Annotated in this window: 76 protein-coding genes and 2 tRNA genes (1 of these 78 running past the window's edge); 14 read left to right on the forward strand and 64 right to left on the reverse strand. The window is 65.6% G+C overall.

Annotation, left to right across the window (positions count from 1 at the left end; genetic code table 11):
• The 8 genes in view from B0G38_RS13640 to B0G38_RS13675 are tightly spaced (at most 59 nt apart) and all read right to left on the reverse strand, a layout consistent with a single transcriptional unit that may run on beyond the window.
• A protein-coding gene (locus B0G38_RS13640; RefSeq protein WP_413542068.1) for a MogA/MoaB family molybdenum cofactor biosynthesis protein crosses the window boundary here: on the reverse strand, positions 1-446 show its 5' portion. The gene continues 220 nt to the left of window position 1, outside the view; 446 of the gene's 666 nt are visible here — the first part of the coding sequence; it begins with the start codon at positions 444-446; its stop codon lies beyond the left edge, outside the window.
• The gene (gene moaC, locus B0G38_RS13645; protein WP_264669912.1) at positions 443-928 is read right to left on the reverse strand and encodes a cyclic pyranopterin monophosphate synthase MoaC; all 486 of its coding nucleotides are present in this window, start codon (positions 926-928) and stop codon (positions 443-445) included. Before moaC ends, B0G38_RS13640 begins: the two co-directional genes overlap by 4 nt.
• Positions 916-2130 carry a molybdopterin molybdotransferase MoeA gene (locus B0G38_RS13650; RefSeq protein WP_264669913.1) on the reverse strand — a complete coding sequence of 405 codons (1215 nt, stop codon included), beginning with the start codon at positions 2128-2130 and terminating at the stop codon, positions 916-918. The genes moaC and B0G38_RS13650 overlap by 13 nt, the downstream gene beginning before the upstream one ends.
• 29 nt (positions 2131-2159) lie before the next feature.
• Positions 2160-3710, reverse strand: a complete 1551-nt coding sequence (locus B0G38_RS13655; protein WP_264669914.1) for a molybdopterin-dependent oxidoreductase — start codon at positions 3708-3710, stop codon at positions 2160-2162.
• 59 nt (positions 3711-3769) lie between these two features.
• Complete coding sequence (locus B0G38_RS13660; protein WP_264669915.1) at positions 3770-4837, reverse strand: sulfate/molybdate ABC transporter ATP-binding protein; 1068 nt, start codon at positions 4835-4837, stop codon at positions 3770-3772.
• Entirely contained in the window at positions 4834-5721 is an 888-nt protein-coding gene (locus B0G38_RS13665; RefSeq protein ID WP_264669916.1) for an ABC transporter permease, read from the reverse strand. The genes B0G38_RS13660 and B0G38_RS13665 overlap by 4 nt, the downstream gene beginning before the upstream one ends.
• Positions 5718-6521, reverse strand: coding sequence for a molybdate ABC transporter substrate-binding protein (gene modA, locus B0G38_RS13670; protein WP_264669917.1), 804 nt, complete (start codon positions 6519-6521; stop codon positions 5718-5720). Before modA ends, B0G38_RS13665 begins: the two co-directional genes overlap by 4 nt.
• The gene (locus B0G38_RS13675) at positions 6518-6937 is read right to left on the reverse strand and encodes a TOBE domain-containing protein (protein ID WP_264669918.1); all 420 of its coding nucleotides are present in this window, start codon (positions 6935-6937) and stop codon (positions 6518-6520) included. The genes modA and B0G38_RS13675 overlap by 4 nt, the downstream gene beginning before the upstream one ends.
• 114 nt (positions 6938-7051) lie before the next feature.
• Here B0G38_RS13675 and moaA point away from each other — a divergent pair, with 114 nt between their 5' ends.
• Together moaA and B0G38_RS13685 are read left to right on the forward strand one after the other, a co-directional pair.
• Positions 7052-8158, forward strand: a complete 1107-nt coding sequence (moaA, locus tag B0G38_RS13680; protein ID WP_264669919.1) for a GTP 3',8-cyclase MoaA — start codon at positions 7052-7054, stop codon at positions 8156-8158.
• A 7-nt stretch (positions 8159-8165) separates the two neighbouring features.
• Positions 8166-8438 (forward strand): MoaD/ThiS family protein, encoded by a 273-nt coding sequence (locus tag B0G38_RS13685; RefSeq protein ID WP_264669975.1) that lies wholly within the window; start codon positions 8166-8168, stop codon positions 8436-8438.
• Positions 8439-8561: 123 nt separating this feature from the next.
• Here B0G38_RS13685 and B0G38_RS13690 read toward each other — a convergent pair whose 3' ends face one another.
• The 9 genes from B0G38_RS13690 to B0G38_RS13730 all read right to left on the reverse strand — a co-directional run bounded on the left by B0G38_RS13690 (position 8562) and on the right by B0G38_RS13730 (position 18113).
• Entirely contained in the window at positions 8562-10049 is a 1488-nt protein-coding gene (locus B0G38_RS13690; protein ID WP_264669920.1) for an alanine/glycine:cation symporter family protein, read from the reverse strand.
• 246 nt (positions 10050-10295) lie between these two features.
• Positions 10296-11672 carry a M16 family metallopeptidase gene (locus tag B0G38_RS13695; protein WP_268019777.1) on the reverse strand — a complete coding sequence of 459 codons (1377 nt, stop codon included), beginning with the start codon at positions 11670-11672 and terminating at the stop codon, positions 10296-10298.
• A gap of 66 nt (positions 11673-11738) precedes the next feature.
• Positions 11739-13994 carry a polyribonucleotide nucleotidyltransferase gene (locus B0G38_RS13700; RefSeq protein ID WP_264669976.1) on the reverse strand — a complete coding sequence of 752 codons (2256 nt, stop codon included), beginning with the start codon at positions 13992-13994 and terminating at the stop codon, positions 11739-11741.
• Positions 13995-14324: 330 nt separating this feature from the next.
• On the reverse strand, positions 14325-14594 hold the full coding sequence (gene rpsO / locus B0G38_RS13705) for a 30S ribosomal protein S15 (protein WP_264669922.1): 270 nt from the start codon (positions 14592-14594) through the stop codon (positions 14325-14327).
• 150 nt (positions 14595-14744) lie between these two features.
• On the reverse strand, positions 14745-15725 hold the full coding sequence (locus B0G38_RS13710; RefSeq protein ID WP_264669923.1) for a bifunctional riboflavin kinase/FAD synthetase: 981 nt from the start codon (positions 15723-15725) through the stop codon (positions 14745-14747).
• Between the two features lie 103 nt (positions 15726-15828).
• On the reverse strand, positions 15829-16272 hold the full coding sequence (locus B0G38_RS13715; RefSeq protein ID WP_264669924.1) for a hypothetical protein: 444 nt from the start codon (positions 16270-16272) through the stop codon (positions 15829-15831).
• Positions 16273-16286: 14 nt separating this feature from the next.
• Positions 16287-16661: a hypothetical protein gene (locus tag B0G38_RS13720; RefSeq protein ID WP_264669925.1), complete on the reverse strand. Its 375-nt coding sequence runs from the start codon at positions 16659-16661 to the stop codon at positions 16287-16289.
• Entirely contained in the window at positions 16661-17536 is an 876-nt protein-coding gene (gene truB / locus B0G38_RS13725) for a tRNA pseudouridine(55) synthase TruB (protein ID WP_264669977.1), read from the reverse strand. Before truB ends, B0G38_RS13720 begins: the two co-directional genes overlap by 1 nt.
• A gap of 94 nt (positions 17537-17630) precedes the next feature.
• On the reverse strand, positions 17631-18113 hold the full coding sequence (locus B0G38_RS13730; protein ID WP_264669926.1) for a nucleoside deaminase: 483 nt from the start codon (positions 18111-18113) through the stop codon (positions 17631-17633).
• A gap of 198 nt (positions 18114-18311) precedes the next feature.
• Here B0G38_RS13730 and B0G38_RS13735 point away from each other — a divergent pair, with 198 nt between their 5' ends.
• Complete coding sequence (locus tag B0G38_RS13735; RefSeq protein WP_264669927.1) at positions 18312-19445, forward strand: ScyD/ScyE family protein; 1134 nt, start codon at positions 18312-18314, stop codon at positions 19443-19445.
• Between the two features lie 68 nt (positions 19446-19513).
• Here B0G38_RS13735 and rbfA read toward each other — a convergent pair whose 3' ends face one another.
• From rbfA to B0G38_RS13760, 5 genes are all read right to left on the reverse strand, one after another.
• A complete protein-coding gene (gene rbfA / locus B0G38_RS13740) occupies positions 19514-19987 on the reverse strand; it encodes a 30S ribosome-binding factor RbfA (RefSeq protein ID WP_264669928.1) in 474 nt (157 codons plus the stop codon).
• 78 nt (positions 19988-20065) lie between these two features.
• Entirely contained in the window at positions 20066-22987 is a 2922-nt protein-coding gene (gene infB, locus B0G38_RS13745) for a translation initiation factor IF-2 (protein WP_264669929.1), read from the reverse strand.
• A 136-nt stretch (positions 22988-23123) separates the two neighbouring features.
• Entirely contained in the window at positions 23124-23525 is a 402-nt protein-coding gene (locus B0G38_RS13750; protein ID WP_319801248.1) for a YlxR family protein, read from the reverse strand.
• A gap of 62 nt (positions 23526-23587) precedes the next feature.
• The gene (gene nusA, locus B0G38_RS13755) at positions 23588-24565 is read right to left on the reverse strand and encodes a transcription termination factor NusA (RefSeq protein WP_264669930.1); all 978 of its coding nucleotides are present in this window, start codon (positions 24563-24565) and stop codon (positions 23588-23590) included.
• A gap of 1 nt (position 24566) precedes the next feature.
• Positions 24567-25181 (reverse strand): ribosome maturation factor RimP, encoded by a 615-nt coding sequence (locus B0G38_RS13760; RefSeq protein ID WP_319801249.1) that lies wholly within the window; start codon positions 25179-25181, stop codon positions 24567-24569.
• A 113-nt stretch (positions 25182-25294) separates the two neighbouring features.
• Here B0G38_RS13760 and B0G38_RS13765 point away from each other — a divergent pair, with 113 nt between their 5' ends.
• Positions 25295-26533 carry a ferritin-like domain-containing protein gene (locus tag B0G38_RS13765; RefSeq protein ID WP_264669931.1) on the forward strand — a complete coding sequence of 413 codons (1239 nt, stop codon included), beginning with the start codon at positions 25295-25297 and terminating at the stop codon, positions 26531-26533.
• The gene (locus tag B0G38_RS13770; protein ID WP_264669932.1) at positions 26530-27513 is read left to right on the forward strand and encodes an aminoglycoside phosphotransferase family protein; all 984 of its coding nucleotides are present in this window, start codon (positions 26530-26532) and stop codon (positions 27511-27513) included. Before B0G38_RS13765 ends, B0G38_RS13770 begins: the two co-directional genes overlap by 4 nt.
• 27 nt (positions 27514-27540) lie before the next feature.
• Here B0G38_RS13770 and B0G38_RS13775 read toward each other — a convergent pair whose 3' ends face one another.
• The 16 genes from B0G38_RS13775 to B0G38_RS13850 all read right to left on the reverse strand — a co-directional run bounded on the left by B0G38_RS13775 (position 27541) and on the right by B0G38_RS13850 (position 45567).
• Entirely contained in the window at positions 27541-28350 is an 810-nt protein-coding gene (locus B0G38_RS13775) for a sulfite exporter TauE/SafE family protein (protein ID WP_169996426.1), read from the reverse strand.
• Positions 28347-30146, reverse strand: coding sequence for a proline--tRNA ligase (locus B0G38_RS13780; protein ID WP_264669933.1), 1800 nt, complete (start codon positions 30144-30146; stop codon positions 28347-28349). The genes B0G38_RS13775 and B0G38_RS13780 overlap by 4 nt, the downstream gene beginning before the upstream one ends.
• A gap of 140 nt (positions 30147-30286) precedes the next feature.
• Positions 30287-31213 (reverse strand): GNAT family N-acetyltransferase, encoded by a 927-nt coding sequence (locus B0G38_RS13785; RefSeq protein ID WP_319801250.1) that lies wholly within the window; start codon positions 31211-31213, stop codon positions 30287-30289.
• Positions 31167-32333 carry a flavodoxin-dependent (E)-4-hydroxy-3-methylbut-2-enyl-diphosphate synthase gene (gene ispG, locus B0G38_RS13790; RefSeq protein WP_264669934.1) on the reverse strand — a complete coding sequence of 389 codons (1167 nt, stop codon included), beginning with the start codon at positions 32331-32333 and terminating at the stop codon, positions 31167-31169. Before ispG ends, B0G38_RS13785 begins: the two co-directional genes overlap by 47 nt.
• A gap of 90 nt (positions 32334-32423) precedes the next feature.
• Positions 32424-32714 (reverse strand): YciI family protein, encoded by a 291-nt coding sequence (locus B0G38_RS13795; RefSeq protein WP_264669935.1) that lies wholly within the window; start codon positions 32712-32714, stop codon positions 32424-32426.
• Between the two features lie 34 nt (positions 32715-32748).
• Positions 32749-34359 (reverse strand): hypothetical protein, encoded by a 1611-nt coding sequence (locus tag B0G38_RS13800; protein WP_264669936.1) that lies wholly within the window; start codon positions 34357-34359, stop codon positions 32749-32751.
• Positions 34360-34451: 92 nt separating this feature from the next.
• Positions 34452-35801, reverse strand: a complete 1350-nt coding sequence (locus B0G38_RS13805) for a M50 family metallopeptidase (RefSeq protein ID WP_264669937.1) — start codon at positions 35799-35801, stop codon at positions 34452-34454.
• A complete protein-coding gene (gene dxr / locus B0G38_RS13810) occupies positions 35798-37009 on the reverse strand; it encodes a 1-deoxy-D-xylulose-5-phosphate reductoisomerase (RefSeq protein ID WP_264669938.1) in 1212 nt (403 codons plus the stop codon). The genes B0G38_RS13805 and dxr overlap by 4 nt, the downstream gene beginning before the upstream one ends.
• A 122-nt stretch (positions 37010-37131) precedes the next feature.
• Positions 37132-37797, reverse strand: a complete 666-nt coding sequence (locus tag B0G38_RS13815) for an SDR family oxidoreductase (RefSeq protein WP_264669939.1) — start codon at positions 37795-37797, stop codon at positions 37132-37134.
• A 63-nt stretch (positions 37798-37860) separates the two neighbouring features.
• The gene (locus tag B0G38_RS13820) at positions 37861-38670 is read right to left on the reverse strand and encodes an HpcH/HpaI aldolase/citrate lyase family protein (protein WP_264669940.1); all 810 of its coding nucleotides are present in this window, start codon (positions 38668-38670) and stop codon (positions 37861-37863) included.
• Positions 38670-39236, reverse strand: a complete 567-nt coding sequence (locus B0G38_RS13825; protein WP_240974681.1) for a MaoC family dehydratase — start codon at positions 39234-39236, stop codon at positions 38670-38672. The genes B0G38_RS13820 and B0G38_RS13825 overlap by 1 nt, the downstream gene beginning before the upstream one ends.
• Before the next feature lie 11 nt (positions 39237-39247).
• Positions 39248-39901 carry a CoA transferase subunit B gene (locus B0G38_RS13830; RefSeq protein ID WP_264669941.1) on the reverse strand — a complete coding sequence of 218 codons (654 nt, stop codon included), beginning with the start codon at positions 39899-39901 and terminating at the stop codon, positions 39248-39250.
• 2 nt (positions 39902-39903) lie between these two features.
• On the reverse strand, positions 39904-40674 hold the full coding sequence (locus B0G38_RS13835; protein ID WP_264669942.1) for a CoA transferase subunit A: 771 nt from the start codon (positions 40672-40674) through the stop codon (positions 39904-39906).
• 39 nt (positions 40675-40713) lie between these two features.
• Positions 40714-41889, reverse strand: coding sequence for an acyl-CoA dehydrogenase family protein (locus B0G38_RS13840; protein ID WP_264669943.1), 1176 nt, complete (start codon positions 41887-41889; stop codon positions 40714-40716).
• Positions 41882-43957: an ATP-binding protein gene (locus B0G38_RS13845; protein WP_264669944.1), complete on the reverse strand. Its 2076-nt coding sequence runs from the start codon at positions 43955-43957 to the stop codon at positions 41882-41884. Before B0G38_RS13845 ends, B0G38_RS13840 begins: the two co-directional genes overlap by 8 nt.
• 5 nt (positions 43958-43962) lie before the next feature.
• The gene (locus B0G38_RS13850) at positions 43963-45567 is read right to left on the reverse strand and encodes a carboxyl transferase domain-containing protein (RefSeq protein WP_264669945.1); all 1605 of its coding nucleotides are present in this window, start codon (positions 45565-45567) and stop codon (positions 43963-43965) included.
• 159 nt (positions 45568-45726) lie between these two features.
• Here B0G38_RS13850 and B0G38_RS13855 point away from each other — a divergent pair, with 159 nt between their 5' ends.
• Both B0G38_RS13855 and B0G38_RS13860 read left to right on the forward strand, forming a co-directional pair.
• Positions 45727-46389, forward strand: coding sequence for an SACE_7040 family transcriptional regulator (locus B0G38_RS13855; RefSeq protein ID WP_413542069.1), 663 nt, complete (start codon positions 45727-45729; stop codon positions 46387-46389).
• Positions 46390-46423: 34 nt separating this feature from the next.
• Positions 46424-46891 carry a GNAT family N-acetyltransferase gene (locus B0G38_RS13860; protein ID WP_264669946.1) on the forward strand — a complete coding sequence of 156 codons (468 nt, stop codon included), beginning with the start codon at positions 46424-46426 and terminating at the stop codon, positions 46889-46891.
• Positions 46892-46894: 3 nt separating this feature from the next.
• On the opposite strand, the gene B0G38_RS13865 is transcribed toward B0G38_RS13860, so the two are convergent.
• From B0G38_RS13865 to pdhA, 3 genes are read right to left on the reverse strand one after another with little or no spacing between them, the layout of a single operon-like run.
• On the reverse strand, positions 46895-48307 hold the full coding sequence (locus B0G38_RS13865; protein WP_264669947.1) for a dihydrolipoamide acetyltransferase family protein: 1413 nt from the start codon (positions 48305-48307) through the stop codon (positions 46895-46897).
• A complete protein-coding gene (locus B0G38_RS13870) occupies positions 48307-49317 on the reverse strand; it encodes an alpha-ketoacid dehydrogenase subunit beta (protein WP_264669948.1) in 1011 nt (336 codons plus the stop codon). Before B0G38_RS13870 ends, B0G38_RS13865 begins: the two co-directional genes overlap by 1 nt.
• Positions 49314-50411 (reverse strand): pyruvate dehydrogenase (acetyl-transferring) E1 component subunit alpha, encoded by a 1098-nt coding sequence (gene pdhA / locus B0G38_RS13875; protein ID WP_264669949.1) that lies wholly within the window; start codon positions 50409-50411, stop codon positions 49314-49316. Before pdhA ends, B0G38_RS13870 begins: the two co-directional genes overlap by 4 nt.
• Before the next feature lie 212 nt (positions 50412-50623).
• Between pdhA and B0G38_RS13880 the strand changes: the two genes are divergently transcribed.
• Positions 50624-51103 carry an Lrp/AsnC family transcriptional regulator gene (locus tag B0G38_RS13880; protein ID WP_264669950.1) on the forward strand — a complete coding sequence of 160 codons (480 nt, stop codon included), beginning with the start codon at positions 50624-50626 and terminating at the stop codon, positions 51101-51103.
• Between the two features lie 94 nt (positions 51104-51197).
• Here B0G38_RS13880 and B0G38_RS13885 read toward each other — a convergent pair whose 3' ends face one another.
• From B0G38_RS13885 to B0G38_RS13895, 3 genes are all read right to left on the reverse strand, one after another.
• Complete coding sequence (locus B0G38_RS13885) at positions 51198-52241, reverse strand: NAD-dependent epimerase/dehydratase family protein (protein ID WP_264669951.1); 1044 nt, start codon at positions 52239-52241, stop codon at positions 51198-51200.
• A 190-nt stretch (positions 52242-52431) separates the two neighbouring features.
• Positions 52432-54048 carry a solute symporter family protein gene (locus tag B0G38_RS13890; RefSeq protein WP_264669952.1) on the reverse strand — a complete coding sequence of 539 codons (1617 nt, stop codon included), beginning with the start codon at positions 54046-54048 and terminating at the stop codon, positions 52432-52434.
• Positions 54048-54419: a DUF485 domain-containing protein gene (locus tag B0G38_RS13895; protein ID WP_169996473.1), complete on the reverse strand. Its 372-nt coding sequence runs from the start codon at positions 54417-54419 to the stop codon at positions 54048-54050. The genes B0G38_RS13890 and B0G38_RS13895 overlap by 1 nt, the downstream gene beginning before the upstream one ends.
• 255 nt (positions 54420-54674) lie before the next feature.
• On the opposite strand from B0G38_RS13895, the gene B0G38_RS13900 reads away from it, so the two are divergent.
• The 4 genes from B0G38_RS13900 (at position 54675) to B0G38_RS13915 (ending at position 58654) form a co-directional block, all read left to right on the forward strand.
• A complete protein-coding gene (locus B0G38_RS13900; protein WP_264669953.1) occupies positions 54675-55877 on the forward strand; it encodes a histidine kinase in 1203 nt (400 codons plus the stop codon).
• A gap of 88 nt (positions 55878-55965) precedes the next feature.
• Entirely contained in the window at positions 55966-56685 is a 720-nt protein-coding gene (locus B0G38_RS13905; RefSeq protein ID WP_264669954.1) for a LytR/AlgR family response regulator transcription factor, read from the forward strand.
• Entirely contained in the window at positions 56682-57164 is a 483-nt protein-coding gene (locus B0G38_RS13910) for a hypothetical protein (protein ID WP_319801251.1), read from the forward strand. Before B0G38_RS13905 ends, B0G38_RS13910 begins: the two co-directional genes overlap by 4 nt.
• The gene (locus B0G38_RS13915; RefSeq protein WP_264669955.1) at positions 57161-58654 is read left to right on the forward strand and encodes a sodium/solute symporter; all 1494 of its coding nucleotides are present in this window, start codon (positions 57161-57163) and stop codon (positions 58652-58654) included. Before B0G38_RS13910 ends, B0G38_RS13915 begins: the two co-directional genes overlap by 4 nt.
• Before the next feature lie 34 nt (positions 58655-58688).
• Here the strand turns inward: B0G38_RS13915 and B0G38_RS13920 are convergent, their stop codons facing one another.
• The 6 genes from B0G38_RS13920 to rpsB all read right to left on the reverse strand — a co-directional run bounded on the left by B0G38_RS13920 (position 58689) and on the right by rpsB (position 63856).
• Positions 58689-59279 carry a DivIVA domain-containing protein gene (locus B0G38_RS13920; protein ID WP_264669956.1) on the reverse strand — a complete coding sequence of 197 codons (591 nt, stop codon included), beginning with the start codon at positions 59277-59279 and terminating at the stop codon, positions 58689-58691.
• Positions 59280-59409: 130 nt separating this feature from the next.
• Positions 59410-60336 (reverse strand): phosphatidate cytidylyltransferase, encoded by a 927-nt coding sequence (locus tag B0G38_RS13925; protein ID WP_264669957.1) that lies wholly within the window; start codon positions 60334-60336, stop codon positions 59410-59412.
• Positions 60336-60893: a ribosome recycling factor gene (gene frr / locus B0G38_RS13930; RefSeq protein ID WP_074702753.1), complete on the reverse strand. Its 558-nt coding sequence runs from the start codon at positions 60891-60893 to the stop codon at positions 60336-60338. Before frr ends, B0G38_RS13925 begins: the two co-directional genes overlap by 1 nt.
• A 113-nt stretch (positions 60894-61006) precedes the next feature.
• Positions 61007-61756 carry a UMP kinase gene (pyrH, locus tag B0G38_RS13935; RefSeq protein WP_264669958.1) on the reverse strand — a complete coding sequence of 250 codons (750 nt, stop codon included), beginning with the start codon at positions 61754-61756 and terminating at the stop codon, positions 61007-61009.
• A 189-nt stretch (positions 61757-61945) separates the two neighbouring features.
• On the reverse strand, positions 61946-62785 hold the full coding sequence (gene tsf, locus B0G38_RS13940) for a translation elongation factor Ts (protein WP_264669959.1): 840 nt from the start codon (positions 62783-62785) through the stop codon (positions 61946-61948).
• Positions 62786-62911: 126 nt separating this feature from the next.
• The gene (gene rpsB, locus B0G38_RS13945) at positions 62912-63856 is read right to left on the reverse strand and encodes a 30S ribosomal protein S2 (protein ID WP_264669960.1); all 945 of its coding nucleotides are present in this window, start codon (positions 63854-63856) and stop codon (positions 62912-62914) included.
• Between the two features lie 469 nt (positions 63857-64325).
• Here rpsB and B0G38_RS13950 point away from each other — a divergent pair, with 469 nt between their 5' ends.
• On the forward strand, positions 64326-64907 hold the full coding sequence (locus B0G38_RS13950; protein ID WP_264669961.1) for a M23 family metallopeptidase: 582 nt from the start codon (positions 64326-64328) through the stop codon (positions 64905-64907).
• 22 nt (positions 64908-64929) lie between these two features.
• Here B0G38_RS13950 and B0G38_RS13955 read toward each other — a convergent pair whose 3' ends face one another.
• The 6 genes from B0G38_RS13955 to B0G38_RS13980 form a co-directional block, all read right to left on the reverse strand.
• Positions 64930-66120, reverse strand: coding sequence for an acyl-CoA dehydrogenase family protein (locus B0G38_RS13955; RefSeq protein WP_264669962.1), 1191 nt, complete (start codon positions 66118-66120; stop codon positions 64930-64932).
• A gap of 243 nt (positions 66121-66363) precedes the next feature.
• Positions 66364-66437 (reverse strand) — tRNA-Ile (locus B0G38_RS13960).
• A gap of 91 nt (positions 66438-66528) precedes the next feature.
• Positions 66529-67770, reverse strand: coding sequence for a glycosyltransferase (locus tag B0G38_RS13965; RefSeq protein WP_264669963.1), 1242 nt, complete (start codon positions 67768-67770; stop codon positions 66529-66531).
• A 15-nt stretch (positions 67771-67785) separates the two neighbouring features.
• A complete protein-coding gene (locus tag B0G38_RS13970) occupies positions 67786-68703 on the reverse strand; it encodes a DMT family transporter (protein WP_264669964.1) in 918 nt (305 codons plus the stop codon).
• Positions 68704-68760: 57 nt separating this feature from the next.
• The gene (locus B0G38_RS13975; protein ID WP_264669965.1) at positions 68761-69414 is read right to left on the reverse strand and encodes a CDP-alcohol phosphatidyltransferase family protein; all 654 of its coding nucleotides are present in this window, start codon (positions 69412-69414) and stop codon (positions 68761-68763) included.
• Between the two features lie 101 nt (positions 69415-69515).
• Entirely contained in the window at positions 69516-70358 is an 843-nt protein-coding gene (locus B0G38_RS13980; protein WP_264669966.1) for a phage holin family protein, read from the reverse strand.
• Between the two features lie 220 nt (positions 70359-70578).
• Here B0G38_RS13980 and B0G38_RS13985 point away from each other — a divergent pair, with 220 nt between their 5' ends.
• Positions 70579-71997, forward strand: a complete 1419-nt coding sequence (locus tag B0G38_RS13985) for a GH1 family beta-glucosidase (RefSeq protein WP_264669967.1) — start codon at positions 70579-70581, stop codon at positions 71995-71997.
• A 93-nt stretch (positions 71998-72090) separates the two neighbouring features.
• Here B0G38_RS13985 and B0G38_RS13990 read toward each other — a convergent pair.
• The 8 genes from B0G38_RS13990 to B0G38_RS14025 form a co-directional block, all read right to left on the reverse strand.
• Positions 72091-72166 (reverse strand) — tRNA-Asn (locus tag B0G38_RS13990).
• 172 nt (positions 72167-72338) lie between these two features.
• On the reverse strand, positions 72339-74384 hold the full coding sequence (dnaG, locus tag B0G38_RS13995; protein ID WP_264669968.1) for a DNA primase: 2046 nt from the start codon (positions 74382-74384) through the stop codon (positions 72339-72341).
• 163 nt (positions 74385-74547) lie between these two features.
• Complete coding sequence (locus tag B0G38_RS14000; protein WP_413542070.1) at positions 74548-75852, reverse strand: deoxyguanosinetriphosphate triphosphohydrolase; 1305 nt, start codon at positions 75850-75852, stop codon at positions 74548-74550.
• Positions 75836-77017 carry a tRNA dihydrouridine synthase DusB gene (gene dusB, locus B0G38_RS14005; RefSeq protein WP_169996513.1) on the reverse strand — a complete coding sequence of 394 codons (1182 nt, stop codon included), beginning with the start codon at positions 77015-77017 and terminating at the stop codon, positions 75836-75838. The genes B0G38_RS14000 and dusB overlap by 17 nt, the downstream gene beginning before the upstream one ends.
• Positions 77018-77143: 126 nt before the next feature.
• A complete protein-coding gene (locus B0G38_RS14010) occupies positions 77144-78535 on the reverse strand; it encodes a YibE/F family protein (protein ID WP_264669969.1) in 1392 nt (463 codons plus the stop codon).
• 122 nt (positions 78536-78657) lie between these two features.
• Positions 78658-79569: a GNAT family N-acetyltransferase gene (locus tag B0G38_RS14015; protein ID WP_264669970.1), complete on the reverse strand. Its 912-nt coding sequence runs from the start codon at positions 79567-79569 to the stop codon at positions 78658-78660.
• 75 nt (positions 79570-79644) lie between these two features.
• Positions 79645-81033: a glycine--tRNA ligase gene (locus B0G38_RS14020; RefSeq protein ID WP_264669971.1), complete on the reverse strand. Its 1389-nt coding sequence runs from the start codon at positions 81031-81033 to the stop codon at positions 79645-79647.
• Between the two features lie 287 nt (positions 81034-81320).
• Positions 81321-82316: HNH endonuclease signature motif containing protein (locus B0G38_RS14025; protein WP_264669972.1), on the reverse strand; the 996-nt coding region annotated here is incomplete at its 5' end.

An 82316-nucleotide genomic window follows, 5' to 3' on the forward strand; every position in this document is an offset into this window, starting at 1 on the left:
CCTCCCACTCCGGCCACCCCGCGGCTCAGCGCTGCCAGCGGCGTGTGGGGCCGGCCGGCCGCGCGGATGGCTTCCATGATCCCGGGCACTTCCTTGTCCAGGAGCGCAGCGGTGATCTCCGGGGTCCGGTCGTCACGGGTCAGGCCGGTGCCGCCGCTGGTGATGAGGACCCGGACGCCCTCGGCGAGCAGGTCAGCCAGCGCCGCTTTGACCTCGGGCCCGTCCGGAACCACGCGAACGGGCAGCGGTTCGAAGCCTTCGGCGGCCAGCCACTCGGTGATGATCGGCCCGCTGCGGTCCGCGTACGTCCCGGCTGCCGCGCGGGTGGAGGCGACAACGACGCCGGCAGTACGCCGCGGGGCGGCGCCTCCTGCGATCGGGGCGGCGCCTCCGTTGGTGCTAGCGGTGCTGGCGGTGCCGTTGCTGTTGCTGGACTCGGTGCTCACAGCGTCCAGTCCCCGCTCTTGCCGCCGGATTTGGCCAGCACCTTGATGTCGCTGATAACGGCGTGCTTGTCCACGGCCTTGATCATGTCGTACAGGCTCAGCGCCGCGATCGAGGCCGCGGTGAGTGCTTCCATCTCGACGCCGGTAACTCCGCGGGTTCGCACGGTGGCCTCGATCCGCACCTCGCTGGTGCCCGGAAAGAAGTCCACGGTGACCTTGCTGATGGGCAGTGGATGGCACAGCGGAATCAGCGACGGCGTTTGCTTGGCGGCCATGATGCCGGCCACGCGGCTGACTGCCAGGGCGTCGCCTTTGGGCAGGTCACCGGCGACCAGCAGGGAGACAACGTCCGCCCGCGTAGTCAGCACTGCCTGCGCGGTGGCTTCACGGGTGGTTTCGGCCTTGGCGCTGACGTCCACCATGTGCGCCGTGCCGTCCTCGCGGACATGGGTCAACCGGTCTTGCTCGCTCATAACAGCCATACTTCCACGTTCCGCCCGGCCGGGACCTCCGTTACGCCGACGGGAAAATGCACCAGCACGTTGGACGCTGCCAGCGCGTGCAGCAGATGCGAACCGGGACCGCCGATCAAGGTGACGGAGCCGCCGTCGTAATGGCCGCGCCGGATCTGGTGCTTGGCCGCCGGCGACTGGGCAGCCTCGGCCAGCGGCACCTGCAGGACGGTGCGCGGCTCCGGGTCGCCCAGCACCTCGCTGAGCGCCGGACGGAGGAAAGTCTCGAAGGACACCAGCGAACTGACCGGGTTGCCCGGAAAACCCAGGTAAGCCACGCCGCCCACGGTACCGATGGCCTGGGGTCCGCCGGGCTGCATCGCCACGGGGCCGAACTCCACGTGGTCGCGGGCGAGGGCCTGCTTGACCACCTCGAAGGCGCCCTTGCTGATGCCGCCGGAGGTCAGCAGCAAATCCGGCTGGTGGCGCTCGAGGTCCTCGTGCAGCCGGGCGAGGAAGTCCTCCGGGGAATCGGCCAGGATCCGGCTGCCGGCCACGTCCGCGCCCGCCTCGGCGAGCCCGGCCGCCAGCAAGGTGGTGTTGGCATCGAAAATCTGCCCGGGACCCAGTGTGCCGCCGGGTGCGATGACTTCGTCGCCGGTGCTCAGCAGCAGCACGCGCAGCCGCGGCCGCACCGCAACCTCCGCGACGCCGAGCGCCGCCAGCAGTCCCAGCTGGGCCGGCTTGAGCCGCGTGCCGGCGGCGAGGGCAAGGGTACCGGCGGCAATGTCGCTGCCCTCGGCGCGGACGAATTGGCCGGCCGGAACGCTGGCCGGCAGCCTCACCGTCAGCCCCGGGGCGGGCGGGCGGAAACCATCCGGATCCGCCTGCTCAATGGGGACGACGGCGTCCGCTCCGGCTGGCAGCATGGCTCCGGTCATGATCGGGGCCGCGAAGCCTGCGGCCAGCACCGGCGCGGGGTAACCCGCGGCAATTGTTTCGGCCACCGCAAACTCCGGCCGGCCGGCGGCTGCCGCGCTGTCCACCGCGTAGCCGTCCATCTGCGAGTTGGCGAAGGGCGGCAGGCTCACCGGGGCGGTGATGTCCCGGGCCAGGATCCGGTTGCGCGCCTGGAGCAGCCCGACCGTGTCATCCTGCCGGCCGTTGCGTTGCACGGCGGCGCGGACCAGTTCGGTGACCGCCTTGCGGTGCTCGGCTACTGTAGCGGCCACGCGCAACTCCCTTCTCTTCAGGAGCCATCCTAAGCGACGGTCACGCTCACGGTATGCCAGCCGGTGGCTCCGTCCGGCACCACCGGGGCACTCTCGCCGGTCTGCACCATGCCCTCCGCGTCGATGGCGCGGACCTGGAGCCGGTGCCGGCCTGCCGAGGCGTTCCACCGGTACCGGTACTGCCGCCAGGTATCCGCGGAAATGGGCGCGCCCAGTTCGGCGTCCTGCCAGGGGCCGTCGTCGACCCGCAGCTGCACAGCGCTGATGCCGGTGTGCTGGGACCAGGCCACGCCGCCGATATCCACCTCGCCGGGCTCGAGCCGTGCGCCATTGCGGGGCGTGTCGATTCGCGAACTCATTTTCATCGGTCCCCGGGCGCTCCAGCCCCGGGTGGTCCAGTAGGCGGTCTCGTCCTCGAAGCGGGTCAGTTTCAGTTCGGTGACCCATTTGGTGGCGGAGACGTAGCCGAAGAGCCCGGGCACCACCAGCCGCACCGGGAAACCGTGTTCAAGCGGCAGCGGTTCCCCGTTCATGCCGATGGCCAGCAGCGCATCCCGCTCGTCGGTCAGCACCGCCAGCGGCGTGGAAGCCGTCCAGCCGTCCACACTGCGCGAAAGCACCATGTCCGCCCCGGCCTCCGGGCCAGCCCTGGCCAGCAGCTCGCGGACCGGCCAGCCCAGCCACTTCGCATTGCCGATCAAGTCCCCGCCCACCGGGTTGGAGACGCAGCACAACGTGATGTACCGCTCCGCCAGTTCCTGGCCGGCCAGCTCATCGAAATCCAGCTCCACTTCCTGCTCCACCAGGCCTGTTACCCGCAGCCGCCACTGGTCCACATTGACCACGGGCACCGCGAGTGCGGTGTCGATCCGGTAGAAGTCCGGATTCGGCGTCACGAGCGGCGTGATGCCCGCGACCGGCAGTCTCGCGCTGGCCGGAATCGGTTCCGCCGGATCGGCCGGGGCGGGAAGTTGGAAGGCCTGGCGGAGGCGGGCAGCTCCCTGCTGGGCGCTGCGGATGCTCGTAGCGACGACGGCGGTCAGCGCCGCCGCTGCCGCCGTACCTCCCAGCCGCAACAGGAAGGTGCGGCGGGCCGGGTCTTGCCCCGGACCGGCCGGCGGTGCCTGAGCGGCGGCGGCTTGGACGCAGCGCTGGACCAGGACCCGTAGCGCCACCAGGGCCACCACCCCGGCGGCCACCGGGGCGGCCAGTGCCAACTGTTCGGCCTGCGGGGCGGCCAGCACAGCCACCGCGCCTGCGGCCGCAAAGGCGAGGATGACGGCGCTGCCGGCGTACCGTCGTCGTACTTCGAGCACTCCGGCGAGGCCGCCGAGTGCCGCGATGACCAATGCCATGGCAACGAAGAACGCGGCCTTGTCCGCCGTCCCGAAGACCGTAATCGCCGCGTCCTTCACGACCGGCGGCAACACGTCGATGACGGCCGATCCCACCGCGGTCAGCGGCGAGACGGAAGGGCTGAGGAACGCCGCGGCCAGCTCCCCGGCGGCCGTTCCCAGCAGCGCAGCAGCGGCCCCGGCGGCTGCCGCCCATCGGTTCGGCGCAGAACTGTTCGGTGCCATCGGGCCTCCAGCCTCGCGGGTTTCTCCGGCGGTTGCGGCGGTTGCAGCGGCCGGACGGGTCAGGCGCTCTTGGCCGGATAGATGCTGACCTCCGCCGCCTTGACGGCGAAAAACATGCTGCGCCCCGGGTAGATATCCAATTCCGCCGCCGCGGCAGCCGTGACTTCCGCGGCGAGCTGACCGGCCCGTACCTTTAAGTGTCCGGCGGCCGGCTCCAGATCGTCAACGGTCACCGCCAACACGTTGCGCGGGCTGCCGTGCGGCCGCTCGGCAAAGACGGAGACGGCAGCGGGGCGGAAGGCGGCCACCGCAGACTCCCCCGGTTCCAGCGGCTGGACTGCCGTGCCCGCCACCGGCGATCCTGCGCGAATGCCGGGCTGGCCCTCGCCCGCGAGCAGACCGTCCGCGGCTGCGGTGCCCCCGATGACGTTCAGGCCGGCCAGTTCCGCGGTGAAGGCACTGCGCGGATGCGCGATGAGCTGCTTCGGCGTGCCCTGCTCCACCACGCGGCCGTGTTCCAGGACCAGGACGCGGTCCGCCAGCAGGAGGGCATCGAGAATGTCGTGGGTGACGATGACGGCGCTGCGGCCGGCGAGCACCCGCCGGAGCATGCGCCGGATCACCGGGGCCACGGTGGCATCCAGCGCCGCCAGCGGTTCGTCCAGCAGCAGCAGGTCCGGTTCCGCCGCCAAGGCCCGGGCGATCGCCACCCGCTGGGCCTGCCCGCCGGACAGCTCGGCCGGGCGGCGCGGACTCAGGTGGGTGGCCTCGGCCTCCGCCAGCCATTCCACTGCACGTTTCCGGGCGGCGCGCTTCGGAACTCCCTGGCTGCGCGGGCCGAAGGCGACGTTCTCAAGCGCGCTCAACTGGGGGAAGAGCAGCGCATCCTGGGACAGCAACGCCACGGACCGCCGGTGCGGCGGCAGCACGGTGCCCGTTCCGAACAAGACGCGCCCGTCCAGCACCGCTTCGCCGTGATCGGGCCGGACCAGACCCGCGATGATGGCCAGCACGCTGGACTTCCCGGCGCCGTTCGCCCCCATCAGGGCGACGGTCTCGCCGTCGTTAACCTTGAAGCCGACGTCCAGCTGCCGCTCGGCCAAGGTGGCCCGCAGGGTAAAACTCACCGTCTGGCCCCCTTCCCGAGGCCGGTGCGCCCATACGTCAACGCCACAATGACGACGGCGGCCGCGACCAGCAACATCGAAAGGGCCACGGCGGCGTCCGGATCCGTCTCGCGCTGGAGGTAGATTTCCAGCGGCAGCGTCCGGGTCACGCCGGTCAGGCTGCCGGCAAAGGTCAACGTGGCACCGAATTCGCCCAGTGCCCGCGCGAAGCACAGCACGGTGCCCGACGCCAGCGCGGGCAGCAGCAGCGGTAGCGTCACCCGTCGCAGCACTGTGGCAGGACGGGCGCCCAGGGTGGCTGCGGCCTGCTCGTAGCGGCTGCCCGAGCTCCGCAGCGACGCTTCCACGCTGAGTACCAGGAACGGCAGCGCTACGAAGCTCTGCGCGAGCACAACAGCCGTGGTGGAGAAGGCGATCTGGATCCCCCAAAGCTCTAAGGTGCTGCCCAGCAGGCCCTGGCGTCCGAAGGTATAGAGCAGGGCCATACCCCCGACGACGGGCGGCAGTACCAGCGGCAGCAGCACCACCGCCCGGAGCAGCTTGCGGCCCGGGAAGCTGGAGCGGGCCAGCACCAGTGCCAGCGGCGTGCCCAGCAGCAGGCACACCAGGGTGCTGGCGGTGGCGGTGCGCAGGCTCAGGCCCAGGGCGGCCAGCGCGCCGTCGCTCGTTACCAGCGGCCAGAAACCTGCCCAGTCCACCCGCAGCGCCATGGCAAGCAGCGGCAGCAGCACCAGCACGGTTCCGGCCGCGGCGAAGATGAAGACCGCGGCCGGCAGCCCCGTAGTCCCCTGCTGGCCAGACTGCCGCCCCGCCGGGGGCAGCGGCGTGCCGAGGCCGGCTGTTCCGTCCTGCGCGGGGCGTGTGCCGGCTGGGCCCGTGGTCATGGCCTGCCGAACCCGGCGTCAGTGAGCACACGCTGCCCTTGCTCACCGGTCACATACTCCACGAACTCCCGGGCGAGCTCCTCCCGGCCGGTTCCGGCGGCGCCGGCGGTGACCGCGATCGGGTAGGTCACTGCCGCCTCCCCGGCATGGGGCACGGGTATGGTCCGGACTTCGTTGCCGGCGCGCACGGCGTCGGTCCGGTAGACAAAGCCTGCATCCGCCTCGCCCGCGGTCACTTTCCCGAGGACCGCGGTCACCGAATTTTCCTCGCTGACCGGGGCAAGTCTCACGCCGCCCGCCTCGGCCAGTTCCCGGGCGGCGGCACCACACGGCACCTGCGGGGCGCACAGCACGAGCTTCACGTCCGGCCGTTCCAGGTCTGCCAAGGTTTCGATGCCCGCGGGGTTGGCGGCCGGCACCACCAGGGCCGGTATGTTAGTGGCCAGCTTCTGCACACTGCCGGCTACTCCCCCGGCCTCCTCCACGCGGGCCAGGGTGGCTGCGTCCGCCGACGCGAAGACATCGGCAGGGGCGCCCTCAAGGATCTGGGCGGCCAGGTCGGCCGACCCGGCGAAGTTCAATCGGACTGTGCTGCCCGGCGCCTGGGCCTCGAAGGACTCCGCCAGCGCAGTGAACGGTGCCGCCAGCGACGCAGCCGCATACACCGTGATGGTGCCTTCCGCCGCGCCCCCGGAGCCGCAGGCAGCCAGCCCCATGGTTCCCGCCAGCGCCAGCAGTGTTGCGGCAAGCCGCCGGGGTCTCGCGGCCAGCCGTCCGCCCCGCTGTACCGCCCGCCTCACGGCCGGCCCTTCGCCGGCTGGGCGGCCGGCGTCTGTACGATCACGTTGGTTGCCTTCACCACGGCGGTGGCCACCGAACCTGGTTCCAGCCCCAGCTCGCGGACGGCCTCGGCACTCATCAGCGATACCACCCGGTGCGGGCCGCACTGCAGCTCCACCTGCGCCATCACCTTGTCCATCACCACGGAGGTCACCAGCCCCACAAAGCGGTTCCGGGCCGAACTGCCGGCCGCAGCCTGGTCGGGCGGCAGGGCGGCCTGTTCTTTGGCCAGGGCTGCCAGCTCTGTCCCGGCGACCACGGTACGCCCGGCGGCATCGCGCTGCCCGGTCAGAGTGCCGGCTTCGATCCATCGCCGGACCGTGTCATCACTGACCCCAAGGAAGCGCGCGGCATCCATAACTCGTATTTGCGTCACGAACTCCAGCATAATTCCGCATTTGCGGATTGAACAGGTTCAACGCAGCCGTCCACTGTCCACATGGGGAGACGGGTCTCGGCAAGGCAGCCGGCACTGACGTACCCTCGATACATGAGCGTTAATTTGGGCATGCCGCAGGTCTCGGCCGGCGCCCGCGGCCCTGCTGCCCCGCCCGCGCGTCCGGCAGATGCCGGCCCCGGGCTGATTGATCGTTTCGGCCGCTCCGCGACGGACCTGCGCATCTCGCTGACGGACAAATGCAATCTGCGCTGCACCTACTGCATGCCGGCCGAAGGCCTGGACTGGCTGAACAAGGAGCAGGTCCTCACGGACGCCGAAATCGTCCGGCTGGTGGACATCGCCGTCGACCACCTGGGTGTGCGCGAACTGCGCCTGACCGGCGGTGAGCCCCTTGTGCGCGCCGGCTTGGCCGACATCATCGCCGGGGTCCGGAACAACCATCCGGACCTGCCGGTGTCGCTGACCACCAACGGCCTCGGCCTCGACAAGAAGGCCCGGATCCTCAAAGACGCAGGCCTGAGCCGCATCAACGTATCGATGGATTCGCTGCACCCGGAAACCTTCGCCCAGCTTACCCGCCGGCCCTTCCTTGACCGCGTGCTCAAGGGGATCGAAGAAGCGGACCGGGTGGGTCTCGGCCTGATCAAGATCAACGCGGTGCTGATGCGCGGCATCAACGACCAGGAAGCCCCCGGCCTGCTGGAATGGGCCGTCAGCCACGGCTACGAACTGCGCTTCATCGAACAAATGCCGTTGGACGCCGACCACGGCTGGACCCGGCAGAACATGATTTCGGCCGCGGAGATCCGCGCGCTGCTGGAACAGGAGTTTGTCCTCACCGCGGATCCGCGGCGCCGCGACGGTGCCCCGGCCGAACGGTGGGAAGTACGACGGCGCTCGGCGCCCGACGTCGTAGTCGGCACTGTAGGCATCATCGCCTCGGTCACCGAGCCTTTCTGCGCCGACTGCCGCCGGACCCGGATCACGGCCGAAGGCAAGGTCCGTTCCTGCCTGTTCTCGCATGAGGAAACCGACCTGCGCGACCTGCTCCGCAGCGGCGCCGGGGACGAGGCGGTCGCCGAACGGTGGCGCGAGGCGATGTGGGCCAAACCCCGGGCACACGGGATGGACCATGCCGGGCTGGGCGCCGAGGACTTCGTCCAGCCGGACCGAACCATGAGCGCGATCGGCGGTTGAATTGTTGTTGTTGATCAGGTACTTCGGCGCGGCCCAGGCCGCGGCCGGCGTCGAAGAGGAAAAGGTAGTCCTGCCCGATGGCAGCACTCTGGCAGACGTCCTGGACGTGCTGATCCGGGAGCACCCGGACCCAGGCGCACAGACCAAGGGTGCACCGGCACTGGAGTCGGTGATCGCGCGCAGCAGTTTCCTGCGCAACGAGATCGCTTGCAAGGACCGTTCGGCAGTCCTTGAAGATCAGGACATCATCGACATCCTCCCGCCCTTCGCCGGCGGCTAACCTCCCGCGTCGAAAGTCCAGTCTCTCCAAACAGCGTCCGCTGCAGACTGCTTCAAGCATGAAGGCCCCGTTTCCGGTTACCGGAAACGGGGCCTTCATCGTTGGTGTATGCCGCTGGTGGGGCTATTTGGCCTCGCCTTGCGGCACCTGACGCCCGCGGTGGTGCGAGGAGCCGACCACGTCGCCGGCCTTCCACTCGCTCCATCCCGGCTGGTCCCGCATGAAGGCCTCGATCTCGTCCTTGTTTGCCTTGAGCTCCGGATCATGTTTGAGGTAGTGCCGGGTCTCGCGCACAATCAGGCCGGAGAGAATGAGCAGCCCGACGAGGTTGGGTAGAGCCATCAAGCCATTCATCACGTCGGAGAAATTCCAGACCACGGCCAGTGGGACCGTGCTTCCGATGAAGACGACGATGGAGAACACGACACGGTACGGTGTCACCCCACGGCGGCCGAACAGCCGCTCTACGTTCCGTTCGCCGTAGTACGCCCAGCCAAGAATCGTTGAAAAAGCGAACAAAATCAGGCCCACGGTGACAATCCAGTGCCCCCACTCGCCCGGAAGTCCGTGAGTGAAAGCTTCGCCGGTCATGACCGCTGCCTGGTCACCGCCCAGTTCCCAGACACCGGTAGTGATAATGACCAGGCCGGTGCAGCTGACCACGATGATCGTGTCGATGAAGGTCTGAGTCATGGAGACCAGCCCTTGGCGCACTGGGTGTGTGGTCTGCGCGGCAGCTGCCGCGATCGCGGCGGAACCGAGGCCTGATTCATTGGAGAAAATACCTCGTGCCACACCCATCTGCACCACCAGGATGATTGCGGAACCGGTGAACCCGCCAACAGCTGCCGTTCCAGTGAAGGCATCCGTGAAGATCAGGGCAAAGGCCGCGGGTAGACCTTCAATATTGGCGATCAGGATATAGATGGCGCCAAGTACGTAGAACACGATCATGATCGGGACCAGGCCCGCCGTCACGCGGCCGATGGACTTGATGCCTCCTACGAGCACCAGAAGAGTCAGTACCGCGAGGATGGCTCCCGTAATCCACAGCGGAAGGTTCCAGCTGTTCTCAACATTGGTCGCGATGGCGTTGCCCTGGGTCATGTTGCCGATGCCGAAGGAGGCCAGGAATGCGAAGATGGCGAAGGCGAGGGCCAGAACCTTACCGAAACGGTTTTTGATTCCGCGCTCCAGGTAGTACTGCGGTCCGCCGGATTTTTCTCCGGCATCGTCCGTCGTGCGGAAACGGACGCCCAGGAAAGCCTCCGAGTACTTTGACGCCATCCCCACCATGGCCGTCACCCACATCCAGAACAGCGCGCCGGGGCCGCCGATACCAATAGCTGTGGCGACGCCGACAATGTTGCCGGTGCCCACGGTGGCAGCCAGCGCTGTAGTCAGTGCCTGGAACTGCGAAATATCGCCCTCTGCCCCTGCGTCCTTACGCGTGAACAGTCCAAGCCGGAGTGCCACGCCCAGTTTCAGGAACTGGAGACCACCCAAGCGGATAGTGAGGTACAGACCGGTGCCCAGCAGCAGCGGTATGAGCAGAAATGGACCCCAGACAACCGAACTAACGGCCGATAGAAACTCCGTTATGTCTTCCAAAACATTCTCCAATTGCGGTGCAGGTGCAGGTGTGTGACTGCAGTCACCCACAGCCGGAATCAGTCTAGTACCCCGGGGCAGCCCATTCACATTTCCGGCCCGCCGACAGCCCCGCTACGAGCCATAACGTGCATCGCACAACGCAGAATAGCCATCCGGCTCGTCCCGCAGGTGCAGAAAAATGCAGCGGCCGGGTGCCCGGTTTCTTTCCCGGACACCCGGCCGCCGGGTGGAAATTGCGGAACCTCAGAGACCAAAGTCCGCCGGTGAATCAAACGGACCGACGACGGTTACCGTGCGCGGTGCGGCGGCCAGTTCGGCAGCCAGCGCCTGCACTTCCTCCGGCGTGACGGCGCGGATCCTCGCCAGCGTCTCGTCCGCGTCCAGGAATTCTCCCGAGACAAGTTCCGCGCGTCCTAGCCGCGACATCCGCGACCCGCTGTCTTCTAGCGCCAGGACGATGCCGCCGGACAACTGTCCGACCGCCTTGCGCAGCTCTTCGGCGGTTATTCCGTCCGAGGCCAGCTTGTCCAGCTCGGCACCCAGCAGTTCGATAACCTGCTTGGTCTTCGCCGGAGAGCAGCCCGCGTACATGCCGAAGTAGCCGGCGTCCGCGTAGGACCCCGCGAAGGAGTACGTGGCATAGACAAGCCCGCGCTTTTCCCTGACTTCCTGGAACAGCCTCGACGACATGCCGCCGCCAAGAACCGCGTTGAGGACGCTCATGACGAAGCGCCGTTCGTCGGTGGCGACTATGGATTTACAGCCCATGACGATGTTGGCCTGCTCGACCGGACGGCGGTGGACATGGATGCCCGCCACGGACGTGATGTCCGCGCGCTCGGCGGAGCGGCGCTGCACTGGAGCAGCTCCGGGCTTGAGTACCCAGCCCGCGCCCTCCAGCGCCTGCAGAACCAACCGGCAGACGTCGTCGTGCTCCAATCCTCCAGCTACGGTCACAACCAGCTCATCCGGGCGGTAGTACCGCTGGTAATGGTCCCAGACAGCGGTACGGGGTACGGCCATGATCGCCTCGGGAGTGCCGCCGATCGGGCGCCCCAGGGGGTGGCCGGCCAGGACGGCCTCGACGAACTTCTCATGGCAAACGTCCGAGGGATCGTCATTGTCCATCGCGAGTTCTTCGAGGATGACGTCGCGTTCCTGCTCCAGCTCGCTGTTGTCGAGCACGGCGGAGGTGATCATGTCCGCGATGACGTCGATGGCCATCGGCAGATCGGTATCGAGCACGCGGGCGTAGTAGCAGGTGTTCTCCTTGGCCGTCGCGGCATTGGATTCCCCGCCGACCTCGTCAAAAGCCGACGCGATGTCGAGCGCCGTGCGCCGCTTCGTTCCCTTAAACAGCAGGTGCTCCAGGAAGTGCGTCGAGCCGTGCTGGCCCTCCGCCTCGTCCCGGGAGCCGACGCCGACCCAGAAGCCGATGGTCGCCGAACGCTGTCCGGGCATGGCTTCCGTCAGCACCCGGACTCCGCCGGGGAGCACGGAACGCCGCACAACGGAGCCGCCCGCGTCACCGTGGATCAATGTGGGATCGGATCCGCCGAGATCGGTGGCGTCCGTATGAGCTTCAGTGGCGGACAACGGCAAATGGATACCTCGGGACATAGCGGAACTCCCCGCCGCAGAGTGTGACTCTGCAGCGGGGAGTTCGTTGCCAAATGCTTCAGGCATTTACTCTGCGGAACCTTCCGCGGGCTCCAGGACGTCCTCGGAAGCGCCGTCGCCGGCCGCCTCTTCGGCAACAACCGGAGACAGGGAAAGCTTTCCGCGGTCGTCGATCTTGGTGATCTCGACCTGGACCTTCTGGCCCACGGAGACAACCTCGTCGACATTGTCCACGCGCTTGCCGCCGGCCAGCTTGCGCAGCTCGGAGATGTGCAGCAGGCCGTCCTTGCCCGGTGTCAGGGACACGAAGGCGCCGAACGTGGTGGTCTTGACAACCGTGCCCAGGTAACGCTCGCCGACCTCGGGAACCTGCGGGTTCGCAATGGCGTTGATGGCGGAGCGGGCTGCCTCGGCGGAGCCGCCGTCGGTGGCGCCGATCAGCACGGTGCCGTCATCTTCGATGGAGATGTCCGCGCCGGTGTCCTCCTGGATCTGGTTGATCATCTTGCCCTTCGGGCCGATGACCTCGCCGATCTTGTCCACAGGGATCTTGACCGAGATGATCCGCGGAGCGAACTCGGAAAGCTCGTCCGGGGTATCGATCGCGGCCTCGAGCACGCCCAGGATGTGCAGGCGGGCTTCGCGGGCCTGCTTCAGCGCGGCGGCCAGAACCGAGGCGGGAATGCCGTCCAGCTTGGTGTCGAGCTGGATCGCGGTGACGAACTCGGCAGTACCGGCAACCTTGAAGTCCATGTCGCCGTAGGCATCTTCGGCACCGAGGATGTCGGTCAGCGCGGCGTAGCGGGTTTCCCCGTCGACCTGGTCGGAAACCAGGCCCATGGCGATGCCTGCAACCGGAGCCTTCAACGGCACACCGGCGTTGAGCAGGGACAGCGTCGAGGCGCAGACCGAGCCCATCGAGGTGGAGCCGTTGGAGCTGAGGGCTTCGGAGACCTGGCGGATGGCGTACGGGAACTCTTCACGCGAAGGCAGCACCGGAACCAGGGCACGCTCGGCGAGGGCACCGTGGCCGATTTCGCGGCGCTTCGGCGAACCGACGCGGCCGGTCTCACCGGTGGAGTAGGGCGGGAAGTTGTAGTTGTGCATGTAGCGCTTGCGCGTTACCGGCGACAGCGAATCGATCTGCTGTTCCATCTTGAGCATGTTCAGCGTGGTGACACCCATGATCTGGGTTTCGCCGCGTTCGAAGATGGCCGAACCGTGCACGCGGGGCAGAACCTCTACCTCGGCGGTCAGCGTGCGGATGTCCGTCAGGCCACGACCGTCGATGCGGACCTGGTCCTTCAGGATGCGCTGGCGGACTACCTGCTTGGTGACGGAGTTGAAGGCAGCCGAAACTTCCTTCTCGCGCCCGGCGAACTGGGCTTCCTCGGAACCGCCGAACTGGGCCAGGATCTCTGCCTTGAAGTCGTCGGCAGCATCATTGCGGGTCTGCTTGTCCGCGATCGAGAAGATCTCGGTCAGCTTCGTGGCAGCAGCGGCTTCCACCGCAGCGAACACATCGTCCTCGTAGTCCTTGAAGACCGGGAACTCGACGGTCGGCTTGGCAGCGGCTGCGGCCAGCTGGGCCTGGGCATCGCACAGGGACTTGATGAACGGCTTGGCCGCTTCCAAACCCTCGGCAACAACCTCTTCGGTCGGGGCGGGTGCGCCCTCTTCCTTGATCAGCTGCCAGGCGTTGTCCGTAGCTTCGGCCTCGACCATCATGATGGCGACGTCGTCACCGGCGACACGGCCGGCAACAACCATGCTGAAGACGGCCTTCTCCAGTTCGGTGTGCTTCGGGAAGGCAACCCACTGGCCTTCGATCAGCGCCACGCGCACGCCACCGATCGGGCCGGAGAACGGCAGGCCCGAGAGCTGGGTGGACATGGAGGACGCGTTGATGGCCACGACGTCGTACAGCACGTCCGGGTTGATCGCCAGGACGGTGACAACGATCTGAACCTCGTTGCGCAGGCCCTTCACGAAGGCCGGGCGCAGCGGGCGGTCCATCAGGCGGCAGGCCAGGATAGCTTCCGTGGACGGACGGCCTTCGCGGCGGAAGAACGATCCGGGAATGCGGCCGGCGGCGTACATGCGCTCTTCGACATCCACCGTCAGGGGGAAGAAGTCAAAGCCCTCTCGCGGGGACTTGCCGGCGGTGGTGGCGGACAGCAGTGCGGTGTCTTCGTCGATGTAGACCATCGCCGAGCCTGCGGCCTGCTGTGCAACGCGGCCGGTTTCAAACCGGATAACGCGCTTGCCGAAACGACCATTGTCAATGACCGCTTCCGAGAACTGAATTTCGGGACCCTCCAAGAGAGTCACCTCCGTTTCTGTGGTGTCGGAGGTAACCAGCATCGGCCCAGACTTGCCTGCTTCCCTCGGTGGGAAGCGCCTGCGGCTGGCCATGGGGCCTGTCAACACCCGGTCTTCGATCGAGACCCCCGGGCGGCTGTGCATTGCTGCACCGGCCACTCCCGGAAATCACTACCGAGGACCGCGAATGCTTACGACGCCGGTCACTCCTGTTGTGTAATTATGGTTGCCCACCTGCCGGATCCCGGCCGGTGGCTCTGCGCCAAGCAAAGCGAAGGCGGCTCTTTCCTATGCCCTCAGCAGTTCAGAAAGAGCCGCCTTCACAGCAGACTAGCGGCGCAGGCCGAGACGCTCAATGAGCGTACGGTAGCGCGTGATGTCGGTGTCGCGCAGGTAAGCCAGCATGCGGCGACGACGACCAACCAGGGCCATCAGGCCGCGGCGGGTGTGGTGGTCATGCTTGTGCATCTTCAGGTGTTCCGTCAGGTCCGAGATGCGGCGGGACAGAACTGCAATCTGTACCTCGGGTGAACCCGTATCGCCCTCGTGGGTGGCGTATTCCTTGATGATTTCCTGCTTGATAGCGGCGTCTAATGCCACAATAACTCCTAGAAGTTGTGCCGTGAGGCCCGTTTCAGCACTTCGCTGCCGGGGTCTTCACGCTCGGCCGGGATTGCCGGAACAAGCACAAAGAAATTCAGCCGCCACGGACCGCAGCCGAATTCAGCCCTCAGTTTACCTGTCCGGGAGTTAGTCTGTCGAAAGCAGTGCCCGGGACTGGTCAACGTCGATCTCCATTTGGGCGATCAAAGCCTCCGGCCCGGTGTAGGCGACCATGCCGCGCAGCCGGCGGACGAACTCCACCACGACCTGCTGGCCGTAGAGGTTGAAGTCCCCGTTTGCTTCCTTCGGACGGTCGATGACGTGGGCCTCGACGCGGCGGCTGGCGCCTTCGAACGTCGGATTCGAGCCCACGGAGATAGCGGCCGGCCAGCGCCGGCCCGACTCGTCAAAGAGCCACCCTGCGTAGATGCCGTCGGCGGGGATCAGCCCGCTGGCATCCGGGGAAAGGTTAGCGGTCGGGAAGCCCAGTTCGCGCCCCCGGGCATCCCCATGGACCACCTCGCCGCGCATCCGGTGCAGCCGGCCCATCACCTGGGCGGCCGTCGCCACGTCACCCTCGGCCAGCGCTTCCCGGACCCAGGAGGAGGAGCAGCGCCGACCCCTGAAGAGCGAATCCGGGGCGTCCGGCTGGTCCGAACCGTATTCTTCGATCACGTCGACGGCGAAGCCGAACTGCTCGCCGAGTTCCTGCATGGTGTTCAGGTCACCGGAGTTGCCCTTGCCGAACCGGACGTCGTGGCCAATAACGACGGCGGATGCCCCGAGCGCTTCAACGAAGACTTTGCGGACAAACTCCTCCGGCGTATCGGATGCAAGCTCGAGCGTGTAGGTCATCATGAGCAGTCCATCGATGCCGGTCTCTTCAAGGGCCTCGATGCGGTCCTGCAGCCCCATGATCTGCTGGGGCGCTGCCTCGGGACGGTGGACCTGTGCGGGATGGGGATCAAAGGAGATGGCGACGGCGCTGGCGCTGTGACGTGCGGCAGTCTCCACGAGCTTGGCCAGCACCTGCTGGTGGCCGCGGTGCACGCCGTCGAAATTGCCCAGCGTTACCACTGATGGACCAAAACCGGAGGGTACTTCGGCCAGGTCTTTCCAGTAGTGCACAGCAGGCTCCTCGCATCGTTAGCTATTCATGAGCTGTTCAGTCTCGGCACACCCGGCAAAAATCAGGCGGCGCCGTTGTCCATTATGGACGATCGGGGCGGTATTACCGCATTCGTTCCGGTCGGGGCCGGTGCCGCCAGAGCCACCAGAGTCCGAGCAGCGGCAGAACCAGCGGAATGTAGCCATAGCCTTGCCCGAAGCCGGACCAGACGGTGTCCTCCGGCAGCAAGGCCGGGTCCAGCAGGCTCAGCAGGCCCACTGCAACAACGCCGAGCAGTTCAACGCTGATGGCAACGACAGAGGTCCAGTACCAGCGCACGCCCTTCTTGGCCAAAGCGACGGTGGCCAGGATGTAGACCAGAGCAGCAAAAGCCGAGAGCAGGTAGGCGACCGGTGCCTCGGTGAATTTTGTGGCGATCTGATAGGACGCCCGGGCCGTGGCCGAGATGGCGAAGACGCCGTACACGGCCACAATCAGTCGTCCCGGTCCGGTTGAACGGGAGCCGGTTTCCACCGGTTCTGCCGGGGTTTCCTGAGGGGAAGTCATGCTGTTCTCCGCTTTCATACTGCCAAGGCTCCATCCCAGATCTGCTCCATCCGCACGAGCATCACGAAAATGGTCAGGCCAACCGCGCCCAGGATCAGGTTGCTCCAGCGGGTCCGCTCCAGAATGGACCACCAGAAGGCCGCGATCGGTACCAGCAGGGCGGTAATCCAGTACCCCCAGAACTCCCAGACCTCTCCCGCTACCGCCTCTCCCCCGGCCTGCCGGACGATGGCGGCGATGCCATACACCAGCAGGAAGAGTTCGACGGCGGCTACCGAAAGGATCGTGATGTCATTGGGCGGCTGCTTGATCACCGCAGCGACCACGCAGATCAGTGCGGCGAGAAGGCAGACAACTGCTCCGGCAATGAAAAAACCGTCGACGACCACTAACGCTTACCCTCATCATTCCCGGCGGCGAAGACCAGCAGAGGTCTGGCCGTTTCGCCCTTGTTCTCCAAAAGTGCAACCAAAGTTCCATCCGGGGCAAACGCCGCCACCGGCGCCGGGTCCTGCCCGGCAGAGATCCGTCGTCCATGGGACAGATCGGCTGCTTCGGCGTCGTTCAGTTCACGTGCAGGGAACAGTGCGCGCGCAGCATCATCCAGCTCGAGCATCTGCAGTTCCACTGCCAGTTCCTCCAGCGTTGCTGCGGCTTCGATGCTGTACGGCCCAACCTGCGTTCGCCGGAGGGCCGTCAGGTGCCCGCCCACTCCCAACGCATTGCCGAGGTCCCGCGCCAGGGCGCGGATGTACGTTCCGGACGAGCATTCCACGGTCACGTCCACATCGAGCAGTTTGCCCCCGCGTTCGCGCCGGACATGATGGATGTCGAAACGGCTGACAGTCACCGGCCGGGCAGCGAGTTTCACCTCGTTGCCGGCCCGGACCCGCGCATAGGACCGCTCGCCATTGACCTTGATGGCGGAAACGCTGCTGGGAACCTGCTGGATTTCTCCAGTCAGCGCGGCGACGGCAGCGTGGATCTCCTGCTCGGTGACCGCGGCGGCAATGGTTTCGTTGAGGACTTCACCCTCGGCGTCGTCCGTGACGGTGGACTGGCCGAGCCTGATGGTTGCCGTGTAGGTCTTCGAGGTGCCCACAATGTACGTCAGCAGCCGCGTGGCCCGGTTGATGCCCACCACCAGCACGCCGGTGGCCATCGGGTCCAAGGTACCGGCATGTCCCACTTTTCGGGTCCCCGCCAGCCGCCGCATGCGGCCCACCACGTCATGGCTGGTCCACCCCTGCGGCTTGTCCACGATTATTAGTCCTGAACGGACCGGCCCGGAATTCACGCCTTCCAGTATATGGGGTTGGCTGCCCGGTCCATTCACGCCGTCGACGGCCCCAGAAACCTCAGTACTCCGTTTTGGCATCAAGTTGTTCCCAGCTGCGGAAGGGTTCCTGCGATGTCGGCACCACAATCTGCTCCACCGGCATGAGACTAAGATCTCCCCTGCCCTGGATATAGTCGTAGAAGTCGGCGTCGTCAAAGCCTGCCCGGGCAGCGTCCTGGCGGTCGGCGGCAAAGTACACGTGGTCCAACCGCGACCAGAGAGCGGCGGAGAGGCACAGCGGGCACGGTTCGCAACTGCTGTAGAGGGAGCAGCCGGCGAGATTGAAGGTTCCAAGTTCGCTGCAGGCATGGCGGATTGCCACTACTTCCGCATGCGCCGTCGGATCATTGTTCGCAGTCACGCGGTTGCTGCCCTCGAAGATTCTTCCGTCGGGGGCCACCACGATCGCGCCGAAGGGCCCGCCTTCGGCACCGACGTTGCGCACGGCCAGGGCTACCGTCCGGGCGAGATACCCGGCTACGCGATCAGCATCGTTTTCCATGGTTTCCTTTAATCCTTTGATCGTTGACAGTGGGATAACGCAGGACTACCTTGACCCTACTGCTACCAGGGCAGCATCCGTTGGGGAGCACCGAGGGCCGCCGGTGCTGTTGCCTCATAGGCATTAACATCTTCATCCAACAGGCCCCGCCCGTGCCTGCCGGGGCACGCCTGCCGGCCATGCACAGGAGCAATAGCTGTGAAAAACACCAAGTTAAGCATCGCCTTGCCCATCGCCCTTGGAATGGCTCTGACTTCCGGGATCGCCACAGCCAGCGCGTCGCACCGCGATGATCCCCGTCCGCGCCACGTCGAAACTCTCACCGTCGATCCCCCGCTGTTCTCGCCGTTGAGCCTGGCTACCGGCAGGGGGAACGCCGAGGTCTATGTCACGCAGAACTTCGCCGGCACCCTTGACCGCATCACGGAGGACGGGGACCTGCGCAATGTCTACAAGGCGGCAAAGAAGGGAACGGAAGTCGGCGCGGTCTCGCGCTTCCGCGACACCTTGTATTTCATGGAGGGTACCGGTGCGGGCGAACACGATCCTGCGCCGAACGTCCAAGTCATCAAGTCCCGGTCCGATAACGGCAGGGTCCGCGACATCGCCGATGTTGCCAAACATGAGGCTAAGCATAATCCGGACGGGAAGGTGACCTACGGTTTCCGCCACGTCGACAGCAAGAGCTGCCTCGGCCAGATCAAGATGCCCATGGACCGGCCCGACAAGTACAAAGGAGGCGTGGATTCGCACGCCTATGCCACCGCGGTAAGCCGGCGCAGCATCTTTGTCGCCGATGCCGGCGCCAACGCGATCTTCAGGATCAACAAAGACTCTGAACGAGTAAGGACCGTTGCGGTACTTCCCGCCACCAGGGTCAAAATCACCAAGGAGCTGGCCCGGGAGAAGAAACTGCCGGACTGCGTGGTCGGTGAACGCCTTTATCTTGAACCGGTACCAACCGACGTCGAAATCGGCGACGACGGCTGGCTGTACGTCAGCACGCTGCCCGGCGGGGCCGAAGACACCAGCTGGGGCGAGCTCGGAGCCGTCTACAAGGTCCATCCGAGGACGGGAAAAACCGTCGAAATAGCGGATGGATTCGCCGGTGCCACCGGACTGGCGCTGAGCAGCCGAGGGGACATTTACGTGGCCGAGATGTTCGGCGGCAAGATCTCCGTCGTCAAGGACGACAGCGACAGAGTGCGTACCTTCCTCAAAACCAAGGTCCCGGGAGCGGTGGAGATCGAGGGCCGGACTCTGTACGCCACCGTGAACGCTGCACCGCAGATGCCTGCGGCCGGGCAGGTGATCAAGGTCCGTCTCCGGTAACCGTCGGCAGAAAGCAGAAAGCGGCAGACCCATGGTCTGCCGCTTTCTGCACTGCCGATCGGCCGAGGCTACTTGGCTGCCTCGTCCGGTTCGTCGGTGAAGCCTTCTACGTCTTCGTCGTCCTCGTCGTCCTTGCGGTAAGGATCGGACTCGCCGGCGAAAACTGCACCCTCTGCCAGGGCAGCAACTTCGGCATCGCGGGCCTTGGCTGCCCGCAGCAGTTCCTCGAGATGACTGGCGTTGACCGGAATTTCGTCAGGGACGAACTCCAGGGTCGGGGTCAGCCGTACCGTGATGTTCTTGCCAACCTCGGAGCGCAGGACTCCCTTGGCGGACTCCAGCGCCTTGCGGGTGTCCGCCTGCTGGGTCTCGTCGCCGAAGACGGTGTAGTAAAGCGTGGCGTGCTGCAAGTCGTTGGTGACACGGGCGTCCGTAATGGTGACAAAACCGAGCCGCGGGTCCTTGACCCGGCGCTCCAGCGCTTGTGCAACCACAACTTTAATCCGGTCTGCCAGTTTTGCGGCGCGTGCTGGATCGGCCATAGCCCCTCCTCATGGTGTGTTGGTGAAGGTGCAGGCGCCCGGCGGTTGTGACCGCCGGGCGCCTGCATCGGAGATTACTTAGGCGCGCGGCTTCTCGCGCATCTCGAAGGTCTCGATCATGTCGCCTTCCTTCAGGTCGTTGAACGACCCCAGGCCGATACCGCACTCGAAGCCCTCGCGGACCTCGGTGGCGTCATCCTTGAACCGCTTCAGCGAGTCAACGCTGAGGTTGTCGCCGATGATCTTGCCATCGCGGCTAACACGGGCCTTGGTATTACGCCGGATGATGCCGGAGCGGACGATGGAACCTGCGATGTTTCCGTGCTTGGAAGAGCGGAAGATCTCGCGGATTTCAGCCGTTCCAAGCTGGAACTCTTCGTATTCCGGCTTGAGCATGCCCTTGAGGGCCAGCTCGATATCGTCGATGGCTGCGTAGATGACCGAGTAGAAGCGCATGTCCACGCCCTCGCGGTCAGCCAATTCAGCCACACGCTCGGCGGGCTTGACGTTGAACCCGATGATGATCGCGTTGTCGACCGTCGCCAAGTTGACGTCGTTCTGCGTGATGGCACCGACACCGCGGTGGATGACGCGCAGCTGCACACCTTCGCCAACATCGATCTTGAGCAGCGAGTCTTCCAGAGCTTCAACCGCACCGGAAACGTCACCCTTGAGGATGAGGTTGAGGGTATCAACCTTGCCCTCGGCCACAGCCTTGTCGAAGTCTTCAAGGCTGATGCGCTTGCGGCGCTTGGCCAGGGCGGCGTTGCGGTCCGCAGCCTCACGCTTCTCAGCGATCTGGCGGGCGGTCCGCTCGTCGTCGGTAACCAGGAAGGTGTCGCCGGCACGCGGCACGGTCGACAGACCCAGTACCTGGACCGGACGGGACGGCTCCGCGGCTTCGACCGTGTCGCCGTTCTCGTTGAACATGGCGCGGACGCGGCCGTGGGCAATACCGGCAACGATCGTGTCGCCGACATGCAGCGTACCGGACTGGACCAGCACGGTTGCCACCGCACCACGGCCCTTGTCCAGGTTCGCTTCGATGGCGATACCGCGGGCGTCCTTGTTCGGGTTGGCACGCAGGTCCAGTGCAGCGTCTGCAGTCAGCAGCACGGCCGAGAGCAGATCGTCGATGTTCAGGGTCTGACGCGCAGAGACGTCCACGAACATCGTGTCGCCGCCGTACTCCTCCGGAACCAGACCGTATTCGGTCAGCTGGCCGCGGATCTTCTCCGGGTTGGCGCCTTCCTTGTCGATCTTGTTCACGGCCACGACGATCGGCACATTGGCCGCCTGGGCGTGGTTGAGCGCCTCGATGGTCTGCGGCATGACGCCGTCATCGGCTGCGACGACCAGGATGGCGATGTCGGTGACCTTCGCACCACGGGCACGCATGGCGGTGAACGCCTCGTGGCCCGGAGTATCGATGAAGGTGATCCGGCGATCGCGTCCGTCATGCTCGACGCCGATCTGGTAGGCACCAATGTGCTGGGTAATGCCGCCGTGCTCGCCTTCAACAACCTTGGTGTTGCGGATGGCATCGAGCAGTCGGGTCTTACCGTGGTCAACGTGGCCCATGACAGTGACAACGGCCGCACGCTTCTCCAACTCTGCATCGCCCTCAGCCTCAAGTTCGGCATCGAGGTCGATGTCGAAGGAGTCCAGCAGCTCGCGCTCTTCGTCCTCGGGGGAAACAACCTGGATCTTGTAGCCCAGTTCCTCACCCAGCAGTTCGAAGGTTTCCTCGTCCAGAGACTGGGTAGCCGTAGCCATTTCACCGAGGTGGAACAGCACGGTGACCAGTGCAGCCGGGTTGGCCTCGATCTTGTCGGCAAAGTCCGTGATCGAAGAACCACGGCGCAGGCGCACAACGGTCTTGCCGTCGCCGCGGGGTACGCTCACGCCACCCAGCGACGGAGCACTCATCTGCTCCAGCTCCTGGCGCTTGGCGCGCTTGGACTTGCGCTGCTTGCCGCGGCCGGCGCCTCCCTTACCGAAAGCACCCTGGGTTCCGCCGCGTCCGCGGCCACCCTTGCCGAAGCCGCCGCCGGCGGGAGCACCGCCACCGGGGCCACCGGTACCCGGACGGCCGGGAGCACCCGGACGGCCTGGAGCACCGCCGCGGCCGGCAGGTGCCGGACGCTCGGTACGGTTGGGCATCATGCCCGGAGTCGGACGTGCGCCGCCCGGACCGCCGCCGGGACCGCCACCCGGACGCGGAGCACCCGGACGCGGAGCACCGGGGCGCGGGGCACCCGGACGGGGTGCACCCGGACGCGGAGCACCGGGACGGGGACCGCCCTGGCCTGCAGCCGGACGCGGTCCGCCCTGTCCTGCTGCCGCCGGACGGGGAGCCCCGTCACGGCCGCCGCGGGGCATGCCCTGCGAGGTTGCAAAAGGATTGTTTCCCGGACGCGGTGCACGCTCGCCATCACGCTCGCGGTCGCCACGGGCGCCGCGGGGCATGCCCTGCGAGGTTGCAAACGGGTTGTTGCCGGGGCGGGGGGCGCCACCGGCACGGGTGCCGCCTGGACGCGGAGCAGCGGCGGCGGGCTTGGCGGGCGCCGCTGCGCCCGGCTTCGCCGGTGCCGGTGTATCGGACGTGGCAGCCGGAGCCGCAGGCGCGGCCGGGGCCTGAGCCTGGGGAGCCGGTGCCGCTGGTGCAGCCGGAGCCTGGGCAGCCGGAGCCGGAGCCTGGGCAGCCGGAGCTGCAGGCGCACTGGGTGCGGCCGGCTGTGCGGCAGCTGGCTTCGCTTCGGTTTTGGGCCCGGGCGTCGGGGCACCCGCCGGCTTCGGTGCAGCCTTGGCTGCCGGAGCGGGGGAAGCATTCTTCGCCGGAGCGGCGGGGTAGGCGTCGCGAAGCTTCTTCACGACGGGCGCCTCAATGGTGGATGAGGCGGACCGGACGAATTCGCCCAGTTCCTGCAGTTTTGCTACTGCATCTTTCGAGGTAATACCGAGCTCTTTTGCGAGCTCGTGTACGCGGACCTTGGCCACATTTCTCCTGTCTCGGTCCGCACCGAGCCAGGCACGAACCGTCTATTTCTTGCTGCGGCCTTCTGCGCCGTGCGGAACGCACATCGCACTCAGACCGTGGGCAGCGCACAACAGATAAGTCATCGTTGGGCACTCATCACTTGGCACTCATCGGGTTTCCATCAGTTTTCTGACCCGCTTTCAGGTTGGACGGTTGGTGTGATCCGGACACGTTTTCCGCGGCCGGATCAAGTGCTTGGAAGTAACCTTCCACGGCACGGCTATCAACTTTACCCTTAAAGGCCCTGTTGAAGGCACGCCGCTTCACAGCCATTGCCAGGCATTCGGGTTGGGGATGCAGCCAAGCACCCCGCCCGGGCAGGCGCCGGAATTGATCCACGACGACAGTGCTGGCACCGTCTGCCGTGACCAAGCGCAGCAAACCGGCCTGGTCATCCCGACGGCGGCAACCCACACAGGTGCGCTGCGGCGAAGCCGCAGCGGTGCCCTGCTGGCGGGAATCATGCCCGCCGGGCTGGAAGTCGGAAGACCGGACCATGTTTATTCTAGCGCTTTCCCTAGCCAGTCTACGAACCGGAGCCGTTGTTGCAGTGCCGGCGGCTACTGCTGGACCGCCACAGCATCGGACACAATGTCGATCCGCCAGCCGGTGAGCTTGGCAGCCAAACGGGCATTCTGGCCCTCTTTACCGATGGCCAGGGACAGCTGGTAGTCCGGCACGACCACGCGGGCGGCACGCAGATCCGGATCCGTAATGGTGACCGAAGACACGCGCGAGGGAGAGAGGGCATTGCCGATAAACGTTGCCGGGTCTTCGCTGAAGTCCACGATGTCGATCTTCTCATCGTGCAGTTCGGTCATGACGGCGCGCACGCGGGAACCCATCTCGCCAATGCAGGCGCCCTTGGCGTTGAGGCCGGGAATGTTGGCCTTCACAGCAATCTTGGTGCGGTGGCCCGCCTCGCGCGCCAGCGCCACGATCTCGACGCTGTTGTCCGCGATCTCCGGGACTTCCAGTTCGAAGAGTTTGCGGACCAGGCCCGGGTGCGAGCGGGAAAGCGTGATCGAGGGACCCTTCATGCCGCGGTGCACATCCACCACAAAGGCACGCAAGCGGGCGCCATGCGGGTACTTCTCCCCCGGCACCTGTTCCGGCGGCGGCAGCAGTGCCTCGACGGTGCCGAGGTCTACCTGGACCATGTTGGGATTGTGGCCTTGCTGGATCAACCCGGAGACGAGCTCGCCTTCCTTGCCGCGGAAAATGCCGAGCACGTTGTCATCCTCGGCGTCCCGCAGGCGCTGCAGAATGATCTGGCGCGCGGTGGAAGCCGCTATGCGGCCGAACCCGCTCGGGGTGTCGTCGAACTCGCCGACAACGGTGCCGTCCTCGTCCATTTCCGCGGCCCAGATGGTCACATGGCCGCTCTTGCGGTCCAGCTCGGCGCGAGCCTTATCGATCGAACCCGGCGTCTTGTGGTACGCCACCAGCAACGCCTGCTCAATCGTGGGAATGAGCAGGTCCAGGGGGATTTCGCGTTCACGTTCCAGGAACCGCAGGGCGCTCATGTCGATATCCATGTCAGGCCTCCTCATCTTCTAGTTCGCCGCGCATCTGAGCTGCGGCCAGGTCTTCATCCAGGTGGGTGAATTCTATTTCCACCTTGCCGCTGCGGATGTTCGCAAAGGCCAGTTGGACGGGATCCCCGTGCTTGGGCTTCATGCCCTTCTTCACGGGAATGTCGGGCCGTATCGTGACGGAATCGTCCCCGACTTCCAGCAGACGCCCGGTGACGTTGTCGCCGTCGAGAACTTTCACCGACACCTTGCGGCCGAGATTGCGGCGCCAGTGCCGCGGTTCGGTCAGCGGCCGGCTCACGCCGGGGGAAGAAACTTCAAGATCATAGGGGGCGCCCTCATCATGCGGGTCCTCGTCCAGCGCCGCGGACAGGCCCTGCGAGACCTCCGCAATCTTGTCCAGGCTCACGCCGCCCTGCTGGTCCTCGGGCAGATCCACGATCACGTGTACGGTGCGCTGGGTTCCGGCGATCCGAACTTCAATGTCTTCCAGGTACAGGTCGCTGGCAGCCACGGTGGGGGCCAATAGGTCCTTCAGCCGCGACGCTTCCAATTGGGTCTGGGCGCCGGATGGTTTCCCCGACTGGAACACGCCGGTGTGATCGGGTCGATCCGCCATAGCTGCCTCCCGCTAGATGTTGTTGTAGCTACTAGACTAGCGACTTTCTCACGCTCCCGTGACACGCTAATAGGCCACGCGCCGCACCGTGTGGTGCGTCCGTGCCTGATGCCATGACATTATCAACTGTTGTGGGAACAACGTCAGGACGGCCGGCCAAGGGCACGGCCGGCACCAAGGCCGGCGGCAGAGCCGGCCGCTTTTTCCGGCGTACCTTACTGCTTTTGCTTGCCGCCGCGCTGGTCGTCAGCATCGGCACCGTCGTCACCAGCCTGGAGACTGTCCCTCCCCCGCTGAGCACCACCGAACAGGCGCGTCTGGACGCCCGGCAGCGGCTTCTGGCAGTGGCCGGAGATCTTCGTCACCTCGCCTCGGTTGAGGGCAATTCAAACAACGACGACGGCGGCCCGGCACTGCTGCTGAGCGCCGCTTCCGCGCTGGAACAGCAGGCCGGATTGTTCCCGCTGCAGACCACCTGGCCATCGGGAGCCGCCGCCCCGGATTCCGATTCCGGAGACGGTGCTGGCATCCTCGATGCAGAGGCACCCAGCCCCATGACCACCAAGCCGCCCTCGCGCGAAGCCGGGGCGCCGACGCTGGAGGGCACGCTTCAACGGCTGGCCTCGACCTCCCGTTTCCTGCTCTCTTCGTCCTTGGAGGTGGAACCCGGCCTTGCGCGCCTGCTGGCCTCCGTCGGCGCGTCGGTATTCAGCCAGGCCTCCTTGCTGCACGAGGCTTATCCCGACACCGAACAGCCGGTGGCCTGGCGACCCGATGTGGTGGATTCGCCAGCTGAATGCGGCCGGCCCGGCACCGAAGAGCAGGAATCCCAGTCTTCGGCGCCCGGGGGTGAGCTGCCGGCGGAAGCACAGGCGGCATCCGCCGTCGTTGTGAGTGAATACAAGCTGGCGTTCCTGTACCAGGCCACGCTGCCCCGGATCACGGGCGCTCAGCGTGAAGCCGCGGCAGAGAACTACGCCGCGCATCGGGACCTGATGGAACGCTGGGAGGAGCTGGCCGCGGACGCCTGCGTGGACCTGCCGCTGCGCGAGCCGGCCTATGAACTTCCCGAGGGCTTCCTCGACGAACCGTGGCAGGGGCTCGGCGAGGCGGAACGCGACGCCGCGCTGGCGCTGGGAGACCTGGTGGCCCTCGGCGACGGCGCACTGCAGGCTGCCGCAGCCGCAGACCTGCCGGGAGCGGCAGAGCGGATCGCGGCCATCACCGGGGAGCCGCCGCTCACCCCCGGCCTCGCCCTTCGGGCAAGCGGCAACGCAGTCTCCCCTTCCGGAACGTCCGAAACTGCCGGTGCGGTACCGTCGGCGTCGGCTTTGAAGGACGGCCCGCGATGATCCCGATGGAGCTCCCGGCCGACCTGCGGCTCAACGCACTGCAGTTACCCGGCGGCTCCCGCTGGCTCCAGCAATTCAACAACCTGTGCGCCGCCATGTTCGAAAGCTGGCAGTTGGAGGCGGACCCCGCCGGTGGCGGCCCCTGGTTCGGGCAGCTGGCGGCAGTAGTGCCGGTGCGCACCCGGTCCGGCACACTAGCGGTGCTGAAGCTCGCGGTTCCCCACGATGAAGCGCTGCTCGAGTCCGCGGCGCTGCGGATCTGGAACGGTCGCGGTGCCGTGGCCCTGCTGCGTAGCGGGGAGGACCCTTTTGTGCAGTTGCTCGAGCGGCTGGACGGCGACCGGTCCTTGCTCGATATGCCGTTGGACGGGACTGCGGCGGTGTGGGGACCGCTGGTGCGGCAGTTGCACCGGTCCCCCGAAGCGGCGGAGAGTTGGCCAGCTTTCGAAACCGTAGCGGCGACGGCCGAGCAGTGGTCGGATTCGCTGCCTGCGGACTGGTCTGCGCTCGGCGAGCCCTTTGACCGCTGGCTGCTCGAATGCGCGCTGGAGGTCTGCCAGGTTCGGGGCACGGTGGGGCGCCGCGAAGCCCGCGATGTGCTGGTCCACACCGACCTGCATTATGGGAACGTGCTGGCCCGGACGGATACTGCCGACAGTTTCGCGGTCATCGACCCGAAGCCCATGCTGGGCGAGGCTGAATTCGAGGTGGCGCCGATGCTCTGGAACCGGATACCGGACCTGCATGCCACAGATCCGGAGACCCACCTGGTCCGCCGGTGCGAGGAACTTTGCACAGCGGCGGAGCTGCAGCCGGAGACCGCGCTGCAGTGGAGCATCGTCCGCGAGGTGACCAACGCACTGGACTATCTGCAGCACGGCAGCAGCGGCCACGCGCAACGTTCCCTCTGGGTTGCCTCCACGCTTGCCGGCCGTACCCTGCCGGGGCTTCCGCCCGCACATGAACTGCAACTGCCGTAGGCCGGCCCGCCGTGGCATGCCTTGGTCCTAAGCCCCCGGCTTCCCCAGGATGTTCTCCTGCACCACGTCGTAGCCCAGCTTGATGATCAGGGCCGCGACTACGAGCAGGAAGACTACGCGGATGAATTTGCTGCCCTGGGTTACCGCCATCCGGGCGCCGAGGTAGCCGCCGGCCATGTTCGCCAGACCCAGAATCAGGCCGAGTCCCCACAGCAGGGCGCCGCTGGGCAGGAAGAACAGCAGCGCGCCGAAGTTGGTGGCCATGTTCACGATCTTGGCCTTGGCACTGGCGGCCAGGAAGTTGTATCCGAGCATGGCCACCATCGCGATAATCAGGAATGAGCCCGTTCCGGGGCCGATCAGCCCGTCGTAAAACCCGATGACCAGACCGATGCCGGCGGCCGTGCCGAAATGTCGCGCCCCGGTGTAGCGCAGCTTGGTGAGGGTGCCCGCCGTCGGACGCAGGGCAGTAAAAATTGCGACGGCGATGAGCGCCGCTACGATGATCGGTTTGAACACTTCCGAGGGCAGCACCGTCGCCACGATCGCGCCGCCGAAGCTGCCCGCCAGCGCCACCCCGGCCATGGGCAGCGCAGTTTTCAGATCGGGGTGGGCGCGCCGGTAATAGGTAATGGCGCTCGTGGTGGTCCCGAAGATCGAGCCCATCTTGTTGGTCGCCAATGCCTGCACGGGGCTGATGCCGGGCACCAGCAGCAGCGCCGGCAACTGGATCAGGCCGCCGCCGCCGACCACGGCATCAACCCAGCCGGCGGCGAAACCGGCCACCACCACAAGGATGATGGTGGCCAGTTCCAGTTCCTCGAGTCCGGAGATCACTTCCCGGCGAGGGCGGCCACCTGTGCGACGGCGTCCTCCAAGGGCACGTTCTGCGCTTCGCCGGTGGCTCGGTCCTTGACCTCGACCACACCGTCGGCCAGACCGCGGCCGACCACCAGAATGGTCGGCACACCGATGAGTTCCGCGTCGCCGAACTTCACGCCGGGGGAAACCTTGGGCCGGTCATCGTAGATGACCTCCAGTCCGGCGGCCGCGAGGTCTTCGGAGAGCTTGTCGGCGGCCTCGAAGATTTCCTGTCCGCGGCCGGTTGCCACGACGTGCACGTCGGCAGGGGCAACATTGCGGGGCCAGATCAGCCCCTTGTCGTCGTGGTTCGATTCGGCCAGGGCGGCCACAGCCCGGGTGACGCCGACGCCGTACGAACCCATGGTGACGGTGGCCAGCTTGCCGTTCTTGTCCAGCACCTGCAGGCCCAGCGCCTCGGCGTACTTGCGGCCTAGCTGGAAAATGTGGCCCATCTCGATGCCGCGTGCGGCCTCGAGCGGACCGGAGCCGTCAGGGGCTTCGTCGCCGGCGCGCACGTCGACGGACTCGATGACGCCGTCCCACGTGAAGTCGCGGCCGGCCACCAGGCCGAAGACGTGCTTGCCGTCGACGTTCGCGCCGGTGATCCAGCTGGTCCCGGAGACCACGCGCGGGTCCACCAGGTACAGCAGTCCGGTCTTGCCTTCGGTGCCGAGCACCGCCGCGTTCAGGCTCTCGCCCGGGCCGATGTAGCCCCGGACCAGGCCCGGGTGCTTCTTGAGGTCGTTTTCGTTGGCGGCCTCGATGCCGATTTCCCCGCCGATCGGCAGGAAGCCGCCGATATTAGCTTCGACCCGCTTGAGGTCCACGGCGCGGTCGCCCGGCACGCCGAGCACCACTACCTGGCGCTCCCCGGTCGGCAGGGTGACAGCCAGGACCACGTTCTTCAGCGTGTCCGCAGCTGTCCATTCACCCTCGGGACGCGGCGCCAACTCGTTGGCCGCCGCCACCAGGGTGTCGATGGTCGGGGTGTCCGGGGTGTCCTTGACCTCGGCCTCGGGCGCGTTGGTGAAGTCGATCTCTGCCGGAACCACGGTGGTGACCGCTTCGACATTGGCCGAGTAGCCGCCGGCCGAGCGGACGAAGGTATCCTCGCCGACCTCGGTCGGGTGCAGGAATTCCTCGCTCTTGGACCCGCCCATGGCACCCGCGGTGGCCTTCACGGGTACCACTTCGAGTCCCAGCCGCTCGAAAATACGCAAGTAGGCGCCGCGGTGGGCCTGGTAGCTGTCCTCGAGTCCGGCGTCGTCAATATCGAAGGAATACGAATCCTTCATAATGAACTCCCGACCGCGCAGCAGTCCGGCACGGGGGCGCGCTTCGTCGCGGTACTTGGTCTGGATCTGGTACAGGCAGACCGGCAGATCCTTGTACGAGGAGTACAGGTCCTTAACCAGCAGCGTGAACATTTCCTCGTGCGTGGGCGCCAGCAGATAGTCCGCGCCCTTGCGGTCCTGCAGACGGAAGAGCCCCTCGCCGTACTCGGTCCAGCGGTTGGTGGTCTCGTACGGTTCGCGCGGCAGCAGCGCCGGGAAATGGACTTCCTGGGCACCGATGGCCGACATCTCCTCGCGGATGATGGTTTCCACCTTGGCCAGCACCTTCAGCCCCAGCGGCAGCCAGGAGTAGATGCCGGGAGCCGCGCGGCGGATGTACCCGGCGCGGACCAGCAGCCGGTGGCTGGCCACCTCGGCGTCGACGGGATCTTCGCGCAGAGTGCGCAGGAACAGGGTGGAGAGTCGCAGGACCACGCTTGGTTTCCGTTTCTAAAGTTCGTTGTGTCGCAACAGCAGATCAGTAACTAATCCTACGGTCGCCGGACGGTTCGGGTGAATTTGGGCGAATTTGGGGCAGGTGTCGCCGGGAGCGGATCCTGTTGGACTGCGGCTTTCTAGAAGAGCACGGTGGCGAAGGTGCCGACCTGTTCAAAGCCCACGCGCTGGTAGGCGGCAACGGCGCGTTGGTTGTAGTCGTTGACGTACAGGCTCGCCACCGGGGCAAACTTGCGCGAAAGTTCGACGACGGCGGCCATGTACGTCGCCGCAAGTCCCTTGCCGCGGTAGGCCGGGTTCATCCAGACGCCCTGGATCTGCACGGCATCGGCCGAAACGTTGCCGAGTTCGGCCTTGAAAACGACTTCACCGCCGGGCTCGCGGTAGACCAGCGAATGCCCCTTGTCGATCAGGCTCCGCACGCGCTGGCGGTAGTGGTGTCCGCCGGCGGCCATCGGCGAATAGCCGACTTCCTCTTCGAACATAGCCACGCAGGCCGGCAGCAGCACGTCCAGGTCCGCCCCTGTGGAGAAGCGGACCGCCGGGTCCGCTGCCACGGCGGGCTTGCCGCGCAGTTCCATCAGCGGCTGGTTGGGCCGGATATCGAAGGGTCGGGTGGAATTGTGCTGGAAGGAACTCCAGATGCCCAGCACGGCTTCCGCCGGGCCGAAGATGGACGACGTCCGGCGGTTGCTGGAGGCCAGAAACTGGCCGAGGTTGGCGCCCTGTTCGGCGGTGAGCGCCGTGGGCACCAGGTTGACGCCGCTCCAGCATGCACCGGCCAAAGCACCGTCGGCGAAGTAGCCGAGGATTTCAGCGCCCGAAGGGGTGGGCGCAGCGGTTTTTGCGGCTTCCAGATGCGCGGCGAGGAACACGTTGGACACCGGATCCTGTTTCACCAGATCCCAGAGCCGAGGCGTGTCCCCTTCGTCCAGGACCCGGATTTCGGCATGCCCCAGTGCCGCCGCGGCTTCGCAGCCGGAATCCGTGCGCAGCCGGTTAGCTGACGTTAACCACGGGGCTACCCTTGACAGCATTTTCGCCATCGGTCTCCCCCATTTCCTCCGCAATTCTCATTGCTTCTTCGATGAGTGTCTCAACAATCTGGTCCTCGGGCACAGTTTTGATGACTTCGCCCTTCACAAAGATCTGGCCCTTGCCGTTGCCGGAGGCTACGCCCAGGTCCGCCTCGCGGGCTTCGCCGGGTCCGTTGACTACGCAGCCCATAACAGCCACGCGCAGCGGAACTTCCATGCCTTCCAGTCCGGCCGTGACCTCGTCGGCAAGCGTGTAGACATCCACCTGGGCGCGGCCGCAGGACGGGCAGGACACGATGTCCAGCTTGCGCGGACGCAGGTTGAGCGACTGCAGGATCTGGTTGCCGACCTTGATCTCCTCTACCGGCGGTGCCGAGAGGGAAACACGGATGGTGTCGCCGATGCCCTTGGAGAGCAGGGCGCCGAAAGCTGTGGCGGACTTGATGGTGCCCTGGAAAGCCGGACCGGCCTCGGTAACGCCGAGGTGCAGCGGCCAGTCGCCCCGCTCCGCCAGCAGCTCGTAGGCGCGCACCATGACTACCGGATCATTGTGCTTGACGGAAATCTTGAAGTCGTGGAAGTCATGCTCTTCGAAGAGCGAAGCTTCCCAGACGGCCGACTCCACCAGTGCCTCCGGGGTGGCCTTGCCGTACTTTTGCATCAGGCGCGGATCCAGCGAGCCGGCGTTGACGCCGATCCGGATGGACACTCCGGCATCCTTGGCGGCCTTGGCGATCTCCTTGACCTGGTCGTCGAATTTGCGGATATTGCCCGGGTTCACGCGCACTGCCGCACAGCCGGCGTCGATCGCAGCGTAAACATACTTCGGCTGGAAGTGGATGTCGGCAATGACCGGGATCTGCGACTTCTTCGCAATGATCGGCAGCGCTTCGGCGTCATCGGCGCTGGGGCAGGCCACCCGGACAATGTCGCAGCCCGACGCCGTCAGCTCGGCGATCTGCTGCAAGGTGGCATTGATGTCCGTGGTCGGTGTGGTGGTCATGGACTGGACGCTGACCGGCGAGTCCGATCCAACGCCAACCGAGCCGACCTTGATCTGGCGCGTTTTACGGCGCGGCGCCAGGACAGGCAGCGGTGCGTTTGGCATTCCAAGGTTGACCGAGGTCAAAACATCCTCCAGGGGGCAGTTTGCAGAACAGCTTTCATTATCCTCCGGCAACCCGGATCTTGCGAAGATACCGGCCAGCTGTGGGAAAGATCATGCGTAATCGGCGAAAGCTCCGGTCACGGGCTTCCACTCGGTTACCCGCAGGCCGGAAACAAAGTTCTGCACATTGAAAGGGTCCTGCTTCAGTTCCTCCAGCAGGGCGGCTTCGCTCCCGGCGGTGAACAGCAGCAGCGCGCCGGTGCCGTCGGCGTACGGGCCCGAAGCCAGCAGACGGCCTTCGTTGACGAACCCCTTCAGCCATTCACGGTGGGCGGCACGGTGCTCGTCGCGGCCCTCTTCGGTATCGGCGGCGTAAACATACTCGACGGCAAAAACACTCATGCCGACACCTTACCTGCCCTCGGGGCCGGGATAATCATTGGTAGGACACGAACCAAGGCGCCGGTTTAACGTCGCCGTAGGTCCGCTCCGGGGAGAACATCGGGGTGTCCTCATCGTAGAAGTTCTTCCAGCCCATCCACACGTCGTCGGGCAGGTCCTGCCGCAGCGCGCGCCAGGTCTCCAGCTTCTGTCCCGGTCCGCCGTGGCCGTCGGCATGGATGACGACGGCCAGCTCGTCATGCCCGGTCTCAAGCTGCTCCCGGTTGGAGATCATCCGCAACTGGAACTGGTGCAGGATCAGCACCTTCTGCGGCAGGTTGTTCTCCAGCGTCAGCCGGGCCAACCAGTCGCTGACCTCGTTGATTTCTGCTGCGGTCACCGAACCGATCTGCTCCATATGCCGCTCGCCGTCCAGCAACCGCCACTCCGGGTCCAGGGCCAGGCCGACATGCGGTTCCTTGAGCAGTTCCTCGTACGCCTTGGCCTGGGTGAGGAAGTCGGTCCGGCCGGGTTGCAGGTCCAGCACCACGTACATGCCCGCTTCGCCTGCGGCGTCTACCCAGGTCCGCAGCAGGTCGATGTCGGTGGCGGAAGAATAATCGCCGTCCTCGCCGGCGGATCCGGTGGCGACCGTGGCAATGATCTCGAACGCCGGGATTACCGGCTCGTCGCTCAGGCCCTTGTACTCGCCGGCCAGCTTCTTGGCCCGGTCGATGGCGGCCTCCACGTCCTGTTCGCCGAGGGCACCCAGCGCCGGACCGGACGGGTGGCCGTAGAGCGCGACCATCCGCCGCGACGGGAAGGCCAGCATTCCTCCCCCGGGCAGTTCCGCTGCCGTCATGGCGGTTTCGGTCCGGGCGGCGAATTGCGCCGTGTTGCCGAAGTCCGCGCCGATGGCGAGAATGTTGTGCTCCGGTTCCGCGCGCAGAAAGTCAACTGTTTCCGGGTTGGCCCGCGGGTCGGCCGCGGCATCGGCGTGGCTGCGCACACCGGCGGCCTGAAGCACGGCCATGGCGGCGGGCAGATCCTTCCGGGCGTCTTCGCCAAGCAGCACCGAGAACGGGGCTGCTTCTTCCGCGCCCGCGACCTCGTCCAGGGGTTGGTCCGGATCAAGAATCTCGATGCCGCCCAGAACGCTTTCCCACTCCGCCGGGCCGGAAGCTGCCGCGGTTCCGGAGACTGCTGTCCCGGTGGCTTCGTCGGTTTGGATGGATTCGGCTGCTCCGGCCGGCGCGCCGAAGGTCTTGACCTGGCGGACACCAAGCCGCTGCAGCTCGGCCTCGAGCCCGTCCCCGGCCAGCAGCAGCGGCACTCCGGCAGGACCGGCTTCGGCGGCGGCCGCTTCGATGGCGGCGGCATCCCCTTCCGGGGCCACCACGGCCGCCGGGCTGGACTGGAAGAGGGTTTGGCTGGCGGCCAGCGCTGCCTCGGCGTCGGTCCCCGTGATGACAGCAGGCTCCGCGGCGGCAGTGCTGAGGTAGACCCGGTTTTCGTCCCGGTCAGACCCGCTTTCCGCCGCCGTCCCCGACGCGCCGGGCCTGCCGTTCTGTCCGGCCGTGCAACCGCTGAGCACCAGCGCCGCGGCCAACGCCGACGCGGCCAGTACCCGAGGCAATCCGGACTTGCCGCTGCCGTGCTTGGACATGCCACCTCCATACGTCGCTTCTGCTGCCAGTGTAGCCAGCGCCGCCGTCGTCATTGTGGAGGTTCCGATGCAGGCGGTTCGGGCTGGCGTCGCTACCCGAAAATGTTGACCGGTTTAACGATGTCGGCGTAGATCAGCAGGGCGCCCATGCCCATCATCAGGATGGCCACCACATAGGTCAGCGGCAGCAGCTTGGCAATGTCCACCGGGCCTGGATCCGGCCGGCGGAACAGCTTGGCGAAGCCGCGGCGAACCGCTTCCCACAGCGCCCCGGCGACGTGTCCGCCGTCGAGCGGCAAAAGCGGGATCAGGTTGAACACGAACAGAGCCAGGTTCACCGAACCGACCAAACCGATCAGCGACGCCGCCCGCGCCTCGAACGGGATTTCCTCCATCGCGCTGATCTCGCCGGCGATCCGGCCCACGCCCACCACGCTCATCGGACCGTTAGGGTCGCGCGGGGCATCGCTGAAGGCGGCCTCGGCGACATCGGCCAGCCGCTGCGGCAGATTAAGCACGACGCCGGCAATCGCCTGCAGGTTCTCCCCCACCGCCGGAAGCACATCCGTGACCGGTTGCGGCACCAGTTTCTGGGTCGAACCCATGCCCACGAAGCCGACCTCTTCCATCACCGGGTCGCCGTTGGCATCGAGCACCAGCTCGTTGGAGTCGTCGAAGACCGGACGTTCCGAGAGCACCGGCGTGATGGTGGTGCTGATGCTCTGCCCGTCGCGCTCAAGCGTGATGGGCGTGGCCTCGCCGGCGGCGTCCCGGATCCAGCGGGTGAGTTCGTACCAGTCCGTTACCGGCTTGCCGTCGAAGGCCGTGACGGTGTCTCCGGGCAGGATTCCCGCGGCGGTTGCCGGTGCCTGCGGATCCGATGGCAGGCAGTCGGTCTGCCCGGTTTCGGCCTGCTGCGCGGCGCTGACCACGCACTTGTTGACCTCGCTGATGGTGGTGCTGGGCTGGGCCGAACCGAAGCCCACCATCACGATCCCGAGCAGGACCACGCCGATCACCAGGTTCACGAACGGGCCGCCGAGCATGATGATCATGCGTTTGAACACCGGCAGTTTGTAGAACACGCGGTTATCGTCGCCCGGCTGCAGCCGCTCCGCCTCGGCCTGCCGGGCGTCGTTGGCCAGCTGCTGGAACATGCCGGTGCTGGACTGGCGCACCGATGCCGCGCCGGTCTTGTCCTTCGCCGGCGGATACATCCCGATCATGGAGACATAGCCGCCGAGCGGAATCGCCTTGACGCCGTACTCGGTTTCGCCCTTTTTCTTCGACCAGAGGGTCTTCCCGAAGCCCACCATGTACTGGGTGACACGGACCTTGAACAGCTTGGCCGGTAGCAGGTGGCCCACTTCGTGCAGCGCGATGGAGAGCGCAATGCCCACCGCGACGAAGAGGACTCCGAGAATAAAGAGAAGTACGGTCACATCATTCCTAAACGATTGCGGGCCTCGGTTCGTGCCCACGTTTCTGCCGCCAGCACGGACTCCACGGTCAGTTCGGCGGAGCCGGCGTGGCCGGCTACCACTGCGGCGACGGTGTCCACGATATCCACAAACCCGATCCTGCCGTCGTGGAATGCGTCCACTGCTTCCTCGTTGGCGGCGTTGTAGACGGCCATGAAGGTGCTGCCCTGGGCGGCGGCCTGCTTGGCCAGCCGGACCGCGGGGAACACCTCGTCGTCCAGCGGTTCGAAGGTCCACGTCACGGCGCTGGACCAGTCGCACGGCCTCGCCGCTCCCGGAACGCGCTCCGGCCAGCCGAGCCCCAGCGCGATGGGCAGGCGCATGTCCGGCGGGGATGCCTGGGCGATGGTCGAGCCGTCCGCAAACTGGACCATGGAGTGGACCACGGACTGCGGGTGCACCACCACATCGATCTTCTCCAGCGGCACGTCGAAGAGCAGGTGCGCCTCGATGACTTCAAGCGCTTTGTTGACCATGGTGGCCGAATTCGTCGTCACCATCCGGCCCATGTCCCAGGTGGGGTGCGCCAGCGCCTGCTGCGGGGTCACGGCGCCCAGTTCCGCGCGCGTCCTGCCGCGGAACGGCCCGCCGGACGCGGTGACGATCAGCCGGTCCACCTCGGCGGCCGAGCCGGAGCGCAGCGACTGGGCCAGTGCGGAATGCTCCGAGTCCACCGGGACCAGCTGGCCGGGTTTGGCCGCGCGCTTGACCAGCTCGCCGCCGGCGATGAGGGACTCCTTGTTCGCCAGCGCCAGCAGATGGCCGGCTTCCAGCGCAGCCAGGGTCGGCACCAGTCCGATCGAACCGGTAATGCCATTGAGTACGACGTCGGCGTTCGGCCAGGCGGCGATCCTTGCCGACGCGTCGTGGCCGGCAAAGAGTTCGGGCTCGTAGCCGCTGATGCCCGCGTCCGCGGCAGCTGCCTTGATGGCCGCGGCCAGGTCCTCCCGCGTGCCGCTGGCAATGCCGACGGCCTCCGCACCAGTGTGGACGGCCTGCCTGGCTACCAGCTCCAGATTGCCGCCGCCGGCAGCAAGGGCCGTCACTTCGAACCGGTCCGTGGCGCCGTCGATCACTTCCATGCCCTGGGTTCCGATGGAACCCGTGGACCCCAGCAGCACTACTTTCCGTGGCCGGCCGACTGCCTCTGGGTCGCTAAGAAAATCCATATCTTCCAGTATCCCGCACCCACCCCCTGCCAGACGCACCCGGACAAACGCAACGCCCGGTGCGAGGTCATCGCACCGGGCGTTCGGAGTGTTCTGGCTAGCTCGGCAGCTGGCCTCCGCAGTTAGGCGAAAACGGCTACTGCTTCCTTGACCGGAACATCTCCGGAGATCAGGTTGAGGAGCTGGCGCTCGCCAGCACCTGTGTGCAGCAGTTCGGCCAGCCCGGCGGCAACGTCGGCGCGCGGCACGGGACCGCGCTCCTCCACCAGGTCGAGGCGGACGAGGCCGCTGCCGGCGTCGTCGGTCAATTGGCCGGGACGGACAATGGTCCACTTCAGGTCGCGGGTTTTGAGGTCCTCTTCGGCTGCCAGCTTGGCCCGCAGGTAGGCGACGAAGACCTCGTCCATGCCCTCCGGTGTGGCGCCGTCGCGGACGAGATCATTGCCCATCGAGGAAATCTGGATAAAGCGTTCGACACCGGCTGCCTCGGCGGCATCCGCCAGCAGCACCGCGGCGCCCAGGTCCACCGTTTCCTTCCGTTCCACCCCGCTGCCCGGTCCGGCTCCGGCCGCGAAGACCGCCGCATCGGCGCCCTTCAGGATTTTTGCGACCTCGTCCACCGAGGCGCTCTCCAGATCCACCACCTCGGGGATGGCACCGTCCACCATTAGGTTGGCGCTCTGCTCCGGTTTGCGGATCAGGCCAACCACCTCATGCCGGCCCGCGGCGAGGATCCGGGTGAGCTGTCGTGCGATTTTTCCATGTCCACCTGCAATAACTATGCGCATGACCGGTGCAACCACACTTCAGTGCAGACTATTCCAACCCGGGCTATTCCACCCCCGCGCCATTCAGCCCGCCAGCCCGGCCCGGCGCAGCGTCTGCTCGGCGTGCTTGATCAGCGGGCCGTCAACCATCTTGCCGCGGAAACGGAACACACCCGGCTCCGTTCGGGCGGCCTCCAGCAGCGCCGCGGCGTCGGCAACGGCGGCCTCGGATGGGAGGTAGGCGGCGCGGATGACCGGTATCTGGCTCGGATGGATCAGGGCCTTGGCGCCGAATCCGCAGGCCACGGCGTCGTCGGCCTCGGCAGCCAGGCCGTCCAGATCCGGAATATCCACATAAACCGAATCGATGGCCGTCTTGCCATAGGCACCGGCCGCCAGCAGTACCTGCGAGCGCGCCTGCCGGGCGACGTCCCGATAGGTCCCGGCCGGGCCCCGGCTGGAGGTTCCGCCGAGCGAGGCCAGCAGGTCTTCGGCACCCCACATCAGTGCGACGACGTTCCCGGTGCGCGCGATGTCCGGGGCGGCGAGGATGCCCAGCGCCGTCTCGCACAGCGCCACAACGCCGTACCCGCCAAGCCCGGCAATGGCGTCCGCGTTCTCGGATTTCGCCAGCATGATGGTGGTGTAGCCGGTACGCTGCAGCGCCGCCATGTCCAGGGAGTGGTCTTCGGTTCCGAGCGAGTTGACGCGCACGATGGTCCGCTCCGGATCCAGCGGGTTGTCCATCACGGCTTGCCGGGCCTGCGCCCGGTCCGCCGGCGCTACGGCGTCCTCCAGGTCCAGGATGACCGCGTCCGCACGGTCAGCCGCCTTGGCATAACGCTCGGGCCGGTCCGCAGGACAGAACAGGATGGCCGGGCCCATGGCAAACATCAGCCGAGCTCCTGGTTCCGGAAGCGGTTCCTGGCCTCCGGCTCGGTCTGGCTCTGCCGGTGCCCCTCTTCGGTCCACATCAGGCAGCTGCGGACCGCCGTGGCGACAATGTCCTCGTGCTGGTTGCGTCCGGTATGGCTCATGGTGACGATCCCCTGTCCCCGCCGTGAGGCCGAGAGCCGCTTGTCGGTCACGGTTGTCTCCGTGTACAGCGTGTCGCCGTGGAAGAGCGGATGCGGGAAGTTGATGTCCGTCAGTCCCAGCTGGGCCACGATGGTGCCCTGGGTGAGCTGGGTGACGGACTGCCCCACCACCGTGGCGAGCGTAAACATCGAGTTCACCAGCCGCTGCCCGAACGGCTGCGATGCGGACCAGTCGGCGTCCAGGTGCAGGGCCTGGCTGTTCATGGTCATCGTGGTGAACAAGACGTTGTCCGCTTCGGTAATGGTCCGGCCCGGCCGGTGCGCATAGACGGTACCGGGCTGGAGCTCGTCGTAGTAGAGCCCGCGCTGGGTGATGGTGGTCCGCAGATCCTCGCCCGGCGTTCCGCTGCTTCCTGTGCCCATACTTCCGGTACTCATACGTCGTCGACCTCGTGCTCTTCGATGTTCAGGTCGGCACCGGTGGCCGCCACGACCTCGTCCACGCTGACGCCCGGCGCTACTTCACGCAGCACCAGCCCGTCTTCGGTCACATCGATGACGGCCAGGTCGGTGATGATCCGGTCCACGCAGCCCTTGCCGGTCAGCGGAAGCGAGCAGCCCTTGAGGATCTTCGGGTTGCCCTTCCTGTCCACGTGCTCCATCATCACGATCAGCCGCTTGGCGCCGAAGACCAGGTCCATGGCCCCGCCCATGCCCTTGACCATCTTGCCCGGCACCATCCAGTTGGCCAGGTCCCCGTTTTCGGCCACTTCCATCGCCCCGAGGACCGCCACGTCCACGTGTCCGCCGCGGACCATGCCGAAGGAGGTCGCCGAGTCGAAGATCGCCGCACCCCGGTTGAGCGTGACCGTTTCCTTGCCGGCGTTGATCAGATCCGGGTCAAGGTTCTCCTCGGTGGGATAAGGCCCGACGCCGAGAATGCCGTTCTCGGAATGCAGCACCACCTCCACATCGTCCGGAATGTAATTGGGGATGAGGGTGGGCATCCCGATGCCAAGGTTCACGTACTGGCCGTTGCGCAGCTCCTTGGCTACGCGGGCGGCGAGTTCGGTGCGCGTCAGTGCCATCGTCAGTTCCCCTTCCCCGCGCCGGCCTCGGTGACCGTGCGCTTCTCGATCCGTTTCTCCACGTCGCCGGCCACCACCACGCGCTGGACGAAGATGCCCGGCGTGTGGATGTGCTGCGGATCCAGCTCGCCCGGTTCCACCAATTCCTCCACCTCGGCGATGGTGACCTTGCCCGCCATGGCCGCCAGCGGATTGAAGTTCATCGCGGTCACGTGGTAAATCAGGTTGCCCAGCCGGTCACCCTTCCACGCATGCACCAGTCCGAAGTCCGGCCGCAGCGACTCTTCGAGCACGTAGTCCGCGTCGCCGAAGCTGCGCACCTCCTTAGGTGCCGATGCAATCGCAACGTTCCCCTCGGCGTCGTACTTTTGCGGCAGTCCCCCTTCGCTGACCTGCGTGCCGACGCCCGCCGTCGTATAGAAGGCCGGAATGCCGGCGCCGCCGGCGCGCAGTTTCTCGGCCAGCGTGCCCTGCGGGGTCAGCTCCACCTCGAGTTCGCCGGCGAGGTACTGCCGGGCGAACTCCTTGTTCTCGCCCACATAGGAGCTGATGGTCCGCCGGATCCTGCCGTCCGCCAGCAGCACGCCCAGGCCCCAGTCGTCCACGCCGCAGTTGTTGCTGATGGTTTCCAGGTCCTTGGTGCCGCGGTCGTGGAGGGCCTGGATCAGGGTCACCGGGATGCCGCACAGGCCGAAACCTCCCACGGCCAGCGAGGCCCCGTCCTGGATATCGGCCACGGCCTCCGCCGCGCTGCCTACAACCTTGTTAATCACGTTGTCCCTAGCCTTCCGTCGATCGTGGCCGGTGCGCGGTCAGAGCCCGAGTTCGCGGGCGATGAGCATCAGCTGCACTTCGGTGGTTCCTTCGCCGACTTCGAGGATCTTCGAATCCCGGTAATGCCGTGCCACCCGGAACTCGTTGATGAACCCGAATCCGCCGAAGATCTGCGTGGCGTCGCGGGCGTTGTCCATGGCCGCTTCACCTGCCACCATCTTTGCAATAGCGGAGTGGGTTTTGAAGGGCTTGCCCGCAAGCATCCTGGCCGCGGCGTCATAGTAGGCCAGCCGGGCGGTGTGTGCGCGGGCCTGCATGCGGGCGATCTTGAACTGGATCGCCTGGAAGGACCCAATGTTGGTCCCGAAGGCCTGGCGGTCCTTGGCGTACCGGACCGATTCGTCCACGCAACCCTGCGCGGCTCCGGTGGCGAGCGCAGCGATGGCGATACGGCCCTCGTCCAGGATCTGCAGGAAGTTGGCGTAGCCCCGGCCGCGTTCCCCCAGCAAGTTGGCTTCCGGCACGTGCACGTCCTTCAACGTGAGCGGATGCGTGTCCGACGCGTTCCAGCCGACCTTGTTGTAGGCCTTCTCCGCGGTGAAGCCCGGGGTGTCGGTGGGCACCAGGATGGTTGAGATCTCCTTCTTGGTGCTCCCGTCCTGCCGCTCCGAGGTGCCAGTGACCGCCGTGACGGTGACCAGCTTGGTGATGTCCGTGCCGGAGTTGGTGATGAACTCCTTGTTGCCGTTGATGACCCACTCATTCCCTTGGCCACCCTCCACCAGCTGGGCCCGGGTCTTGGTGCCGCCGGCGTCCGATCCTGCCTCGGGTTCCGTCAGGCCGAAGCCTGCGAGCGCCTGGCCGCTGGCGAGCATGGGGAGCCACGCGGCCTTTTGCTCCTCCGTGCCGAAGCGGTAGATCGGCATCGCGCCCAGCGAGACGCCGGCTTCCAGGGTGATGGCCACCGACTGGTCCACCCGGCCCAGCTGCTCCAAGGCCAACGCCAGCGCAAAGTAGTCCCCGCCCATGCCGCCGTATTCCTCCGGGAAGGGCAGTCCGAACAGGCCCATTTCGCCCATCTGTTTGACCACGTCGTAGGGGAAGGTGTGGTCCTCGTCGTGTTTGGCGGACACGGGGGCCACTACTTGGTCGGCGAAGTCCCGGACGGCATCCACCAGGTCCTGGTGGTCCTCGCTGAGGGAAAAATCAGGCATGCTCGGCTTCCTTCTGTTCCGTTGTTTCCGCCCCGCCGGCAGGATCTGCTGCGGCGACGACGGCGACAATCTGGCCGGCTTTGACCAGATCGCCGGGTTTGAGATGGATACTTACTTCTCCGGCCACGGCCGCGGTGAGCTGGTGCTCCATTTTCATGGCCTCCACGGTCAGCACGGTCTGCCCGGCCTTGATGTGCTCCCCGTTGCTCACGGCGACGGCGGTCACGGTGCCCGGCATCGGCGAGCGCACCTCGGGTGACAACTCGCCCTCCTCGCGGTGGATCCGCTCCAGCGCCTCGGCCAGCCGGCGCTTCCGGTCCCGTACCGTCAACCCGGCACTGAAGCCGGCGTCGGCGATCCAGATGGTCCCGGTGCTGGGATCGACGGCGTGGCGGAAGGGCTTGCGCACCCCATTGACGACGGCGGCGCCCGCGTCATGCTCGAGGCTCACCGTGAAGCTGCTGCCGGCTACGTCCGCTCGGAAGTTTGCCAGGCTGCCCGTGCTCCCGGGACCTAGACGGGTCAGCGCGACCTCGCGAGGTTCCCCTTGGGGCATGGCGAAACTGACCATCGTGGGCACGGCGCTGCCCACCCGCCAGCCATCGCCGGCCGCCCACGGGGAGCGAGGCTGCGGAGAGTCCCGCCTACCTTCCAGCCAGGCCACCGCGGCCGCCGCGAGTTCGCCGTCGGTGACCCGGCGGAACGCCAGGTGCGGCAGTTTCCGTTCGATCAATGTGGTGTCCAGGCGCCCGGCGCGCACGTCGTCGTCGTTCAGGAGCAGCCGCAGGTACTCGACGTTGGTGGGCACGCCCAGCGCCACAGTCTCCCCCAGTGCCCGGTCCAGCCGGTCCAGGGCCTCCTCCCGGTCCTCGCCCCAGGCAATGACCTTGGCGAGCATCGGATCGTAGCTGCTGGAAATTTCCAGCCCGGGCAGCAGCGAACTGTCCACCCGGATGCCGTCGCCGGATGCTTCGTGCAGCCCCAGCACAGTACCGGCCGAGGGCAAAAAGTCCTGTTCCGGATTCTCCGCATAGACGCGCGCTTCCACCGCGTGGCCGATGAGAACGACGTCGGACTGGGCTATCGCAAGCTGCTCACCCGCTGCGACGCGCAGCTGCCATTCGACCAGATCCAGCCCGGTGACCAGTTCCGTGACCGGGTGCTCCACCTGCAGCCGGGTGTTCATCTCCATGAAGTAGAACTCGTCCGGAGCCTCGTCGGAAACCAGGAATTCAACCGTGCCGGCCCCGCTGTAGTCCACGCTGCGGGCAGCGTTGCAGGCGGCCTCGCCGATTCTCGCGCGGGTGGCTTCGTCCAGCAGCGGCGAGGGTGCTTCCTCGATCACCTTCTGGTGCCGGCGCTGGAGGGAGCATTCGCGTTCGCCCAGGTGGATGACGTTGCCGTGGTTGTCCGCCAGTACCTGGACCTCGATGTGGCGCGGACTGCGGATCAGCTTCTCCAGGAACAACGTGTCATCCCCGAACGCGGATGCAGCCACGCGCCGGGCGGTGGCCAAGGTGGCCGGCAGCTGGTCCGGGCCGTCCACCACATGCATGCCCTTGCCGCCGCCTCCAGCCGAGGGTTTGATCAGCAGCGGGTAGCCCACGCCGTCGGCCGCATTGATCAGCTGGTCATCGCTCAGCCCGGGTTCGGCCAGGCCGGGCACCACTGGCACCTGGTAGCCGGCCACGTGGTTCTTGGACCGGATCTTGTCCCCCATGACGCCGATGGCCTTCACATTCGGCCCGATGAAGGTGATGCCGGCGGCCTCCAGCGCCTCGGCAAAGGCGAGGCTTTCGCTCAGGAAGCCGTAGCCGGGGTGGACGGCCTCGGCACCGGTTTGGCGGCAGGCGGTGATGATGGCCTCGATGTTCAGGTAGCTGGCGGTAGGCGCCGCCGGGCCAATCCTGACCGAAAGGTCGGCTTCGCGCACGTGCCGGGCACCGGCGTCGGCGTCGGAATAGACCGCGACCGTGCGGATGCCGAGCCGGCGACAGGTGCGGATCACCCGGCAGGCTATTTCCCCGCGGTTGGCGATCAGTACCGTAGTGAAGAGCTGTTCGGGCATGGCGCTCACATTCTGAACAGGCCGAAGGACGTCTCCGGCAGCGGCTGGCGGGCGCAGACATCGAGCGCGAGGCCAAGGACCCGGCGGGTGTCCGCCGGGTCGATGATCCCGTCATCCCAGAGCCTGGCGGTGGAGTAGTACGGGTTGCCCTGCGCCTCGTACTGCTCGCGGATGGGCGCCTTGAAGGCTTCCTCCTTTTCGGCCGGCCATTCGCCGCCCGCGGCTTCGATCTGGTCGCGCTTCACTGTGGACAGCACCGACGAGGCCTGGTTGCCGCCCATCACCGAGATCCGACTGGCCGGCCACATCCAGAGGAAGCGCGGCGAGTAGGCGCGCCCGCACATCGAATAGTTGCCCGCGCCGAACGATCCGCCGATGATGACGGTCAGTTTGGGTACCCGGGCGGTGGCGACGGCGGTGACCATCTTGGCGCCGTGTTTGGCGATGCCGCCGGCTTCGTAGTCGCGGCCGACCATGAATCCGGAGAGGTTCTGCAGGAAAACCAGCGGGATGCCGCGCTGGTCGCAGAGCTCGATGAAGTGGGCACCCTTGAGCGCGGACTCGCTGAAGAGCACGCCGTTGTTGGCCACGATCCCGATCTGGTGCCCGTGGATCCGGGCGAAGCCGGTGACCAGCGTGGCGCCGTACTCCCGCTTGAACTCGTGGAACAGGCTCCCGTCGACCACCCGGGCGATCACCTCCCGCACGTCGTAGGAAGCGTTCACATCCGTCGGCACCGTCCCATAGAGCTCCGTTGGATCTGCCGACGGCGGTTCCCCGGCCGCTATCTCCCAGGCCGGCTCGACCACGGGCAGCGTGGAGACGATGTCGCGGACGATCTCCAGGGCGTGCTGGTCCGTTTCGGCCAGGTGGTCGGTCACGCCGGAGATCTTGGCGTGGACGTCGCCGCCGCCGAGGTCCTCGGCGCTGACCACTTCGCCGATGGCAGCCTTCACCAGCGGCGGACCGCCCAGGAAAATGGTGCCCTGGTTGCGCACGATGACCGTTTCATCGCTCATCGCCGGGACGTAGGCGCCGCCGGCCGTGCACGAACCCAGGACGGCCGCGATCTGCGGGATCTTGCGCGCCGAGAGGTTGGCCTGGTTGTAGAAGATCCGGCCGAAATGCTCGCGGTCCGGAAAGACCTCGTCCTGTTTGGGCAGGAAGGCGCCGCCGGAATCCACCAGGTAGATGCACGGCAAGTTGTTTTCCAGCGCCACTTCCTGCGCGCGCAGATGCTTCTTCACCGTCATCGGGTAATAGGTTCCACCCTTGACCGTGGCGTCATTGGAGATCACCAGGACATGGCGCCCGTGCACCAGCCCGATCCCGGTGATGATCCCGGCGCCGGGCGAATCGCCGTCGTACATTCCTTCCGCGGCCAGCGGCGAGAGTTCCAGGAAGGGGCTGCCCTCGTCCAGCAGCGCATCGACGCGATCGCGCGGCAGCAGTTTGCCGCGGCCCACATGGCGCCGGCGGGACTTTTCCGGTCCGCCAAGCGCCGCGGTCGCGAGCTTGCCGCGCAGATCCTCAACCAGTGCGCGTTGCGCCGCTTCGTTCTCCAAGTAGCCCGGGCTGGTAGTGTCCACCCGGGAAGGCAGTGTCTCCATCGACATCTTTCTTCGCGCGGTAGGTGCCATTTTCCAGTCCCGCTGCCGTTCAGCAGGCTGGTCAACGAACACGCTTTTGGTTAGTCTGTACTAACTGAAATTCAGGTTAGTGCTCGTTAACCGAATTGTCCAGCATTCATCCGAACAGGAGGGACGCACGTGTCCCCTAGCTCAGCCACCGGAGCCGGCTCACCAGCGGGTCCAGGGCCTGCGGCCAGTGCCGATACGGGCAGGGTCACCGGCCGGAGCCTGGCGAAGGCCTCGCGCCGGGCCGCGTTGCTGTCCGCCGCCGCGAAGCTGTTCGCGGAGCGCGGGTTCAACGGCGTCTCGATCGAGGACCTCGGCTCCGCCGCGGGCGTCAGCGGACCCGCTGTCTACCGGCACTTCAGCAGCAAGCATGCGGTGCTGTCCGCACTGCTGACCGGAGTGAGCCAGGACCTGCTCGACGGCGGACAAGCCGTAGTCGAAAATTCCCCGGGTCCTGAAGAAGCCCTGCGCGGGTTGATCGAATTCCAGGTGGACTTTGCGCTGCGCAATCCGGACGTCATCCGTGTCCACGACCGCGACCTGGACAGCCTGCCCCCGGAAGACTCACAGGCCGTGCGGGCCCTGCAGCGGGCGTACGTCGAAGTCTGGGTGGCGGTTCTTTCCCGCGTGCTCCCCGGGCAGGAGCCGGCGCGGTTGCGGGTGCGTGCCCATGCTGCCTTCGGCCTGATCAACTCCACGCCGCACATCACCCACCGGGGCAAGCCGGTGCGGGACAAGATATGGCGGCGCAATCTGCTGGAACAAATGGCATGGGCAGCGCTGAAAGCCGAGTAGGCTTCACTAAAGACCCCTAGCCGAAAGGTTTGCCATGATTGAGCTACGCCCGGTGGAACCTGCCGACCTCGACAAGTTCTTCGAGTACCAGCAGGATCCCGACTCCAACCGTATGGCTGCTTTTACTGCCAAAAATCCCTCCGACCGTGGAGTGTTCAACCACCACTGGCAGAATATCCTCAACGACGAGGCCATCACTGTCCGCACCGTCACCGCCGACGGCGAAGTGGTAGGCAGCATCATGGCCTACCCCTCGGATGGCTACCCGGAGCTAACCTACTGGACGGCGAAATCGCACTGGGGCCGCGGCATCACCACCACCGCCGTGGAGAAGTTCCTCGCTGAATTCACCGCCCGCCCCATCCGCGCCCGGGCCGTCAAGGACAACCTCGGTTCGATCAAGGTGCTGGAGAAGGCCGGCTTCAAGGCCATCGGCGAGGCCCAGGGCTTTGCCAATGCCCGGGCCGCCGTGGTCACCGAAGAAATCCTGGAACTTCTCTAACCCTCACACCATCGTCAGGACCATCCCCGGCTCGGCCAGGATGGTCCCGACGTCGGCCAGGAACGTCGCCCCCTGCTGTCCGTCCACAAGGCGGTGGTCGAACGACAGGCTGAGGGTGACGACCTGGCGCAGGGCGATGCCGCCCTGGTATTCCCAAGGCTGCCTACGGACCGCGCCCATGGCCAGGATCGCCGCCTCCCCCGGGTTGATGATGGGGGTACCGGCGTCGATGCCGAAGACGCCGATATTCGTGATCGAAATGGTTCCTCCGGTCAGGTCTGCCGGGGCTGTCTTGCCCGATCTTGCCGCGCCGGTCAGCTCGCCCAGTGCCAGGGCGAGCTGGCGCAGGTCCAGTGCGTGGGCGTCCTTGATGTTGGGCACGATCAGCCCCCGCTCCGTGGCGGCCGCGATGCCCAGATTCACATAGTTCTGCCGGACGATCTCCTGGTTGGCCTCGTCCCAGCGCCAGTTCAGCGAGGGATTGCGCTCCAGTGCGATGCACAGCGCCTTGGCCAGTACGGTCAGCGGCGTGACCTTGATGCCGCTGAAGGCACGGCTGTCCCGCAGTTTGGCCAGCAGCTCCATGGTCGGCGTGACGTCCACGGTCAGGAACGACGTGGCATGCGGAGCGGTAAAGGCGCTGGCCACCATCGCGGCCGCCGTGTGCTTGCGCATGCCCTTGATCGGAATGCGGCTTTCGCGTTCCGCCGCACCCGCCAGCCATCCGCCAGCACGCGCAGTGGTGGCAGCCGGCTGCTCCTTACCCCGTTCGCCAGCCCCGGCAGTAGCGCCGGTATGGAAACGTTCGACGTCGGCCCGCGTGATCAACCCCTGCTCGCCCGTTCCGGTTACCTCAGCGAGATCAATGCCCAGATCCCGGGCCAGCTTGCGGACCGGAGGCGTGGACCGCGGCCGTTCCTTCCCGGATTCCGCTAGCTCCCCGGCAGGCTGGGCGGGGGCTGCAGCAACCGGTTCGGGTGCCGGAGCCGTGCTGGCCACCGGAACCCCTGCGCCTGGCTCAGCGGCACCGGCCCGACGGCGGCGCCTGGGTGCGCCTGCTGCTTCGGCCTGTGCGCCGTACCCCACCAGGTTCGCCTCACGGCCACCCTCCGTGGCGGTTGCCGCACCGTTTGAGGACCGGCCGCCCGTACCGTTCCCGGACGGGTCGCCGGAGCCGGCCACTTCGAAGGAAACAATCGGTTCGCCCACATTGACCGTGCTGCCCGGGGCTTCGTGCAGGACGGTGACGACGCCGGCAAACGGTGACGGCAGCTCCACCACGGCCTTTGCGGTTTCCACTTCGCCGAGGATCTGGTTCAGTTCCACCCTGTCGCCTTCGGCAACGTGCCAGCTGACGATTTCCGACTCTGTGAGACCTTCGCCCAGGTCCGGCAGCTTAAAGACCTTGATTCCCATCAATTCCCCTCCAGACCGCTGAGCGAATTCGTCCGGCCCAGGACGCGGTCCACGCCGTCCAGCATTCTGTCCAGATCGGGAAGATGGTGGTGTTCCATCTTTGCCGGCGGGTAGGGAATATCGAATCCGGTGACACGGACGGGTGCGTGTTCCAGATGGTAGAAGCACCGTTCGGTGATGCTCGCTGCCACCTCCGCACCGAGTCCTCCCGTCATGGCCGCTTCATGGGTGATGACCAGGCGGCCGGTCTTGCGGACCGAGGCCTCCAGCGTGGCGAAGTCCAGCGGAGACAGCGAGCGCAGGTCGATGACTTCCACCGAGATACCTTCCTCCCGCGCCGCCAGGGCGGCGTCCTTGGCGACCTGCACCAGGGCACCGTACGCCACCAACGTCACGTCTTCGCCGGGGATCTCCACCCGAGCCTGCTCGAGGGAGAAGGATCCCAGGTCAACCTCTTCGTCCACCTCCCCCTTGACGTGATACCGCCGCTTGGGTTCGAAGAAGAGCACCGGGTCATCGCAGGCTATGGCCTGCTGGATCATCGTGAATGCATCCTGCGGGTTGGATACCGAGATCACCCGCAGGCCGGAGGTATGTGTGAAATAAGCCTCCGGCGATTCCGAATGATGCTCCGCTGCTCCGATTCCGCCGCCGAACGGAACCCGGATAGTCAGCGGCATCTTGACCCTCCCCTGGGTGCGGTAGTGCAGTTTGGCTACCTGGCTCACTATCTGGTTGAACGCCGGATAGATGAACCCGTCAAACTGTATTTCGCACACCGGCCGGTATCCGCGGTACGCCATTCCCACGGCTGTACCCAGAATGGCGGATTCCGCCAGCGGGGCGTCGATGACCCGGTGGGCACCGAAGTCTTTCTGAAGTTCGTCAGTGATGCGGAAGACACCGCCCAGCTTGCCGATGTCTTCGCCGATCAGGACGACCTTGGAATCGTGTTCCATTGCCTTGCGCAGGCCGGTGTTAATCGCCCGGCCAAAAGTTATGGTGCTCATCGCGCGCCTCCCCCTGCAGCCTCGAACGAGGCAAGATAACGGGTGTAGTGGTCCCGTTGGCGCTCCAGCACCGAGTGCGGTGTGGTGTAGACGTTGTTGAACACGTCCAGCTCCCCGGGCTCGGGCAGTGTCACACAGCCGTGCCGCAACTGCGCGGCAACCTCGTCCGCCTTGGCGTTCACCCTGTCCGTGAAGTCAGCGGTCAGCAGCCCTTCGGCCTCCAGCAGGTTGGCCAGCCGGTCGATGGGATCGCGGCCCTTCCAGTCTTCGAGTTCGTTCGGGTCCCGGTATCTGGTGGGATCATCCGCCGTCGTATGCGGACCCATGCGGTAGGTGACCGCTTCAATGAAGCTTGGCCCGCCGCCGCTGCGCGCCCGCTCCAGGGCCTCACGCGTCACGGCCATGCAGGCGAGTACGTCGTTGCCGTCCACGCGCACGCTCGGAATGCCGAAACCGGGGGCGCGGTCCGCGATGTCCCGCTGCGCCTGGAGGGTGACCGGTTCGGAAATCGCCCACTGGTTGTTCTGGCAGAAGAAGACCACCGGCGCCTGGAAGCTGGCCGCAAAGACCATGGCCTCGTTGACGTCGCCCTGGCTGGTGGCGCCATCGCCGAAGTACGCTACAGCCACGGAGTCTGCGCCGTCGAGCTTGGTTGCCATGGCGTAGCCGGTAGCGTGCAGGGTTTGTGCCCCGATAATCACCTGCGGCGTGGCCATGTTGATCTCATACGGGTCCCAGCCGGAGGGCGCGTTCCCACGCCAGACCCTGATCATGTCCGTGTAGTCGACGCCGCGGCAGTAGGCCACGCCGTTCTCGCGGTAGCTGGAGAAAACGAAATCGTCCTTGCGAAGCGCCCGGCCCGATCCGATCTGCGCCGCCTCCTGTCCCAGCAACGGGGGCCAGAGCGCCAGTTCACCCTGGCGCTGCAGGGCGGTCGCCTCCTGGTCTACCCGGCGCACCACCACCATGTCTTCGTACAGCCCCTGGAGGCGGGCCCCGTCGATATCCGCCACCCATTCACCGTAGGGACCGGCAACCCGGGTTCCCTCCGGTGTCAGCAGCTGGACGAGATTTTCCCCGGATACTGACCTCATGCCATGTAAGGACACTTGATGCACGCAACCTTTTCTCGTTGTGTCGGTCCCGCGGATCTTGTGGATCCCACGGCACCTTTGCAGACCCCCGACGCCATTGCCGGCAGGTAGTTGTGACGATACTCACAGAAGGCAGCAAGCGCAATATCCGGTTCCAAAACTGAGCATAATGCACTGCCCACAGGAAATTTATCGTGCTAACGTTGCGCATTATGCAGCCTCTGGATGGCACCGACACGCGTTTGCTGATGGCCCTGGCACAGGACCCTCGGCGTACGGTTGTGGCCTTGGCGCAAGAGCTGGGGCTTTCCCGGAATACGGTCCAGGCGCGCATGAGCCAGTTGGAGAAGAAATCCGTTTTCCTCTCCTTCGACCGCCGCATCAGTCCGGCCGCCCTGGGCTATCCGCTTGCGGCCTTCATCCACATCCATGTCCAGCAGCCCAAGCTGGAGCAGATCACCAACGAACTGGCCCTGATTCCCGAAGTGCTGGAAGCTTTCGGTATCACCGGACAGGCCGACATCCTGGCCCGGGTGGTCTCCACCGGCGCCGAAAACCTTTTCCGGATCAACGGAAAGGTCCTCGCCATCGACGGCGTGGAGCGCACGGACACTTCGCTGGCCATGCACGAACTGGTGCCGTTCCGCATCGGACCGCTGCTGCAGCGCCCCCGCGGACCGGACCCGGACTGACGTAGAGGGGAAGGCGTGGATGCTGCTGTCCGGCCGCTGCCGGAGCTGTTATCCGGCATCAAGACGAGGGACGGCAGGATTGTCTCCGAGCCGGTCAGGCTGGCCCACCCGCAGCTGGCCTGAGGGGCTGAGGGACGCCGTACTTGGCGGCCAGCCGTCCGGATTCCACCAGCCACCGGACGGTATCGTGGACGGTGTCGTCGAAGGGCCGCGCGCTCACACCCAGCTCGGTGGTGGCCGCCGACGTGTCGAATTCCGTGCCGCGGCGGAGGATGTCCACGCTCTCTGCGTAGGCCGGCATTGTCCATTGCGCGGGCAGCCGGCGCTGAAGCAGATCCATGGGCTTGAGCAGCGCCAGCATCAGTCCGGCCGGCACCGCCACGAACGGATATTTGCGCCCCGTCGCCCGCTCAAGGGCGCCGAAGATCATCTTGCCGTCCGCAAAATGGCCTGGGACCACATAGCGCTGCGGTTCACTGCACTTATTGACGACGGCGGCAACCAGCGCCGCGACGTCGCGCACGTCCGTGTAATGGGTGCTGCCGGAGGGCCAGGTTGGGAGCCGTCCGGCGGCCTGCCAGCGAAGCCGTTCACTCTGGTCGCCGCGGTAGGGATCATGCGGGCCAAGCGTCGAACCCGGATAGACGGTGACTACCGGGTCTCCGGCCGCTTGGAAACCGCGGGCCACCTGCTCCGAGAGGATTTTCGAGCGGGTGTAGGGGTAGTCAACGTCACCCAGCGGAAGCGACGGATCAGTGCCGCCCTTCCGGACCAGAACGGCATACGTGGAAATGTGCACCACAGGTGAAAGCCGGGCGCGGACGGCCTCGCCTAGGACATTCTCCGCCGCTTCTACATTGGTCCGCTCGATCTCGTCGGCCCGCCGCGGATCCAGGGAATAGATGGCTGCCGCATGAACGACGGCGTCACATCCGTTAACGGCGCCCCTCACCACCTGTGGATCCAACACATCGCCGACGACAACGTCCTGCTGCGCGGCAGCAACGACGTCGGCACCAAAGGGAGCCAGCGACGCGTGCGTTTTATCCCGGTCACGCACCAGCAACCGCACTGAGTGCCCCGCCTGAACCAACGCCGCCACTATGTGGCATCCGACAAAACCCGTGCCACCGGTCACTAGGACTCTCATTCCCCAAGCATGGACCTCTCGGCCACGCCTGCATAGACGCCGCCGTCGGGCTTCGAAATTCCGCCCGCTTAAAGAGGCATCTGAAAACCGGCTTGGAACGCACGAAGCGGGCCCGGAAATGTCCGGGCCCGCCGCTTTGCCGTGCAGTCGTGTTGCCGGCAGTTGTGTTGCCGTCTGGCTAGTGGTCGACGGCCTTTTCGGCGCCGACGCCGGTCAGTGAACGGACTTCCATTTCCGCCTGCTTGGCCGGATCCTCGACACGCTTGTCGAGTACCGTGCCCAGCCAGCCGAGGAAGAACGCCAGCGGGATCGAGATGATGCCCGGGTTCTTCAGCGGGAACCAAGCGAAGTCCGCACCCGGGATCATCGAAGTCTCCGCACCTGAAACCACCGGGGAGAACGCGATCAGGATCAGCGCAGCGGCCAGACCGCCGTACATGGACCAGATGGCGCCCTGGGTGGAGAACTTCTTCCAGAACAGCGAGTAGATGATGGTCGGCAGGTTTGCCGAAGCCGCCACCGCGAAGGCCAGCGCCACCAGGAAGGCAATGTTCTGGCCCTGGGCGCCGATGCCGCCCAGGATGGAGAGGATACCGATGACCACCACGGTACGGCGGGCAACCTTCACTTCGCCGTCGGCGTCCACCTGGCCCTTGCGGACCACGTTCGCGTAAATGTCGTGTGCAAAGGAAGCCGCGGCAGTGATAGTCAGGCCGGCCACCACGGCCAGGATGGTCGCGAAGGCGACGGCGGAGATCAGTCCCAGCAGCAGCGGTCCGCCGAGCTCGAACGCCAGCAGCGGTGCAGCGGAGTTCACACCGCCGGGAGCGGCCTCGATCACGTCCGGTCCGATGAGCGCGCCGGCGCCGTAGCCGAGCACCAGCGTGAACAGGTAGAAGGCGCCGATCAGCCAGATTGCCCAGACCACGGACTTGCGGGCTTCCTTAGCGGTGGGAACGGTGTAGAAGCGCATGAGAACGTGCGGCAGCCCAGCGGTACCGAGCACCAGCGCCAGAGCCAGCGAGATGAAGTCGAACTTGGAGGTTTCGCTGCCACCGTACTGCATTCCCGGATTCAGGATGTCAGTGGTTCCGGCCGTCGCGGCGGCATCGCCGAGCAGGGCCGAGAAGTTGAAGCCGTACATCGCCAGCACCCAGATGGTCATCACGAACGCACCGGCGATCAGCAGGCAGGCCTTGATGATCTGGACCCAGGTGGTGCCCTTCATACCGCCCACCAGTACGTACAGGATCATCAGCGCACCGACCACCACAATAACGATGGACTGGCCGAGCTTGTCGTCGATGCCCAGCAGCAGCGAGACGAGTCCGCCCGCGCCGGCCATCTGGGCCAGCAGGTAGAAGAAGCAGACCGCCAGCGTCGTCGTTGCCGCGGCGATGCGCACCGGGCGCTGCTTGAGCCGGAAGGAGAGCACATCCGCCATGGTGAACTTGCCGGTGTTGCGCAGGAGCTCCGCAACCAGGAGGAGAGCCACCAGCCAGGCAACCAGGAAGCCGATGGAGTACATGAAGCCGTCATAGCCGTTGATGGCGATGGCGCCGCAAATCCCAAGGAAGGAGGCGGCGGAGAGGTAGTCGCCGGCAATAGCGGTGCCGTTCTGTCCGCCGGTGAAAGAGCGGCCGGCCGCGTAGTAGTCGGCGGCTGTCTTGTTGTTGCGGCTGGCCCGCAGCACGATCACCATGGTGATCGCCACGAAGAGGCCGAAAATGGTGATGTTCAGCCAGGGCTCGCCGACCTGCGTCTCGGCCTGCGTGGTGGTGGTCAAGGGAAGCATCAGTTCTTTTCTCCTGCCTGGGGCTCGACGGCCGCGGACTCAAGCTCGCTGCGCATCTCCGCCGCGATCGGATCCAGCTTCTTGTTGGCGAAGCTGACGTACCACATGGTGATCGCGAACGTGCTGACAAACTGCAGCAGTCCCAGGATCAGGCCGACGTTGATGTTGCCGATCACCTTGATGGACATGAAGTCGTGCGCATAGTCCGCCAACAGGACGTAGGCGAAATACCACAGCAGGAATGCAATGGCCATCGGGAACACGAAGCTGCGGTGCCGGCGCCGCAGCTCCTGGAACTTCGGTTCCTGCTGGACTTTCTCGAAGTCCACGGCTGCCGTGAAATCGGCCTCCGGGGTGGGATTTTGTCCCATGTCTCCTCCTCTTGGGGATTTTGTGACTGCAATCACTCTCTTATGTGATCCAGTACATGTCTTCAGGCGCGGCCATAGCGATCGGTGAACGGCAACCGGCCTGCGGTGAACGGCGGCCCGCTGCGACGAACAGCATGCCGCGAGGGAACTTCCCAGCACTGGCGCGGCCGCGGCCGTGCGCCTTCCGGTGCCCCCGGGTTCAACCGACGACGGCGGTGCCTTCGGTGACGCTGTCACGAGGGATATCGTGGAGGAATGTTCAGCACGGCCGTCGACATCGCGCTCATTGTGGCCATCGCGGCCGTCACGGTGGCGGTCATCGCGCTGATCGGTTTTAAGCTCGCCCGCTCCAGCCGGGATCTGGGCTCCGAGGCCGAACTGGCCACCTACACCACCTTGCATACCGCCGGCCTTGCGGCGCCGTTCCTGCGCACCGGGCTCTCCCCTGCCGGCGCGGGCAAGGCCGCCCGTTATCTGCGCGAAATGCTCGGCAGCAACGATCTGGTCATCACGGACGAGTCCTCAATGCTGGCGTGGGACGGCGCCCACGGACCGCGGGAAGAAGAGGCCATGGCGCTGGCGCGCCAGGTGCTGGACAGCGGCCGGACCCAGGTCTTCCGCAAGCCCAGGCTCGCCGTGCCCGGCGCTGACCTGCGGGAGAACCCGGTCACGGAGGCCGTCTTCTCCCCTATCCAGGTGCAGGACCGGGTGGTGGGGACCGTCGGTGCCTACACCGAGCGTGTCGGGGCGTCGCTGGTCCGGGCCGCAAATGAAGTAGCCGGCTGGGTGGCCACGCAGATTGAGCTGGCGGAGCTGGACGCCTCGCGCACCCTGCTGATGGAGGCCGAAGTCCGCGCCCTGCGCGCGCAGATCAGCCCGCACTTCATCTACAACTCGCTCAACGCCATTGCGTCCTACATCCTCACCGACCCCGTGCGCGCCCGCGAACTGGTCATCGAGTTCGCCGACTTCACCCGCTACTCGTTCCGGCGCCACGGCGACTTCACCACGGTGGCGGAGGAGCTGCAGTCCATCGACCGCTACCTGCTGCTGGAACGGGCGCGTTTCGGCGAGCGGCTCAAGGTCAGCCTGCAGATCGGTCCGGAGGTGCTCAGCACGGTTATCCCCTTCCTGTCCCTCCAGCCGCTGGTGGAGAACGCGGTCCGGCACGGCTTGGAGGCCAAGGAGGGCACCGGCCACATCACGATTGCCGCGCACGATGCCGGCGCCTACGCCGTCGTTACTATCGAGGACGACGGCGTGGGGATGGATCCTGAGCATCTGCGGCAGGTGCTCGCCGGGCACACCGAGGGCGACCACGTGGGCCTGCGCAACGTGGACTCCCGGCTGCGGCAGGTCTATGGGGACGAGCACGGCCTGGTGGTGGAAACCGCTCCCGGCCAGGGCACCCTGATCACCATGCGCGTACCGAAGTTCCAGCCGGACAACGTCGTCTAGGCGACAATCCCGTCCAGGCGGTGCCAATCCCGCCCAGGCGGCAACGTGCGAGCGGGTCAACCGTGCGTGACGCAATAGACTGTCATGCATGGTCAACGTTGTCATCGCGGATGATGAATTCCCTGCCGTCGAGGCCCTCGCCTACCTGCTGTCCCGGGATCCGCGGATAGAAAACATCTACAAGGCTATGAGCGGTGCCGAGGCATTGCGGGCGCTGGAAAGCCATAACGTTGACGCGCTGTTCCTGGACATCCACATGCCGGCACTTTCCGGGCTCGATATTGCCCGTGTCATTTCCCGCTTCAGCCGGCCGCCCGCCGTCGTCTTTGTGACCGCCGACGAGGACCAGGCGCTGCAAGCGTTCGAACTGGCCGCGGTGGACTACCTGCTCAAGCCGGTCCGGCCGGAACGGCTGGCCGAGTCCGTACGCCGGATCTGCGAGCTGATCGAAGACGGCGATACCAAACCCGAGGTCATTACGGTGGACCAGGGCGGCATCACCAAGATGATCAGGCGCGACGAAATCAAGTACGTACAGGCCCAGGGCGACTATGCCCGGCTGCACACGGCCGAGGCCAGCTACCTCATCCGGGTCCCGCTGAACGATCTCGAGCAGCAGTGGGAGGACGCCGGCTACCTGCGCATCCACCGCTCGTACCTGGTGGCCATGAACCAGGTGCAGCAGGTGCGCATCACGGCCGGCAAGGCATCGGTGCTGATCAACGGCGCCGAACTGCCGGTGAGCCGGCGGCATCTGCCGGCCGTGCGGGACAAGCTCGAAGCCAACCGGGTCAGGCCGCGCGGATGACCGGACAGCCCGAGCGGCCCAAGGATCAACCGGACCGGCCCGCACCGCCGGCCGGCGTCCGCGAACCGCGTGCGGACCGGCCCGAGCGCGTGCGGGTGACGGCGCCGCGGTCCAAAGCACCGCTGGCGCCGGGCCGCTACAGCGTCTCGCGCGAACTGGCTGAACAGTCCGAGGTCGGCGAAATCTTCATCCGCTCGCTGATCCGCTCCCAGCTGCGGCTGGCGCTGGTAGTCGCCGGCGGATTCGGCGTGATCCTGGCCGGAGTGCCGGTGCTGATGCTCCTCTTTCCGCGTGTCAACGACATCACGGTTTTCACCGTCCCGCTGCCCTGGCTGCTCCTGGGCGTGGGCATCTATCCGGTCATCCTGGTCAGCGCCGGGCTCTACAACCGGGCCGCGGCCAGAAACGAGCGCCGCTTCCGCCAGCTGGTGGACGATGAGCGCATCGCCCGTCCCGGCTGGCAGGGAGGGCCTGAATGAGCCCGGCGGTCGGTCTTGCCGCGCTGGCCGCCGTCTGCGCAGCAACCGTGCTCATTGGTGTCTACGGACTGCGGATCTCGCGCACCACGGGAGACTTCTACGTAGCCTCGCGGACGGTGCGGCCGTGGTGGAATGCCTCGGCGATCGGCGGCGAATACCTCTCGGCGGCCAGCTTCCTCGGCGTGGCCGGGCTGATCCTGGTGTCCGGCATCGACGCGCTGTGGTTCCCCATCGGCTACACCGCCGGCTACCTGATGCTGCTGCTCTTTGTCGCGGCCCCGCTGCGCCGCTCCGGGGCCTACACCATCCCGGATTTTGCCGCCGCCCGGCTGGATTCGCGCCCGGCCCGCACCGTCACCAGCCTGCTGGTGGTCATCGTCGGCTGGCTCTACATCGTCCCGCAGCTCCACGGCGCGGCGCTGACCGTGCGCATCACTACCGGTCTGCCCGGCTGGGTGGGCGCCGCCGCCGTCGTTGTTGTGGTGGTGCTTTCCGTAGTGACCGGCGGGATGCGCTCGATCACCTTTGTGCAGGCCTTCCAGTACTGGCTGAAACTGACCGCGCTGGCCGTGCCGGTGATCTTTGTGCTGCTGGCCCTCGGGAGCACTTCGCAACCAATTACCGACGGCGGCGCGGTCTTCCACAGCGACCTCGACGTCTCCGACGAGGCGTCGCTCTACCGCAACATCTCGCTGATCACCGCGCTGCTGTTCGGCACATTGGGCCTGCCGCACGTGCTGGTGCGTTTCTATACCAACCCCGACGGCCCCAGCGCGCGGCGGACCACGGTCATTGTGCTGGGGCTGCTGTCGCTGTTCTATATTTTCCCCACCCTCTACGGCGTGCTCGGCCGGATCTACACGCCGGGCCTGGCCACCGGCGGCCAGGCGGACGCCACGGTCCTGCTGCTGCCGGCCCGGATTTTCGACGGCGCCGCCGGGGACCTGCTCTCGGCCCTGGTCATTGCCGGCGCGTTTGCCGCATTCCTGTCCACCACGTCGGGCCTGGTGGTGTCGCTGGCCGGCGTGGTCAGCCAGGACCTGTTCCGGGGCAGCGTCCGAGGTTTCCGCTGGGCCGCCGTGCTCTCCGCCGTCGTGCCGTTGGCGGTTGCGCTGGCAACGGACTCGCTGGCCCTGGCCGGAAGCGTGGGCACGGTGTTCGCCTTTACCGCCTCCACCATCTGCCCGCTGCTGCTGCTGGGCATCTGGTGGCGCGGCCTGACCGACGCCGGAGCCATCGCCGGCATGGTCACCGGAGCGGTGCTGTGCGGCGCTGCGGTCATGCTCGCCGCGTTCGCCGGGAGTGCGTTGGGCCGGTTCGAGGAACTGCTCGCCCAGCCGGCGGCCTGGAGCGTGCCGGTGGCGTTCGTGGTCACCATTGCCGTATCGAAGCTGACGGCATCGCGCCGGCCCCTGACAGTGGCGCGGGTGATGGCGAGGCTGCACTCGCCCGAACACCATCACCCGGCGCCGCGCACCGTAGGACGTTAAGCACCGTGGGACGTTAAGCACGGCGCGACGTTAATCAGTCAATAGCCGCCATGAGCTCGACAACACGGTCCAGGAACGCATCCACCTGGGTTTCCTCGTAGCCGTCCTGGCCCTTGGCCTCGCGAAACACCGAACGACGGACAATGTCGACGCTCAGCGGCTGGTCGTTTTCAAAGTAGGCCAGCAACTCGGAGCAGAGCGCGTCCACGTCCTCCACGTTGTAGCTGGTGGCATTGCGTTTGGCCGGACGGCGGAAGCGGTCCCCGGGCTCGCGGTGGAGCCGGGCGCGGAGCACGGCCGAAACGCGGCCGATCTGGGCCAGCCAGGCCTGCTCACCCTCCGCCACGATCAACGCGTCGCGCTCCCGCTGCGCGAAGACATCCTCCAGCCGGTCCAACGCCGAGTCGACCGCGCGTGGGTCATAACCGCCGCGGGCCGGCTCGAAAGTCATTCCGCGCACGTCGCGGCTGGTGATCTGCCCGCTGTCCGGGTCGTTGGCGTTGTAGTACTCCCGGGCGCGGGACAGGAACTGGTCAACCTGCCGGACGTTGTAACCGTGCTCGCGGCGCCCCACGCGTTCGAAGGGTGCACTGCCCCGGCCAGCCTCATTCTTTTGTCGCACCATCGTCCTCGATGCTTCCCTCTTCAGTAGTGACATCTGCTGTGCCAAACTCCCCAATACCTGTGCCCGGCGAGCCCGCCGGAACGCGTTCTTGAATTATTTATGCAGTCTGCCTGCTGCTGCCGGGCTGGCTTCAGATCGCCCCCGGCGCCAGCAGCACGGCAAGCACATAGGCCACCGGCGCGGCGAAAACGATGGAATCGAGCCGGTCCATGACGCCGCCGTGGCCGGGCAGGATGTTGCTCATGTCCTTGATGCCGAGCTCGCGTTTGACCATGGATTCGGCCAGATCCCCGGCCGAGGAGGCGGCGACGGTGGCAATCGCCAGCACCAGCCCGAACCACCACTGCAGGTCAAGGATGAACACCGAGCAGAGAATTCCAACAACGACGGCGCCGCCCACCGATCCGGCGAAACCCTCCCAGGATTTCTTCGGGCTGATTTTCGGAGCCATCGGATGCTTGCCGAACAGTACCCCCACCAGATAACCGAAAGTGTCGTTGGAGACCACCAGCAACAGCAGGGTCATCACTTTCAGCGCGCCGTTGTCCTCGTCCAGCAGCAGCACGGCAAAGCTGATGAACAGCGGCACCCAGCAGAGAATGAAAACTCCGCTCATGATGCTGCGGACGGCATCATGAGCCCGGTCCAGGCATTTGTAGATCATGATCGCAACCGCGGACGCCACCAGCGCGAACGCCAGTGCTTCCGGGCCACCGTAGTAGGCGGCGAGCGGCATGGCGAAGGCTCCGGCATACAGCGGCACCTGCGGCACGAAGATGCTCTTGACTGTCAGCGCACGGGAAACTTCCCAGACCCCGATCAGCGCGAAAACCGATACCAGCACCACAAACGCGTCGGGCAGGAAGAAGAGTCCCACCAGGACGGCCACGAGAAGTGCCAGGCCGACGATGATGGCGGCGGGAAGGTCGCGCCCTGCCCGTGAAGGCGTGGCCGCGGCCCGCAGTGCCCGTCGTCCTGGTCCGGCCTTCTGAGACCCGGAACCAGCCTCAGGTGCCGGCGAACCGCCAGCCTGGGTGGAAGGCTGGTCGGTACCCATCAGACTTCGAGCAGCTCAGCTTCTTTGCGCTTGAGCAGCTCATCCACGTTGTCCGTATGGGCCTTGGTCCTGGCGTCCAGTTCCTTCTCGGCGCGCGCGCCCTCGTCTTCACCGATGTCGCCGTCCTTGACCTGCTTGGCGATGTTGTCCATCGCCTTGCGGCGGATGTTGCGGATGGACACCTTCGCGTCCTCGGCCTTGCCGCGGACAATCTTGACGTATTCCTTGCGGCGTTCCTGGGTCAGCTCCGGCAGCACCACGCGGATAACGTTGCCGTCATTAGCCGGGTTCGCGCCGACGTCCGAATCCCGCAGGGCCTTCTCAATGTCATTCAGCGCCGACTTGTCGAACGGGGTGATGAGCAGGGTGCGTGCTTCCGGGTTCTGGAACGAAGCCAGCTGCTGCAGCGGGGTCGGCGAACCGTAGTAGTTGACGGTGACCTTCGAAAACAATGCCGGGTTCGCGCGGCCGGTACGGATCGTCGCGAAGTCTTCCTTCGCCACTTCCACCGCCTTGTCCATCTTCTCGGCAGCCTCTAGCATTGTTTCTTCGATCACGGCGTCTCCTTAGACAATTATGTCCGCCTTCATGGCGGCAAGGACTCTGTTATCCATCCTAGGCTATCCGGAACCGCTGACGGGCAGGCGCTCCGGGTTCTGCGCGGGTGCGCTTAGGCGGACACGAAGGTCCCGATCTTCTCGCCCAGGATGGCGCGGCTGACATTGCCCTCGCCTTCCATGCCGAAGACAACCATGGCCAGCTTGTTGTCCTTGCACAGGCTGAAGGCCGTCTGGTCCATGACACGGATATTGCGGCGCATCGCGTCGTCGTAAGTCAGGCTGTCCAGCTTTTCGGCAGCCGGATCCTTCTTCGGGTCCGCTGTGTAAACCCCGTCGACCCCGTTCTTGGCCATGAGTACGACGTCGGCATGGACTTCCAGCGCACGCTGGGCAGCAACGGTGTCAGTGGAGAAATACGGCAGCCCGGCGCCGGCGCCGAAGATGACCACCCGGCCCTTTTCCATGTGGCGGATGGCGCGGCGGGGAATGTAAGCCTCGGCAACCTGGCCCATGGTGATGGCGCTTTGGACGCGGGTGTCCACGCCGGCCTGTTCGAGGAAGTCCTGCAGCGCGAGGCAGTTCATGACGGTGCCCAGCATCCCCATGTAATCGGCGCGGGAGCGGTCCATCCCGGACTGCGAGAGTTCCGCGCCGCGGAAGAAGTTGCCGCCGCCGACCACGATCGCGACCTCGACCTGTCCCACGGTTGCCGCGATCTGCTTGGCGACGCCGCGGACGGTGTCCGGATCGACGCCGAGTTTTCCCCCGCCGAAAACTTCGCCGGAGAGCTTGAGCAGAACGCGGCGCCGCTTGGGCTCCACCTCGGCGGACTGGGTTTCGGTTGCGTGCTGGGGTTCCATCGTGCCTCCCGGGCGTGCTGTTGGTCCTGGGGAAAAGGACCTGTAAGGACTGAACTGGACTGAACTGGACTGAAGTCTGTTATTCTGGGCAGGAAAAAGGGGCGGCCACCTGTGGGTGACCACCCCCTCCTCGCTACACGGTGCTGCGCCGCGGACGGCGCATGCCATTATTTGCTAAGCGCGATGCTATCAGGCGCCTACGCGGAACCGGGCGAAACCGGATGCGTTCGCACCGGCCTGCTCGAGGACCTTGCCAACGTTGACCTTCGGGTCCTTGGCGAACGGCTGGTCGAGCAGCACGATCTCCTTGAAGAAGCCGTTGAGGCGGCCTTCGACGATCTTCGGCAGCGCAGCCTCGGGCTTGTTCTCGGCGCGAGCGGTCTCGTCAGCGATCCGGCGCTCGTTCTCTACCGTCTCGGCCGGAACTTCTTCGCGGACCAGGTAGGACGGCGAGTAGGCAGCAATGTGCACGGCCACGTCGTGCGCGGCCTCGACAGCAGCCTCACCCACGGCGTCAACTGCGAACAGCACGCCCACCTGGGCGGGCAGGTCCTTGGACGTCTTGTGGAGGTAAGCGTCAACGGTCTTGCCTTCGAGGCGTGCAAGACGGCGGACAACAATCTTCTCGCCGAGGATGGCGCCCTCTTCGACGACAACCTCGCTCAGCGGCTTGCCCTCGACGTCGGTGGCCAGCAGTGCGTCCAGTTCGGCAGCGCCGGACTCGACGGCAACCGAAAGAACCTTGTCGGCCAGTTCGATGAACTTGGCGGACTTGGCAACGAAGTCGGTTTCGCAGTTGACCTCGACCATGACACCGACGGTTCCGTCGATGACCTTGGCGGCAACCAGGCCCTCGGCGGTGGAGCGGCCTTCACGCTTGGTAGCGCCCTTCAGGCCCTTGATGCGAATGAGCTCCATGGCCTTGTCGGCGTCGCCGTTGGCCTCGTCGAGAGCCTTCTTGACATCCATCATGCCAGCGCCGGTGCGCTCGCGCAGAGCCTTAATATCAGCAGCGGTGTAATTCGCCATTTGGACTCCAGTCCCTCCGTAATAAGTAGTTGTGTATTCCGCCAGTGCGGCCGGCCGAAATTCGGCCGGCCGCACCAGCAGACATCCTCCGCAGGTGGCTAGGTCACCCGCGGCTGAAGATCAGATTTACTTGTCGGTCTCTGCAGCCGGAGCTTCAGCAGCCTCGGCCGGAGCAGCAGCTTCCGCGGCAGGAGCCTCTTCAGCCGGAGCCTCGGCGGCAGGTGCCTCTTCGGTCGTGGCTTCAGCGGCCGGGGCCTCGGCGGCGGGCGCCTCTTCGGTCTTGGCTTCAGCGGCCGGAGCCTCGGAGCTACCCTCGAGCAGCTCGCGCTCCCACTCGGCCATTGGCTCGACGGGTGCCTCGGTGTTGCCGGCAGCCTTGTTCTGGCGGGCGATCAGGCCCTCAGCAACGGCGTCGGCGACAACGCGGGTGAGCAGGTTGACGGAGCGAATGGCGTCGTCGTTGCCCGGAATCGGGAAGTCGACCTCGTCCGGATCGCAGTTGGTGTCGAGGATGGCGACAACCGGGATGTTCAGCTTCTGCGCCTCGTCAACTGCGAGGTGCTCCTTCTTGGTGTCCACGATCCAGACCACGGACGGAGCCTTGGTCAGGTTGCGGATGCCACCGAGGGTGGTCTGGAGCTTGGTCAGCTCGCGCTTCAGGAGCAGCAGCTCCTTCTTGGTGTAGGCAGAGCCGGCGACGTCGTCGAAGTCGACCTCTTCGAGTTCCTTCAGACGCTGGATCCGGCGGGAAACGGTCTGGAAGTTGGTCAGCATACCGCCGAGCCAGCGCTGGTTCACATACGGCTGGCCAACGCGGGTGGCCTGCTCGGCAATTGCTTCCTGGGCCTGCTTCTTAGTACCGACGAAGAGCACGGTGCCGCCGTGGGCGACAGTGGCCTTGACGAACTCGTAGGCGCGGTCGATGTAGGACAGCGACTGCTGCAGGTCAATGATGTAGATGCCGTTGCGCTCGGTGAAGATGAAGCGCTTCATCTTCGGGTTCCAACGACGGGTCTGGTGACCAAAGTGAACGCCGCTGTCGAGCAGCTGGCGCATGGTAACGACTGGCATGTCGTCACTCCTTCCGGCAGGATTCCCGGCTTCAGCGCGGGTAGATTCTGCCAATAGACGGTTATTAGCTCACCGCCCGGGTTCGGGCGAAGCTCCTGGCTTCCGTCAGTCCTGTTCGCAAACGGGACGTAAGTCCGGACCGGCTTTACCGGACCGCCTGGACATACCCCTGCCACAGAAGACTCTGCGGCGGGAAACGGAAACGCGTAGTCAGCTCTCCCACCATGCATCCGGGCCGTAAATTCCAAACGGATAAACAGGACCAAGACATGACTCATGGAGGCAGAAAACTGCTTTGCCTAGTGTACTACACGTCAGGGGTCGCACTTCGCCGCTCTTCCTCCCCGAAACCTGCGTACTTCGGCCGGCTGTTCCACCCGTCCTGCACAACTGCCGCACGCGGGAGTCGTGCGCACATCCGGCACCGGGACCCTCGCGCCGCTGCATCACAACGCGCAGCATCGACCCTATGGAATTGCCCGGCCCCCTTGAACAGTCCCCCAGCAGATCCCAGCCGCCCTTCTCCCCGCACATTCTTCGTCTGGCGTGGGCAGCCGCCGTCGTTCTGCTGTTGACTGCAGCCAACGTCCCGCTGCCCGGCACACCGCCCTCGACTGGCACGACCGGCATTTACGCCCCGGTGTGGAGCTGGCCGACGGATCCGAAGCCTGCGGTGCTGGCGGGGTTTGATCCCCCGCCCGAGCCCTGGTCGCGCGGGCACCGAGGGGTTGACCTCGAGACGCACGACGGCGCATCAGTACTCGCTCCGCAGGACGGTACCGTCAGCTTCGTCGGCTGGGTTGTGGACCGCCCCGTCATCACCATCGACCACGGCAACGGACTGCGCAGCAACTTTGAACCTGTATCCAGCGAATTGCAGAAGGGCGATCCGGTGGACAAGGGCGCCGAGTTGGGGACCGTGGATGGAGCGTCGCACTGCCCGCCCGGCTGTCTGCACTGGGGAGTGCGGCAGGGTGAGGAATACATCAACCCGCTGCAGTTCGTGATGGACATGAGGCCCTCGGTCCTGCTCCCCCGGCCTATGGAATGAAGCCAAACGCCGCGGAGTGAGGCTAAACGAACGCGGCGATGCCCGTGATAGCCCGGCCGGTAACCAGCGAGTTGATCTCCTGGGTTCCCTCGTAGGAGTAGATAGCCTCGGCATCGGCGAAGATCTTGGCCATCTCGTAGTCGGTGACAATGCCGTTGCCGCCGAGGATTCCACGACCGAGCGCCACCGACTCACGCATGCGCGCCGTAGTGAACGCTTTGGCGAGTGCGGACTGTTCGTCCTTCGCGGCGCCCAAGTCCTCCAACTGGGCGAGGCGCACCATCATGCCCATGGACGCCACCGTGTTGCCCAGAATCTGGACGAGTTGGTCCTGCACCAACTGGAAGGAGGCCAGCGGTTTGCCGAACTGGTGCCGCTCGACGGCATAGCGGCGTGCGACGTCGAAGGCCGCCATTTGTTGCCCAACCGCCTGCCATGCCACAGCCAGCCGGGTCACCTTCAGCACCTTGTTGGTGTCCTTGAAGCTGTTGGCGCCCTTGAGGTGGAATTCATCCGGCACCACCACGTTGTCGAGAATGATGTCCGCGTTCTGCACCGTGCGCAGGCTGATCTTGTTCTCGATCTTCGTGGCCTGGTAGCCCTCCAGCGTGGTATCCACCAGGAATCCCTTGACCTGATTGTCCGCCGCATCCCGGGCATAGATCACCACCCAGTCGGAGAACGTGGCATTGCCGATCCAGCGCTTGGCGCCGTTGAGGATCCAGCTTCCCCCGTCCCGGATAGCTGTGGTGCGCGTACCGCCGGCAACGTCCGAGCCACCCAGCGGTTCCGTCAGGCCGAAGGCCCCGATCTTCTTCAAGGAATAGATGTCGGGCAGCCACGCATCCTGCTGCTCCTGTGAGGCCAGTGCCTCGATGGATCCGGTGAACAGCCCGTCATGGACTCCCATGAATGTCGCGATGGAGGTATCCGCACGCGTGAACTCCGCATGTAGCAGCCCGGCCAGCAGGTTGGAATGTCCCTGCCTCCGGACAGGGCTGACAACGTCGAGCTCGGCCAGCTTCGGGATGATTTCCATGGGGAACTCTCCCCGGTTCCAATAATCCACTGCGATCGGCCGGACTTCCTTGGCCAGCCAGTCACGGACCTCATGCAGCCGGGCGCGCTCCGAGGCAGAGAGAACTTCCTCGAAGGCGTAGAAGTCCCCATCGGCATAAGGGAGATTGTTCGGATCAATGACAGTCTGGCCCATGGGTGCATCCTTTACTGACGGCTCCAGGACGCGACAGCACATCCCGGTGGTTATGTTACTCGTCAGTAACATAACCTATTCGTCTGCAGCGGGCAACCTTGGCCCCATGAAAGCCAGTCAGCAAAACCGGGCTTCGCAAGCAACTGGGACGCCGATGACGCCGGGCATGTCAAAGGCCCCGGCTGGATCCCGAATCAGATCCGGCCGGAGCCTCTGTGCCCAGCAACCGCTGGGGTCCTGCTGTAGGGCGACTGGGACTTGAACCCAGGACCAAAGGATTATGAGTCCTCTGCTCTGACCTGCTGAGCTACCGCCCCATGACTGCCTCGCGATCAGCTGCGAGCAGTTTCGACGTAGCCATCCTAATGGTTACGCGCGGCCCCGCGCACCTTGAGACGCGCGGCGCCGTCAGCTCGGCAAGAAGTCGTCCACCGATCCGCCGCGGTACAGCTTCTCGAAGGTGTCCATGGTCTTATCGATGGCATGTTTGGCCGCCTTGTCGTGGCTGGCCTCGCCCATGGCCTGGATGTCCTCCGGTGACTGCTTCAGCACCAGGTCCAGTTTGGCGGCCAGGTCGACCGGATCCCGCGGGGTGAAGAGGTAACCGTTGACGCCGTCGTCGACCAGGTGCGGCAGGGCCATGGCATTGGCCAGGACCACCGGCTTGCTCGCGGACATGGCCTCCAGCGAGACCAGGGACTGCAGCTCCGCCGTACCCGGCTGGCAGAAGACAGTCGCCCGAAGGTACGCGAGCCGCAGTTCGTCGTCGTCCACGTGGCCCAGGAACTTCACCCGCCCGGCCATACCAAGCTCGGCCACCTTGGCGTCGAGCATGGGCCGCACTTCGCCTTCGCCGACTATTTCCAGATGGACGTTGAGGTCAGGGTCCGTCAGCGAGATCGCTTCTATCAGCACGTCCACGTGCTTCTCCTGGGCCAGCCGGCCCGCAAAAAGGACCGTGGGATGGTCAGATTTCTCGACGACTTCGCCCGGCGCCAGTTCGTAATGGGCTGAGTCAATGCCGTTGGAGAGCGGAAGCACCTTGTGCAGGAAGGCGTGCTCCTTCATGGCCTTCGCGGCCAGCGGTGTAGGAGTGGTGACTACCGCTGCCTTGCCCATGATCTTGCCCATGTCGCGCCAGGAGTTCTTGGCAACAATGTCGAGGAACCACTGCGGGAACGGCAGGAACGGTTCGAGATTTTCGGGCATGAAGTGGTTCGTAGCAATGGCCCGGATTCCGCGGCGGACCGCTTCGGCCATGGTGGCCTGGCCGATCATGTAGTGGCACTGGATGTGGACCACGTCCGGCTGGACCTCGTCGAAGATCCGCTTCATGTCCCGCCTGATCTCCCAGGGGAAGCAAATGCGCCATGACTCGTGTGTGGGCACCGAATGCGAGCGGAGCCGGTGCACAGCCGCTTCGGGGCGGTGCTCCACATAGGTGGTTCCCTGCTCCGGGCGCGCCGCGACGACATGCACGCCGTGCCCCCGCTTGGACATGGCTTGGGCCAGCCGTAGGCCGAACACCGCCGCCCCGTTGACATCCGGCAGATAGGTGTCGGCGGCGACCAGGATCTTGAGCGGTCTTGGTCCCTTGTTCCCGCTCACCTGGCGCAGAACTCCCTGGTCGGTTGTGACGATGCTGTTCATATGATCTGTTCGTACCTAAGGCTTCCTGGTCGCGGCGGCCTGGGCCCGCCGTCGTGCTTCTTCTCGTTTTTGCAGTACGTCCGGATGATGTCTTGAAAGAGCAATGACCCCCACAATAGCAACCAAACCCACGCCAATCATGGCAATCGCGATGACGGGTTCGACGTCGGGTTTCAGTTCCCCCAGCAGGAAAATACCGATGGCGATGCCGACAAGAGGATCAATGACGGTCAGTCCGGCTATCACCAGGTCCGGCGGTCCGCTGGAGTAGGCGCTCTGGACAAACCACGCTCCCAGACCCGCAGCGGCAATAATCGCGATGAAGCTGTACACCGGCACGTTGGCCAGGAAGCGCCCGTTGGGGTCGAACAGGTGCAAGCCGATGATCCGCACCAGGACGGCGACAAAGCCGAAGAGCATCCCGGCGCCGAGGATGTAGGCGAAAGCGTTCAAGCGGTGCCGGAACATCAGTTCCAGCGAGAGGAAAACCGCAACAACGACGGCGAGCAGCAGTACCGTCGACAGCTCCTCTGCCGCTGTAACCCGGTGGCTCTCCCCGGTGACGTTGACCGCCAGCAGAACGAAGCCCGCGCTTCCGGTGACGCAGGCGGTGATCGCCACAACCGTCATTCGGTTCAGCCGGATCCCTTGGTCCTTCGAGTTCACGATGGTGGTGATTACCAGAGCGATGGCACCGATTGGCTGGACAACCGTGAGTGGGGCGCTGACGAGCGCGAACACGTTCAGTCCCATGCCGACGCCCAACAGCAGCAGCCCCACAACCCATCGCGGATTGCGCAGCAGCCGCAGCAGTCCGCTGACGCTGAGGGAGAGCCCGCCGGTGTTTGCCTGCACCGCACTGGCCTGACGCTGCGTTCCAAGGGCAAGGAAGCAAGCACCGGCCAGCGCGCAGAGGATCGCTAGCCAGACCATGTGGTCCTGACTGCCGTTGTTCCTGGTGCACTCCGTTTCCCGTCTGCCGGCGGACCGTCAACCATTCGTGTGCCCATTGACAGCGGAGCCGGCGGGGCTGTCCGGCTGTTGCCCCCGTTTGGCAAGATGCTTCCGCCATACACCGCGCATGTATCCCCACCACGCCAGCAGATGGCCCAGGCAGCCGAGGATGAGGATCGCGTAGGCAGTAACCGCCAGCCAGTCCTCTCCGGGTTCGAGGGCCTTATGCAGCAGCAGAAGCGGGGTTCCGACCAGCAGCAGCGCCGTCCGGATTTTGCCAATGTTGGTCACCGGCAGGTTCGGATTCCCGTGGAAAAGAGCGAGCGAGAACGCCAGCAGGATTCCGTCCGGGATGACGATGGCCAGCAGTAGCCACAGCGGCGCGATGCCGGCGACCACGAAAGTGATGGCTACGATGATCAGTGCCAGGCGGTCCGCGACCGGATCCAGCCATTTGCCCACCGAGGAGATCTGGTTCAAGCGACGCGCCAAGTAACCGTCCACCCAGTCGGTTGTTCCAAGAATGACGAGCACGATGGTGGCCGCTGCGTAATCCTCCAGTGCGATGTACCGGATAAACAGCGGGACCGCGAGGAAACGAAGGACAGTAATGATGTTCGGTACCGTCCAGAACGTCTGCAGTTCCCGGTATTCGTAGTTATCCCGGGAACCGGCACCAATCAGCTTCACTGTCCCTCCCCTCTTCACTGACGCACCTTCCGCAGGGAACGGAGTGGTGCTGATGTGCAGTTACTCAACCAGCGGCACACGGTCCAGCCGCTGGTTTTCGATTACTGGCGCAGCAGTTTGCGCAGCAACACGAAGAATGCGGCCAAAGATGCTGCCAGCGCAGCCAGCGGCTTCCAGCGGTCCTGCAGTTCATCTTGAAGACCTGACCCGGAACCGGTGCCCGTCGCAGTTGCGCCGGCATGCGAGCCCGTAGACGAGCCCCGGACAGCTGCGATGCGGGTCTCGGCCGCTTCACGGGCCTTGGCGGCAGCCTCGCTGGCGTTGGCCTTGATCCTTTCGCTCTGCGGCTTGGGATCGAGCTTCTCGCCCAGCCCATCGCGGATGCGCGCGAGATGTTCGCGGCGCTCCCCGGAGCGGTTGCGCAGTTCTTCCAGCGAAGGAGCCGGTTCCTTGGGCGTCTGGTCTTCCTCTGCCTGTTCCGGCTTTTCCTTCTTCACCGGCTTCTGGTCCAGCGTGGCCGGATCAAAGCTGCGGCCTTCCTTCAGCACGCCAATGTCGTACTTGATGCCCCACAGCGCATGCTCAGGCAGCAACGGCATGGTCTTCTTCAGCCGCAGCGCACCGATCAGGCCCACAATGGCGGCCAGGACCAGGAACAGCAGCGCCACGAGCAGCGCCGCAAGCCACGGTTCCATGACTTCGCCAAGGCCCATGATGGCGGCAACGAGCAAGGCAATAACCATAAAGGCAACGAACACGAGGGCAACGGCCAGAAGGGCAGCGGCGACGCCGACCTTGACGCCTTTGCCCTTGAGCTCGACGGCAGCCAGCGAAAGCTCGTCACTGATCTGGCGAGGCAGCAATCGCCCGGCCATTTTGACCAGTGACACCAGGGAGGATCTGCTTCCCGCAGTAGTGGTCCTGGTGTTGTCAACGCGAGTCATGGGCTCTGCCTCCATTGCTAGTTTGGTAGTGCTCGAGTGTCCACAGTCTAAAATTATCATTCTGCCTGAATTCAACCCCTCAGCCATGAGGACGACATTCAAACGCGAAGATCTTCGGCAATTGCAATGCTTCCGAGACAGTAAACGCTTACGCTCCGGTACTTCCAACACTATGCTGACAGCCAGCCATTGACACCATCAGCACAGGTCGGAGCCGGATATGAGCGAAGTGTTGCATTTCCCCAAGGGCTTTCTGTGGGGAGCCGCGACGGCCGCCTACCAGGTAGAGGGCGCTGCGGGCGAAGACGGCCGGGGCGATTCGATCTGGGACACGTTTTGCCGCCTGCCCGGCGCCGTCGTCGACGGACACACCGGAGACGAAGCCTGCGACCACTACCACCGCTACCAGGAGGATGTGGCCCTGATGCGGTCGCTGAATCTGGACTCCTACCGGTTCTCGACTTCCTGGCCGCGCATCCAGCCCGATGGCCGGAAGACCAATACCGCCGGCTTGGACTTCTACTCCCGACTCGTCGATGAACTGCATGCTGCGCAGATCAAACCGTGGCTGACGCTCTACCACTGGGACCTGCCGCAGGCGCTCGAAGACGACGGCGGTTGGGCGAACCGGGACACGGCTTACCGCTTCGCCGAGTATGCGCTGGCCGTCCACGAGTTGCTCGGCGACCGCGTGGATGTGTGGACCACGCTGAACGAGCCATGGTGCTCGGCTTTCCTTGGCTATGGTTCCGGGGTGCACGCACCGGGGCGTCAGTCCCGTCCGGATTCTCTCGCCGCCATGCACCATTTGCTGCTGGGGCATGGCCTGGCCGTGACGGAGTTGCGGCAGCGGGCGCCCAAGGCCAAGCTTGGCCTCACGCTCAATTTCACGGTGGTAGATCCGGTCGACCCCAATGATCCAGCAGATCAGGATGCAGCGCGCCGCCTCGACGGCCAGTTCAACCGGGCATTTCTGGATCCGGTATTCCACGGCGCCTATCCGGCGGACTTCCTTGCCGACGTCGCCAAATACGGACTCGAAGAGCGCATCCTGCCGGGTGACATGAGCACGATCAGCGCACCCATTGACACGCTGGGAGTGAATTACTACCACGGTGAAGCAGTAACCGGCCATCCCCGGGCAGATGCAGGGAACGCACATGCCGCGCCTGTGGAACGTCCGCTTGCATCGCCCTACCCGGCAGCTGACCAGGTTTCCGTGGTGCCGCGGGGACTGCCGACGACGGCGATGGGCTGGGAGGTACAGCCGGAGGGACTGTACCGGCTGCTGACACGGTTGCAGGAGGACTACAGCGGCCCAGCAGGTACGGCGCTCTACATCACGGAAAACGGAGCAGCATATGACGATGCAGTCGGCCCCGACGGTGCCGTGGAGGATCCGGATCGGCTCGAATTCATCCGTGCGCATTTATTCCAGTGCCACAAGGCCATCAGCGCCGGAGTAGACCTTCGCGGCTACTTCGGCTGGTCACTTATGGACAACTTCGAATGGGCCTGGGGATATCACAAGCGTTTCGGCCTCGTGCGGGTGGACTACGAAACCTTCGAGCGAACGGTCAAAGCCAGCGGCTCCTGGTTTGCCGACGTGGCCGGCACCAACAGCGTGCCCGTGGGCTGAACCAATCGGCCTATAGTCCCCGATCCCGTCGCCCCAGTGGAAACGGGCAATAAAAAAGTCCCCGCCCTGGTAACAGGACGGGGTCTTTTTTGGTGGCTCCCCCGACTGGACTCGAACCAGTAACCCTTCGATTAACAGTCGAATGCTCTGCCAATTGAGCTACGGGGGAAAGCGGCAGATACAACCTTACAAGGCTTTTTCCCGGAAGTGAAATCCTGAACTTTTCCAGTTCCTGACGTATAGAACATCGGTTCAGAACACCATTTTCGGAAGCTTTGCGGCTCCATCAAGGCCTCAATGAGTTTACGTAAACCTGACCGGAAATGCCAAATCGGCGTTCGCTATTCCGAGCGCAACGCCCGGCGCTGCATTTCGAGCTCCATCAGTTCCCGGTTCAGCTGCTGGAACAGCTCCGGGTCCGCCGACGGGTCCATCCGTTGGAGCTGGCCCATCTTTTCGGCTTTGAGCTGAGTGATCTGCAGGTCGAACAGCCGGTTCAGGATGCCTTTGCAGTACGACTTCAGCGCATCGTCGTTGTGCGCAGGCAAGGGTGTGACCGCCAGTTCGGACACGAGTGACCGAAGTTCCTCGGGAACCTCCTGCCTAACGCTTTCCACCCATTGCGACGGCGTAGCCCCGGCGAACCCGGCAGCCCGCACCGCATCATGCACCAGGGCGTGGGCCGGAGTGCGGAACCTCACTTCGGTAAAACTCTGCCACTGGCCGGCGTCCAGCAAACCAGGCTGCTGGAGCGCAACTTCCAACGCCTCCCGCTCCATGCGCGCCACCGGATCTCTCGGGTCGGGACGGGTGAAGGCCGGCGCCGGCACAGAATTATCGGGGCCGGACCCGCGGCGGCTGGATTCGTAGGGGCCTGTCGGATACTGCCGGCCTTCCGGCGGACGCTGGGAAAACTGCCCCGAGCGTCCCTGCTGGCCAGGGTACCGCTCCTGGCCAGCATTCCTCTGCTGGCTGGATCCGCCCTGCTGGGTCTGGTGCGCCGCGCCCGGCCTAGCCTGGCCGTTGCCGGCGACGGCGCCTTCTTGTTGCTGTTCCCGCAGGCGCTTGGCCGCACCCGAGACAGCGCGCAGCACTTCGTCCACTTCCATTCCGAGCCAACCGGCCAGTTCACGGGAGTAGGCAGGCCGCATCGCGGAGTCGCGGATCTGGGCTACTACCGGCGCCGATGCCCGCAGCGCCTGGACGCGGCCTTCGACCGTGTTCAAGTCGAATTTCTTCAGGGTCGCCTTGATAGCGAATTCGAACAGCGGACGCCGGGAACCGATCAGATCCCTGACCGCCGCCTCTCCCCTGCTCAACCTCAGGTCGCAGGGATCGGCCCCGTTGGGTTCCACCGCCACAAAGGTCTGGGCGATAAACCGCTGGTCCTCGTCGAAGGCCCGCAGGGCAGCCTTCTGGCCCGCGGCGTCGCCGTCGAAGGTGAAGATCACCTCGCCGCCCGTGCCGTCGTCGGAAAGCAAACGCCGGGCGATCTTGATGTGGTCCGTGCCGAAGGCGGTACCGCAGGTGGCAACCGCGGTACCGATGCCTGCCAGATGGCAGGCCATGACATCGGTGTACCCTTCCACGACGACAAGCTGGCGGTTCCGGGCAATGTCGCGCTTGGCGAGATCGATCCCGTACAGCACCTGGGATTTCTTGTAGAGGGTGGTTTCCGGGGTGTTCAGGTACTTCGGCCCCTGGTCGTCCTCGAAGAGTTTGCGTGCACCGAAGCCGACGGTATCCCCCGCGATGTCCCTGATGGGCCAGATCAGGCGGCCGCGGAAACGATCGTAGATGCCCCGGTTGCCCTCGGAGAACATACCGGTCAACTTCAGCTCATCCTGGGTGAAGCCTCGGCCGGTGAGGTGTTTGAGCAGCGAGTCCCAGCCCTGCGGTGCGTACCCCACGCCGAAATGGTCCGCGGCTGCCTGGTCGAAACCGCGTCCGGACAAGAACTGCCGTCCGGTAGCACCGCCCGGTGTCAGCAACTGCTCCCGGAAGAACTCCGCCGCGATTTTATGGGCATCCAGCATCCGCTGCCGCTTGCCGACGTCTTCGCGTCGGGGCCCGGTTCCGCCGTCCTCGTAGCGAAGGGTGAAGTTGATCCGGTGGGCCAGTTTCTCCACCGTCTCGCTGAACGTACCGTGGTCCATCTTCTGGACAAAGGAAATTACGTCGCCGCCCTCCCCGCAACCGAAGCAGTGGTAGCTGCCTACCTGCGGGCGGACATGGAACGACGGGGAGCGCTCGTCGTGGAACGGGCAGAGGCCCTTGAACGAACCGATGCCAGCGGATTTGAGCGTGACGTACCCGTCAACGATCTCCTTGATGTCTGTACGCTGGCGGACCTCATCGATGTCTTCACGCTTAATCAGTCCGGCCATGCAACCAGTTTAGGCAATCGCTCCAAATCGTCCGGCACCCGGCTCCCGCATGGGCACATCCTCAACGACACTGCCCGTTGTGCAGGAAAGGTGCAGACCCGGGCAGCACGAGCGCACCCCGAGCTGGGATGCTGCACAACCGTGCGGGCCCTCTGAAGGGGTATCAGAGCAGGGTCCGGTGCGAGCCCATCAGGCGTTCATGCAGTGCGATTGCCGATACATCGGTCAGCGACGCAATCTGGTCGATGACCACGCGAAGCCGGGCGCCGTCGTCGTTAGCTGAACGCCAATCGGCGACGAAGGGCTGCTCAAGATGCTGCGCGCCGGTGGCGTGCAGCTCGTGCACCAGATCCGTGAGGATTTCCTGCTGGCGCTCGTAGATGGGCTGGCGCAGATCCGTGGTCATGACGAAAGTGGTGGCCAGGCCCTTCATGACGGCGATCTCCATAACCGTTTCCTGCGGCACAACCAGTTCCGCGGCGTACCTGGTCAGCGGATCAGGACCGTAGATGGAGCGGGTAGCTTCCAGCGCGCTGGAGCAGAACCGTCCGATCAACTGGCTGGTCATGTCCTTCAGCGCGGCCATGGCCCTGCGGCTGCCGTCCGCTTCCGGTACCCACACGCCGGAGGCCTGCAGCCGCGAGAGTGCGGCGTCGACCTCGGCCGGGTCGCTGTGCGGCAGGTACCACTGCTGGGTGTAGCCGATAACGCGGCTGCGGTGGTCCGGATTTTCCATCCACTTCAGCTGCACGCGCCCTGCCACGATGGCGTCCTCGACGTCATGCACGGAGTAGGAAATATCGTCGGCCAGATCCATGACCTGCGCCTCGATGCAGGAGCGCCGCTGCGGCGCACCCTCCCGCAGCCAGTTGAAGACCGGCAGGTCGTCCTCGTACGCGCCGAACTTGCTGGTCCGCTTGCCGTGGATGACCGGGGCGTCCGCCACCGACCACGGGTACTTGCAGGCCGCATCGAGGCTGGCCCGGGTCAGATTCAGCCCCGCGGGCGAGCCGTCAGCACGCAGCACCTTCGGTTCCAGCCGGGTCAGCAGGCGCAGCGTCTGGGCGTTGCCCTCGAACCCGCCGATGGCGTGCGCCGCGGCGTTGAGTGCGGTCTCCCCGTTATGCCCGAAGGGCGGGTGCCCCAGGTCGTGCGCCAGGCAGGCGGCATCCACCACGTCAGGGTCACAACCCAGGGTGCGGCCGAGTTCGCGGCCGACCTGCGCGACCTCCAGGCTGTGCGTCAGCCGGGTGCGGACAAAGTCATCCGTGTCCGGGGAGACCACCTGGGTCTTCGCTCCGAGCCGGCGCAGCGCCGAGGAATGCAGCACGCGGGCACGGTCGCGCTCGAAATGCGTGCGGTAGGTGCTCTTGGCAGGCTCGGCGACCCAGCGTTCCTGGTCCGTTTCCGTATAGCCGGGCATCAGCGGCGCCGGAGTAATGACGGTGTTCTCAGCCACCGGAAACATCCAATTCGGCAGCAGAGATATCAGCCTGCTGGGCGTCGTTGAGCAGCCGCGATTCCAGCCACTTCTCCGGCAGGGCGGTCCGCTTGGGCGAGCCTGCGCGGCCGCGCGGCCCCTCCGCGTCGGCACCCGGATACGGGGCGCTCATGTCCAGAGTGTCCAGCAGTTCGCGCAGCACCTCAAGCGTGGGAACGGTGGCCAGCTTGGCACGCAGTTCGCCGCCCACCATGTAACCCTTGAAGTACCAGGCCATGTGCTTGCGGATGTCCCGCAGCGCCTTGCCCTCGTCGCCGAAAGTTTCGATCAACAGCTGCGCGTGGCGGTAGACGCTTTCCGCAACCTCTTTCAGGCCGGGGCGGAAACGACGGTCGCTGCCCTCGAACGCGGCCTGCAAGTCGCCGAAGAGCCATGGCCGGCCCTGGCAGCCGCGGCCGACGACGATGCCATCCACCCCGGTCTCGCGGACCATGCGGATGGCATCCTCGGCGCTCCAGATATCGCCGTTGCCCAACACAGGAATGTCCGGCAGCGCCTCACGGAGGGTGGCGATGGCGGACCAATCCGCCTTGCCCGAGTAGAACTGGGAGGCCGTCCGGCCATGGAGCGCGACGGCGGCAACTCCGGCGTCACGCGCGATCCGGCCGGCATCCAGGTACGTCAGGTGGTCGTCGTCGATCCCCTTGCGCATTTTGATGGTCAGCGGAATGTTGCCCTTGGACGCTTCCTTCACCGCAGTCTGCACAATGCCGGTGAACAGATCCAGCTTCCATGGTAGAGCCGAACCGCCGCCCTTGCGCGTGACCTTAGGCACCGGGCAGCCGAAATTGAGATCGATGTGGTCCGCGCGGTCCTCTTCGACCAGCAGGCGCACGGCGGCGCCGACGGTCTGGGGGTCCACGCCGTACAGCTGGACGGAGCGGACCTTCTCGTCCTCGTCGTGCGAGATGATGCGCATCGACTCCGGACTGCGCTCGACCAGCGCGCGGGAGGTCACCATTTCGGAGACGTAGAGTCCGCCGCCGTACTCGCGGCAGAGCCGGCGGAATGCCTTATTGGTGATCCCGGCCATGGGCGCCAGGATCACGGGAGCATCAACGGTCAGCGGCCCGAGCTTGAGCGGAGGCAGCTCCAAGCGGGTGTCCGACGTAGGTACAGCGGTAACAGTCACTTACCTATTCTCTCAAAACCACGCAAATCTGCCGAAACCACTGTGGATAATGCCGAACACTGGCGGAAACCGGGGCGATTGGGCGGCCCGATGGCAGGCAGGGGCCGCCTCTTCTCATGTCTCTTCTCAGGTCTCTTCCGCGCGGCGCCGCCCGCGCCGGGTGGGCAGTTCGTGCCCCGGTGAGCCGCCGCCGTCGTTAGTCAGATGGGCCCGCTCGGCGGCCTGTCCACGGTCTATACCCGCCATAGCGAGGGCCTCTCCCCCTGCTACTCCCACTGTGACCTCCTCGGTACGGCGGATGCCGGTGGCCTTGACTACCAGCACGGCGATCAAGGTGGTCACCGGGATCGCCAGCACCAGCCCGATGGAACCGACCAAGGTACGGACGATCTCCTCCGCAAGCTCGCCGCTGGTCAGCGTGTCGAACAGCGGACGCTCATACAGCGAGACCAGGATCAGCACCGGCAGCGCGGCGCCGGCGTAGGCAAAAGCGATGGTGTAGACGGTGGAGGCAATGTGGTCACGCCCCACGCGCATGGCACCCGTGAACAGCCGTTTGGCCGATGCTCCCGGCGCCAGCTCGTACATCTCCCAGACGGCGGAGGACTGCGTGATGGTCACATCGTTCAGCACGCCGAGCCCGGAGATGATCAGCCCACACATGATGATGCCCGAGAGCGACATCTGGCCGCCCATATTGACCAGCTGGTAGGTGTCCTCGTCCCCCACCCCGGTCAGGTAGGCAGCGTCCGTGGCCCACGCCGACATCACCGCCGTAATGCCGAGCCCGAACAGCGTGCCCAGCAGCGCCGTGGAAGTCCGGGCGGAAAAACCATGCGCGAAATACAGCACGCCAACCATGATCACAATCGAGCCGATCAGTCCCAGCAGCAGCGGAGGTTTTCCCTCCACCAGCCCGGGCAGGATGAACTGCGCCATCACGATGAACCCGCCGACCAGCCCCAGCATCGCCCGGAAGCCGCGCCAGCGGGCCACCGATACAACAACGACGGCGTACAGCACGGCCAGCAGCACGATCGGAATGCTGCGGACAAAGTCCACGAAGATGAACGTCCCGGGCTGACCGGGCATGATTTCGCTCAGGTTCAGGTAGCGGATCTTGTCCCCCGCTTCCACGCCGCGGGACTTGGCAATCTCAGGCGTCACTTCCACCTGCAGTGGCGAGCCACCCGCATCGGGCTGGGTATAGGCGACCATGCATTCCTGTGCTTCCGCCCCCGCCTCAACAGCTGCCGCGGACGATGGGCAGGTTTCGATCGCCACCCGCTGCACGGTGCCGACGTCGAAAGTCACGCCGGGGGCCGTGGCATACGGGTCGGTGACGGCAACGCCGGTACGGTCGCCAGACGGCCAGAGCGCGATCATGCCGATCAGCGTCAGGACGGTAATCGGCAGCAGGATTGCCGCGAGCAGGAGGTTGGCCTTGCGCCGGGCAGCCAGTGTCTCGGCACTCGGCGGCCCCTGGTCCTCGGTTGCATGGGAGTGGGAGTGGCCCAAGGAAATCCTTCGCGCGGGAGGGTGGATGCGGGAGGGTAGTTACTGCTAGATGGCGCGGCGCTCCACTGGTGACGCGGTCGCGCAGTTGTGGAGGAACAGTCGCCGACGCTTGCTGTGGAGGATCAGTCGCTGACGATAGAAGTTGCCGGGCCGAGCTGCTGCGCCGTGCCGGCCGCGAGCAGCGGATCCAGCACTGCTACCACGGCCGTCATGGAGTCATCCACTTCCAACTGCACCGGGTACTGGTGCACCAGCATCGCAAGTAGCTGGCGGACAGCTTGCTGGGCCGCGTCCGGTTCCAGCGCAGTGTCGTAGCCGAGCAGAACGTCCGCCGGAGCGTCCGTCCGCTCCTGCGTATAGCTGACGGCGAAGGCGCTGATGGTTCCGCCCTTATCCCTGGGAGCGCTGCGCAGCACCACCGCACCGGAAGCACCGGTCGCGTCGCTGAGCAGCATCTGCTGGGCACGCCCGAGCGTCATGTCCGCCCGGTCCCAGACATGGACGGAGTTGTAAAAGTCCGTCACCGCCGTCGTCAATTCCACAGAACCCGTGGCTGCTTCTTCCAGCTGCGGACCGTCCGCTTCGGTCAGGTCCGGAAGCGGCAACGCACCCGGCTGCACGACGATCACCCGCGAGGTCTGAATTGGCGTCAGCCCGGAGGCCCGCGCGAAGCCGGCGCCGCTGCTCTCCGGCTCCACCTTGGCGCGCAACCGTGTAACGCCCGACGGCGATTGCTCGGCTTCCTTGCGCAGCATGCCCAGGAGGGTGCTCGCCAAACCGGCACGGCGGTGGTCCCGCGCTACCTCGACGTAAGTCCATAACCGCTCCGGATGCAGGCTCGTTTCATAGACCACACCGGCAGCGACGGCGACACCTTGGTCCTCAGCAACTATGCAACGGGACCACGGCTGATCCGACGACGGACGCAGCACCCCGCGGAAATGCTGGACCTGCGTGGTTTCCGGGTCGCCCCAGATTTCCAGTAGGGCCAGATCATCCCCGTCGCGCCATTCACGGTAATTCAGCTCTGCCATGGTTACTCCTAGCGAAATTGCTTGAGGTAGGTGCCGGTTTCGCCGGCACCTACCGGGTGAAGCTCAGCGGGTCGGTCAGGCGCCGATAAGTCGTGCGGCCAGGTAACCTTCGACCTTGTCCAGGCTCACCCGCTCCTGCGCCATCGAGTCGCGTTCGCGGATGGTCACTGCGTGGTCCTCAAGCGTGTCGAAATCGACCGTGATGCAGAACGGGGTGCCGATTTCGTCCTGGCGGCGGTAGCGGCGGCCGATTGCGCCGGCGTCATCGAAATCGATGTTCCAGGTGCGGCGCAGTTGGGCACCGAGATCCTTGGCCTTCGGCGACAGGTCCTCGTTGCGGCTCAGCGGCAGCACGGCGGCCTTGATCGGAGCCAGACGCGGATCCAGCTTGAGTACAGTGCGCTTGTCCACGCCGCCCTTGGCGTTGGGAGCCTCGTCTTCCGCGAACGCGTCCACGAGGAACGCCATGAACGAGCGGGTCAGTCCGGCAGCCGGTTCGATGACGTACGGGGTGTAGCGCTCGTTGGTCGCCTGGTTGAAGTAGCTCAGGTCAGTACCGGAATGCTTCGTGTGGGTGGAGAGGTCAAAGTCGGTCCGGTTGGCAATGCCTTCGAGCTCGCCCCACTCAGATCCTTGGAAGCCGAAGCGGTACTCGACATCCGTGGTGCCCTTGGAGTAGTGGCTCAGCTTGTCCAACGGGTGCTCGAACAGGCGCAGGTTGTCGGGGTTGATACCCAAATCCACGTACCACTGCAGGCGGTTTTCGATCCAGTACTTATGCCATTCTTCATCCGTGCCCGGCTCGACGAAGAACTCCATCTCCATCTGCTCGAACTCACGCGTGCGGAAAATGAAGTTACCCGGGGTGATCTCGTTACGGAAGCTCTTGCCGATCTGGCCGATGCCGAACGGCGGCTTCTTGCGCGAAGTGGTGAGCACATTGTTGAAGTTCACGAAGATGCCCTGGGCGGTTTCCGGGCGCAGGTAGTGCAGCCCCTCTTCGCTGGCCACCGGACCGAGGAAGGTCTTAAGCAGGCCGGAGAATTCCTGCGGTTCGGTCCATTCGCCCTTGGTGCCGCAGTTGGCGCAGGCGATGTCCTTCAAACCATTTTCGGGCGCGCGGCCCTTCTTCTCTTCGAATTCTTCTTCAAGGTGGTCCGCGCGGTAACGCTTGTGGCAGCTCAGGCACTCAACCAGCGGGTCGCTGAAGACATCCACGTGGCCGGATGCTTCCCATACCTGGCGAGGCAGGATGACGGAGGAATCCAAACCGACGACGTCGTCGCGGCCGCGGACAACGGTCTGCCACCACTGGCGCTTGATGTTTTCTTTGAGCTCGACGCCGAGAGGCCCGTAGTCCCATGCCGAGCGGGATCCACCGTAGATTTCACCGGCCTGGAACACGAAGCCGCGGCGCTTGGCCAGCGAAATGATCGGATCAAGCTTGGATTTGGCTGCTGCCATCAGGTGGTTCTCCAGTCTCTACAGGGCCGCTGGGTGCGGTCCGGCTCGGTTCGGGCGCAGATCGAAATGAGCCCTGCGTTTGCAGGTAGTCAGGACGGTCTTTGCGCACAGGTCAGTGCGTAGCGAAGCTACAAGGTTAGCCTACCCAAGTCCTGCCGACTCCCCCGACACCGTTGCCCGGACATGACGCCGTTGTGATGAAGAACGGCTTGATCAAACCGGATGCTCGTTCGACCGGCTGCCTCAGGGATTTTCAGCACAACGCACTCCAGCTGCGTGACGGCCTGTCAGAATGGTGGTTCTTTTTCGGGTTCCGGTGGTGGTGGTTTTTTGGGTTTGAGGCGGCGGCGGAAGTTGTCGGGCAGCGCGTCGAGGATCCGGTCGGTGAAGGTGGGTGGTCCGGTACCGGTGTCGCCGGGTTTGGTGGTGTAGGTCTGGTTCCCGGGCGTGGTGGTGGTGAATTCGCCGGGCCTGGTCTGGGTGACTTTCCAGCCGGCGAGGGATTTGAGCCGGTGGTCCGAGCCGCAGCGCGGGCCGAGGTTGCCGTAATCGGTGCGGCCGCGGCCGCCGTTCGCGTGGTAGTCGATGGTGTGGTCCAGGTCGCAGTCCTTCGCCGGAACAGTACAGCCCGGCGCGGTGCAGGTGGTATCGCGGTGCCGGACGGCGCGGGCCAGATCCGCCGGCGGCCGGTACACGGTTTTGCCGTAGGAGAGGATGGTCCCGGTCTCGGGGTGCGTCAGGATCCGGTAGAACGACGTGGCACCTTCGCAGAGTTTGCGCGCGGTGTCGGCGGGGATCGGCCCGTACCCGTCGAGGGTGGCCGGTTCCTCGTCCAGGCCCATCAGTGTGAACACCGGCACGGTGAGCGCGACTTCGGGCCGGATCCCGGCCGCCGGTCCGGCCTCCATCCCAGCGTGCAGCAGAAGCTCGCTGAACACATCCGCGCGCAGCTGCCCCAGCGTGCGGGTCTCCGTCTTGGTTTGCAGGCTCCGCGCGGCCTGGGTGAGGCGGTCGTACGCGGCGTACGCTTCCTCGGCGGGCAGGTACGCGCCCAGGAACGCCATCCCGTCCTCCGCCGGTTCCAGGTGCACGCTGCGGCACTTGACCTGCCGTTCGCGGCGCACGGTGATGGTTTCCGGGTTCAGTTTCTCGCGCTGTTTCCGCGCCGCGGAACGTAGCTCGCCCGGCGTTTTATCCGGCGCCCCGCCCAGCAGTGCCTGTTCGAAGCCGGGTTTCGCCTCGTCCGGGAGGGTGTCGCCCTGCCGGGTGATCACGCCCGCGCG

Origin of the sequence: Crystallibacter permensis, from assembly GCF_025960875.1 — a bacterium.
Lineage (GTDB): Bacteria > Actinomycetota > Actinomycetes > Actinomycetales > Micrococcaceae > Crystallibacter > Crystallibacter permensis.

What these genes read in the sequence shown, in the direction of transcription:
- B0G38_RS14020 (WP_264669971.1), bottom strand. Translation starts at nt 81,033, where the DNA reads ATGGCAGCAGCCAAATCCAAGCTTGATCCGATCATTTCGCTGGCCAAG.
- B0G38_RS13655 (WP_264669914.1), bottom strand. Translation starts at nt 3,710, where the DNA reads ATGGCACCGAACAGTTCTGCGCCGAACCGATGGGCGGCAGCCGCCGGG.
- B0G38_RS13770 (WP_264669932.1), top strand. Translation starts at nt 26,530, where the DNA reads ATGATCCCGATGGAGCTCCCGGCCGACCTGCGGCTCAACGCACTGCAG.
- B0G38_RS13800 (WP_264669936.1), bottom strand. Translation starts at nt 34,359, where the DNA reads ATGTCCAAGCACGGCAGCGGCAAGTCCGGATTGCCTCGGGTACTGGCC.
- B0G38_RS13860 (WP_264669946.1), top strand. Translation starts at nt 46,424, where the DNA reads ATGATTGAGCTACGCCCGGTGGAACCTGCCGACCTCGACAAGTTCTTC.
- B0G38_RS13850 (WP_264669945.1), bottom strand. Translation starts at nt 45,567, where the DNA reads ATGGAGACACTGCCTTCCCGGGTGGACACTACCAGCCCGGGCTACTTG.
- B0G38_RS13870 (WP_264669948.1), bottom strand. Translation starts at nt 49,317, where the DNA reads ATGAGCACCATAACTTTTGGCCGGGCGATTAACACCGGCCTGCGCAAG.
- B0G38_RS13900 (WP_264669953.1), top strand. Translation starts at nt 54,675, where the DNA reads ATGTTCAGCACGGCCGTCGACATCGCGCTCATTGTGGCCATCGCGGCC.
- B0G38_RS13865 (WP_264669947.1), bottom strand. Translation starts at nt 48,307, where the DNA reads ATGGGAATCAAGGTCTTTAAGCTGCCGGACCTGGGCGAAGGTCTCACA.
- dnaG (WP_264669968.1), bottom strand. Translation starts at nt 74,384, where the DNA reads ATGGCCGGACTGATTAAGCGTGAAGACATCGATGAGGTCCGCCAGCGT.
- moaC (WP_264669912.1), bottom strand. Translation starts at nt 928, where the DNA reads ATGGCTGTTATGAGCGAGCAAGACCGGTTGACCCATGTCCGCGAGGAC.
- rpsB (WP_264669960.1), bottom strand. Translation starts at nt 63,856, where the DNA reads ATGCCAGTCGTTACCATGCGCCAGCTGCTCGACAGCGGCGTTCACTTT.
- tsf (WP_264669959.1), bottom strand. Translation starts at nt 62,785, where the DNA reads ATGGCGAATTACACCGCTGCTGATATTAAGGCTCTGCGCGAGCGCACC.
- B0G38_RS13905 (WP_264669954.1), top strand. Translation starts at nt 55,966, where the DNA reads ATGGTCAACGTTGTCATCGCGGATGATGAATTCCCTGCCGTCGAGGCC.
- B0G38_RS13750 (WP_319801248.1), bottom strand. Translation starts at nt 23,525, where the DNA reads ATGGTCCGGTCTTCCGACTTCCAGCCCGGCGGGCATGATTCCCGCCAG.
- B0G38_RS13665 (WP_264669916.1), bottom strand. Translation starts at nt 5,721, where the DNA reads ATGACCACGGGCCCAGCCGGCACACGCCCCGCGCAGGACGGAACAGCC.
- B0G38_RS13830 (WP_264669941.1), bottom strand. Translation starts at nt 39,901, where the DNA reads ATGGCACTGACGCGCACCGAACTCGCCGCCCGCGTAGCCAAGGAGCTG.
- B0G38_RS13950 (WP_264669961.1), top strand. Translation starts at nt 64,326, where the DNA reads ATGGAATTGCCCGGCCCCCTTGAACAGTCCCCCAGCAGATCCCAGCCG.
- B0G38_RS13845 (WP_264669944.1), bottom strand. Translation starts at nt 43,957, where the DNA reads ATGCCCGAACAGCTCTTCACTACGGTACTGATCGCCAACCGCGGGGAA.
- B0G38_RS13980 (WP_264669966.1), bottom strand. Translation starts at nt 70,358, where the DNA reads ATGACTCGCGTTGACAACACCAGGACCACTACTGCGGGAAGCAGATCC.
- B0G38_RS14000 (WP_413542070.1), bottom strand. Translation starts at nt 75,852, where the DNA reads ATGTTTCCGGTGGCTGAGAACACCGTCATTACTCCGGCGCCGCTGATG.
- B0G38_RS13715 (WP_264669924.1), bottom strand. Translation starts at nt 16,272, where the DNA reads ATGACTTCCCCTCAGGAAACCCCGGCAGAACCGGTGGAAACCGGCTCC.
- moaA (WP_264669919.1), top strand. Translation starts at nt 7,052, where the DNA reads ATGAGCGTTAATTTGGGCATGCCGCAGGTCTCGGCCGGCGCCCGCGGC.
- pyrH (WP_264669958.1), bottom strand. Translation starts at nt 61,756, where the DNA reads ATGGAACCCCAGCACGCAACCGAAACCCAGTCCGCCGAGGTGGAGCCC.
- B0G38_RS13965 (WP_264669963.1), bottom strand. Translation starts at nt 67,770, where the DNA reads ATGAACAGCATCGTCACAACCGACCAGGGAGTTCTGCGCCAGGTGAGC.
- B0G38_RS13695 (WP_268019777.1), bottom strand. Translation starts at nt 11,672, where the DNA reads ATGTCCCGAGGTATCCATTTGCCGTTGTCCGCCACTGAAGCTCATACG.
- B0G38_RS13760 (WP_319801249.1), bottom strand. Translation starts at nt 25,181, where the DNA reads ATGGCGGATCGACCCGATCACACCGGCGTGTTCCAGTCGGGGAAACCA.
- B0G38_RS13730 (WP_264669926.1), bottom strand. Translation starts at nt 18,113, where the DNA reads ATGGAAAACGATGCTGATCGCGTAGCCGGGTATCTCGCCCGGACGGTA.
- B0G38_RS13880 (WP_264669950.1), top strand. Translation starts at nt 50,624, where the DNA reads ATGCAGCCTCTGGATGGCACCGACACGCGTTTGCTGATGGCCCTGGCA.
- B0G38_RS13985 (WP_264669967.1), top strand. Translation starts at nt 70,579, where the DNA reads ATGAGCGAAGTGTTGCATTTCCCCAAGGGCTTTCTGTGGGGAGCCGCG.
- B0G38_RS13920 (WP_264669956.1), bottom strand. Translation starts at nt 59,279, where the DNA reads ATGGTGCGACAAAAGAATGAGGCTGGCCGGGGCAGTGCACCCTTCGAA.
- pdhA (WP_264669949.1), bottom strand. Translation starts at nt 50,411, where the DNA reads ATGAGGTCAGTATCCGGGGAAAATCTCGTCCAGCTGCTGACACCGGAG.
- B0G38_RS14015 (WP_264669970.1), bottom strand. Translation starts at nt 79,569, where the DNA reads ATGGCAGAGCTGAATTACCGTGAATGGCGCGACGGGGATGATCTGGCC.
- B0G38_RS13970 (WP_264669964.1), bottom strand. Translation starts at nt 68,703, where the DNA reads ATGGTCTGGCTAGCGATCCTCTGCGCGCTGGCCGGTGCTTGCTTCCTT.
- B0G38_RS13825 (WP_240974681.1), bottom strand. Translation starts at nt 39,236, where the DNA reads ATGGGCACAGGAAGCAGCGGAACGCCGGGCGAGGATCTGCGGACCACC.
- dxr (WP_264669938.1), bottom strand. Translation starts at nt 37,009, where the DNA reads ATGGATTTTCTTAGCGACCCAGAGGCAGTCGGCCGGCCACGGAAAGTA.
- B0G38_RS13795 (WP_264669935.1), bottom strand. Translation starts at nt 32,714, where the DNA reads ATGAGTGTTTTTGCCGTCGAGTATGTTTACGCCGCCGATACCGAAGAG.
- rbfA (WP_264669928.1), bottom strand. Translation starts at nt 19,987, where the DNA reads ATGGCCGATCCAGCACGCGCCGCAAAACTGGCAGACCGGATTAAAGTT.
- B0G38_RS13765 (WP_264669931.1), top strand. Translation starts at nt 25,295, where the DNA reads ATGACATTATCAACTGTTGTGGGAACAACGTCAGGACGGCCGGCCAAG.
- nusA (WP_264669930.1), bottom strand. Translation starts at nt 24,565, where the DNA reads ATGGATATCGACATGAGCGCCCTGCGGTTCCTGGAACGTGAACGCGAA.
- B0G38_RS13840 (WP_264669943.1), bottom strand. Translation starts at nt 41,889, where the DNA reads ATGCCTGATTTTTCCCTCAGCGAGGACCACCAGGACCTGGTGGATGCC.
- B0G38_RS13955 (WP_264669962.1), bottom strand. Translation starts at nt 66,120, where the DNA reads ATGGGCCAGACTGTCATTGATCCGAACAATCTCCCTTATGCCGATGGG.
- B0G38_RS13925 (WP_264669957.1), bottom strand. Translation starts at nt 60,336, where the DNA reads ATGGGTACCGACCAGCCTTCCACCCAGGCTGGCGGTTCGCCGGCACCT.
- B0G38_RS13915 (WP_264669955.1), top strand. Translation starts at nt 57,161, where the DNA reads ATGAGCCCGGCGGTCGGTCTTGCCGCGCTGGCCGCCGTCTGCGCAGCA.
- B0G38_RS13820 (WP_264669940.1), bottom strand. Translation starts at nt 38,670, where the DNA reads ATGTTTGCCATGGGCCCGGCCATCCTGTTCTGTCCTGCGGACCGGCCC.
- B0G38_RS13785 (WP_319801250.1), bottom strand. Translation starts at nt 31,213, where the DNA reads ATGGCGAAAATGCTGTCAAGGGTAGCCCCGTGGTTAACGTCAGCTAAC.
- B0G38_RS13910 (WP_319801251.1), top strand. Translation starts at nt 56,682, where the DNA reads ATGACCGGACAGCCCGAGCGGCCCAAGGATCAACCGGACCGGCCCGCA.
- B0G38_RS13890 (WP_264669952.1), bottom strand. Translation starts at nt 54,048, where the DNA reads ATGCTTCCCTTGACCACCACCACGCAGGCCGAGACGCAGGTCGGCGAG.
- B0G38_RS13895 (WP_169996473.1), bottom strand. Translation starts at nt 54,419, where the DNA reads ATGGGACAAAATCCCACCCCGGAGGCCGATTTCACGGCAGCCGTGGAC.
- B0G38_RS13815 (WP_264669939.1), bottom strand. Translation starts at nt 37,797, where the DNA reads ATGCGCATAGTTATTGCAGGTGGACATGGAAAAATCGCACGACAGCTC.